The 115343-nt window shown below is 68.7% G+C and carries 104 protein-coding genes and 1 pseudogene (2 of these 105 only partly in view); 74 read left to right on the forward strand and 31 right to left on the reverse strand.

What is annotated here, in order from left to right; translation table 11 throughout:
* Nucleotides 1–649 carry the 5' portion of an alpha/beta hydrolase gene (locus ABTV10_RS09780; protein ID WP_499034348.1) on the reverse strand. Its footprint begins 614 nt before the window's first position, so the window shows 649 of its 1263 coding nt (coding positions 1–649); its start codon is at nt 647–649; its stop codon lies beyond the left edge, outside the window.
* Between the two features lie 69 nt (nt 650–718).
* Between ABTV10_RS09780 and ABTV10_RS09785 the strand changes: the two genes are divergently transcribed.
* The 18 genes and pseudogenes from ABTV10_RS09785 (at nt 719) to nuoN (ending at nt 22277) form a co-directional block, all read left to right on the forward strand.
* Nucleotides 719–2464: a proline--tRNA ligase gene (locus ABTV10_RS09785; RefSeq protein ID WP_499034349.1), complete on the forward strand. Its 1746-nt coding sequence runs from the start codon at nt 719–721 to the stop codon at nt 2462–2464.
* A 161-nt stretch (nt 2465–2625) separates the two neighbouring features.
* Nucleotides 2626–4365 (forward strand): acyl-CoA dehydrogenase family protein, encoded by a 1740-nt coding sequence (locus tag ABTV10_RS09790; protein ID WP_499034350.1) that lies wholly within the window; start codon nt 2626–2628, stop codon nt 4363–4365.
* A gap of 9 nt (nt 4366–4374) precedes the next feature.
* Entirely contained in the window at nt 4375–5055 is a 681-nt protein-coding gene (locus ABTV10_RS09795; protein WP_499034351.1) for an O-methyltransferase, read from the forward strand.
* A gap of 170 nt (nt 5056–5225) precedes the next feature.
* On the forward strand, nt 5226–5843 hold the full coding sequence (locus ABTV10_RS09800; RefSeq protein WP_499034352.1) for a YdcF family protein: 618 nt from the start codon (nt 5226–5228) through the stop codon (nt 5841–5843).
* 59 nt (nt 5844–5902) lie between these two features.
* On the forward strand, nt 5903–6316 hold the full coding sequence (locus ABTV10_RS09805; RefSeq protein WP_499034353.1) for an Rv3143 family two-component system response regulator: 414 nt from the start codon (nt 5903–5905) through the stop codon (nt 6314–6316).
* Between the two features lie 206 nt (nt 6317–6522).
* Nucleotides 6523–6894, forward strand: a complete 372-nt coding sequence (locus ABTV10_RS09810; protein WP_499034354.1) for an NADH-quinone oxidoreductase subunit A — start codon at nt 6523–6525, stop codon at nt 6892–6894.
* Nucleotides 6895–6925: 31 nt separating this feature from the next.
* Nucleotides 6926–7381: pseudogene (locus ABTV10_RS09815) on the forward strand (NuoB/complex I 20 kDa subunit family protein); the annotation flags it as partial.
* Nucleotides 7382–7497: 116 nt separating this feature from the next.
* A complete protein-coding gene (locus ABTV10_RS09820; protein ID WP_499034356.1) occupies nt 7498–8259 on the forward strand; it encodes an NADH-quinone oxidoreductase subunit C in 762 nt (253 codons plus the stop codon).
* Nucleotides 8256–9590, forward strand: coding sequence for an NADH dehydrogenase (quinone) subunit D (nuoD, locus tag ABTV10_RS09825; protein WP_499034358.1), 1335 nt, complete (start codon nt 8256–8258; stop codon nt 9588–9590). Before ABTV10_RS09820 ends, nuoD begins: the two co-directional genes overlap by 4 nt.
* Nucleotides 9587–11674, forward strand: coding sequence for an NADH-quinone oxidoreductase subunit NuoF (nuoF, locus tag ABTV10_RS09830; protein ID WP_499034360.1), 2088 nt, complete (start codon nt 9587–9589; stop codon nt 11672–11674). Before nuoD ends, nuoF begins: the two co-directional genes overlap by 4 nt.
* A complete protein-coding gene (locus ABTV10_RS09835) occupies nt 11671–14133 on the forward strand; it encodes an NADH-quinone oxidoreductase subunit G (protein WP_499034362.1) in 2463 nt (820 codons plus the stop codon). Before nuoF ends, ABTV10_RS09835 begins: the two co-directional genes overlap by 4 nt.
* Entirely contained in the window at nt 14130–15419 is a 1290-nt protein-coding gene (gene nuoH / locus ABTV10_RS09840; RefSeq protein ID WP_499034363.1) for an NADH-quinone oxidoreductase subunit NuoH, read from the forward strand. The genes ABTV10_RS09835 and nuoH overlap by 4 nt, the downstream gene beginning before the upstream one ends.
* On the forward strand, nt 15412–15960 hold the full coding sequence (nuoI, locus tag ABTV10_RS09845; protein ID WP_499034365.1) for an NADH-quinone oxidoreductase subunit NuoI: 549 nt from the start codon (nt 15412–15414) through the stop codon (nt 15958–15960). Before nuoH ends, nuoI begins: the two co-directional genes overlap by 8 nt.
* A gap of 13 nt (nt 15961–15973) precedes the next feature.
* Nucleotides 15974–16840 (forward strand): NADH-quinone oxidoreductase subunit J, encoded by an 867-nt coding sequence (locus ABTV10_RS09850; protein WP_499034366.1) that lies wholly within the window; start codon nt 15974–15976, stop codon nt 16838–16840.
* Complete coding sequence (gene nuoK, locus ABTV10_RS09855) at nt 16837–17136, forward strand: NADH-quinone oxidoreductase subunit NuoK (RefSeq protein WP_499034367.1); 300 nt, start codon at nt 16837–16839, stop codon at nt 17134–17136. The genes ABTV10_RS09850 and nuoK overlap by 4 nt, the downstream gene beginning before the upstream one ends.
* A gap of 1 nt (nt 17137) precedes the next feature.
* On the forward strand, nt 17138–19117 hold the full coding sequence (gene nuoL, locus ABTV10_RS09860; RefSeq protein WP_499034368.1) for an NADH-quinone oxidoreductase subunit L: 1980 nt from the start codon (nt 17138–17140) through the stop codon (nt 19115–19117).
* Entirely contained in the window at nt 19117–20694 is a 1578-nt protein-coding gene (locus ABTV10_RS09865; protein ID WP_499034370.1) for an NADH-quinone oxidoreductase subunit M, read from the forward strand. The genes nuoL and ABTV10_RS09865 overlap by 1 nt, the downstream gene beginning before the upstream one ends.
* A complete protein-coding gene (gene nuoN, locus ABTV10_RS09870; RefSeq protein WP_499034372.1) occupies nt 20691–22277 on the forward strand; it encodes an NADH-quinone oxidoreductase subunit NuoN in 1587 nt (528 codons plus the stop codon). The genes ABTV10_RS09865 and nuoN overlap by 4 nt, the downstream gene beginning before the upstream one ends.
* A 3-nt stretch (nt 22278–22280) precedes the next feature.
* Here the strand turns inward: nuoN and ABTV10_RS09875 are convergent, their stop codons facing one another.
* Entirely contained in the window at nt 22281–23360 is a 1080-nt protein-coding gene (locus ABTV10_RS09875) for an isocitrate/isopropylmalate dehydrogenase family protein (RefSeq protein WP_499034374.1), read from the reverse strand.
* On the reverse strand, nt 23357–26533 hold the full coding sequence (locus tag ABTV10_RS09880) for an NAD-glutamate dehydrogenase domain-containing protein (protein WP_499034376.1): 3177 nt from the start codon (nt 26531–26533) through the stop codon (nt 23357–23359). Before ABTV10_RS09880 ends, ABTV10_RS09875 begins: the two co-directional genes overlap by 4 nt.
* Before the next feature lie 182 nt (nt 26534–26715).
* Here ABTV10_RS09880 and gabT point away from each other — a divergent pair, with 182 nt between their 5' ends.
* From gabT to ABTV10_RS09905, 5 genes are all read left to right on the forward strand, one after another.
* On the forward strand, nt 26716–28074 hold the full coding sequence (gene gabT, locus ABTV10_RS09885; protein ID WP_499034378.1) for a 4-aminobutyrate--2-oxoglutarate transaminase: 1359 nt from the start codon (nt 26716–26718) through the stop codon (nt 28072–28074).
* 32 nt (nt 28075–28106) lie between these two features.
* Entirely contained in the window at nt 28107–29300 is a 1194-nt protein-coding gene (locus ABTV10_RS09890) for an acyl-CoA dehydrogenase family protein (RefSeq protein WP_499034381.1), read from the forward strand.
* A gap of 55 nt (nt 29301–29355) precedes the next feature.
* Nucleotides 29356–30822, forward strand: a complete 1467-nt coding sequence (locus ABTV10_RS09895; RefSeq protein ID WP_499034384.1) for an aldehyde dehydrogenase family protein — start codon at nt 29356–29358, stop codon at nt 30820–30822.
* Complete coding sequence (locus tag ABTV10_RS09900; protein ID WP_499034387.1) at nt 30819–31964, forward strand: CaiB/BaiF CoA transferase family protein; 1146 nt, start codon at nt 30819–30821, stop codon at nt 31962–31964. The genes ABTV10_RS09895 and ABTV10_RS09900 overlap by 4 nt, the downstream gene beginning before the upstream one ends.
* A 263-nt stretch (nt 31965–32227) precedes the next feature.
* The gene (locus ABTV10_RS09905) at nt 32228–33646 is read left to right on the forward strand and encodes an amino acid permease (RefSeq protein ID WP_499034391.1); all 1419 of its coding nucleotides are present in this window, start codon (nt 32228–32230) and stop codon (nt 33644–33646) included.
* 170 nt (nt 33647–33816) lie between these two features.
* On the opposite strand, the gene ABTV10_RS09910 is transcribed toward ABTV10_RS09905, so the two are convergent.
* The gene (locus ABTV10_RS09910) at nt 33817–35376 is read right to left on the reverse strand and encodes a PucR family transcriptional regulator (RefSeq protein ID WP_499034393.1); all 1560 of its coding nucleotides are present in this window, start codon (nt 35374–35376) and stop codon (nt 33817–33819) included.
* Nucleotides 35377–35440: 64 nt separating this feature from the next.
* Nucleotides 35441–37057: a PucR family transcriptional regulator gene (locus ABTV10_RS09915; RefSeq protein ID WP_499034394.1), complete on the reverse strand. Its 1617-nt coding sequence runs from the start codon at nt 37055–37057 to the stop codon at nt 35441–35443.
* Between the two features lie 109 nt (nt 37058–37166).
* Here ABTV10_RS09915 and ABTV10_RS09920 point away from each other — a divergent pair, with 109 nt between their 5' ends.
* The 3 genes from ABTV10_RS09920 (at nt 37167) to ABTV10_RS09930 (ending at nt 42768) form a co-directional block, all read left to right on the forward strand.
* A complete protein-coding gene (locus ABTV10_RS09920) occupies nt 37167–39230 on the forward strand; it encodes a hydantoinase/oxoprolinase family protein (protein WP_499034395.1) in 2064 nt (687 codons plus the stop codon).
* The gene (locus ABTV10_RS09925) at nt 39227–41197 is read left to right on the forward strand and encodes a hydantoinase B/oxoprolinase family protein (RefSeq protein ID WP_499034398.1); all 1971 of its coding nucleotides are present in this window, start codon (nt 39227–39229) and stop codon (nt 41195–41197) included. The genes ABTV10_RS09920 and ABTV10_RS09925 overlap by 4 nt, the downstream gene beginning before the upstream one ends.
* A 194-nt stretch (nt 41198–41391) precedes the next feature.
* Nucleotides 41392–42768, forward strand: a complete 1377-nt coding sequence (locus tag ABTV10_RS09930; protein WP_499034399.1) for a purine-cytosine permease family protein — start codon at nt 41392–41394, stop codon at nt 42766–42768.
* A 180-nt stretch (nt 42769–42948) separates the two neighbouring features.
* Here the strand turns inward: ABTV10_RS09930 and ABTV10_RS09935 are convergent, their stop codons facing one another.
* The gene (locus ABTV10_RS09935) at nt 42949–43497 is read right to left on the reverse strand and encodes a TetR/AcrR family transcriptional regulator (protein WP_499034400.1); all 549 of its coding nucleotides are present in this window, start codon (nt 43495–43497) and stop codon (nt 42949–42951) included.
* A gap of 37 nt (nt 43498–43534) precedes the next feature.
* On the opposite strand from ABTV10_RS09935, the gene ABTV10_RS09940 reads away from it, so the two are divergent.
* The gene (locus ABTV10_RS09940) at nt 43535–44233 is read left to right on the forward strand and encodes a lysophospholipid acyltransferase family protein (protein ID WP_499034402.1); all 699 of its coding nucleotides are present in this window, start codon (nt 43535–43537) and stop codon (nt 44231–44233) included.
* A 33-nt stretch (nt 44234–44266) separates the two neighbouring features.
* On the opposite strand, the gene ABTV10_RS09945 is transcribed toward ABTV10_RS09940, so the two are convergent.
* Nucleotides 44267–45865 (reverse strand): Na+/H+ antiporter, encoded by a 1599-nt coding sequence (locus ABTV10_RS09945; RefSeq protein ID WP_499034403.1) that lies wholly within the window; start codon nt 45863–45865, stop codon nt 44267–44269.
* 65 nt (nt 45866–45930) lie between these two features.
* Between ABTV10_RS09945 and ABTV10_RS09950 the strand changes: the two genes are divergently transcribed.
* Nucleotides 45931–46260, forward strand: a complete 330-nt coding sequence (locus tag ABTV10_RS09950) for a UBP-type zinc finger domain-containing protein (RefSeq protein WP_499034404.1) — start codon at nt 45931–45933, stop codon at nt 46258–46260.
* Between the two features lie 28 nt (nt 46261–46288).
* On the opposite strand, the gene ABTV10_RS09955 is transcribed toward ABTV10_RS09950, so the two are convergent.
* Nucleotides 46289–46897, reverse strand: a complete 609-nt coding sequence (locus ABTV10_RS09955) for a TetR/AcrR family transcriptional regulator (RefSeq protein WP_499034406.1) — start codon at nt 46895–46897, stop codon at nt 46289–46291.
* A 106-nt stretch (nt 46898–47003) separates the two neighbouring features.
* Between ABTV10_RS09955 and ABTV10_RS09960 the strand changes: the two genes are divergently transcribed.
* Nucleotides 47004–48503, forward strand: a complete 1500-nt coding sequence (locus ABTV10_RS09960; RefSeq protein WP_499034408.1) for an MFS transporter — start codon at nt 47004–47006, stop codon at nt 48501–48503.
* 48 nt (nt 48504–48551) lie between these two features.
* Here the strand turns inward: ABTV10_RS09960 and ABTV10_RS09965 are convergent, their stop codons facing one another.
* Together ABTV10_RS09965 and ABTV10_RS09970 are read right to left on the reverse strand one after the other, a co-directional pair.
* Nucleotides 48552–49511, reverse strand: coding sequence for an NAD(P)H-dependent flavin oxidoreductase (locus tag ABTV10_RS09965; RefSeq protein ID WP_499034409.1), 960 nt, complete (start codon nt 49509–49511; stop codon nt 48552–48554).
* A 36-nt stretch (nt 49512–49547) separates the two neighbouring features.
* Nucleotides 49548–51119 carry a class I adenylate-forming enzyme family protein gene (locus ABTV10_RS09970; protein ID WP_499034411.1) on the reverse strand — a complete coding sequence of 524 codons (1572 nt, stop codon included), beginning with the start codon at nt 51117–51119 and terminating at the stop codon, nt 49548–49550.
* A gap of 97 nt (nt 51120–51216) precedes the next feature.
* On the opposite strand from ABTV10_RS09970, the gene ABTV10_RS09975 reads away from it, so the two are divergent.
* The 7 genes from ABTV10_RS09975 to ABTV10_RS10005 all read left to right on the forward strand — a co-directional run bounded on the left by ABTV10_RS09975 (nt 51217) and on the right by ABTV10_RS10005 (nt 60210).
* Nucleotides 51217–52413 (forward strand): thiolase family protein, encoded by a 1197-nt coding sequence (locus ABTV10_RS09975; protein WP_499034412.1) that lies wholly within the window; start codon nt 51217–51219, stop codon nt 52411–52413.
* A gap of 42 nt (nt 52414–52455) precedes the next feature.
* Nucleotides 52456–53373, forward strand: coding sequence for a winged helix-turn-helix transcriptional regulator (locus ABTV10_RS09980; RefSeq protein WP_499034413.1), 918 nt, complete (start codon nt 52456–52458; stop codon nt 53371–53373).
* Between the two features lie 210 nt (nt 53374–53583).
* The gene (locus ABTV10_RS09985) at nt 53584–55242 is read left to right on the forward strand and encodes an aldehyde dehydrogenase family protein (protein WP_499034415.1); all 1659 of its coding nucleotides are present in this window, start codon (nt 53584–53586) and stop codon (nt 55240–55242) included.
* Between the two features lie 5 nt (nt 55243–55247).
* A complete protein-coding gene (locus ABTV10_RS09990) occupies nt 55248–56444 on the forward strand; it encodes a thiolase family protein (RefSeq protein WP_499034416.1) in 1197 nt (398 codons plus the stop codon).
* Nucleotides 56445–56481: 37 nt separating this feature from the next.
* Nucleotides 56482–58221, forward strand: coding sequence for a class I adenylate-forming enzyme family protein (locus ABTV10_RS09995; RefSeq protein WP_499034419.1), 1740 nt, complete (start codon nt 56482–56484; stop codon nt 58219–58221).
* 87 nt (nt 58222–58308) lie between these two features.
* Nucleotides 58309–58686, forward strand: a complete 378-nt coding sequence (locus ABTV10_RS10000) for a PaaI family thioesterase (RefSeq protein WP_499035158.1) — start codon at nt 58309–58311, stop codon at nt 58684–58686.
* A 48-nt stretch (nt 58687–58734) separates the two neighbouring features.
* Nucleotides 58735–60210 (forward strand): carotenoid oxygenase family protein, encoded by a 1476-nt coding sequence (locus tag ABTV10_RS10005; RefSeq protein WP_499034420.1) that lies wholly within the window; start codon nt 58735–58737, stop codon nt 60208–60210.
* A gap of 85 nt (nt 60211–60295) precedes the next feature.
* Here the strand turns inward: ABTV10_RS10005 and ABTV10_RS10010 are convergent, their stop codons facing one another.
* The 3 genes from ABTV10_RS10010 to ABTV10_RS10020 form a co-directional block, all read right to left on the reverse strand.
* Nucleotides 60296–60784, reverse strand: coding sequence for a nuclear transport factor 2 family protein (locus tag ABTV10_RS10010; RefSeq protein WP_499034422.1), 489 nt, complete (start codon nt 60782–60784; stop codon nt 60296–60298).
* Between the two features lie 137 nt (nt 60785–60921).
* Nucleotides 60922–61368 (reverse strand): ferritin-like domain-containing protein, encoded by a 447-nt coding sequence (locus ABTV10_RS10015; RefSeq protein WP_499034424.1) that lies wholly within the window; start codon nt 61366–61368, stop codon nt 60922–60924.
* Nucleotides 61365–61862 (reverse strand): hypothetical protein, encoded by a 498-nt coding sequence (locus tag ABTV10_RS10020; RefSeq protein ID WP_499034426.1) that lies wholly within the window; start codon nt 61860–61862, stop codon nt 61365–61367. Before ABTV10_RS10020 ends, ABTV10_RS10015 begins: the two co-directional genes overlap by 4 nt.
* A 231-nt stretch (nt 61863–62093) precedes the next feature.
* On the opposite strand from ABTV10_RS10020, the gene rimP reads away from it, so the two are divergent.
* The 11 genes from rimP (at nt 62094) to truB (ending at nt 73024) form a co-directional block, all read left to right on the forward strand.
* Entirely contained in the window at nt 62094–62663 is a 570-nt protein-coding gene (gene rimP / locus ABTV10_RS10025) for a ribosome maturation factor RimP (RefSeq protein ID WP_499034427.1), read from the forward strand.
* Nucleotides 62660–63691: a transcription termination factor NusA gene (gene nusA / locus ABTV10_RS10030; protein WP_499034428.1), complete on the forward strand. Its 1032-nt coding sequence runs from the start codon at nt 62660–62662 to the stop codon at nt 63689–63691. The genes rimP and nusA overlap by 4 nt, the downstream gene beginning before the upstream one ends.
* Nucleotides 63692–63735: 44 nt before the next feature.
* Nucleotides 63736–64080: a YlxR family protein gene (locus tag ABTV10_RS10035; RefSeq protein WP_499034430.1), complete on the forward strand. Its 345-nt coding sequence runs from the start codon at nt 63736–63738 to the stop codon at nt 64078–64080.
* A gap of 205 nt (nt 64081–64285) precedes the next feature.
* Nucleotides 64286–67162, forward strand: a complete 2877-nt coding sequence (infB, locus tag ABTV10_RS10040) for a translation initiation factor IF-2 (protein ID WP_499034432.1) — start codon at nt 64286–64288, stop codon at nt 67160–67162.
* 94 nt (nt 67163–67256) lie between these two features.
* Nucleotides 67257–67547 carry a DUF503 domain-containing protein gene (locus tag ABTV10_RS10045; RefSeq protein WP_433612231.1) on the forward strand — a complete coding sequence of 97 codons (291 nt, stop codon included), beginning with the start codon at nt 67257–67259 and terminating at the stop codon, nt 67545–67547.
* A 63-nt stretch (nt 67548–67610) separates the two neighbouring features.
* Complete coding sequence (rbfA, locus tag ABTV10_RS10050) at nt 67611–68075, forward strand: 30S ribosome-binding factor RbfA (protein ID WP_499034434.1); 465 nt, start codon at nt 67611–67613, stop codon at nt 68073–68075.
* Nucleotides 68076–68085: 10 nt separating this feature from the next.
* On the forward strand, nt 68086–69087 hold the full coding sequence (locus ABTV10_RS10055; protein ID WP_433612235.1) for a DHH family phosphoesterase: 1002 nt from the start codon (nt 68086–68088) through the stop codon (nt 69085–69087).
* Between the two features lies 1 nt (nt 69088).
* Nucleotides 69089–70456, forward strand: a complete 1368-nt coding sequence (locus ABTV10_RS10060; RefSeq protein WP_499034437.1) for an MATE family efflux transporter — start codon at nt 69089–69091, stop codon at nt 70454–70456.
* A gap of 4 nt (nt 70457–70460) precedes the next feature.
* The gene (locus tag ABTV10_RS10065) at nt 70461–71384 is read left to right on the forward strand and encodes a metallophosphoesterase family protein (RefSeq protein WP_499034439.1); all 924 of its coding nucleotides are present in this window, start codon (nt 70461–70463) and stop codon (nt 71382–71384) included.
* Between the two features lie 13 nt (nt 71385–71397).
* On the forward strand, nt 71398–72069 hold the full coding sequence (gene npt / locus ABTV10_RS10070; protein ID WP_499034442.1) for a 4'-phosphopantetheinyl transferase Npt: 672 nt from the start codon (nt 71398–71400) through the stop codon (nt 72067–72069).
* Between the two features lie 25 nt (nt 72070–72094).
* Nucleotides 72095–73024, forward strand: coding sequence for a tRNA pseudouridine(55) synthase TruB (gene truB / locus ABTV10_RS10075; protein ID WP_499034444.1), 930 nt, complete (start codon nt 72095–72097; stop codon nt 73022–73024).
* A 35-nt stretch (nt 73025–73059) separates the two neighbouring features.
* Here truB and ABTV10_RS10080 read toward each other — a convergent pair whose 3' ends face one another.
* Entirely contained in the window at nt 73060–73776 is a 717-nt protein-coding gene (locus tag ABTV10_RS10080) for a metal-dependent transcriptional regulator (RefSeq protein ID WP_499034445.1), read from the reverse strand.
* 94 nt (nt 73777–73870) lie between these two features.
* Between ABTV10_RS10080 and ABTV10_RS10085 the strand changes: the two genes are divergently transcribed.
* The 5 genes from ABTV10_RS10085 (at nt 73871) to ABTV10_RS10105 (ending at nt 80474) form a co-directional block, all read left to right on the forward strand.
* Nucleotides 73871–74851: a bifunctional riboflavin kinase/FAD synthetase gene (locus ABTV10_RS10085; RefSeq protein ID WP_499034447.1), complete on the forward strand. Its 981-nt coding sequence runs from the start codon at nt 73871–73873 to the stop codon at nt 74849–74851.
* Nucleotides 74852–74997: 146 nt separating this feature from the next.
* Entirely contained in the window at nt 74998–75267 is a 270-nt protein-coding gene (rpsO, locus tag ABTV10_RS10090; RefSeq protein ID WP_127915894.1) for a 30S ribosomal protein S15, read from the forward strand.
* A 272-nt stretch (nt 75268–75539) separates the two neighbouring features.
* The gene (locus ABTV10_RS10095; protein ID WP_433612245.1) at nt 75540–77810 is read left to right on the forward strand and encodes a polyribonucleotide nucleotidyltransferase; all 2271 of its coding nucleotides are present in this window, start codon (nt 75540–75542) and stop codon (nt 77808–77810) included.
* Nucleotides 77811–77988: 178 nt separating this feature from the next.
* Complete coding sequence (locus ABTV10_RS10100; protein WP_433612247.1) at nt 77989–79329, forward strand: M16 family metallopeptidase; 1341 nt, start codon at nt 77989–77991, stop codon at nt 79327–79329.
* A 38-nt stretch (nt 79330–79367) separates the two neighbouring features.
* The gene (locus ABTV10_RS10105) at nt 79368–80474 is read left to right on the forward strand and encodes an alcohol dehydrogenase catalytic domain-containing protein (RefSeq protein ID WP_499034449.1); all 1107 of its coding nucleotides are present in this window, start codon (nt 79368–79370) and stop codon (nt 80472–80474) included.
* An 18-nt stretch (nt 80475–80492) separates the two neighbouring features.
* On the opposite strand, the gene ABTV10_RS10110 is transcribed toward ABTV10_RS10105, so the two are convergent.
* Entirely contained in the window at nt 80493–82880 is a 2388-nt protein-coding gene (locus ABTV10_RS10110; RefSeq protein WP_499034452.1) for an arylsulfatase, read from the reverse strand.
* A gap of 260 nt (nt 82881–83140) precedes the next feature.
* On the opposite strand from ABTV10_RS10110, the gene ABTV10_RS10115 reads away from it, so the two are divergent.
* From ABTV10_RS10115 to ABTV10_RS10130, 4 genes are all read left to right on the forward strand, one after another.
* Complete coding sequence (locus ABTV10_RS10115) at nt 83141–84013, forward strand: SAM-dependent methyltransferase (RefSeq protein WP_499034453.1); 873 nt, start codon at nt 83141–83143, stop codon at nt 84011–84013.
* Between the two features lie 84 nt (nt 84014–84097).
* Nucleotides 84098–84856, forward strand: a complete 759-nt coding sequence (dapB, locus tag ABTV10_RS10120; protein ID WP_499034455.1) for a 4-hydroxy-tetrahydrodipicolinate reductase — start codon at nt 84098–84100, stop codon at nt 84854–84856.
* Nucleotides 84853–85320: a hypothetical protein gene (locus ABTV10_RS10125; protein ID WP_433612255.1), complete on the forward strand. Its 468-nt coding sequence runs from the start codon at nt 84853–84855 to the stop codon at nt 85318–85320. The genes dapB and ABTV10_RS10125 overlap by 4 nt, the downstream gene beginning before the upstream one ends.
* 3 nt (nt 85321–85323) lie before the next feature.
* A complete protein-coding gene (locus tag ABTV10_RS10130) occupies nt 85324–85809 on the forward strand; it encodes a flavodoxin family protein (protein WP_499034456.1) in 486 nt (161 codons plus the stop codon).
* On the opposite strand, the gene ABTV10_RS10135 is transcribed toward ABTV10_RS10130, so the two are convergent.
* The 6 genes from ABTV10_RS10135 to ABTV10_RS10160 all read right to left on the reverse strand — a co-directional run bounded on the left by ABTV10_RS10135 (nt 85810) and on the right by ABTV10_RS10160 (nt 90502).
* Nucleotides 85810–86472, reverse strand: a complete 663-nt coding sequence (locus ABTV10_RS10135; RefSeq protein ID WP_499034458.1) for a thioredoxin-like domain-containing protein — start codon at nt 86470–86472, stop codon at nt 85810–85812.
* 7 nt (nt 86473–86479) lie between these two features.
* The gene (locus ABTV10_RS10140) at nt 86480–86914 is read right to left on the reverse strand and encodes an SRPBCC family protein (protein ID WP_127915886.1); all 435 of its coding nucleotides are present in this window, start codon (nt 86912–86914) and stop codon (nt 86480–86482) included.
* A gap of 87 nt (nt 86915–87001) precedes the next feature.
* Nucleotides 87002–87478: a hypothetical protein gene (locus ABTV10_RS10145; protein WP_499034460.1), complete on the reverse strand. Its 477-nt coding sequence runs from the start codon at nt 87476–87478 to the stop codon at nt 87002–87004.
* Between the two features lie 67 nt (nt 87479–87545).
* Nucleotides 87546–88340 carry an SDR family NAD(P)-dependent oxidoreductase gene (locus ABTV10_RS10150; RefSeq protein WP_499034461.1) on the reverse strand — a complete coding sequence of 265 codons (795 nt, stop codon included), beginning with the start codon at nt 88338–88340 and terminating at the stop codon, nt 87546–87548.
* A gap of 87 nt (nt 88341–88427) precedes the next feature.
* On the reverse strand, nt 88428–89252 hold the full coding sequence (locus ABTV10_RS10155; protein WP_499034463.1) for an aldo/keto reductase: 825 nt from the start codon (nt 89250–89252) through the stop codon (nt 88428–88430).
* Between the two features lie 47 nt (nt 89253–89299).
* Nucleotides 89300–90502, reverse strand: a complete 1203-nt coding sequence (locus tag ABTV10_RS10160; RefSeq protein WP_499034465.1) for an MFS transporter — start codon at nt 90500–90502, stop codon at nt 89300–89302.
* Between the two features lie 165 nt (nt 90503–90667).
* On the opposite strand from ABTV10_RS10160, the gene ABTV10_RS10165 reads away from it, so the two are divergent.
* The 5 genes from ABTV10_RS10165 to ABTV10_RS10185 all read left to right on the forward strand — a co-directional run bounded on the left by ABTV10_RS10165 (nt 90668) and on the right by ABTV10_RS10185 (nt 95488).
* Nucleotides 90668–91135 (forward strand): MarR family winged helix-turn-helix transcriptional regulator, encoded by a 468-nt coding sequence (locus tag ABTV10_RS10165; RefSeq protein ID WP_499034467.1) that lies wholly within the window; start codon nt 90668–90670, stop codon nt 91133–91135.
* Between the two features lie 84 nt (nt 91136–91219).
* Entirely contained in the window at nt 91220–91972 is a 753-nt protein-coding gene (thyX, locus tag ABTV10_RS10170) for an FAD-dependent thymidylate synthase (protein WP_499034469.1), read from the forward strand.
* A gap of 89 nt (nt 91973–92061) precedes the next feature.
* Nucleotides 92062–92970, forward strand: a complete 909-nt coding sequence (gene dapA, locus ABTV10_RS10175) for a 4-hydroxy-tetrahydrodipicolinate synthase (protein ID WP_499034471.1) — start codon at nt 92062–92064, stop codon at nt 92968–92970.
* Entirely contained in the window at nt 92967–94871 is a 1905-nt protein-coding gene (locus ABTV10_RS10180) for a ribonuclease J (protein WP_499034473.1), read from the forward strand. Before dapA ends, ABTV10_RS10180 begins: the two co-directional genes overlap by 4 nt.
* 47 nt (nt 94872–94918) lie before the next feature.
* Nucleotides 94919–95488: a DnaJ family domain-containing protein gene (locus ABTV10_RS10185; RefSeq protein WP_499034475.1), complete on the forward strand. Its 570-nt coding sequence runs from the start codon at nt 94919–94921 to the stop codon at nt 95486–95488.
* Nucleotides 95489–95491: 3 nt separating this feature from the next.
* On the opposite strand, the gene ABTV10_RS10190 is transcribed toward ABTV10_RS10185, so the two are convergent.
* Nucleotides 95492–95926 carry a pyridoxamine 5'-phosphate oxidase family protein gene (locus tag ABTV10_RS10190; protein ID WP_499034477.1) on the reverse strand — a complete coding sequence of 145 codons (435 nt, stop codon included), beginning with the start codon at nt 95924–95926 and terminating at the stop codon, nt 95492–95494.
* A gap of 96 nt (nt 95927–96022) precedes the next feature.
* On the opposite strand from ABTV10_RS10190, the gene ABTV10_RS10195 reads away from it, so the two are divergent.
* The 3 genes from ABTV10_RS10195 to ABTV10_RS10205 all read left to right on the forward strand — a co-directional run bounded on the left by ABTV10_RS10195 (nt 96023) and on the right by ABTV10_RS10205 (nt 100748).
* Entirely contained in the window at nt 96023–96646 is a 624-nt protein-coding gene (locus tag ABTV10_RS10195; RefSeq protein ID WP_499034478.1) for a TIGR03085 family metal-binding protein, read from the forward strand.
* Between the two features lie 97 nt (nt 96647–96743).
* On the forward strand, nt 96744–99500 hold the full coding sequence (locus ABTV10_RS10200) for a DNA translocase FtsK (protein ID WP_499034479.1): 2757 nt from the start codon (nt 96744–96746) through the stop codon (nt 99498–99500).
* A gap of 219 nt (nt 99501–99719) precedes the next feature.
* Nucleotides 99720–100748 (forward strand): TerC family protein, encoded by a 1029-nt coding sequence (locus ABTV10_RS10205; RefSeq protein ID WP_499034482.1) that lies wholly within the window; start codon nt 99720–99722, stop codon nt 100746–100748.
* A gap of 70 nt (nt 100749–100818) precedes the next feature.
* On the opposite strand, the gene ABTV10_RS10210 is transcribed toward ABTV10_RS10205, so the two are convergent.
* Together ABTV10_RS10210 and ABTV10_RS10215 are read right to left on the reverse strand one after the other, a co-directional pair.
* Nucleotides 100819–101103, reverse strand: a complete 285-nt coding sequence (locus ABTV10_RS10210; protein WP_499034484.1) for a YciI family protein — start codon at nt 101101–101103, stop codon at nt 100819–100821.
* Between the two features lie 26 nt (nt 101104–101129).
* Nucleotides 101130–101618 carry an amino-acid N-acetyltransferase gene (locus ABTV10_RS10215; protein WP_433612286.1) on the reverse strand — a complete coding sequence of 163 codons (489 nt, stop codon included), beginning with the start codon at nt 101616–101618 and terminating at the stop codon, nt 101130–101132.
* 168 nt (nt 101619–101786) lie between these two features.
* Here ABTV10_RS10215 and pgsA point away from each other — a divergent pair, with 168 nt between their 5' ends.
* The 5 genes from pgsA (at nt 101787) to pspM (ending at nt 105263) form a co-directional block, all read left to right on the forward strand.
* Complete coding sequence (gene pgsA / locus ABTV10_RS10220; RefSeq protein ID WP_499034485.1) at nt 101787–102422, forward strand: CDP-diacylglycerol--glycerol-3-phosphate 3-phosphatidyltransferase; 636 nt, start codon at nt 101787–101789, stop codon at nt 102420–102422.
* Nucleotides 102419–102907 carry a CinA family protein gene (locus ABTV10_RS10225; RefSeq protein ID WP_499034488.1) on the forward strand — a complete coding sequence of 163 codons (489 nt, stop codon included), beginning with the start codon at nt 102419–102421 and terminating at the stop codon, nt 102905–102907. The genes pgsA and ABTV10_RS10225 overlap by 4 nt, the downstream gene beginning before the upstream one ends.
* 73 nt (nt 102908–102980) lie before the next feature.
* Nucleotides 102981–103355 carry a helix-turn-helix domain-containing protein gene (locus ABTV10_RS10230; protein ID WP_433612292.1) on the forward strand — a complete coding sequence of 125 codons (375 nt, stop codon included), beginning with the start codon at nt 102981–102983 and terminating at the stop codon, nt 103353–103355.
* Between the two features lie 183 nt (nt 103356–103538).
* Nucleotides 103539–104363 (forward strand): PspA/IM30 family protein, encoded by an 825-nt coding sequence (locus tag ABTV10_RS10235; protein WP_433612294.1) that lies wholly within the window; start codon nt 103539–103541, stop codon nt 104361–104363.
* Nucleotides 104364–104393: 30 nt separating this feature from the next.
* Entirely contained in the window at nt 104394–105263 is an 870-nt protein-coding gene (pspM, locus tag ABTV10_RS10240) for a phage shock envelope stress response protein PspM (RefSeq protein WP_499034492.1), read from the forward strand.
* 3 nt (nt 105264–105266) lie between these two features.
* On the opposite strand, the gene ABTV10_RS10245 is transcribed toward pspM, so the two are convergent.
* From ABTV10_RS10245 to ABTV10_RS10255, 3 genes are read right to left on the reverse strand one after another with little or no spacing between them, the layout of a single operon-like run.
* Entirely contained in the window at nt 105267–105872 is a 606-nt protein-coding gene (locus ABTV10_RS10245; protein ID WP_499034494.1) for an energy-coupling factor transporter transmembrane component T family protein, read from the reverse strand.
* Nucleotides 105869–106549 carry an energy-coupling factor ABC transporter ATP-binding protein gene (locus ABTV10_RS10250; protein ID WP_433612298.1) on the reverse strand — a complete coding sequence of 227 codons (681 nt, stop codon included), beginning with the start codon at nt 106547–106549 and terminating at the stop codon, nt 105869–105871. The genes ABTV10_RS10245 and ABTV10_RS10250 overlap by 4 nt, the downstream gene beginning before the upstream one ends.
* Before the next feature lie 12 nt (nt 106550–106561).
* A complete protein-coding gene (locus ABTV10_RS10255) occupies nt 106562–107173 on the reverse strand; it encodes a biotin transporter BioY (protein ID WP_499034495.1) in 612 nt (203 codons plus the stop codon).
* Nucleotides 107174–107404: 231 nt separating this feature from the next.
* Here ABTV10_RS10255 and ABTV10_RS10260 point away from each other — a divergent pair, with 231 nt between their 5' ends.
* Nucleotides 107405–107581 (forward strand): hypothetical protein, encoded by a 177-nt coding sequence (locus tag ABTV10_RS10260; protein ID WP_433612302.1) that lies wholly within the window; start codon nt 107405–107407, stop codon nt 107579–107581.
* Here ABTV10_RS10260 and ABTV10_RS10265 read toward each other — a convergent pair whose 3' ends face one another.
* Complete coding sequence (locus ABTV10_RS10265) at nt 107582–108463, reverse strand: LysR family transcriptional regulator (RefSeq protein ID WP_499034496.1); 882 nt, start codon at nt 108461–108463, stop codon at nt 107582–107584.
* An 86-nt stretch (nt 108464–108549) separates the two neighbouring features.
* On the opposite strand from ABTV10_RS10265, the gene ABTV10_RS10270 reads away from it, so the two are divergent.
* The gene (locus ABTV10_RS10270) at nt 108550–109770 is read left to right on the forward strand and encodes an MFS transporter (RefSeq protein ID WP_499034497.1); all 1221 of its coding nucleotides are present in this window, start codon (nt 108550–108552) and stop codon (nt 109768–109770) included.
* 4 nt (nt 109771–109774) lie between these two features.
* Nucleotides 109775–110488, forward strand: a complete 714-nt coding sequence (locus ABTV10_RS10275) for a PIG-L deacetylase family protein (protein ID WP_433612308.1) — start codon at nt 109775–109777, stop codon at nt 110486–110488.
* 13 nt (nt 110489–110501) lie between these two features.
* On the opposite strand, the gene ABTV10_RS10280 is transcribed toward ABTV10_RS10275, so the two are convergent.
* Nucleotides 110502–111425: a diacylglycerol kinase gene (locus ABTV10_RS10280; protein ID WP_499034498.1), complete on the reverse strand. Its 924-nt coding sequence runs from the start codon at nt 111423–111425 to the stop codon at nt 110502–110504.
* Nucleotides 111422–113050: an FAD-binding oxidoreductase gene (locus ABTV10_RS10285; protein ID WP_499034499.1), complete on the reverse strand. Its 1629-nt coding sequence runs from the start codon at nt 113048–113050 to the stop codon at nt 111422–111424. The genes ABTV10_RS10280 and ABTV10_RS10285 overlap by 4 nt, the downstream gene beginning before the upstream one ends.
* Before the next feature lie 20 nt (nt 113051–113070).
* On the opposite strand from ABTV10_RS10285, the gene ABTV10_RS10290 reads away from it, so the two are divergent.
* A complete protein-coding gene (locus tag ABTV10_RS10290) occupies nt 113071–113658 on the forward strand; it encodes a TetR/AcrR family transcriptional regulator (protein WP_499034501.1) in 588 nt (195 codons plus the stop codon).
* A gap of 25 nt (nt 113659–113683) precedes the next feature.
* On the forward strand, nt 113684–115192 hold the full coding sequence (locus tag ABTV10_RS10295) for a glycerol-3-phosphate dehydrogenase/oxidase (protein WP_499034503.1): 1509 nt from the start codon (nt 113684–113686) through the stop codon (nt 115190–115192).
* Nucleotides 115193–115218: 26 nt separating this feature from the next.
* Here the strand turns inward: ABTV10_RS10295 and ABTV10_RS10300 are convergent, their stop codons facing one another.
* Nucleotides 115219–115343 carry the final stretch of an SRPBCC family protein gene (locus ABTV10_RS10300; protein WP_499034505.1) on the reverse strand. The gene runs 343 nt beyond the window's last position, so 125 of the gene's 468 nt are visible here — the last part of the coding sequence; the start codon falls outside the window, past its right edge; the stop codon is at nt 115219–115221.

The raw sequence follows: 115343 nt of genomic DNA on the forward strand, positions 1-115343 counted from the left end.
TGGCGCCCCCGGTCCGGATCCAGTCCGCGGCAGTGTTGAACTCGCCCCCGATCATCATCAGGACCGGCAGCGCGGGTGGGGTGTCGCCGGCGAACCAGGCCGGCGGCAGATAGACGTATTCGGTGCGATGGTCGAACCCGCTCGCGGTCGAGGTGATGTCGACGGGGACGACCCGGCCCACCGGCGTCCCCGTGTCGCGCAGGTCCGGCAGGTCCGATGCGTCGACCTGGCCCGGGACCGCGCGTCCCGTCGCCGCCGCCCACGCGACCTGCACGGAGGGGTAGTAGCCGACCCACTCGTTCAACGTCAGCGCGACGCACGCGAAGGTCAGCGGGACGAGCAGGATCGACAGGGCGCGTCGCCACCAGCGCGTTCCCCGCCAGCCCATGACCGCGATTGCGATCGAGGCCACGAACAGCGCCGACCACAGCCACAGCGGCAGCGGCGTGGCATCCGACGCCAGTCCCTGATGGTTCACCAGCCAGCGAGCGGTCGCGGCCACCGCCACCCCGAGCGCCACCGCAACCGGAACCCATGACAGCCACCAGCGTCGGCTCCTCCGCCACAGGACGATGGCCAGAACGGCGGCCGTGACGATCTCGACCGTCAGCGGCAGCCAGCCGCCGAGGAGCGAGATCCCGGGGTCCACGTCTTCCAGTCTCCCGCGCCGGTCCCCTGGGGCGCGTCTGCGCTGGACAAGCGACTAGGCTGGTGCCCCGTGATCACCCGCATGTCGCACCTGTTCCTCCGCACACTCCGCGACGACCCGGCCGACGCCGAGGTCGCCAGCCACAAGCTGCTGGTTCGCGCCGGCTACGTGCGGCGCATCGCGCCGGGCGTCTACTCGTGGCTGCCACTGGGTCTGCGGGTGCTGCGCGAGGTGGAGCGCGTGGTCCGCGAGGAGATGAACGGGATCGGCGCGCAGGAGATCCTGCTGCCCGCCCTGTTGCCGCGCGATCCGTACGAGACGTCGAGCCGGTGGACCGAGTACGGCAACAGCCTGTTCCGGCTGAAGGACCGCAAGGGTAACGACATGATGCTCGGCCCGACGCACGAGGAATTGTTCGCCCTGACCGTCAAGGGTGAGTACAACTCGTACAAGGACTTCCCGGTCACTCTCTACCAGGTGCAGACCAAGTACCGCGACGAGGAGCGTCCGCGCGCCGGCATCCTGCGCGGCCGCGAGTTCGTCATGAAGGACTCCTACAGCTTCGACCTCACCGACGAGGGCCTGGCCGAGTCGTACAAGGCGCACCGTGACGCCTACGAGCGCATCTTCCAGCGCCTGGGCGTCAAGTACGTGATCGTGTCGGCGACGTCGGGCGCTATGGGCGGCAGCGCCTCGGAGGAGTTCCTGGCCGAGAGTGAGATCGGCGAGGACACCTACGTCCGCTGCGTCGAGTCCGGCTACGCAGCCAACGTCGAGGCCGTCAAGACGCTCGCCCCGGCACCGATCCCGTTCGACGGCCTGCCGGAGGCCAAGGTCCACGACACCCCCGACACCCCGACGATCGACGCGCTGGTCGAGTGGGCCAACGCGGCCGGGCTGGGGCGCACGATCACCGGCGCCGACACCCTCAAGAACATCATCGTCAAGACCCGCGTGCCCGGCGGCGAGTGGGAACTGCTCGGCATCGGGATCCCGGGCGACCGCGAGGTGGACGACAAGCGCCTCGAGGCGTCCCTCGAGCCCGCCGAGTTCGCGCTGCTCACCGACGAGGACTTCGCGAAGCATCCGTTCCTTGCGAAGGGGTACATCGGCCCGAAGGCGCTGCTGGACAACGAGGTTCGCTACCTCGTCGACCCGCGCGTCGTGGACGGCACGTCGTGGATCACCGGCGCCGACGTCGTCGGCAAGCACTACGTCGACCTGGTCGCCGGCCGCGACTTCACCCCGGACGGCACCATCGAGGCCGCCGAGGTCCGGGACGGCGATCCGTCGCCGGACGGTGCGGGTGCGCTGGTGGCTGCCCGAGGCATCGAGATCGGCCACGTCTTCCAGCTGGGTCGCAAGTACACGGACGCGTTCGCCGTCGACGTGCTGGCCGAGAACGGCAAGCCGGTCCGCCCGACCATGGGCTCGTACGGCGTCGGTGTCTCCCGCCTGGTCGCGGTCATCGCCGAGCAGCACCACGACGACAAGGGCCTGCGCTGGCCCGCCGAGGTCACGCCGTTCGACGTGCACCTGGTGATCGCGAACAAGGACGACGCCGCGCGTGAAGGCGCCGAGGCTCTGGCCGCCGAGCTCGACAAGGCCGGTATCGAGGTCCTCTTCGACGACCGCAAGGCGTCCCCGGGCGTGAAGTTCAAGGACTCCGAGCTGATCGGTGTCCCACTCGTCGTGGTCGTCGGCCGCGGCTACGCCGAGGGCAAGGTGGAGCTGCGTGACCGCTTCAGCGGCGAGGCCCGTGAGATCGCCGCCGACGGCGCGCTCGCCGAGATCCTCGCGGCCGTCCGGGGCTGAACCACCGCTTGACCCCGCGTTTTGCGCACTTTTCGGTCCCGATCGGGTGACCGGGGCAACGATAAGTGCGCAAAACGCGGGGTGGTGCCGTCCGAACCGGAGGACAGTGGAGGCTGCGGCCCCGTCCGGGGCGCATGCTCACGCTGCGGAGGGTGAGGACGGTGGACCGAGTACTGCTGAATCCGCACGACTACGACCCGACGGTGTTCGACCCGAATACCCGCCGATTGCTGCGCGCGACGATCGACTGGTTCGAAGCCCGCGGTAAACGGCGACTCCTCCAGGACGACCTGCATGCGGTGTGGACGCGGGACTACCTGGACTTCGTCGGCCGCGAGAAGCTGTTCGCGACGTTCCTGACGCCCGCCGCCGAATCGCGGGGTGACCCCAACAAACGATGGGACGCGGCCCGCAACGCCGCGCTCAGTGAGATTCTCGGCTTCTACGGCCTCGCGTACTGGTACGTGTGGCAGGTGACGGTGCTCGGGCTCGGGCCGATCTGGATGAGCGCCAACGCCGCGGCCCGCGAGCGCGCCGCCGAGCAACTCGACGCGGGCGGCGTGATGGCGTTCGGGCTGTCCGAACGCGAGCACGGCGCCGACGTGTACTCGACCGACATGCTCCTCACGCCGGCCTCGGGGCCCTCTGCCGGCCCCAGCGATGCTGTGTTCCGTGCGAACGGCACCAAGTACTACATCGGCAACGGCAACGTCGCCGGCATGGTGTCGGTGTTCGGTCGGCGCACCGACGTCGAGGGCGCCGACGGGTACGTCTTCTTCGTCGCCGACAGCCACCACCTGCACTACCGACTGATCGACAACGTGGTGCACGGGCAGATGTACGTGAGCACGTTCGCGTTGCGTGACTACCCGGTGCGCGAGGAGGACATCCTGCACACCGGTGCGGACGCGTTCTCGGCGGCGCTCAACACCGTCAACGTCGGCAAGTTCAACCTGTGCACCGCGTCGATCGGGATGTGCGAGCACGCGTTCTTCGAGGCGATCACGCACGCGCACAACAGAATCCTGTACGGCAAGCGCGTCACCGACTTCCCGCACGTGCGCGCGAACTTCGTCGACGCCTACACCCGCCTGGTCGCGATGAAGCTGTTCAGCGCCCGCGCCGTCGACTACTTCCGCAGCGCCGGGCCGGAGGACCGCCGCTACCTGCTGTTCAATCCGATGACCAAGGCGAAGGTGACCTCCGAGGGCGAAGCGGTGGTGGCGCTGCTGCACGACGTCATCGCCGCGCGGGGCTACGAGAAGGACACGTACTTCCGTGAGGCTGTCGAGCTGATCGGCACGCTGCCCAAGCTCGAGGGCACGGTGCACGTCAACGTGGGGCTGATCCTCAAGTTCATGCCGAACTACCTGTTCAATCCCGTCGACTACCCGGCCGTCGGAACCCGCGACGACGCCGCGGACGACGTGTTCTTCTGGGAACAGGGGCCCACGCGCGGTGCCGCGAAGGTGCAGTTCCACGACTGGACGTGCGTCTACACCGAGCACTCCGACATCCCCAACGTCGGACGCTTCCTGGAGCAGGCGCTCGCGCTGCGCGCACTGCTGGCGACGGCCGGGCCCGACGAAGCCCAGCGGGAGGACCTCGACTTCCTGCTCACCGTCGGGCACCTGTTCGAACTGGTCGTGTACGGGCAACTGATCCTCGAGCAGGCCGACATCGTGGGCCTGGGCCGCGATCTGGTGGAGCAGATCTTCGACGTCCAGATACGGGACTTCTCGCGGTATGCCGTTGCGCTGCATGGAAAACCGTCGTCCACGGACGCCCAGCAGCAGTGGGCGCTCGACTCGATCCGCAAGCCCGTGGTGGATTCCGAGAGGTTCGCGCGGGTGTGGGACCAGGTCGCCGACTACGACGGCGCCTACGAGATGCACCCGTAGGGTGGGCCCATGGCTGACGACGCAGACCGGGCCCACTGGGTCGAGGTGGACGACTTTCTCTTCGAGACGGTGGTCGGGACCGACGAGGATCTGGCGGCCGCGCTGGCTGCGAACGCGGCGGCCGGGTTGCCGCCGATCGACGTGTCCCCGGCGCAGGGCAAGTTCCTGAACCTGTTGGCCCGCATGGTGGGGGCGACTCGCGTGCTCGAGGTCGGCACCCTGGGCGGCTACAGCACCATCTGGCTGGCCCGCGCGGTCGGCGACTCCGGCCGCGTCGTAACGCTCGAGTACGAACCCAGGCACGCAGCGGTCGCCCGGGCCAATCTCGACCGAGCGGGCGTCGGCAGCCGGGTCGACATCCGGATCGGCGCCGCGCTCGACACGTTGCCGGGCGTCGAGGCCGACGGCATGGGGCCGTTCGATCTGGTGTTCATCGACGCCGACAAGGTCAACAACTCCAACTACGTGCGCTGGGCGCTGCGCCTGTCGCGGCCCGGCACTGTGATCGTCGTCGACAACGTCATCCGCGGGGGAGCGGTGTCCAATCCCGACCTCGACGACGAGGCGGTCCGCGCGAGTCGTGAGGTCCTCGGCCTGTTGGCCGCCGAACCCCGACTCGATGCGACGGCGTTACAGACCGTCGGGTCCAAAGGGTGGGATGGGTTCGCCCTCGCACTGGTCGTGAACTGACGCTGGGCATCGCTGCGAAACGCCTGGTGATCGGCGGTGCGAGCCGTCCGGTGCCGGGGGTGCCGCCGCTCCTGGGGTGTGGCATGCGATGACGTGCGGGCGTTCCCCACGTAGGGTGTGACGCGCGTCAAACGGACACCGACCGACGAACCCGGAAGAGACACAGGCGAATGCAGAAGTTGAGAACCACACTTGTCGCGGCCGGCGTGGCCCTCCTCCCGGCCCTGGTGGCGGCTCCCGCCCAGGCCGCATCGCTCAACATCCCCGGCATCATCGGTCAGGGAATCGACACCGTCCAGCGCACCGCGGCCGCCGGAATCGGTGACACCGTCGCCTCGCTGGGGCAGTACGGCGCCGCCCATGCCTATCTCACCGGCGACCCGGCGTCGCGGTACATCGTGGTGCTCGGTGCCCGCCTCAACGCGGACGGCCTCCTGCCGGGCGTCCTCAACGCGCGTCTCGACGCCGCGGCCACGATCGCCCGCCTGCATCCCCAGAACAGGGTGATCGTGTCGGGTGGACCGACGCAGGCACTGCCGTACACCGAGGCGCAGGCGATGCTTGTCGGGCTCACGTTGCGGGGTGTCAATCCCGCGAACATCATCCTCGAGAACGACTCGCACTCGACCGTCGAGAACGCCCGGAACACCACCCAGATCCTCGCCGGCGCGGGTGCGGACGGGGCCGTGCTCGTATCGTCGGCGTCGCACATCGACCGCGCGCTCGCGAACTTCCAGTCCGCGTCCGGGCAGTTCCGCTACCTGCCGGTGGCCGTCCCGGGCTGGTGACGACCCCCGGCGGGCCGGCCTCCCGGCGCCGGAACCCGGTCGGCCGTAGCATCGGCTCCGTGGCCAATCCGACCGTCCGCTCCGATGATTCCGGTCCGCTGCGCGTACTCGTCTACAGCAGCGACGCCTCGACACGGGAACGAGTGATGCGCGCCCTCGGCACCCGTCCGCACCCCGACGTGCCGGAACTCGAGTATGTCGAGGTCGCGACGGAGCCGGTGGTGATCCGCACGATGGATGCGGGCGGCATCGACCTGGCGATCCTCGACGGCGAGGCGACGCCGGCGGGCGGCATGGGGATTGCCAAGCAACTCAAGGACGAGCTCGACGTGTCCCCGCCGATCGTGGTCCTGACCGGGCGCGCCGACGACCGGTGGCTCGCGGACTGGTCGCGGGCCGAGGCGGTGGTCCAGCACCCCGTCGAGCCGTTCCGCCTGGCCGAGGCCGTCGTCCCGCTGCTGCGGCGGGCGTGACGGAATCGGGTCCGGGCCGATGCCTGGCCGGCATCCGAGAGACTCGCGGGTAAAACCGAAGCCAAGCGTGGGGTCGATCCCGGTACGCTGAGTCGTAGATCACATTCGGCGGGTGGGTTTTCCTGATTGCGTGATTGTGCGTCTCCCGTGGCTACCCGCCGCGCGTGGTCACCTTGTGGGCTCGCGACGAGAGGAGCTGGGGCGCAGTGAACGCGTACGTGCCGATTCTCGTGCTCGGGGCGATCGCCGTGGCATTCGCGGTGTTCTCCGTGCTCGTCGCCTCCGCCGTCGGCCCCAGGCGGCGCAACCGCGCCAAGCTCGAGGCGTACGAGTGCGGCATCGAGCCCACCCCACAGTCGGCCACCGGCCGGGCCGGTGGTCAACGGATCCCGGTGAAGTACTACCTCACAGCGATGCTGTTCATCATCTTCGACATCGAGATCGTGTTCCTCTACCCGTGGGCGGTGCACTTCGACGCCCTCGGACTGTTCGGGCTGGCCGCGATGGCCGTCTTCGTCTTCAACGTGTCCGTGGCTTACGTGTACGAGTGGCGGCGTGGGGGATTGAGCTGGGACTAAGTGGTACTCGCGGATAGGAGGTGAACCTGGCATGGGTCTCGAGGAGAAGGTGCCGAGCGGATTCCTGCTGAGCACCGTCGAAACCGTCGCCGGCTACGCCCGGAAGGGTTCGCTGTGGCCAGCCACGTTCGGTCTCGCATGCTGCGCGATCGAGATGATGGCGACTACCTCGGGGCGCTTCGATCTGGCCCGGTTCGGCATGGAGGCCTTCCGCGCATCTCCCCGGCAGGCCGACCTGATGATCGTCGCGGGCCGGGTGAGTCAGAAGATGGCACCGGTGCTGCGGCAGGTGTACGACCAGATGGTCGAGCCCAAGTGGGTGCTGGCGATGGGCGTCTGTGCGTCGTCGGGCGGGATGTTCAACAACTACGCGATCGTGCAGGGCGTCGACCACGTCGTGCCGGTGGACATCTACCTTCCGGGCTGCCCGCCCCGGCCGGAGATGCTCCTCAACGCGATTCTGGAGCTGCACGCGAAGATTCAGCAGATGCCGCTCGGCGTCAACCGTGAACAGGCCGTCCGGGCGGCCGAGGCGGCGGCGCTCGCGGCCCGGCCGACCGTCGAGCTGGGGATGCCGGGGCGGGATGCGGGGACGGTGGCGCGATGACGGGTGATCACGACCACGTGCCGGGCGGCACCGACCCCGAGGCCACGGCCGGCCCGGAGGGCACGGTACCGCCGGAACGCGTCGCGGGCGGCGAGATGATCGGCCTGCGCCAGGGCATGTTCGGAGTGGGCGGCACCGGGGACACCTCCGGCTACGGGAGGCTGGTCCGGCCGGTCACGTTGCCGGGCGGCACCCCGCGGCCGTACGGGGGCTGGTTCGACGAGGTGGTGGACACCCTGGCCGACGCCCTCGCCGCGTCGGACGAGGCGGGCGTCATGTTCGACGACGCCGTCGAGAAGGTCGTCGTCTTCCGCGGCGAGCTCACCCTGCACGTGCGCCGCGAATGCCTGCCGCTGCTGGCCCGCCTGCTGCGCGACGTCCCCGAGTTGCGCTTCGAACTGTGCCTGGGGGTGAGCGGCGTGCACTACCCCCAGGATCCGGGGCGGGAACTGCACGCGGTGTACCCGCTGATGTCGATCACCCACGGGCGGCGGTTGCGGCTGGAGGTGGCCGTGCCCGACGCCGATCCGCACATCCCGTCGCTGCACCTGGTGTACCCGACCACCGACTGGCACGAGCGCGAGACGTACGACTTCTTCGGGCTCGTGTTCGACGGTCACCCGGCGCTCACCCGGATCGAGATGCCCGACGACTGGGTGGGCCATCCGCAGCGGAAGGACTACCCGCTCGGCGGCATCCCCGTCGAGTACAAGGGGGCGAAGATCCCGCCGCCGGACGAGAGGAGGGCGTACCAGTGAACCATCCTCACGACTCCTTCACCCGTCCCGACGGTGGCGGCGTCGAGTTCACCGTGTCCGGTCAGGACTGGGACGAGTTGGTCGACGCGGCCACCGCGGCGCGCGAGTCCGGTGCCGAGCGGATCGTCGTCAACATGGGCCCGCAGCACCCGTCCACTCACGGGGTTCTGCGGCTGATCCTCGAGATCGAGGGCGAGACGGTGACCGAGGCGCGATGCGGAATCGGCTACCTGCACACCGGCATCGAGAAGAACCTCGAGTACCGCAATTGGACGCAGGGCGTCACATTCGTCACCCGTATGGACTACCTGGCGCCGTTCTTCAACGAGGTGGCCTACTGCTTGGGCGTGGAGAAACTGCTCGACATCACCGACGAGATCCCCGAACGAGCCACCGTCGTGCGGGTGCTGCTCATGGAGCTCAATCGGATCTCCTCCCACCTGGTCGCGCTGGCGACCGGCGGCATGGAACTGGGCGCGATCACGCCGATGCTCTTCGGTTTCCGCGAACGCGAACTGGTTCTCGACGTCTTCGAGATGATCACGGGCCTGCGGATGAACCATGCCTACATCCGCCCCGGCGGGATCTCCCAGGACCTGCCGGACGGCGCCGTGGAGAAGGTGCGCGAGGTGCTCGACCTGATGCCGCGGCGGCTGCGCGACCTCGAGAATCTGCTCAACGAGAATCCGATCTGGAAGGCCCGCACGCAGGGCATCGGCTACCTCGACCTCACCGGCTGCATGGCGCTCGGCATCACCGGCCCGATGCTGCGGGCCACCGGGCTGCCGCTGGACGTGCGCCGGTCGGATCCGTACTGCGGCTACGAGACGTACGACTTCGAGGTCGTCACGGCCACTGGATCCGACTGCTACGGACGCTATCTCGTGCGCGTGCGCGAGATGGCGGAGTCGCTCAGGATCGTCGAACAGTGCCTCGACCGGTTGCGTCCCGGCCCGGTCATGGTCGCGGACCGGAAGATAGCCTGGCCCGCCGATCTCGCGCTCGGTCCGGACGGGCTCGGCAACTCCCCGGAGCACATTCGCCGGATCATGGGTACCTCGATGGAGGAGTTGATCCACCACTTCAAACTCGTCACCGAGGGGTTCCGTGTCCCGCCCGGTCAGGTGTACGTGTCGGTGGAGTCGCCCCGCGGTGAGCTCGGTGTGCACATGGTGAGCGATGGCGGGACCCGGCCGTTCCGTGTGCACTATCGGGATCCGTCGTTCACCAATCTCCAGGCCGTATCGGCAATGTGCGAAGGCGGGATGGTGGCCGACGTGATCGCGTCGGTGGCCAGCATCGACCCCGTCATGGGGGGAGTGGACCGATGAGTGAACCACGCACCGCGGGACCGGTGTTCGTCGCACTCGGTCCGCGACCGCAGGAGCGTCCGTCCTACCCGCCGGACGTCGCCGCCCGGCTCGCCGCCGACGCCGAGGAGATCATCGCCCGCTACCGGCGACACGGGGACGAGTCGCAGCCCGCCGGTACCGGCCGGTCGGCGCTGCTGCCGCTGCTGCACCTCGTTCAGGCCGAGGACGGATACGTCTCTCCCGCCGGAATCGAGTTCTGTGCACGGCAGCTCGACCTCACTGCCGCGGAGGTCACCGCGGTGGCCACGTTCTACACGATGTATCGCCGCGACCCGACCGGCACCTACCACGTGGGCGTGTGCACCAACAGCCTGTGCGCCGTGATGGGCGGCGACGCGATCTACGCGGCCCTGCGCGAGCACCTCGGGATCGGGGACGGCGAGACGACCGCGGACGGGGCGGTGACGCTCGAGCACATCGAGTGCAACGCGGCCTGCGACTTCGCGCCGGTGATGATGGTGAACTGGGAGTTCTTCGACAACCAGACGCCCGCGTCGGCGACCGAGGTGGTGGACGCGCTGCAGGCCGGGCAGTCCGTGACGCCGACACGCGGTGCACCGCTGTGCTCGTTCCGCGACACCGCCCGCATCCTCGCCGGTTTCCCCGACCGGCGCCCCGGCGCGCTCGAGGCCGGCGGCGGTGCGGGATCGGCCACGCTCGCCGGACTGCGTGTGTCGCGGGAAGATGGCGTCGCCGACGCCGATGGGCCCACACTGACGCCGGTCCTGAGCCGGCACTGGGACGACGACCGGTCGTGGGCCCTGGACACCTACCAGCGCCACGACGGCTATACCGCGCTGCGCAAGGCGTTGCGGATGAATCCGGACGAGGTGATCCAGACCGTCAAGGACGCCGGGTTGCGCGGCCGCGGCGGGGCCGGGTTCCCGACTGGGATGAAGTGGTCGTACATTCCGCAGGACCCGGTGACGGACGGCACTGCGAAGCCGCACTATCTGGTCGTCAACGCCGACGAGTCGGAACCGGGTACGTGCAAGGACATTCCGTTGATGCTCGCCACGCCCCACGCTCTCGTCGAGGGAGTCGTCATCGCGGCCTTCGCGATCCGCGCGTCGCGGGCGTTCATCTACCTGCGTGGCGAGGTGGTGCCGGTTCTGCGCCGGCTGCAGGCCGCGGTCGCCGAAGCCTACGACGCCGGCTATCTCGGGCGCGACATCCTCGGGTCCGGGTTCGACCTCGACATCGTCGTCCATGCCGGGGCAGGCGCCTACATCTGCGGTGAGGAGACCGCGCTGCTGGACTCCCTCGAGGGCCGACGCGGCCAGCCCCGGTTGCGTCCGCCGTTCCCCGCGGTCGAGGGGCTGTACGCGTGCCCCACCGTGGTCAACAACGTCGAGTCGATTGCGAGTGTCCCGCCGATCATCCTGCGGGGGTCGGAGTGGTTCCGTGGCATGGGCAGCGAGGCGTCGCCCGGGTTCACCCTGTACTCGCTCTCGGGACACGTCACCCGGCCCGGACAGTACGAGGCACCGCTGGGAATCACGCTGCGACGGTTGCTCGATCATGCCGGCGGCGTCCGCGCCGGCCATCGGCTCAAGTTCTGGACCCCCGGCGGTTCGTCGACACCGATCCTCACCGACGAACACCTCGACGTGCCGCTCGACTACGAGAACGTGGCCGGGGTGGGGTCGATGCTCGGCACCAAGGCTCTGCAGATCTTCGACGAGACCACGTGCGTCGTGCGGGTGGTGTTGCGGTGGACGCAGTTCTACGCGCACGAGTCGTGCGGCAAGTGCACCCCGTGCCGGGAGGGCACGTACTGGCTGGTGCAGATCCTCGAGCGGCTCGAGCGCGGGGAGGGCACCGACGAGGACCTCGCCAAGCTGCTCGACATCTCCGACATCCTCCTCGGCAAGTCGTTCTGCGCCCTCGGCGACGGCGCGGCGAGCCCGATCATGTCCTCGCTGAAGTACTTCCGCGACGAGTACGTCGCGCACTTCGAGCACGGCGGCTGCCCGTTCGACCCGGACGAGTCCGCGCTCGTCGCGAGGGTGACGGCCCGGCCGGAAGGGGGAAGCGCATGACTGTCAACGTCGGTGCCGACGCGTCGGGCCAGCCGGTCCCGACGGACCGGGTGACGCTCACGATCGACGGCGTCGAGGTGACCGTGCCCAAGGGGACGCTCGTGATCCGCGCGGCCGAGGGCATCGGCATCCAGATTCCGCGGTTCTGCGACCACCCGCTGCTCGCCCCGGTCGGCGCATGTCGACAGTGCCTGGTCGAGGTCGAAGGACAACGCAAGCCGCTGGCGTCGTGCACGACCGTCGCAACCGACGGCATGGTGGTCCACACACAGGTCACGTCCGCGGTCGCGGACCGCGCGCAGAAGGGCGTGATGGAGCTGCTGCTCATCAACCATCCGCTGGACTGTCCGGTCTGCGACAAGGGCGGCGAGTGCCCGCTGCAGAACCAGGCGATGTCGAGCGGACGCTCCGAATCCCGGTTCGGCGGCGTCAAACGCACCTTCCCCAAACCGATTCCACTGTCCAGCGAGGTGCTGCTGGACCGCGAACGTTGCGTGCTGTGTGCGCGCTGCACCCGGTTCTCCCAACAGATCGCGGGCGACCCGATGATCGAACTCCTCGAACGCGGTGCCCTGCAGCAGGTCGGCATCGGGGAGGGCGAGCCCTTCGACTCCTACTTCTCCGGCAACACCGTGCAGATCTGCCCGGTCGGCGCGCTCACCGGCACTGCGTACCGCTTCCGGGCACGGCCGTTCGACCTGGTGTCGAGCCCGAGTATCTGCGAGCACTGCGCGAGCGGGTGCGCGCAGCGCACCGACCACCGGCGCGGCACCGTGCTGCGCCGACTCGCCGGCGACGACCCGCAGGTCAACGAGGAATGGAACTGCGACAAGGGCCGCTGGGCGTTCACGTACGCGACCGCACCGGACCGGCTCGAGACGCCGATGGTCCGCGACGCCTCCGGCGACCTCGTGCCGGCGTCGTGGCCGCAGGCCCTCGCGGTGGCCGCGCGCGGGCTCGCCGCGGCGCCCAGCGGTGCCGGCGTCCTCGTCGGCGGCCGGTCCACCGTGGAGGACGCGTACGCGTACGCGAAGTTCGCGCGGACGGCGCTCGGCACCAACGACATCGACTTCCGCTCCCGGCTGCACTCCGTCGAGGAGATCGGCTTCCTCGCGGCCCGGGTCGCCGGCCGCGTTCTCGGCGCCGACCCCACGGCCGTGACGTACGACGCCCTCGAACACGCGCCGGCCGTCCTGCTGGTCGCGTTCGAGCCCGAGGAGGAGTCGCCGATGGTGTTCCTCCGGTTGCGCAAGGCGGTGCGCACCCGCCGGACGGTGGTCCTGTCCGTCGCGCCGTACGCGACCCGCGGGCTCGAGAAGATGTCCGGCCGGTTGCTGCGGGCGGTCCCGGGCGACGAACCTGCGATCCTCGACGAGCTGACCGGGTCGGAACTCCTGCGGTGCGCCGGTTCGGTGATCCTGGTCGGGGAACGGGCCGCCGGGATACCGGGAACGCTGTCGGCCGTCGGGCGTCTGGCCGACGCGACCGGCGCCCGGATCGCGTGGATCCCTCGGCGTGCCGGTGAACGCGGCGCGCTGGAAGTCGGGGCATCACCGGGTCTGCTGCCGGGCGGGCGACCTGTGACCGATCCGGCGGCCCGGCGCGAGGTCGAGGCGGTCTGGGACGTCGAGAACCTGCCCGCGGCAACGGGCCGTGACACCTCGCTGATGCTCGCGGCGGCCGCGACGGGCTCGTTGGGTGCGCTGCTGGTGGGCGGCATCGAACTCGACGACCTCCCCGACCCGGCCGCCGCGACCGAGGCCCTCGACGCGACCGGGTTCGTCGTCAGCCTGGAGGTGCGCCGCAGCGCGGTCACCGAGCGCGCCGACGTCGTGTTCCCGGTCGCACCGGTCGCGGAGAAATCCGGCGCGTTCGTCGACTGGGAGGGGCGGGTACGGCCGTTCGAGGCGGCGCTGCGCGACACCGCGGCGGTGCCGGACCAGCGCGTGCTGCAGGCGCTCGCGGCCGAGATGGGCGTGACGCTCGGGCTGCCCGACGTCGTCGCCGCGCGTATCGAGATCGCGCGGCTGGGCACGTGGAGCGGCGCCCACCCGCATTCCTGGGAGGTCGCGCCCGCTCCGGTGCCCGAGCCGGGACCGGGCGAGGCGGTGCTGGCCACCTGGCGGATGCTCCTCGACGCCGGGCGGATGCAGGACGGTGAACCGTACCTCGCCGGCACGGCCCGTCCGCCCGTCGTCCGCCTGTCGGCGGACTGCGCCGCGGAGATCGGTGCCCGGGACGGCGACGCCGTGACGGTCGAGACCGCGCGGGGAGCGGTCACCCTGCCGCTCGCGATCACCGACCTGCCCTACCGGGTGGTGTGGCTGCCGATGAACTCGCCCGGTTCGGCGGTGCACCGGCAACTCGGCCGACCCGGCGACGTCGTGCGAATCCGCCGGGCCGAGCCCGGAACCAACGGTGTCGTGGGACCGTCGGCCCGAGGGGAGGTCGTGCGATGAGCACTCTCGCGGCCGCCGACCTGTCGGCGTTCGGTCACGATCCGTGGTGGCTCGTGATCGCGAAGGCGTTGGCGATCTTCGTGTTCTTGGTGCTGACGGTCCTCGTCGCGATCTACGCCGAACGGAAGGTGCTGGCGTGGATGCAGATGCGGGTCGGTCCGGACCGCGTCGGACCGCGCGGCATCCTGCAGACCCTCGCCGACGGTATCAAGCTCGCGCTCAAGGAAGGCATCGTCCCCGCCGGCGTCGACAAGCCCGTCTACATCCTCGCGCCGATCATCGCGACGGTCCCGGCCTTCATGGCGTTCGCGGTGATCCCCTTCGGCCCGGAGGTGTCGATCCTCGGTCGGTGGACGCCCTTGCAGCTCACCGATCTTCCGGTCGCCGTCCTGTACATCCTGGCGGTCACGTCCGTCGGCGTCTACGGGATCGTGCTCGCGGGATGGTCGTCGGGTTCGACCTATCCGCTGCTCGGCGGGCTCCGGTCGACCGCGCAGGTGATTTCCTACGAGGTCGCGATGGGCCTGACGTTCGCGGCCGTGTTCCTCGACGCCGGCACCATGTCGACGTCGGGAATCGTTGCCGCACAGGAGGGCACCTGGTACGCGTTCCTCCTTCTGCCGTCGTTCCTCGTCTACGTCACCTCGATGGTCGGCGAGACCAACCGGGCCCCGTTCGACCTGCCCGAGGCCGAGGGCGAACTCGTCGGCGGCTTCCACACGGAGTACTCGTCGCTGCGGTTCGCGATGTTCATGCTGGCCGAGTACGTGAACATGGTGACCGTCTCGGCGCTGGCGGCGACGATGTTCCTCGGTGGCTGGCACGCGCCGTGGCCGCTGAACATGTGGTCCGGTGCGAACTCGGGGTGGTGGCCGCTGCTGTGGTTCGTCGCGAAGGTGTGGGCGTTCCTGTTCGTGTTCATCTGGCTGCGTGGCACGCTCCCGCGCCTGCGCTACGACCAGTTCATGAACCTCGGCTGGAAGATCCTGATCCCGGTCGCGCTCGTCTGGGTCATGGTGGTCGCGACGGTCCGGGCGCTCCGGAACGACGGATACGACCTGCGCTGGATCGTCCTGGGCGGCGGCGTGATCGTCGCGCTGGCGCTGCTGGTCCTGGTGCGGCGTCGCCTCACGGCCGTCCGGGCGCCGACCGACGTCCGTCCGCCCACGCCCGAGCAGTTCGACCCGATGGCCGGCGGCTTTCCCGTCCCGCCGCTCCCGGCGCCGCGGACAGAGCCGGCGCTCGCGGCGTCCCGGCACCCCGGAAAGGAGGACTTCGATGCCTGACTTCCTCGACTCCGTCGCGGGTTTCGGCGTGACCTTCTCGACGATGTTCAAGAAACCCGTCACCGAGTTCTATCCCGAGCAGAAGGCGCCCACCGCGGCCCGCTACCACGGCCGACACCAGCTCAACCGGCACCCGGACGGGCTCGAGAAATGCATCGGCTGCGAGCTGTGCGCGTGGGCGTGCCCCGCCGACGCGATCTACGTCGAGGGCGCCGACAACACCGACGAGGAGCGGTACTCGCCAGGGGAGCGGTACGGCCGCATCTACCAGATCAACTACCTGCGCTGCATCGGATGCGGACTGTGCGTCGAGGCGTGCCCGACCCGCGCGCTCACGATGACCAACGAGTACGAGATGGCCGACGACAACCGCGCCGACCTGATCTACGAGAAGGACCGCCTTCTCGCCCCGCTGCAACCGGGGATGGCGCCGCCGCCGCATCCGATGGCGCCGGGTACCACCGACGAGGACTACTACCGCGGCAACGTTTCCGGGGACGTCCCGGGTCCCGTGGCCCGGACCGACGAGACCGCGAGCTGAGGAGGCGATCGGCGTGGACGCTGTGACAGTACACGCGACGGCGATGCTCGCCGCCGAAACCTTCACCCGGACGTCCACCGCCGAGGGCGTGCAGTTCTGGATCCTCGGCACCGTCGCCGTGCTCGGCGCCCTCGGCGTGGTGTGCGCGCCGAAGGCCGTGTACTCGGCGATCTTCCTCGCGATGACGATGATCGTCCTGGCGGTGCTCTACATCGCCCAGGGGGCGCTGTTCCTGGGGGTCGTGCAGGTGGTCGTCTACACCGGCGCGGTGATGATGCTGTTCCTGTTCGTGCTGATGCTCGTCGGCGTCGACTCGTCGGATTCGCTCGTGGAAACTCTGCGCGGGCAACGCATCGCGGCGGTGGTGGCCGGGCTCGGGTTCGGCCTGCTGCTGATCGGTGCGCTCGGCAACGCCACCATCGGCGTCACCCGCTCCGGCGAGGTGGGCTTCGTCGGGCTCGACCAGGCCAACGCCGTATCGGATGGTCGCTCCGCGGGCTCCGCTCCTGTCGGAAACGTCGAGGGTCTCGCCGAGATCGTCTTCATCCGCTACGTGTGGGTGTTCGAGTTGACCGGTGCCTTGCTGATCACCGCGACGATCGGTGCGATGGTGCTGGCTCACCGCGAACGCTTCGAACGACGCCTGAGCCAGCGGGAGATGTCGGAGCAGCGTTTCCGGGACTGGGGCGCGGGCGAGCCCGACGCGACCGCCCGTGTCACGCCCCTGCCGAGTCCCGGCGTCTACGCGCGCAGCAACGCCGTCGACATGCCGGCCCGGCTGCCCGACGGGTCCTACGCACGCGAATCCGTTGCTCGCGTTCTCGATCCGCGCGGCATTCCGCCGTCCGCCGCGGCGTCGACCGGGGAGGAGACGCGATGAATCCCGACAACTACCTGTACCTGGCCGCACTGCTGTTCACGATCGGCGCCGCCGGGGTGCTGTTGCGGCGCAACGCGATCGTCGTGTTCATGTGCATCGAGCTGATGCTCAACGCCTGCAACCTCGCCTTCGTCACGTTCGCTCGCATGCACGGCAACCTCGACGGCCAGGTGTTCGCGTTCTTCACGATGGTCGTCGCTGCGGCGGAGGTCGTCGTCGGCCTCGCGATCATCATGACCATCTTCCGCACCCGTCGGTCGGCCTCGGTCGACGACGCCGACCTCCTCAAGTACTGACATGAACGGGGGGACGGGAATTCACGCGCTCATCTGGCTCTTGCCGGTGCTTCCGCTGGCCGGCGCGGCGATCCTCCTGCTGGCCGGCCGGCGCAGCGACCCGTGGGGGCACCTGCTCGGCTGCGCCGCCGCCCTCGCGTCCTTCGGGCTCGCGGCGGCGCTGTTCGCCGACATGGTCGGACGCGATCCCGCCGACCGGATCGTTACCCAGGACCTGTTCACGTGGCTGCCCGTCGCCGGACTCCAGGTGGACGTCGGGCTGCGGCTCGACCCGCTGTCGATGTGCTTCGCGCTGCTGATCACCGGTGTCGGGTCGCTCATCCACGTCTACTCGGTCGGCTACATGCGCGAGGACCCCGGTCGCAGACGCTTCTTCGCGTACCTCAACCTGTTTCTCGCCGCGATGCTGCTGCTGGTGCTCGCCGACAACTACCTCGGCCTGTACGTGGGCTGGGAGGGCGTGGGCCTCGCGTCGTACCTGCTGATCGGATTCTGGCAGCACAAGCCGACCGCGGCCACCGCCGCGAAGAAGGCGTTCGTCGTCAACCGCGTCGGCGACATGGGCCTGGTCGTCGCGCTCATGATCATGTTCGCGACGTTCGGATCCGTCTCGTTCGCCGACGTCCTCGGCGGGGCCGACGCAGCGGGCGAGGGCACGCTCACCGCGATGGGTCTGGTCTTGCTGCTGGCCGCGTGCGGCAAGTCGGCCCAGGTACCGCTGCAGTCGTGGCTCGGCGACGCGATGGAGGGCCCCACACCGGTGTCGGCGCTCATCCACGCCGCGACGATGGTCACCGCGGGTGTCTACCTGATCGTGCGGTCCGGCCCGATCTTCGAGGCGGCCCCGGCGGCGCAGGTCGCGGTGGTGATCGTCGGCGCGGTGACCCTGCTGTTCGGTGCGATCATCGGTTGCGCGAAGGACGACATCAAGAAGGCACTCGCGGCGTCGACCATGAGCCAGATCGGGTACATGGTGATGGCGGCCGGTCTCGGCCCCGCCGGCTACGCGTTCGCGATCATGCTGCTGCTCGCCCACGGGTTCTTCAAGGCCGGGTTGTTCCTCGGCGCCGGATCCGTCATGCACGGCATGGGCGACGAGACCGACATGCGCCGGTACGGCGGGCTGCGCACCCTCATGCCGATCACGTTCGCGACGTTCGGGCTGGGCTATCTCGCGATCATCGGCATCCCACCGTTCTCCGGCTTCTACTCCAAGGACAAGATCATCGAGGCCGCGTTCGGGTCCGGGGGCGCCGGGGGAGCAGTGCTGGGCACGGTCGCGATGCTCGGCGCCGGCATCACCGCGTTCTACATGACCCGCGTGATGCTGATGACGTTCTTCGGTGAGCGCCGCTGGGACACAGGAGCGCAGCCTGCGGAGCGACCAGACGGCACAGGAGCGCAGCCTGCGGAGCGACCAGACGGCACAGTCGCGCACCCGCACGAGTCGCCGGGTGTGATGACGGTGCCGATGATCCTGCTCGCGGTGGGGTCGGTCGCCGCCGGTGGACTGCTCGCGATCGGCGGTACCCTCGAACGCTGGCTCGAGCCCGTCTGGACCGAATTCGGTTCGGCGGCCGAACACACCGAGTCCGCGGTACCGGTGTGGCTGATCACCGTCGCGACGCTCGCCGTGGTCGTCGTCGGCGTCGGGATCGCGTGGCGGCAGTACGGCGTGCGGCCCGTCCCGGTGGTCGCCCCCGCCGAGGTGTCCGGCCTCACGGTCGCCGCCCGCCGCGACCTGTACGGCGACGCTGTCGACGAGGCGGTGTTCATGCGCCCCGGACAGCGGTTGATCGCGGGACTGAAGGTACTCGAGGGCAAGGGGATCGACGGTGTCGTGCGGGCCGTGCCCACGCTCCTCGGCTTCGCGTCGGTCGCCCTGCGGCGACTGCAGACCGGATTCGTCCGCTCGTACGCGCTGTACATGTTTGTCGGCGCGGTCGTCGTGGTCGCGGCTGTTCTGGTGGGGAGGGTGTGATGAACGGCTTTCCCTGGTTGACGGTGTTGTGGCTGCTGCCGCTGGCCGGGGCGGTCGCGGCGATGGTCATCCCGGCCCACCGACGTGTCCTCGCCCGGTCCTTTGCGCTCGGCGCGGCGCTGGCGGCGCTCGCGGTGGCGGTAGTCGTGGCGATCCGCTTCGATCCCGCCGGCGATCAGTACCAGTTCGTCGAATCGCACTCGTGGATACCGGCTTTCGGTACCCGATACGAACTCGGGATCGACGGCATCGCGCTCGCGCTGGTGCTGCTCACCGCGGTGCTGGTGCCGCTCCTGCTGGTCGCCGGCTGGCGGGACGTCGCGCCCGACGACCCGCGGCCACGCGCGACCCAGTCGTACGTCGCGCTGATCCTGGTGGTCGAGTCGATGGTGTTGATGTCGTTCCTCGCGCTCGACATCCTGCTGTTCTACGTGTTTTTCGAGGCGATGCTGATCCCGATGTACTTCCTCATCGGCGGGTTCGGCCAACCCGGCCCGGATCGGTCTCGCGCTGCGGTGAAATTCCTGCTGTACAACCTCTTCGGCGGACTGATCATGCTCGCCGCCGTCATCGGTCTCTACGTCGTCACCGCCGGCGCGGACAGCCCGTTCGCCGCCGGGACGTTCGACTTCCGTGGGATCGTCGCGGCGGTCTCGTCCGGTGACCTGACGATCGATGCGCCGGTCGCGAATGCGCTGTTCCTCGGTTTCATGTTCGCGTTCGCGGTCAAGGCCCCGCTGTGGCCGCTGCACAGTTGGCTGCCCGACGCCGCGGTGCAGGCGACGCCGGTGAGCGCGGTGCTGATGATGGCGGTGGTCGACAAGGTCGGCACCTTCGCGATGCTGCGGTACTGCCTGCAGTTGTTCCCGGATGCCGCCCAGTATTTCGCTCCGCTGGTGATCACGCTGTCGGTGATCAGCATCGTGTACGGCGCGCTGCTCGCGATCGGCCAGACCGACGTCATGCGGCTCATCGCGTACACCTCGATCTCGCACTTCGGGTTCATCGTGTTGGGCGTGTTCGCGATGACCAGCCAGGGCCAGAGCGGCGGGGTGCTGTACATGGTCAACCACGGGATCTCGACCGCGGCGCTGATGCTCGTCGCCGGATTCCTGGTATCGCGGCGCGGGACCCGCGCGATCGCCGACTACGGGGGCGTGCAGAAGGTGGCGCCGCTGTTGGCCGGCACCTTCCTGGTCGCTGGTCTCGCGACACTGTCGCTGCCGGGGCTGGCGCCGTTCGTGAGCGAATTCCTGGTGCTGGTCGGCACCTACACCCGCTACCCGGTCGCGGCGGTGCTCGCGACGATCGCACTGGTGCTCGCCGCGCTGTACGTGCTGTGGCTCTACCAGCGGATGATGACCGGACCGGTCACGGACGGCAACGAACGCATCCGCGACCTCCGGCGGCGTGAGCTGGTGGTCGTGGCGCCGCTCGTCGCGCTGCTGCTGGTCCTGGGCCTGTACCCGAAGCCGATCCTCGACGTCATCACGCCAGCGGTGACCGGGACGCTGACGACCATCGATCGTCCCGATCCCGCACCGACGGTCGCCGAGCCGGACGGAGGTGCCCGATGAATACCGACACGGTTCTGCCGGCCCCGAGCATCGAATACAGCCAGCTCGCACCGATGCTGATCGTGTTCGCGGCGGCGGTCGTCGGCGTCCTCGTCGAGGCGTTCGCGCCCCGGCGGGCCCGCTACGCGACCCACGTCGGCCTCGCGCTCGGCGGCCTGAGTGCGGCGTTCGTCGCGGTCGTGGCGCTCGCCGGGACCCGCGCCCTCGTCGCGGTCGGGGCCGTCGCGATCGACGGCCCGACGCTGTTCCTGCAGGGCACAATCCTGCTCGTGTCGATCCTCGCGGTGCTGCTGATCGCCGACCGGGGACTCGACCGGGCGGCTGCGGCCGCCGAGCCGGTGGCGGCGAGGGCGCAGGGTGTGGACGCGTTCACCCCGCGGGCGTCGGCGGTGCCCGGCAGCGCCGCCGAGAAGGAGGCCGCGAAGGCCGGCGTGACGCAGACCGAGGTCTTTCCGCTGGCGATGTTCGCCGTCGGCGGCATGCTGCTGTTCCCGGCGGCCGACGACCTGTTGACGATGTTCGTGGCACTCGAGGTGCTGTCACTGCCGCTGTACCTGCTGTGCGGCCTGGCGCGACGACGCAGGCTGCTGTCGCAGGAAGCGGCGCTCAAGTACTTTCTGCTGGGCGCATTCTCGTCGGCGTTCTTCCTCTTCGGGGTGGCCATGCTCTACGGCTATGCCGGCACGGTGCAGCTGCCGGGCATCGGGCAGGCGATCGAACAGCGTTCCGGCGACATCGTTCTGGCGCAGATCGGGCTGGCGATGCTGTCGGTCGGGTTGCTCTTCAAGGTCGGCGCGGTGCCGTTCCACTCGTGGATCCCGGATGTCTACCAGGGCGCGCCGACGCCGATCACTGCGTTCATGGCGTCGGCCACCAAGATCGCGGCCTTCGGTGCGGCGTTGCGCGTCTTCTACGTCGCGGTTCCCGGACTCGGCGCCGACTGGCGGCCGGTGCTGTGGGCGGTCGCGATCCTCACGATGCTCGTGGGCGCGGTCCTCGCGATCACGCAGACCGACGTCAAACGCATGCTCGCGTACTCGTCGGTGGCGCACGCCGGCTTCATCCTCACCGGATTGGTTGCCGGCAACGAGGCGGGGATCTCGTCGACGCTGTTCTACCTGCTGGCGTACGGTTTCAGCACCCTCGGCGCATTCGCGGTCGTGAGCCTCGTGCGTGACCCGATGGGTGCCGAGGTCACGGACCTGGCTCGGTGGGCGGGGCTCGGTCGAACCTCCCCGGTGCTCGGTGCGACGTTCGCGCTGTTCCTGCTCTCGTTCGCCGGCATCCCGCTCACCAGCGGCTTCGTCAGCAAGTTCGCGGTGTTCCAGGCCGCCGCGTCCGGTGGAGCGGTGCCGCTCGTGATCGTCGGCGTGATCAGCAGCGCGATCGCCGCCTTCTTCTACGTGCGGGTGATCGTGCTGATGTTCTTCGCCGACGCACCGGCCGGAGCCCCCGCCGCCGTGGTCACCAGTGCCCCGACGGTCGTGGCCGTCGCCGTCGCGGCGGTCGTCACCGTCGTGCTGGGCGTCGTGCCCCAACCGGTGCTCGATCTCGCGGACCGGGCCGCGAGCTTCCTGACCTGACCGCTACGATCCCATCGCGGCGACCACGGCGTCGATGAATCCCGCGGTCGATGCGGTCCCGCCGAGGTCGGCGGTGCACACGCCCTGCCCGATGACGGTCTCGACGGCGGCCTCGATCCGGCTCGCGGTACGACCGAGAACCGAATACTCGTACCGTGCACCGAGGCAGCGCAGCAGCATGGCCGACGACAAGATCACGGCGGTGGGATTGGCGATACCGAGGCCCGCGATGTCGGGGGCTGCGCCGTGAGCGGCCTGGGCCATGGCTTTTGTATCCGACGTGTTCAACGACGGAGCGCTTCCGATCGAGCCGGCCAGTTCGCCGGTCAGGTCGGACAAGATGTCACCGAACATGTTCTCGGTGACGATGACATCGAATGCGTCTCCCTGACGAACGAGCAGTGCGGCAAGGGCATCGATGTGTTGGTGGTCGACATCGACGTCCGGGTACTGGCTGGAGACTTCGAGGCAGACGTCCAGGAACAGGCCCGTGGTCATGGACAGCACGTTGGTCTTGTGCGCGATGGTGACCCGTCGTCGGCGAGTTCGCGCCAGCCGGAACGCTTCGTGGGCGATTCTCTCGCTTGCGTGGCGAGTCACGACCCCGACCGCCATCGCAAGGTCGGGGGTGGGCATGAACTCTCCGGAACCGGAATGCATGTTCCGGTCCGCGTAGAAGCCTTCGGTGTTCTCCCGCACCACGACCAGATCCATCCGCGGCGATACTGCCGCTGTGCCTGGAAGAGCACGAGCTGGACGGATGTTGGCGAACAGTCCGAACCGTTTCCGGATGGTTCCGCCTGGTGTCAGCCGTGTGCGCCACTGGTCCGGGTAGGACGCGCTGTCATGTGGGCCGAGGATCCACGCATCGAGCTCGTCGAGGGCGTCCAAGGTCGTCGAGGGCATCGGTGTCCCGTACCGGGAGATCGCGTCGTGACCGATCGGCAGTCGTTGCCAGGTGATCTCCACGTCAAGTTGCGACGCGAGCGCCGCGTCGATGATGTGCTCGGCGGCGGGCACGACCTCGGGCCCGATGCCGTCTCCGGGAAGTACCCCGATTCGAAGCTGCAGAGGTGGCGTCATTCGACGATCTCCGTCGCTCCCACTGTGCTGCGCACCAGCAGCCTCAGCTCGGCACTGGCCGTGCACGCGCGGGGGATATCGACGAACCCGTCGCGTCTGAGTTCCGTTGTCATGCGCGAGAAGCGGGTGATCGCGTCAGCAGTCAGCTCCTGCCAGATGCGCACGACGTCAGTGGTCGACGTCGTGTCGAGGTCGAGGATCGCCGCGACCAGAGCGTGATGCCCTTCAGCGAGATCGTCGCGAACGGATGCGGCGGCCATGGAGTCCCACCAGTTGGTCTTGATGTGGTTCTCGAGCTGACCCGTCAACCATGCAAGGCCGAGCGCGGCGTCCGTTCGCGCGTGAACGCCGGCGGCGGCGGTGACCGAGCAACCGCGGTGCCGGGCCGTTTCGATCAGGTCGAATGCTCCTCCCAGAAACCGGAGTTGGTCTGTGATGTCTGCGATTGTGGTCGGACGAGGCAGCTCCTCCACCAGTGTGCGGACACTTGGGCGGTACCGCTCGATCTCGGCCTCGACATTGAGAAGCGCGGGCCGTCGGCGCAGGATCCATGACGCGGTGTGCTCGAGGAATTGCTGGACATGGTGCAGCAGACTCCAGCGTTCGGCGCTTCCGACCTCGGTGCGCTGTTGGGCTTGTGCCCACAGTTGATCGACATCGAAAACTGCACGGACGACGGCGTATGCGCGCGCAACCGCCGGGGTTTCGACGCCGAGACGCTCCTCGAGCTGATAGATCAGTCCGGGGCCGACGTGGTTGATCAGGTCGTCCGCGACCGTGGTTGCGATGATCTCGCGCGAGAGGTGATGGCTGCTGATCTCGTCGGCGAGCTGTTCGCGGATCCGATGTGGGAAGTAGGCAGGCAATGCTGAAGCGAAGACCTGTTCCTCGGGCACTGACGAGTTGAGCAGATCCTGTTGCACCACGTTCTTCGACTGTGCGAGAAGGACCGCAATCTCGGGTCGCGTCAGTCCCTGACCGGCCTGTGCCCGCGAGGCCAGCTCCTTCTTTGTGGGGAGCACTTCGGTCGCGCGGTTGATCCCGTTGTTGTGTTCAAGGTTGTCGATGAGCCGTTCGTGGCGGTTCAGTAGTTGCGGAGCTTGCGATTCGGCGATGCTGATCGCCAGTACTTGGCTCTCGTTGTTACGGAGAACGGCGGCGGCAACGTCGGTGCGAGCTTCGGCGAGCAGGGTGTTGCGTTCGTCGGCAGTGATGCGGCCGGTGCGAACGGCGACGTCGAGCGCGATCTTGAGGTTGACCTCGAGGTCGGAGGTGGCCACGCCGGCGGCGTTGTCGATGAAGTCGGCGTTGACCCGGCCGCCGCCGAGGGCGTACTCGATGCGCGCTCGCTGCGTCAGCCCGAGATTGCCGCCCTCACCGATGACCGAGCAGCGCAGCTGGGTCGCATCGACCCGGACCGAATCGTTGACGGGATCGGCTGCGTCTGCGGACGTTTCGGACGTCGACTTGACGTAGGTTCCGATTCCGCCGTTCCACAGGAGGTCGACCTGCGCTGTCAGGATCGCCTTGATCAGTTCGTTCGGTGTCAGCAGTGCCCGCTGTATCCCGAGCCGTGCCTGAGCTTCGGGTGACAGTGAGATCCGCTTGGCGGTGCGCGGCCAGATTCCACCTCCGGCCGACAAGATGCTGCGATCGTAGTGGTCCCAGCTACTTCCGGGGAGCGTGAACAGGCGCTCGCGCTCCGCGAACGAGAGCAGCGGATCGGGATCAGGGTCGATGAAGATGTGCCTGTGGTCGAAGGCGGCGACGAGTGTGATCGCCTTGGACAGCAACATGCCGTTGCCGAACACGTCGCCGGACATGTCGCCGATACCGACGACGGTGAACGGATCGGTGTCGACGTCGACACCTAGTTCGTCGAAGTGGCGGCGCACCGACACCCAGGCACCACGTGCGGTGATTCCCATGGCCTTGTGGTCGTACCCGCTCGAGCCGCCGGAGGCGAAGGCATCGCCCAGCCAATACCCGACCTGGACAGCGATGTCGTTCGCCAGGTCCGAGAACGAAGCGGTTCCCTTGTCGGCGGCGACGACGAGATAGGAGTCGGGCCCGTCGTAGGTGACGGTCCGATCCGGTGTGACGGTGTGTCCGTCGACGAGGTTGTCGGTGACGTCGAGCAGACCCCTGATGAAGGTCGAGTACGCCTCCGCCACTGTGGTATTCGGGTTCCGCCGGACGAACGCACCCTTCGCTCCGACCGGGACGATCGGTGAGTTCTTGACCGTCTGCGTCTTCATCAGGCCCAGGACTTCGGTGCGGTAGTCCTCCGGCCGGTCGGAGAACCGCAGCCCACCCCGCGCGACGGCACCGCTGCGCAGGTGGATGCCCTCGACGTCATTGGCGCAGACATAGATTTCCCGGTAGGGAACGACGGGTCCGGTGAGCGTCAGCTTGCTCGAGTCGAGCTTGAACGAGGCATACGGTTTCGGTGCACCCATCTTGTCGAATTGGTACCAATTCGTTCGAACACACGCGGTGACGAACGATGCCAGGGACCGCAGGATCCTGTCCTCATCGAGTGTGGTGGCCGCGTCCAGCCGTGTGCGCAGTGCCGCCTCGACGTTCGCGAGGGCGTGCTCTCGATCGGGCAGGTCGGGGTCGAACCGTGCGTCGAAGTATCGGACGAGGGTTTCGGCGAACTGCGGATGGTTCAGCAGCGTGTCGATGACGTAGGCCTGCGACAGTCCGAGGCCCGCTTGTCGGACGAACCGGCTTGCCGCGCGGACGAGGACGACTTCCCGCCAGGTCAGACCGGCGGCAGCGATCAGCTTTGCGTAGTCGTCGATCTCGAAGCCGTGCAGCGCACGCGCTTCGAAGGCGTCGGAAGCGCGGCTCAGTGACTCGCTTCGCCACCCGTGCGGTGTCTGGAAGGTGTATTTGTGGAGCGCTGCGTCGGCCGGCATGCCGGATGGCAGCGGCAAGGTGTCCCGGTCGGCGACGCGGAGCCCGAAGTGTTCGAACACGTTGGTGACATCCGCGAGTAGGGGTGTTCCCTGCGGCCAGAGGATCACGGCCTCCGCGGAACCGTTCCCGGGGGTGCCGGTGAGGAAGGTCATGCGCGGGTTGCCCGAGCGCTCGCTGCTGGTGAGCAACAGTCCGTCGACTGCCTCGTTCACGTCCACAGCCAGTGGTGACGTGTGTTGTTCTGTCATGGTGGCGCCGTTGCCCATTGCAGCTTCCTTCCCGTGATTCGGTGCTGCCAGTCTGCGTGTTCACGCTCCGAAACCGTGTTGGCCGGGTTGGACAACAGCATGAGTCAAATTGTCCCGAGTGGAGATTCTCTGGCAGTGACGTGGCTCATAAGGTTTCGGGTAACCCGACTGGAGGACACGACATGACTGCTGTGCACACAATCGTCGGCGGACCGCAGCTCGAGCAGGTCCGTCGAATCGTCACCGACGTACCCGGACCCCGTTCGCAGGAACTGGCCGCACGCCGTAGTTCCGCCCTTCCGGCTGGGTTGACCAGCGGGGCGAACATCTACACGGCGGCGGCCGGAGGTGGGGTCCTCGTCGACGTCGACGGCAACTCGTTCATCGATTTCGGCAGCGGTATCGCCGTCACCACGGTCGGCAATGCCGCGCCGCGGGTCGTCGAGCGGGCCTCTCGCCAGCTGGAGAAGTACACGCACACTTGCTTTCTCGCGACGCCGTACGAGCCGTACATCGAGGTGGCCGAGGTGCTCAATCGGCTGGCGCCCGGTGACCACGAGAAGCGGACCGCGCTGTTCAACACGGGCAGCGAAGCCGTGGAGAACGCCGTGAAGTATGCGCGCGCGGCCACCGGCCGGCCGGCCGTCATCACCTTCGATCACGCCTTCCACGGGCGCACCCTGATGACCATGACCATGACGGCCAAGAACCAGCCGTACAAGAGCACGTTCGGCCCGTTCGCGCCCGAGGTCCATCGCGCACCCATGGCCTACCCCTATCGGTGGCCCAGCGGCGCCGAGCACGCCTCCGACGAGGCGTTCGCGCAGTTCGAGATGTTGGTGGATTCGCAGATCGGTGCCGACGCGGTTGCCTGCGTCGTGGTCGAGCCGATCCAGGGGGAGGGCGGTTTCATCGTCCCCGCCGACGGGTTCCTGCGCCGGATCGCGGACTTCTGCCGTGACCGTGGAATCCTGCTGATTGCGGACGAGGTCCAGGCAGGCATCGCACGCACCGGTACCTGGTTTGCCTCCGAGCACGAAGGCATCGTGCCCGACCTGATCACGACCGCGAAGGGACTGGCAGGCGGAATGCCGCTGGCAGCAGTGACCGGGCGCGCCGACATCATGGATGTCACCCACGCCGGCGGAATCGGCGGTACGTACAGCGGTAATCCGGCCGCGTGCGAGGCTGCGCTGGGTGTATTCGAGACCATCGAGGCCGAGAATCTCCTCGAGCGCGCTCAGGCCATCGGAGACATCATGTTCCGGGAACTGCGCGCTATCGCGGCCGAGACCGACATCATCGGTGAGATCCGCGGTCGGGGTGCGATGGTCGCGATCGAACTCGTCCAGCCGGGGTCCAAAAACCCGAACCGGGAGGCGGTCGCCGAGATCAACCGCTACTGCCTCTCGCACGGGCTGCTCACCCTGACCGCCGGCACGTTCGGGAACGTCCTGCGCTTCCTGCCGCCTCTGACGATCTCGGACGAACTTCTCGTGGAAGGCTTCTCGGTCCTTCGAGAAGCGATCGCCGCCCTGTAAGAACCCCACATCCTCGAAGGAGCACCACTCTCATGACCACCCTCACTGTGCCCCGGAAGACGGGCCCGCTGCGCCCCCTCGAGCTGTTCGGCACGGACATCCTCCTCGAGGAGGATGAACGCGACATCGCCGCCACCGTGCGCAAGTTCGTCGAAACCCGACTGAAGCCGAACGTCGAGAACTGGTTCGAGTCCGCCACGTTGCCCAGGGAACTGGCCAAGGAGTTCGGACAACTCGGTGTCCTCGGCATGCACCTCGAGGGATACGGCTGCGCCGGAACCAGTGCTGTGAGTTACGGCCTCGCCTGCCTCGAACTCGAAGCCGGCGACAGCGGATTCCGTAGTTTCGTATCGGTGCAAGGCTCGCTGTCGATGTTCTCGATCTACCGCTACGGCTCCGAAGAACAGAAGCAGGAGTGGTTGCCCCGCCTCGCCGCCGGTGACGCGATCGGGTGCTTCGGCTTGACCGAGCCCGACTTCGGCTCGAATCCCGCCGGCATGCGGACCCGCGCCCGTCGCGACGGGAGTGACTGGGTGCTCAGTGGCACCAAGATGTGGATCACCAACGGTGGCCTCGCCGACGTAGCCACCATCTGGGCCCAGACCGACGACGGGGTCCGTGGATTCGTCGTGCCGACGGACACCAAGGGTTTCACCGCCAACAACATCCACAAGAAGCTCTCACTGCGCGCGTCGGTCACCTCCGAACTGGTCCTCGACAATGTGCGTCTTCCGGCCTCCGCGCAGCTACCCGATGCGCGCGGGCTGAGCGCCCCGCTGTCATGCCTGAACGAGGCCCGCTTCGGTATCGTGTTCGGCGCGCTCGGTGCAGCCCGCGACAGTCTCGAATCCGCCATCGCCTATGCCGGCACCCGCGAGGTGTTCGACAAGCCGCTGTCGAGCTACCAGCTCACCCAGGAGAAGTTCGCCAACATGACCCTCGAGCTCGGCAAGGGTCTGTTGCTGGCACTGCACCTCGGCCGGATGAAGGACGACGGGGGAGTGTCGCCCGACCAGATCAGCCTCGGCAAGCTCAACAACGTTCGCGAAGCGATCGCCATCGCCCGGGAATGCCGGACGATCCTCGGTGGAAGCGGCATCACGCTCGAGTACCCGCCGCTGCGGCACGCCAACAACCTCGAGTCGGTGCTCACCTACGAGGGCACGAGCGAAATGCACCTGCTGTCGATCGGCAAGGCGCTGACCGGGCACGCAGCCTTCCGCTGACCTGCTCCCGCGCCCACTCACACCATCAATCCCCGCACCCGAAGGTGAACGTGACATGACCACACCTGTGCAACTGCACAACCTCGTCGACGGACAGTGGCTCGACGGCGCTGGCGGCACCCTCGTCAGCACCAGTCCGGCGGAGCCGGAACATGTTGTCGCCGAAGGGCGAATGGCCGCAGCCGCGGAGCTCGACAGGGCTGTCGCGGCCGCCCAGCGGGTCAAGCGGGAGTGGGCGCGCACGCCCGCGCACGAGCGAGGGGCAATTCTCGTTCGTGCTGCGGGACTGGTGGAGAACGCAGCTCAGGACTGGGGCGCCGAACTCGCGCGGGAAGAGGGTAAGACCAAGCCCGAAGGCATCGGGGAGGTGCTGCGTGCGGCGCAGATCCTGCGGTACTACGGCAACGACGCCGACCGCGACGCAGGCGAGATCTTCTCCTCGCCCCGGCGGGGCGAGCGCATTCTCGTCACCCGCAAGCCACTCGGTGTGGTGGGTGTGATCACCCCGTTCAACTTCCCCATCGCCATCCCGGCGTGGAAGATCGCCCCGGCCCTGACCTACGGCAACACTGTGGTGTGGAAGCCGGCCAGCACCGTCCCGCTCCTCGCGATGCGCCTGGCCCAGGCTCTCGCCGACGCCGGCTTGCCCGACGGCGTGCTCAATCTGGTGATCGGGGAGGGTGCCATCGGCAACCGCATCGTCGAGCATCCCGGCATCGACGCCGTCACCTTCACCGGCTCCACCGGCGTCGGCCGCAAGATCGCGGCGGCCGGCGCCGCGCGGGGTGTGCCGGTGCAAGCGGAGATGGGTGGGAAGAACGCCGCCGTCGTCCTGGGCGACGCCGACCTCGATCTCGCCGCCGAACAGGTGATGTTGGGGGCCTTCCGTTCCACCGGGCAGAAGTGCACCGCCACCTCCCGGCTGATCGTCACCGACGACATCGCCGACGGCTTCCTCGCCGAACTGGCCAAGCGCGCCGGCGCACTCCACGTAGGAAACCCCGTGCACGACGGCGTCGAGATGGGACCGGTGGTCAACGCCGCCGCCCGCACATCGATCCAGGCCGGCATCGATCGCGCATTCGACCAGGGCGCACGGCAGATCGCGGGCGGGCAGGCGTACACCGACGGGGCCCTGGCTGCGGGCTTCTTCGTTCCCCCGACCATCCTCGAGCTGTCCTCGCAGCTCCCGGACATCTGGCGCGAGGAACTGTTCGGCCCTGTTCTGGCGGTCCGGCGTGCCGGGACCGTGGATGAGGCCTTCGCCCTCGCGAATGACAGCGAATTCGGGCTCTCCGCCGCAATCTTCACCCAGGATCTGACCCGAACCCTCGATGCCATCGACGATATCGACGTCGGCATCCTGCACATCAACTCGGAATCCGCTGGGGCGGATCCGCATGTGCCGTTCGGCGGTGCGAAGAAGAGCGGGTACGGACCGAAGGAGCAGGGCCGATCGGCGCGGGAGTTCTTCACTCACACCACCACGGTGTACATGCGGGGCGGGGAGGTTCGGAAATGAGTCGCGGCGCTCTCGACGGCATCGTCGTCGCCGACTTCAGCCGGGTCCTCGCTGGGCCGTACGCGACCATGCTGCTCGGTGATCTCGGTGCGGAGATCATCAAGATCGAACGACCGGGAGTCGGGGACGACACCCGGGCATGGGGACCGCCCTTCGACCACGAGGGAAACGCCACCTACTTCAACTCGGTCAACCGCAACAAGACCTCTCTGGTGCTCGACCTGGGCAGCGAGGAGGGGCGTGCGCGGGCCCTGGACCTGGTGGGCCGCGCCGACATCGTCGTCGAGAACTTCCGCGCCGGGACGATGGAGCGTCTCGGACTGGGCTACGACGACCTCCGGGCGATCAACCCTGACCTGATCTACTGCTCGATCACCGGATTCGGCCGGGGGGACGGCGCCGCCCTGCCAGGCTACGACCTTCTCGTGCAGGCCGTTGGTGGCCTGATGAGCATGACCGGTCCCGAGCCCGGATCCCCGACCAAGGTCGGTGTCGCTCTCGTCGACGTGCTGACCGGCCTGCATGCGCTGACCGGCATTCTGGCGGCCCTCAACCATCGCAACACCACCGGTGAAGGCCAACGCGTCGACACCAATCTGCTGTCGGTGCTGCTCTCGTCGCTGGTCAATCAGGCTTCCGGATACCTTGGCGCTCGAGTGGTTCCCTCGATCATCGGCAACAGGCATCCGAGCATCGCGCCGTACGAGGTCTTCCCGACCGCGGATCGCCCCATCGCCCTGGCGGTCGGTAACGACAAGCAGTTCGCCCAACTCGCGGGTGCCCTCGGCATGCCGGAACTCGCGTCGGACGAGCGATTCCTCACGAACACGTCGCGGGTGGCCAATCGTGTGGCGCTCTTCGATGTCGTCAGCGCTGGACTCGCCGCGCAGGGCGCGGACTACTGGTTCACGACGTTGACCGCCGTCGGCGTGCCCGCCGGCCCTATCAACGACATTGCCGAAGCGTTCGACTTCGCCGAGCAGTTGGGTCTCGATGCCGTGGTGGATGTTCCGGGCAGCCGCACCCCGCAGGTCGCGAATCCGATATCCCTGTCGGTGACGCCGGTGCAGTATCGCATCGCCCCACCGCAATTGGGGGATGCTCGCGATAGCGAGGGGCGAGTGTCGACGCTGTCGAAGTGAATGTGATTCCGCTGTAACGGAGTGCAAGCACAACTGAATTCTTGGTGGGCCGGGTGCCGCTCGATGAGCGAGCGCCCGGCCCATGTCTCGTTTCTGCTCATCCGAGGCGCGAGATATGAAGTGGGCCATGCCTACACGCCTGCGTGGACAGATCGAGGTCTGGCCGCGGTGTATGTCTTCCGAACCAATGTTGTACGACTCGGCTATGGCGCGGGTCACAGTGGGGATTTAGCGTCGAGCGAGACACGACGAACAGGAGCGGCATGCCCGAGACTTCGACCGACCACACCACTCTCCAAGCGGGATTGAAAAAGCGTCACCTGACCATGCTCTCCATGGGCGGCGTCATCGGCGCCGGCTTCTTCGTCGGACTGAGCGGCGTTATCGACCAGGCCGGGCCTGGCGCGATTCTCACCTGCGCAATCTGCGGATTGATCGTCTTCCTGGTGATGCGCATGCTCGGCGAGATGGCCGTGGCGAAGCCCTGCACCGGGTCGTTCACCGAGTACGCGCGCATGGCGCTCGGTGGCTGGGCTGGGTTCACCACCGGCTGGCTGTACTGGTACTTCTGGGTTGTCGTCGTGGGCATCGAGGCGGTCGTCGGAGCCACTCTGCTGGCCCGATGGTTCCCCAGTGTTCCGTTGTGGCTGATGTCCGCCGCCCTCCTCATGATCATGACCGTGGTCAATCTCCTCTCGGTCAGCAACTTCGGGGAGGCCGAATATTGGTTCGCGGGTATCAAAGTCGCGGTGATCATCGCCTTCATCGTGATTGCGTCCCTGTTCGTATTGGGTGTGTGGCCCGGTAGCACCGTCGACTTCCACAACCTCACGGCTCATGGGGGCTTCCTCCCCAACGGGCTCGGAGTGGTGTTCATCGGAGTCGTCACTGTCATCTTCTCGATGACGGGTGCCGAACTGGTCACCATTGCGGCCGCAGAGTCGGCCGAGCCTGCGCAGGCCATCCGACGGGCCACGAGCACCGTCGTGTTCCGGATCCTGGCCTTCTTCGTCCTGTCCACGTTCTTGTTGGTGACGATGATGCCGTGGGATTCGATGGTGCCGGGCGAATCGCCGTTCATCGCCGCTCTGGACCTGCTCCGGATCCCCGGGGCCGCGGACATCCTGAACTTGGTTGTGCTGGTTGCCGTGCTGTCGTGTCTGAATTCCGGCTTGTACACCGCGTCTCGCATGCTGTTCGCGTTGTCCGCGCACCGGGATGCTCCGCGATGGATGACCCGTGTCAACGGCAGGGGCGTTCCGGTCAAGGGCGTCTTGTCCTGCACGTTCATCGGCTACTGCTGCATTGCCGCCGCCTATGTGTGGCCCGACACGATCTTCCTGTACCTCGTCAATTCCTCCGGGGCGATCTGCTTGTTCGCATACGTGCTGATCTGTCTGTCCGAGTTGCGGCTTCGCCGCCGTTGGGAGAAGGAGAGCCCGGAGATCCTGAAGTTCCGGGTGTGGCTGTTCCCCTGGCTGCCGATCGCGGTCACCGGATCGATCCTGGCGATCTTGGTGGGGATGGGGCTCAATGCCGGAACCCGTGCGGAACTTGTGCAGAGTCTGATCGCCCTCGGCGTGATTCTCATTGCCTATGCGGTGAAGCGTCGCTCGATCGGGGAGCAACCCCAAGCGGCACAGGATAATTCCGCGACACTGTCGGCCGAGCCCGCCGCATAGCCGCTTGTTCGGGGCCGGCCGGACGTCATTCTCCGGTGGTCGTCACCGCGCGTGGTGCTCGTCGCAGCAGCGACGGGCACCACGCGCCGTAGTCGAACGTAGACGTCAGCTCGAAAGGTGTTGATCCGGAGGGCGATTCGGCGACCCGTCCGATCACGACGGGTCGTGTCTCAATGCCGGTCGTCCAGCGTCCCGAGCAGCTCCCGGGCGGTGACGGCGATCCACAATTCGGCACGCACGTGGGCGGAATCGAGGTCCCGGCCGGTCAGTTCGACCACCTTGTTCAGTCGGTTTCGCATCGTGTGGCGGTGAATGCCGAGCGCTGCCGCTGCGACTTCGGTCTGCCCGTTGTGCTCGAGGAAGGCGGCGACCGTGGCGACCAGGCCGCTGGTGGGCGAGTGAGCGTTGTCGTAGTCGTCGAGCACGCCGAGCATCGAATGAGAGATGGCCTGCAGTTCTTCGGTGCTCTGGGAACCGAGGAGCAGGGAGAATGTCCCCAGCTCGGCGAAATCGACGAACCTCTTGTCCTGCAGTCCGCCCGCGCGGGCTGCGACGGCTGCTTGCTTCACGCTGCGTGCTGCCGCGAACACCGTCGCGGGAAGTCCGAGGCCACCTCCGATGGATCGCTGCAGTTGAGCCCCCAACTGCTGATGAAGACGCGTACCGATCTCCGCCGACGCCTCCGCGGGAACGATGACCACGATCCCAGATTCCGTCGCTGTCATGAGGTACGGGGTGGCGTCGGCGCCGAGGATGTTCGTGGTGTGGCGTTCAGCGGCCAGAAGTGGGCCCAGGTCGGTCAGGATGACGGCCGCGACCTGTGTTTCGGGCTCGAAGCCGAAGAACCGCAACAGGCTGACGTCGACATGCTCTCCCAACGTAAGCAGCGCCTGGGTGACGGCCGCACGCAATCGGTGTTCGGCGTCGACGACCTTGGCCGGCTTGCTGAGTTCGATGGAGATCAGTGACACCGCATGGGCCACGAGTAGTCGCTCGGACGGCGCCAGAGGTTCACGTGAATTGACCGCAAGATATCCATGCAGGTCTTGCGCGGCGGAGATGCTCTGAATTGTGCAGTTTCCGTGATCACCGGCGATGACCTTGCTGGTTGAGCGTCGGCGACCGGCCCCTGACCCGGCGGCATCTGCCACCGAGCGGGCGAGGGTGACGGCGTGCGCAGAGTCCGTACCCTGCACTGCGAGGATGCGCTGGTCGGTGTCAATCACGGCCACCGACGAAGACAACGCACGTCCGAGCGCCGAGACCACTGCGGGGATGCCACCGCGCAGCGTCGCCCGGACGAGGGTCTCTTGGTGGTCGACTACCTTCTGCACGGCACGGATCTGGTCGGCGGTCAGTTCGTCGATCACGGCGCGGGTGATGGCGATGAAAGGGGTCGACGCAGGGACCGAGAGGATCGGCAGCCCTAGTGCGTCGCCCGCGGTGCGAATGCCGTCGGGGACTCTCTCGAACGTTGTGCCCGTGTCGAACGCGAGGGCTGCGGCGCCGGCCTGCACGAGAGAAGAAACATAGCTGTACTGTTCGCCCGCGCTCGTACCGATCTTCAATCCGGTGGTCATGACGAGTTCGCCTCCGGACAGCCATGGGGTCGGATCGACGAGCTCGATCGCATGTGCCCAATCGATGACCCGATCAGCGCCGTCGAGTCCTGCTACCAGTGACAAGCCAAGGTCGCCGATCTGAGTCAGCCGGCGAACAGTAATCGCCACTTTCGCCCTCCCGCAGTTTTCCGGTCAGTGTATTTCGGCCGCCCGCAGCCGGCCGATGCGGACGTCATTCGGCACGGGAGGGAGTGAAGATCGGGGACCCCGGCTGGGCTTGTGCGGCATCGCGGGGAGCAGAGTTCAGGTTCTCGAGGCTCAGATGAATCTCCGTGATCGCCGCAGGTGAGCGCAATGACGTGTGCAGGGCCTCTTCGATTCGCTTGATCCGATAGCGCACCGTGTTCGGGTGCAAGGCACACTGCTTGGCCGTGGACATGACGTCGAGGTCGTTCGCGAAGTAGTCACGCAGGAATTCCAGGAGTTCGGGATGGTCCTCGACGAGGGGCGTCAATTGGCCGGCGGCCTTGCGTGCGGTCGTTGCTTGATCGCGACCTGCCAGGAGCCAATCGCTGATCCCGACATCTTCGAATCGGATGGCCGTGGACTTGACGCGTGTCGCGGCCCGGCGTGCACACTGCGCATCACGTAGCCGCTCCGGTCCGGTATGGATGTCGTCGAACGGCCCGCTGAATCCACAGACCACGCCCTCTCGCAGGTTTTGGATCCACGAATCGACCGAGTTGCTTTCGGCCGGAACGATGCCGAGCAGTTCCTGTTCGCCCTGGGCAAGGAGAAGGGGCAGGCGTGAATCGTGCGCAAGGTCGACGACATCCTGTTCGACGGCGTCGAGCAGTCTGTCCGAGCGGAAGGTCCATCGTCCGCCGTCGTAGGTTCTCGGTGCGGCGAGGGAGACCATGCGGAGCTTCGGTCGTCGACCGAACTGCAGCATCTCCAATCTGTCGAGGACGGACTCGGGATCGGGGACTTCGCCGGACACCAGAGCCCGGACCAGTGCAGCTCGAATCGCCCGGTTCTCGGTCGTGGCCCTGTGGCGCGCACGTTCGATGGTGTTGAGCAGTCGCAGTGCCACCTCGACTGCTGGAGCCGCGAGGGGGTCCGGAATTTCGTGGCGCCTGGAGGCGACCGCCAACCAGTAATTGTGTCCGCCAGGGGAGATGGACTGGGCGCTGACCATCCATCGGCCGACGCGGAATCGAAGACGTCCGGTCCGCCCGCGTAGCTGAGCGCGGACCAGGTGCAGGGGTGCTTCGCCGGCGGAGGCGACCACGTCTCCGACTTCGCTGTAGAGCACGACGCTGCTGCGTAGCAGCTCCGCCAACCGTCCGACGAGGTCTGCTTCAGGCGCCGGGGACGCCATCGCTTCGAGTAAATGGTTCTGCATCTGCAGCGTGCGCCGCAGAACCATGGAGTCGGTCGTGCGCGTAGCGGCCGCGACTCGGCCGACCACGTCCATGAACCGCACGTGCGCTGGTACGGAAATGACGGCGAAGTGATGGCGATTCGCCTCGTCGACGAGGGCGCGCGGCACCTGCTCGGTGACGACCCCGACGCCGTAGCCGAGGGCAGACACACCGGCGGCGACCAGCTCGCGGACAAGTTCGCGCTGAGCGAGGGCGGCCTTCTCCTGCCCGGCGAAACGGGTGCCCGTGGTGAGCATGAGGGTGTGCGGTTCGAGCCACCGCGCCGGCGCTTCGATCTCGATCGGGTGTGCGCTCACCAGCGGCACGTTCGGGTCGCAGTCGCTCTCGAGAGTCAGTCCGAGGTCCTGCTCGAGCAGGAGGTCGACCAGGCGGAAATGGTCCGCTTCCATAGGGGTGCCACTCACGCTCGGATGTTAACAACTCCAACAGTTTTCGCCTATGGTTTCACTTTCTCCAATTGATCGGCCTTCTGGCTGGACACATACTTGCCGCACCCGAATGAGGAGTATGGCCTTGATCACACCTAATCCCGACCGAAACCTCCGAGTCGCCGTCGACGTCGGTGGAACCTTCACCGACGTCTGCATCTTCGACTCCCGTGCCTCGACCACCCGCGTGGCAAAGGTGCCTTCGACCCCGCACGACCCCATGGAGGCCGTCGTCGAGGGTGTTCGTAGTGCCGGCGTCGACCTCGCTGAGGTCGCACTGTTCTCCCACGGCACGACGGTGGCCACGAACGCACTCATCACCAGGGAGTTCCCTGCTGCGGCGCTCGTGACGACCCGCGGGTTCCGTGACGTCCTCGAGATCCGCGATGGCACCAAAGATGAGCTGTGGGACGCGTACCAGGACGTTGGCACCCCCTACATTCGCCGCCGCGATCGGTACGAGGTCACCGAACGCATCGACTACGCGGGCGAGATCATCACGCCGCTCGACGAGGCGGGCGCCCGCGAGGTCGCGCGCATCCTGCGGCGCAAGCAGATCCAGACCGTTGCCGTGTGCTTCATGAACTCCTATGTCAACCGCGCGCACGAGCAGCGCATGCGGGAGATCCTCGAAGAGGAACTGCCCGGTGTGAGCGTGTCGACGTCGAGCGAGATCCTCCCGGAGATCTTCGAGTACGACCGTGCGTCGACGACGGTGGCCAACGCGGTGCTCGCGCCCCTCGTCAGCGGCTACGTCAACCGGCTCGAGGAGCAGCTCCGCGTCGACGGCTACGACGGTGATCTGCTGCTCCTGCACTCCGGCGGCGGATCGATGACGCCGACCATGGTCGAGCGATACCCGGTCCGGCTCGCCGCTTCCGGCATCGCCGCCGGCGCGATTGCCGTCGCCGACATCGCCAACCGATGTGGATATCCCAACGCCATCGGCCTGGACATGGGCGGAACCAGCACCGACATCTCCCTCGTCTACGACGGTGAGGTTCGGACGACCAAGCAGTGGCAGGTCGAGTACGGCTTCCCGATCTCGTTCCCCAGCATCGAAGTGCTGACCATCGGCGCCGGCGGCGGGTCGCTGGCCTGGATCGACGAGGCAGGTTCGCTGCGCAACGGCCCCACCTCGGCCGGAGCCGCTCCCGGACCCGCCTGCTACGGATGGGGCGGAACCGAGCCCACCAACACCGACGCCAACCTCGTCCTGGGACGCTTGGGGTCGGCATTGGTCGGCGGTGGCCTGAACCTCGACGCCGAGGCCGCCGAGAAGGCGATCCGGCGGGCGATCGCCGATCGACTCGATGTCGACACCGACACCGCGGCCAGCGACATCATTCAGGTCGCCAACGCCAACATGGCCGACGCGGTCCGACTGCTGTCGATCCGCCGCGGTTACGACCCCCGCGACTTCGTTCTCGTCGTCTGCGGTGGTGCGGGCGCGCTGCACGGCGCCGCGCTGGCCAAGGAACTGAACATTCCCACCGTCGTCGTGCCCCCGCATCCCGGTATCACCTCTGCGCAGGGGTGCCTGCTCGTCGACATCAGGCACGACCTGTCCGCGATGTTCCAGGGACTGGTCACCGATGTCGACACGGCGGAGTTGGAGCGAGAGTTCGTCAGGCTCGAGCGCGAAGGGCTGCAGCGTCTCGAGCACGAGGGAGTTCCCGCCGACCGGATGGTGCTCGACCGCAGCATCAGCATGCGTTACGCCGGACAGTGGCGGTCGCTGACCGTCACGGCCGGCAGCGGCGAAGGATTCCTGGCCGAGGCAGTGGAGCGCTTCCACGAGGAACACGAGCGGGACTACTCGTTCCGCCGCGACGACACACCCGTCGAGATCTATCAGATCGGGTTGCGCGCGATCGGCACCACGCCGAAGCCGCAGTTCCCCCAGCACACGGTGCAGACGACCGAGGCGCCGGTGCCGAGCATGCACCGCTCGGTCTTCTTCGACGAACTCGGCGAACGCGTCGCCACCCCGGTGTTCGACCGGGACTGCCTGCGATACGGCGCCCGGATCGAGGGTCCCGCCATCATCTCCCAGCTCGATTCGACCACCGTGGTGCCGCCGAGCACGACGGCGGTGATCGATGAATGGGCCAACATCCGCATCAACATCTCGCAGGAGGCCAAGTGAGTACCTCATCGACGCTCGACCGCACGCTCGACCCCGTCACGTTCGAGGTGCTGAAGAACGCCTTCGTCACTTCCGTCGACCTGATGTCCGAGCAGATCCTGCGGACGTGCTATTCGTTCGTCATCTACTCCCGCGACTTCTCCTCCGCCCTGTGTGATGCCGAGGGCAATACCGTCATGCAGGGCAGCCAGGACATCGCCGTCCACGTGGGAACGCTGCACTTCCAGTGCAAGGCAGTCCTCGAGGAATTCGGTGACGACATCAATCCGGGTGACGTTTTCGCCATCAACGATCCCTACCGTGGCGGCACGCACCTCAACGACGTCAGCTTCATCCGGCCGATCTTCGCCGACGGTGTCCTGATCGCGTTCGCTCAGAACAAGGGCCACTGGGCCGATGTCGGTGGCAGCGTGCCGGGATCGTTCGACGTGACCGCCACCGAGCACTTCGCCGAGGGTCTGCGCATCACCCCGGTGCGGTTGTGGCACGAGGGTCGGTTCCTCGCCGACGTCGCCAAGCTCCTCGTGGCGAACACGCGATCACCCGAGATCAGCATGGGAGATCTGCACGCGCAGGCGGAAGCCACCGGAGTGTGCGAACGCGAACTCCACCGTCTGGTCGCCAAGTACGGCCGGGGCACCGTGACCGCAGCCATGCAGCAGGTGCAGGACTACGTGGAACGCATTGTGCGCCAGCGGGTCGCGTCGCTGCCCGACGGCACCTGGGCCACTGAAGACTTCCTGGACTCCGATCCCGCGAAACCTGAAGGCCTGGTTCCTATCCGGGTGACGATGACCATCGAGGGCGACCAGCTCAGCTACGATCTCAGCGGCAGCGCCCCCGCGGTGGCCAGCTTCCTCAACTGCGGGTACGGCACCGCCTTCTCCGGGATCGTGGCAGGAACGAAGACCTTCTTCCCGGACGTCCCGCTCAACTCTGGTCTCTACAACGCCATTACGACCGAGCTGGGGCCTGAGGGAACCGTCGTCAACGCGGGTTGGCCCCATGCTGTCACCGGATTCTGCTCCGGCCCCTACGAGAAGATCATGAACGCGATCTTCGAGTTGTGGTCGAAGATCGTGCCCGAACGGGCCATCGCGTGCTCGTTCAACCTCGAGTACCTCCTCATCGGCGGCCGGGACGCCCGAGAGTCCGAACGCCCGTTCTTCATGTGGTACGACTGGATGGCCGGCGGATGGGGTGGCCGCAGCACCAAGGACGGCGCCACTGCCACGGCCCCAGTGTTCGGTGTGGGTTTGGCCGTGCAGCCCTGCGAAGGGCAGGAACGTCTCACCCCGGTCCTGACCAGTGAACATTCGATCATCACGGACTCCGGTGGTCCCGGAACCCATCGTGGGGGATGTGGGCTGTCCAAGGGCGGTGTGCTCACCGACTGCGACAACACGGTGATGTCGTACTGTTGCGACCGTGCCCGATCGCTGACGTGGGGCATCGAGGGTGGACTGCCGTCCATTCCGCATGGCGTCTGGCTCAACCGCGGCACCCCGGACGAGCAATTCCTCGGCTCGGTTTTCTCCAACGTCACTGTCCAGTCCGGCGACTCGTTCGAGAGGCCCTCCGCCGGCGGTGGTGGCTACGGGGACCCACTCGAACGCGATCCCGCGGACGTGGTCGACGACGTCATCGACGGCTACGTCTCCGTCGAGCGGGCCGCACTCGACTACGGGGTCGTCATCGACGCCGTCGATCCGGAGATCGACCATTTCGTCGTGGACGAGAGCAAGACCAGGCAACTTCGCAAGAGCATTCGGAAGTCACGCCGAGACTGGCTGACCACCGACCCTGCCGAAATCGCCGAGCGCTACCGAAACGGCGAACTCGACATGCTCGACCTCATCCGCCGCTACGGAGTCATCGTCGACTGGGGGACCGGGGAACTGTTGCCCACCACCACAACCCAGTTCCGTGAGCTCCTCCGGACTCGGGCCGCGCAGCACTGGAACTGATTCGACCCAGGCGCCTTGGCGAGTCCTCGACCTCGCCAAGGCGCCACCACAAGCGCGGCGGCGTCCAGTGCCTTCGACGCGAATTTCACCGCCCTATAGCGCCCCGTCTTCTCTCCCGCATTTCTCCTCGGCCGACACGCCGGGAGACACGTCTCTACCTCGCTGGTACTCGTTCACAAGCAGAGAGATACCCCATGTCCAAGCACGATATTGCGGCTCCGATCCTCACCGAATCCGCCGTCGAATCTGCCCTTCCCGAATCTCGGCGCGTGTCCCGATGGTCGCTGACAATGGCGTGGTGGGCCATGTTCAGCGCCATGTTCTGGCTCTACGTCGCGTCCGCCTCCGCCGATGCCGTGGGCGTGCCGAACACCGTCATCGGGATGGCTCTGTCGATCCTCACCTACGGGATCATCAATCAGGTGCTCTCCCGGTACGCGGCACGAACCGGCCTGTCGGTCGAATCGTTGTCCCGCACGATGTTCGGGGCTGTCGGATCCATCCTCGCCCCTCTGGTGTTCGCAGCGACCGCCCTCTACTTCGGTGTCTTCGAAGGCTCCATCGTCGCCGTAGCGCTCCAGGACTACTTCGGTGGAGACCTGCGTGTCTGGTACCTGGTGTGCGTGGTCTACATGATTCCGCTCGTCATCGGCGGGGTCGCAACCTGGTTGGACAAGATCAACGGCATTCTTCTGCCCTTCTACGTCGTCGGTTTGGTCGCGATCGTCGTCGGCGCGACGATCAAGCAGGGATACCCCAGTGGATGGCTCGATTCCGTATCGACGACCGGCCCCCTCCCGGGCTGGATGACCTCATTCCTGATCTACATGGGGGTGTGGGTCATGATGATGTACACCTTCGACTACGCCCGCCTCGGTAAGCCGCGCGACGCAAAGTTCCACGGCACGGTGACCTTCGGGTGGGTGTTCTACCTGTTCACCTTCGGCGCGAACGGTCTGATCGGCATCTACCTGCTGAGCAGCTGGGGCATCGCGAGCAGTGAAACCGGCGTCGTCGACGCCGTGATCAAGTCTCTCGGAATCGCCGGCGTCCTGCTGATCCTTGTCTCGCAAACCCGCATCAACACGGCCAACTACTACCTCGCCTCGAGCAACCTGCAGGTACTCGCCGACCGTGCATTCGGACGAGCCACGCCGCGAACGGTGTGGGTGCTGGTGGCCGGTGTCCTCGCCTACCTCTTCATGCTCACCGACGTCCTGGGATATCTGCTGACGGCTCTCGCGTGGCAAGGAGTTCTGGTCACCGCATGGGTGGCTATCGCACTGGTCCACATCGCTCTCCGCAACCGGGACGACGAGGAAGCGGCCACCCGGATGATAAGCGGCGGGGCGGTGGCATGGTTGCTGGCGTCCGCCGTCGGCATCGCGGCAACGGTGCAAAGCGCGTACCCGGTGATCTCCCAGCTCGCACCGATAATCACGGTGGTGCTGGCGGCGGGTTCGTACGGGTTGGTGCGCACCTCGCGACTCCGCGGGGGCCTGCCCCGGTCGGATCGGGGCGGACTGGACACTCGCAACTGGCCGACCGATGAGGAACCGCAGTCCGTCTGAACCGATCTCGACATTCGTGCCGCCGTTCACCTGGTTGCTGCGTTCCTCGGAAACCGCTGGCGCCCAAGGGCTCGGCTTGCGGTCGACAGCAACTCCGACCCGGTCGCGTCCTGCTCGACGACCACTGCGGTGGTCGGACGCAGAAGCGCGGCCGGGTAGGGAAGCTTCCTCGCCTGAGGCTCAACCCACACTGTTTCGCACGACGCGCTCGATCAGTTCGACCTCGTCCACTCCGGAGGTGGCGAGTCCGAGTGATCCGGTGGACGCGAGCACAGCGATGCCATGGATTCCGACCCACAGCGCGGCTGCGCTGCCCTCGGGGTCGCGTGCGCCGGTGGACTGCTCGACCACCGTCACCAACCATCGGAACAGTGGGCGGGACACGTTTCGCAGCTCCGCGCCGGACCCTGCGAGCAGGTCGTGACGGAAGATCAGAGTGAACATCGCCGGACGGCGACACGCGAAATCCACATAGGTGGTGGCCACCGACGCGAGCCGGTTCTCGGGCTGTTCGGCCGCGGCGACCAGTGCTGTGGAGAGATCCTGCAACCCCACCTCTGCGATGGCAGCGAGGAGGCTGCGGTGCGTGGGGAACCACCGGCGCGGCGCCCCGTGGGATACCCCCGCGCGCCGCGCGATCTCCCGCAGTCCGATGTCTGCCGAGTCGCCCTCCTCGAGCAGCTCGACGCCGGCTCGCACCAGTGCCGACCTCGTATCTTGACCTGTCACGTAGACAGTGTCTCCCATCGTGGGGTAGACACTGTCTATGCCCCTCTGGATTCGCTGCTTCCACCGGTTGTGCCGACATGTGCTGATCGGACCCGCCCTCTACCTGTGGGGGCGTCCGAGAATCGTGGGGCGACACAACATTCCCCGACGCGGGCCGGTCGTCGTGGCGGCCAATCACCTGGCGGTACTCGACTCGTTCTATCTGACGCTGGCGGTCCGGCGGCAGGTCAGCTTTCTCGCGAAGCGTGAGTACTTCGATCGCGCAGGAGTGACCGGCCGACTCCAGCGATGGTTCTTCTCCGCCGTGGGGCAGATACCGGTCGATCGACGAGGAGGCGCAAGGGCCTCGTCAGCGCTCGAGACCGCGGCTCGAATCGTCGAGCGGGGCGGGGTCTGGGGGATTCATCCGGAAGGGACGCGCTCGCCCGACGGTCGTCTCTACCGCGGGCGGACGGGGGCCGTCCGCGTCGCGCTGGACGCCGAGGTCCCCCTCGTGCCGGTGGCGATCATGGGAACCCGACGGCCGGATCGCGCCGTCCCGTGGTGGCGGCGCAGGGTCGTCGTCGAGATCCTCGAGCCGCTCGATCTGACACCGTTTCGGAACGATGGGGTGGCCGGCGTCCGCGCGGCGACCGATGCCTTGATGCTCACGATCGGAGCGCGCACCGGACAGCAGTATGTCGACGAGTACGCGAAAGCGTGGCAGATGCCGGTCGACCGGCCGGATGCGGCCTGACGACCGATGTCGGGCCGTTGCGAACACTCGCTTCTACGCCCGGTTCAGGGTGGCCTCCTCGAGGTCGAGTTCGCGCAGCACCTGGCGCAGCACCTCGTCGTCGATCCGTCCGTTGTCGCGCTCCGCGATGAAGACGCCGCGCTCCGTCGCCAGCATCTGCAGACGCAGTGCGCGGAACGCGGCGGACGGGCTCTCGCCCAACTCGGCCTCACTGCGCCCGAGCCGCTCCCATGCCGCGTGGGCGCGGTGCTCGCTCCAGGTACGCAGGATCTCCGCGGCCCGCTCCCGGACGGCGGCGGAATCGCCGTCGGCGTTCGCGACCAGGCTGTCGAGCAGCTCCGTTGCAGCGCGCGCGGCCTTGTCTTGGGCGGCGGCCAGCGCTACCGCGTCGGTGCGGCGTTCTTCCTCGTTGTCGACACCGAGCCGGATGATGAGCCACGGAAGCGTCAACCCGTGCAGGAGGAGGGTGCCGACCACGACAGCGAAGGTGATGAACAGGATCAGGTCACGCTCGGGGAAGGGGGCGCCCGAACCGACGGTCAGCGGAATCGCGAAGGCTGCTGCCAGCGAGACGACGCCGCGCATGCCGGACCACGCGACCACGAACAACCCGCGGGGGCTCGGTGCCGGCTCCCGTTCACGGATCCGCGCAGAAAACAGCCGCGGAAGGTAGGTCGCGGGGTAGACCCACACCAGCCGGACTGCGATCACAGCGACGAGTACAGCGACGGAGGCGCCGACGACTTCGGCCACGCTGCGGCCGTGGAGCCCCTGGACGACGCTCGGCAGCTGCAGCCCGATCAGCAGGAACACGAACGACTCGAGGACCACATCGACGGCTTTCCACACCGCGGTGTCCTGCAGGCGGGTCGCGTATCCGGCGCGCGTCGACCGCTGGCCGAGATACAGGCCGGCGACGACGACCGCGATCACTCCGGAACTGTGTATCTCCTCGGCCGCCAGGTATGCGACGAACGGGACCACCAGTCCGATCGCGCTCTCCATCACCGGATCCGAGAGTCGAGAACGAATCGCCTCGACGACGATCCCCACGCCGATGCCGATCAGGGTGCCGCCGATCGCGGCACCGAGGAAGGTGCGCATCCCCTCCATCAGCGTCACGCCGGTGCCGACCGCCGCAGCCAGTGCGACCCGGTACGCGGTGAGCGCGGTCGCGTCGTTGAGCAGGCTCTCCCCGCCGAGCAGTGTCATGATCCGTCGGGGCAGGCCGAGGCGCCGTCCGATCGCGCTGGCGGACACCGCATCCGGCGGGGCCACGACCGCCCCCAGTACGAGTGCGGCGGCGAGGGGAAACTCCGGAATCGCGAGGTATGCGACGATCCCCACGACGGCGGTGGTGGCCAGCGGCAGCCCGACGGCGAGCAGTCCGATAGCGCGCGCATTGCGGCGCATCGCGAGCGAGGAACTGTCGAGCGCGGCCGAGTAGAGCAGCGGCGGCAGTACCGCGTACAGCACGAGATCGGGATCGAGCGCGGTATCGGGCAGTCCGGGGATCTGCGACCCCAGGAGTCCGACTGGGACCAGCAGCAGCGGCGCCGACCAGTTCACGCGCCGCGCGACGGCGGCGGTGAGCAGCGCCGCCACTGCGACGGCCAGCAGAGCCACGTTCACGGCGGTTCTCCGTCCGGCGTTCGGTATGTGGATATCGTTCCCTGAAGCATGCAGGATGGGGGGCGATGAAGAGAGCACTCCGGCGTGCGGCCGAGCGCATCCGCATCGGATCTCCGGGTCCGATTGCAGCCGAGTCGTGCGACGAACTGGTGGCAGCCACCGGACCGGACCCCGCGCCGCGCACGCCCGGCCTCTGCGAGGAATGCGGGGCGCTCGGCGAACGGAATTGGGCGCATCTGCGGATGTGCCTCACCTGCGGGCACGTCGGATGCTGCGACTCGAGCCCGCACCGGCACGCGACCGCGCACTTCGAGCAGACGGGGCACCCCGTCATGCGATCGCACGAACCGGGCGAGACGTGGCGTTGGTGCTACCGGCACGCCGAAATGGGCTGACTCGGGACGCCGCCGGTCGCTTCCGGGGTCAGTCCGCGTCGGCGGCGGCGGCCAGGCTGTTGCCGAAGGCGCAGACCGAGAGTTCGGCGAGCGCGGGGTCGTGGTCGGCATTCTGCGGTGCCTCCATGGCGAGGAGGGTGTTGAGCAGCATGCCGTTGGCGATGAAGGTGCGGGCGTGCTCCGGCGTGCATCCCGTCCGGGTGCGGATCTGCGTGTAGATCTTCGACATCCAGTCGCGCGCCTGCGCGCCGATCTCGGGCATCGAGCCGGCAGCGAAGCCGTGCATCATCACCAGCAGCAGGTCTCGGTCGGCGAGCAGTTCGGTGTACGCCGCGCCCATCTGCGCCCAGAGTTCTTCGTTCTCAGGGTCCGCGGCGACCTTGTCGAGTGCGGGTTCGAAGGCGTCCATGATCCGGCCCACCGCGTGCGCGAAGGCCTCGCGGAACAGGTTCGCCTTCGATCCGAACATCCGCACCACGTAGGGCTGTGAGACTCCGGCCTCCTTCGCGACGGCGTCGGTGCTGGTGCCGTGGAATCCGCCTCGGGCAAACGCCTTGGTCGCGGCGGCGAGGACGAGTTCGCGGCGAGCCTCCGCGCTCATCCGGGTCTGCTTCTCCGTTTTTTCTGCCGTCGACATGTTGACAGGTTATCACTTGATAACTAACGTCGGTCGACATAAGTAATCATCCGATGCTTACAAGTGGGTATTTCCCGACATTTCCGTCCCCAGGCCAGGAGCCGACATGACGACCCTCACCGATCAACTCGATCCGCGATCTTCCGCAGAGAGTTCCGGGGTGCCGCCCGGGCGCACCGTTCCCGTCTGGTTGGCCATCGTGGCCGCCTCCATCCCCATGTTCATGGCCACGCTCGACAACCTCGTGATGACCAGCGCGCTGCCCGTCATCCGGGACGATCTGAACGCGTCGGTCGGGCAGTTGCAGTGGTTCATGAACGCCTACACGCTCGCGTTCGCGACGCTCATGCTGTCGTTGTCCACGCTCGGCGACCGGCTCGGTCGCCGACGCGTATTCCTTTGGGGAATAGCGATATTCACGGCTGCGTCGATCGCGTCCGCGCTGTCGACCACCCCCGGCATGCTCATCGGTGCCCGGGCAATCCAGGGCGTGGGCGCGGCGGCGATCATGCCGCTCTCGTTGACATTGCTCGCGGGCGCCGTCCCGGTCGCGAAACGTGCCCTGGCGATCGGTGTCTGGGGCGGCGTGTCCGGTCTCGGTGTCGCGCTCGGACCGGTGGTCGGCGGTGCGGTGGTCGACGGCGTGTCGTGGCAGGCGGTGTTCTGGCTCAACGTGCCCGTGGCGGCCCTGGCAGTGCCGTTGGTGTTGTATGCATTGCGTGAATCCACCGGACTGCGTCAGCCGCTCGATCCCATGGGTGTGCTCTTCTCCGGCGGCGCCGTCTTCCTCGGCGTGTGGGGCATCGTGCACGGCAACGACGACGGATGGACCAGTGTCTCCGTGCTCGGTGCGCTGGTGGCCGCGGTGGCGCTGCTGGTCGCGTTCCTCGTCCGCGAGTCGCGCGCCGAGTTCCCGGTGATGCCGCTGCGACTGTTCCGGTCCCGGCAGTTCTCACTCGCCAACGTCATCGCGCTCACGTTCACGCTCGGCATGATGGGCGCGGTGTTCCTGCTCTCGCAGTACCTGCAGATCGTGTCCGGGTACAGCCCGTTCGCGGCGGGCGTGCGGACTCTGCCGTGGACGGCGGCGCCGATGATCGTCGCGCCCATCGCCGGAATGCTCGCCCCACGGGTGGGACTGCGGGCGCTGCTCGTGAGCGGTCTGGTGCTGCAGGGACTTTCGCTGGTGTGGATGGCGTCGCTCATCCAGCCCGGCGTGCAGTACTCGAGCCTCGTCCCGTCGTTCGTGATGGCCGGTGTCGGAATGGGATTGACGTTCGCACCCAACGCGACCGCGGTGCTGGCCGACATGAAGGAGGCCGACCACGCGACGGCCAGCTCGATCAATGCGACGTTGCGGGAGATCGGTGTTGCGCTCGGTATCGCCCTGCTGACGGCGGTGTTCCTCGGCGCGGGTGGCAGCCTCACGCCGACCGGGTACACGGACGCGCTGGCGCCGGCGCTGTACGTGGGGGCCGGGTTCGTGGCGGTGGCGGTCGCCGCGGCAGCACTGATGCCACCGCGGCGAGCCGCGCAGAGTGAACCGCGGCGAGCCGCGCAGAGTGAACCGCGGCGAGCCGCGTCGACTGTCGGTCGCCGTTCCTGACATCGTTCCGGTCGGGGCCGAGGTCTTCGGAAGACCTCGGCCCCGATCTCAGCGGGCGTTGCTCATGCGGTCCGACATCCGGCGCAGCGCCGTGTCGTACTCCTTCTCGATGCGGTCGACGATGGTGCTCACCGGTTCGACGGCGCGAATGGTCTGCAGACCCTGACCGGCGGCCCAGACGTCCTTCCACCGCTTGAGCGAAGCGGTGCCGGCGGTGTAGTTCTTCTCGCCGGCCGGCGGTTCGAGATTGTCGGGGTCCAGGCCGCATGCAATCAGGCTGGGCTTGAGCCACGACGCCGGGGTTCCGGTGATCGCGGGGCTCACTACGAGGTCGTCCGGTCCGTGGTCGACGACCATCTGCTTGTAGGCGCCTTCGGCCATGCTTTCCGCTGCGGCGAGGAACCTGGTGCCCATGTACACCAGGTCGGCGCCCGCGGTGATCGCGCCCGCGACCCCGTACCCGTCGCTGATGCCGCCGCCGATGATGACCATCCCGTCGAAGAATTCGCGGACGGCCGAGGTGAAGGCGAACGGGGAGAGGTGACCGGTATGGCCGCCGGCGCCGGCCGAGACGCAGGCCATGCCGTCGGCGCCCGCCTCCGCTGCCTTCCTGGCGAGTTTCATGCTCACGACGTCCGCGATGACGGTGCCGCCGTACCCCTTGACGACGTCCATGACGGGCCGGGGTGAGCCGAGGGCCGTGATGACAATCTGGGGCTTGTACTCGGCGATCAGGCGAAGGTCCTCGGCCAACCGTGCGTTGCTGCTGTGGGTGATGAGGTTCGCCGCCCAGGGGCCGGTGGCGTGCGCGGCATCGTTGCCGCGCAGGCCGTCGGTGATCGTGCCCATCCAGGTGTCGAGATCGTCGACGGTGCGGCAGTTCTGGGTCGGGAAGGATCCGACGATGCCCGATCGGCACGCTTCGACCACGAGGTCCGGGCCGGAGACCAGGAACATCGGCGCGGCGACGACGGGGAGGCGGAGGGAGTCGAGGGGGGGATTGGTCATGGTGTCCTGCTCAGGAGTAGTTGGTACACAAGGGGATCAGTGGGTGGATCGGGTCGGGGCTTGCTGCGTGAGGCGCTCGAGCATGCGTGTCGCGCTGGCACGGTCCACCTTCCCCAGGGGCGTCAGGGGAAGTGCCTCGACCTGGTGGACCGATTTGGGGCGCTTGTAGTCCGGCAGTCGGTGTCGACTCTCGACGATGACGCCGTCGTCGTCCAGCGCGGCGCCGACGTCGACCGTGTAGGCCGCGACGATGCGCTGTCCCCACAAGGGATCCGGTAGTCCCACGACGACGACGTCGTTCACGCCGGCGACCGCGGAGATGGCTTCCTCGACCTCGCGGGGGTACACGTTGTAGCCGCCGGTGATGATCATGTCTTTGCTGCGGCCGGTCAGGTGGATGTATCCGGCGGCTGCGCGCATGCCGAGGTCGCCGGAGTACAGGACGCCGTCTGCGTGGCTCTTGCCGAGATCTGTTCGCGCACCCGCATTGTGGTAGCCGGGGCTCACCGCCGGTCCGCTGACCACGAGCTCGCCGATCTCACCGTCGGCGACGGGGCGATCGCCGTCGCGAAACTCGATCTCGATTCCCGTGCAGGGGCGCCCGACCGAGCCGAGCAGGTCGGGATCGTCGGTCACACCGCGGTGGTGGTCGGCGGCATCGAGCACGGTCAGTGGGGGGATCGCCTCGACCATCCCGTAGTACTGAACGAGATTCGGGGTGATCCGGTGGTAGGCCTGACGGATGTGCTCGACGGGCATCGGCGCTCCGGCGTACGCCAGCATGCGCATGCGCCGCATCGGTGCGAGCTGGGCGTCGTCGAAGTCGAGCATCCGCGCGACGACGGTGGGCACGAGCGCGGTGTGCGTCGCGGCGTGCCGCTCGACGGCGTCGATCACGTCCGCGGGACGGGCGTGATCGAGCAGCACCTGGCGCCCGCCGGCCTCGAGGAAGGGGAGGACGAACAGCCCGCTCGTGTGGATGATCGGTCCGGCGTGGACGAAGACCGGGGGCTCGGGCCCGTCCAACGTGCCGGCCAGGACGTGCTCGCGCATCGCGCGAAGCGACGCGAGCCGGTTGGCGTGCGATCGCTGCGCTCCCTTCGGCACACCGGTCGTCCCGGAGGAGTAGTGGAGGGCGCAGAGGGACTCGGGGTCCGGGTCGGGCAGTGCGACGCTCTCCGGTGCCCGGGCGACGACGTCGTCGAGCGTGAGGTCGTCCTCTGCGCCGCCGGCCGTGATCACGATCTCGGCCGACGCCGTCAGGGCGAACTCCCGTGCACCGGCGACCGCGGGATCGTAGATCAGCGCCTCGGGTGCGCAGTCTTCCATGATGCGCGCCCAATCTCGTTCGCCCACCCGTGGATTGAGGGCGACTCGAACATGGCCCCCGATGGTCAGTGCGAGGTCGACCTCGACGGCGGCCGTCGAGTTGGGCAGCAGGACGAGGACGGTGCGCCCGGGCGTGACGCCGATCTGCACGAGGCCGGCCGCGAGGCGGTGGACACGGTCGGACAGTTCCGTGAACGTGAGCGAGGTCGTGCCGTCCTCCACGGCGACGTCGGGACCGAAGCGCTCGGCTGCGACGCGCACCACACTGGCAATAGACATGTGAGCTGTACTCCTCCATTTCGCTACACTTATTGAAGTAGACAACGTCCGGCCCGGTTTGTGCAACAGTTCGGCGCCGGCAGGAGAGGAGAGCGTCATGACCCGACTCGGTGGTACGGCAGGGGACGCGCGGACACCGTGGGTGATCGATGCGGTTCGCACGCCGTTCGGTTCCGCTCGGGGTGCGCTGTCGTCCGTCCGCGCGGACGATCTCGCGGCGCTGCCGATCGCGGACCTGGTCGCCCGACACCCCGAACTCGATCCCGCGCGCATCGACGACGTCGTCTGGGGGAACGCCAACGGTGCAGGTGAGGACAATCGCAACATCGCGCGGATGGCACTGCTGCTCGCGGGCCTGCCTCACACGATCCCGGGCGTCTCGGTCAACCGGCTGTGCGGCTCCGGTGCCGAAGCGGTGCTGTCCGCAACGCGGCGGGTCGCGGTTGGCGACGCTGACATCGTGATCGCCGGAGGCTCGGAGAGTATGAGCCGGGCGCCCTACGTCCTGCCTCCGGTCGACACGGCCTTCCCCCGCGCGCTCGACCTGGTGTCGACCACCGTCGGATGGCGCATGACCAACCCTCGATTTCCCGCACCGTGGGTCGAATCCCTGGGCCGGTCCGCCGAACTGGTGGCCGAACGCCAGGGCGTGGGTCGACCCGAGCAGGACGAGTGGGCGCTGCGATCGCACGAACTCGCGGCCCGGGCGTGGGCCGACGGTGTGCACGACGGGTTCGTGACCGCGCAGGCCGGCCTCGGGCGTGACGAACCGATCCGCGCGGCCGACCGTGCCGCGCTCGCCGCGCTGAAGCCGGCGTTCTCGCCGGAAGGCAGTGTCACGGCGGGGAACTCCTCGCCGGTCAGCGACGGTGCGGTCGCCGCGCTGGTGGCGAGCGGGGCGGCCGCCGACGAACTCGGTGTCGAACCGCTCGGGCGGGTCCTGTCGTCGGCGGTCGTGGGCATCGAGCCGGAACTGTTCGCGCTCGCCCCGGTCGCGGCGATCGGAAAGGCACTGGACCGAGCGGGGCGAAAGCCCGAGGACGTCCGCGTCCTCGAACTGAACGAGGCGTTCGCGGCGGTGGTCCTGTCGTGTCTGCGTGAGCTGCCCGGCATCTCGGCCGACCGCGTCAACCCGTTCGGCGGGGCGATCGCGATGGGACATCCGCTCGGTGCGTCGGCGGCCCGCGTGGTCATCGACTGCCTGAGGCACCTGCGCCGTCTCGGTGGTGGAATCGGCGTCGCCTCGGCCTGTATCGGGGTGGGGCAGGGCATCGCTATTGTGTTGGAGGCCTGACGCGATCGGTGCGACGGGCGCAGTTCGGGAAGGTAGGTGGCCGTGGTCGACGAAGCTGGGACCGCGGTGGCGCCGAGCCCGGTGGCGCAGACCATCGACCTTCTCGGTGACCGCCTGACCGTCGCCGTCCTGCGCGACGCGTTCGTCGACCACGTGCGGCGATTCAGCCAGTGGATCGATCGGACCGGGGCCCCGCCCGCGGTGCTGTCGTCGCGCCTCAACGCGCTGGTCGACGCGGGGCTGATGGAGCGACGCCCGCAGTCCGGAGGCCACGAGCGCCACGACTACATGCTCACCGACCTCGGCCTGTCGACGTGGGAATTCCTGGTCAGCGTGTGGTCGTGGCAACGCGAATGGTCCGCCGACGGCCTGCTTCAGCCGGAGATGGTGCACGTGGACTGCGGCCACCGGGGTCCGCCGGAGCTCGTCTGCGGGCACTGCGGGGAGGCCGTCAAGCCGCGGGACGCGCGGCTCGAGATGGATCGCGACTCGCTGGTTCTGGTCGCGCGGAGCAGCCGCCGGCGGTCTACCCGGAACTCGCCGGCCCTGAGCCGGGCCGATCTCCAGTTCACCGAGGTGATGGAGGCGATCGGGGACCGCTGGAGCGCGCTGGTCACCGGGCTCGCGTTGTCGGGTGTCCGGCGCTTCGGCGAGTTCCAGTCGATCCTGAAGATCTCGCCCACGACCCTGACCGAACGCCTGGCCCGGCTCTCCGACGTGCAGATACTCACCCGCGGCGAAGGCGGCCGCGACTACGTGCTGACGCCCCGGGGGCGGGCACTGTTCCCGATCTTCGCCTTTCTGCTCGCCTGGACGCTGACCGCGCACCCCGGTGTATCGGCCGAGCAGTTGGGGCCGAAGCTGCGCCACGACGGCTGTGGCAACCTGCTGCGGCCGGCGCTCCGCTGCCGTGGCTGCGACGTGGACCTCCAGCGCACGACCGTCGTCTTCGAATCCTGATTCGATCGGTCCGCCGCCTCGGCTCCGCGCAGCTGGTGCGTGATCGGGCGGATCCCTGACTCTCCGAGCAGTCGACCGTTGACAACCGTTGCGCGACTTGGTTCACTTCAATAACAGTAGTGACCGGCGCGCGTGAACCGGATGCCCAGACCTCCGAAGCAGACCCGCCGATGTCGCTCGGTCGCACCCCGTCGACAGGAACGAGCCTTCATGTTCTTCGAAACACATCTCGATCTGCTGCAGGCCGCAGTGGACGCCAACCGGACACGCTCCGCGTGGACCGGATACACCGCCGTCACCCCGCCCGACTCCGGGCAGGCCGAAGCCTTCGTCGGCGCCTACGACGGTGCAACGCTGCATCTTTCGGCACATACGGAGAGCGTCGTCACCGCCGACGAGGTGTCGCCCTACACAGGCAAGGCGCTGAACGTCACCTACAGCGCTCCGTCGGCCGACGAAGCGCTCGACGGCGCTGCGCGAGCGGCAGTGGCACTCCGTGACGCGGGCGTCGAGCGGCGGGTGGGTGTGTGTCTCGAGGCTCTGAACCGAATTCACCTGCGGGGCCAGGAGTTCGCCGCGATCACGTCCCACACCACCGGACAGAGCCTCAACATGGCCTGCAGCGGCAGCGGGACCAACGCGTTGGACCGCGGACTGGAGGCCGTCGCGATGGCGTGGGCGGCCATGAGCCGGGTGCCCGGCCAGGTGACGTGGCAGCAGACGTTCGGCAAGTCTGACGTGACGCTGCGCAAGCGGTTCCGTCCGCGCCCGCTCGGCACCGCACTCGTCATTGCGTGTGCATCGTTCCCGGCGTGGAACGCCTACCCGGCGATCCTCGCCAACCTGGCGACCGGCAATCCGGTCCTGGTCAAGCCGCATCCCCGGTCGGTGCTGGCGACGGCGGTGGCCGTGAGCGTCATCCGGGACGTCCTCACCAAGGCCGGCCTGCCCGCCGATGCGGTCCAGCTCGTCGTCGACACCGTCGACGAACCCATCGCCGCCCGGCTGGCCACCGACCCCGCGACGCGCATCGTCGACTTCACCGGCAGCCAGGCGTTCGGAACGTGGCTCGAGCGCAACGTCGAGAACGCCCTCGTGTTCACCGAGACCGCCGGCGTCAACACCGTCATCCTCGACTCGGTCCGGGACCTGTCCGCCACCACGCGCACCCTCGCCGGAGGCCTGTCGCTGTTCAGCGGGCAGATGTGCACGACGCCGCAGAACATCTACATCCCGGACGCCGGAGTCCGCACCGACGACGGCCTCGTCTCCCGCGACGACGTCGTTGCGGCCCTCCGCTCGGCGATCGACGACCTCGCGGGCGCGCCGCGCCGCGCCGCCGCCGTCTGCGGCGCGCTCCAGTCGGAGGCGACGCGGCAGGCCCTCGGGGAGCTGACGGACCGGGCCGAGGCGGACGGCACCCTCGTGCGTCGTCCCGCGGCGTACGTCCACCCCGAGTACACGCAGGCCCGCACGGTGACCCCGCTGCTCGTACGCGTCGATCCGCGGCGCGGCAACCAGCTGCCCGACGGTGAGCAGTTCGGACCCGTGGCGTTCATCATCGACTGCGCCGATCGGGACGCGGCCGTCGAGCACGCGACCGCGAGCGTCCGCCGACACGGCGCGATCAGTTCGTACCTCTACTGCACCGACGATGCGGCCGTCGACGCGATCGCCGACGCGTACGCGGATGCGGGCGCGTCGCTGTCGGCGAACCTGGTCTCGTCGATGCCGATGCAGTACGCGGCCGCCTACAGCGACTACCACGTCACCGGCCTGAATCCGGCGGGCAACGCGACGCTCACCGACGAGTCCTTCGTGGCTGGGCGATTCCGCATGGTCCAGGATCGCCGCCAGGTGGAGGAGTGAACGCCATGCCCCAGTTCTCCAACGGTGTCTACATCTACGACGCCGTCCGCACCCCCAAGGCCCGGGTCCGGCGGCACGGCGGCACCCTCGCGGACGTTCCGGCCTACGACCTTCTGGCCCAGCTGTTCTCGGCCGTCCGGGAGCGTGGCCTGCCGCCGGACGTGGTGGACGACATCCTGATCGGCACGAGCACCGCGGTCGGGGACCAGGGTGGCAACGTCGCACGCTCCGCCGCCCTCTGGACCGGATGGCCGGACGACGTGGGCGCCGGCGTGGTGTCGCGGCTGTGCTGTTCGGGACTCGACGCGATCGAGACGGCATCCGCCAAGATCGCCTCGGGTATCGCCGATGTCGTCGTGGCCGGTGGCGTCGAATCGATGTCGCGCGTGCCGATGATGTCCGACCGGCCCGCCTTCGCGGACGACGCCGCACTCGGCGAGCGAACCGGGTACGTCACGATCGGCGTCTCGGCGGATCTCACCGCCGCACAGTACGGATTCACCCGGGCCGAACTCGACGAGTGCGCCGTCACCTCGCACCGCCGGGCCGTCGCCGCACCCACATCCGACTCGATCGTGCCGGTGCGTTCCGAAGCCGGAACGATCCTCACCGCGGACGAGGGACCCCGCGACGACATCACCCTCGCCGGTCTTGCAGAACTGTCACCGCTGTTCGGTCAGGACCCGCTCTGGGAGCGGGTGGCACGGCGACTACCCGGCGCGCCCCGGCCAGCCGTCGGGCTGCACACCGCGGCGACCGCTCCGCAGCTCGCCGACGGTGCGGCGGTCGCCGTGCTCGGCACCCGAGCCGCGGCGGCACGCATCGGCTCCGAGCCCGTGGCGGAGGTCGTCGGCGTCGCGCAGGCGGCGGTGCGCTCACCGCTGCTGACCGCCTCGGCGGCGGCGTCGCGGCGTGCCCTCGACAAGGCCGGGATTTCCGCCGACCGACTCGATGTCGTCGAAGCGAACGAGTCCTTCGCCGCCTCGGTGCTCCTGACGATCCGGGAGTTGAAGCTCGATCCGGACAGGGTCAACCCGAACGGCGGATCGATGGCGACCGGCCATCCTCTCGGCGCCGGTGGCGGCGCACTGCTGGTCAATGCACTCGATCAGCTGCGCCGCATCGACGGCGAGTACGCGCTGATCACCATTCCGGCGGCACTGGGACTCGGTGCAGCCGTCGTCGTCCGGCGACTCGGATGAGCGCCCGCACCCTCGATCGTCCAAGGAAGTGGAATCGATGAACCTCACTGCGGACAACCTGTCCTCCAGCCGGTTACGCGCATGTCATCCGGACGACCGGATCGACGACTACCTCGCTCGCGGGTGGTGGCGCCCCGACACCGTGCTCGACCTTCTCGACGGGCACGTCCAGGCCCGCCCCGGTGCGTCCGCGGTCACTGATCCCGGGAATCTGCCGGAGCTTGCGGGCATCGCGCCGCAGTCCCTGACCTGGGCGGAGTTCGACGCAAAGGTCGACGACATCGCCGCGAAACTCCATGCGAGCCAAGTGCGCCCGGGAGACGTGGTGGCGGTTCTGCTCCCGAACTCGGTCGCGCTCACCGCCACCTACTTCGCGTTGTGGCGCCTCGGGGCGATCGCGGCGCCGATGCCGGCGTCCTACCGGCGGCACGAGCTGAGCCGCATCGTGGCGGCGTCGGATGCGGTCGGCGTCGTGACCGCGACGAGTCTGCACGACCGGACACCCCATCTCGAGGCCCTCTCCCTGGTCGGTGAGCTGCCCTCCCTGCGGCACGTCTTCACCTTCGGGTCGGCTGCCGGCGACGCCGGTGTGCCGCTGGACCGCGACGCCGCGACCGCGGACGAGGTCGACGCGGTGCGCCTTTCGTACCGGCAGCTCACGCGAACCGTCAACGACTGCATCACGATCTGCTGGACCAGCGGCACGGAGGCCGCGCCGAAGGGCGTGCCGCGGTGCCACGCCGACTGGCTCGCCATCGGCCAGGCCGTGCAGGACGGTCTGCGGACGGAACCGGATTCCGTCATCGTCGGGCCGTTCCCGATGGTCAACATGGCTGGGTTCGCGACGTCGCTGCTGCCGTGGCTGCTCGGCGGCGGGCACCTGGTCCAGCACCACCCGCTCGATCTCGCGGTGTACCTCGATCAGATCCAGCGGCACCGCGCCACCCACACGAGCATGCCGCCGGCGATTCTCAGCATGCTGCTTCAGAATTCGACCCTGCGCGCCACGTTCGACCTCTCGTCGCTGCGCACGGTCGGTTCGGGTGGCGCGCCGCTTCCTCCCGGCGTCGTCCGCGACTGGCAGAACGATCTCGGCATCGAGGTCCTCAACTTCTTCGGATCCAACGAGGGTGTCTGCCTGCTCGGTGCGCCGTCGGACACACCGGATCCGATGGTCCGCGCCGAGTACCTTCCGAACTACAGCGCGACCAGCAGGACGTGGGCCACATCGGTGGCGGAGAGGACGTCGGTCCGGCTCGTCGACGTGGCGACGGGGGAGGAGGTCACGGAGATCGGCGGTCGCGGCGAGCTGCGACTGAAGGGGCCGACCGTCTTCGCCGGTTACCTCGCCGGTACGGCGGCGAGCAGCCCGTTCGACGACGACGGATACCTCTGCAGCGGCGACGTGTTCGAGCTGTGCGGCGACTCCGGCGAATACCTGAAGTTCGTCGACCGCAGCAAAGAGATCATCATCCGGGGCGGGATGAACATCGCGCCGGCGGAGATCGAAGGCCTGCTCCTCGAGCACCCAGCGGTCTCGGACGTCGCGATCGTCGGCTACGACGATGTGGTTCTCGGCGAGAAGTGCTGCGCGGTGGTCGTTCCCGCGCCGGGGGAGGAGGTCGCACTCGACGACCTCGTCGCCTTCCTGCGCGCGAAGGACGTCGCATCGTTCAAACTGCCGGAGAGGCTCGTCGCGGTCGACGAACTGCCCCGCAACCCGGTCGGCAAGCTGCAACGCCGCGAGTTGCGTGTCGAGATCGCGCAGAACGGCTGAACCATGGGCGAGAAGACATCCCCGGTGGCCGCGCCCCGAGCGACCCCGACCGGCGTGGACCGGCCCCTCGCGGAAGAATTCACCGACATGCTCGAAGGCCGCTTGCCGGGCACCATCGGCATGCGGGTCCTCGAGGCCAGCGCGGAGAAGGTGGTCGGGGAACTGCCCGTTCTGGAAAAGGTGCTCGCCCCCAACGGATACCTCCATGCGGCCAGCGTCGTCGCATTGGCGGATACCGCCTGTGGGATCGGTACCCGGCTCGCGCTGCCTGTCGGCGCAACCGGTTTCACCACGGTGGAACTCAAGACGAACTACCTGGGCACCGCACGCTCGGGGGTCGTCACCGCGACCGCGGTCCGTGTGCACGGCGGTCGGCGCACACAAATCTGGGACGCAACTGTCTGCGACGACGAAGGCCGGACGATCGCCTTGTTCCGTTGCACCCAGTTGGTGTTCCACCCCTGAACTGCCCGTGAACCGGGCCACATGTCATTTCGACGAAAGGAACACGCGATGACGAATACGAAGTCATCGGCGAGCGAGGCTCCGATTGCCGTCGCCCGACCCGTGGACAGCGGCGAGGAGAATCCCTACCTCCTCGGTGTGTTCGCGCCCGTGCAGGACGAGTTGACGCTCGACGAACTGCCCGTGATCGGGGAGATTCCGAAGGACCTCAACGGTGTCTACCTGCGGAACGGTCCGAACCGCCAGTTCGCGGCCCCCGGCCGCTACCACATGTTCGACGGCGACGGCATGATCCACGCCGCCCACTTCGAGAACGGCAAGGTCCGCTACCGCAACCGCTACGTGCGTACCCGCGCCTTCGCGGAGGAGTCCGAGGCCGGTCGCGCGCTGTGGACCGGTCTGATGGAGAACCCCGCGAACAACCCGTGGGGAAACGGGCACGGCCTGGGGATCAAGGACGCCGCCAACACCGACGTCATCTTCCACCGCGGTCAGGTGCTCGCCACGTGGTACCTGTGCGGCACCCCGTACGGGATCGATCCCCGGTCGTTGGAGACGCTCGGCGCCCAGGACTTCCTCGGGACGTTCGCCGGCGACATGATGGCCCACCCGAAGGTCGACGAGTCGACGGGTGAGCTCATCTGGTTCGACTACGGCCCCGACCAGAACTTCCTGCGTTACGGCATCATCGGGCCGAACGGGCAGCAGACGCACCTGACCCAGGTCGACCTGCCGGCGCCGAGGCTGCCGCACGACATCGCAATCACGGAGAACTACTCGATCCTCATGGATCTGCCGCTGGTCCAGGATCAGGATGCCCGGAGGGCGGGCAAGTACCGCATCTTCTACGACCAGGAACTGCCCTCGCGTTTCGCCGTCATCCCACGGCACGGCACCGGCGCGCAGGTGCGGTGGTTCGAGGCGAAGCCGTGCTACATCTACCACGTCGTCAACTCCTGGGAACAGGGCGACGAGATCATCATGGACGTCTGCCGGGTGAAGAATCCGCAGCACCAGACGACCTTCGATCATCCGCTGGCGAGCATGCTCGCCTACATGCGTCTCGATGCGCAGCTCTACCGGTACCGGTTCGATCTCCGGACCGGGACGACGACCGAAACCCCGCTCGACGACGCGAACATCGAGTTCCCCAGCGTGGATTCGCGGATCATGGGGCAGTCGCATCGATACTCGTACAACATGAGCCTCGGCAACGAGCCGACGCTGCTCTTCGACGGCCTGGTGCGCTTCGATTCCCAGACCGGCACGAAGGAGGAGCACAAGTTCGGGGCCGGGCGATGGGGTGCCGAGGCGCCGTTCGCGCCGCGCGACGGATCGACCGGTGAGACCGACGGTTACCTGGTCTGCTTCGTGAACGACGAGGCGGAGGATCGCGGCGAGATCGACATCTTCGACGCGGAGGACGTCGCTGCCGGACCGATCGCGCGCGTGCTGCTGCCGCAGCGGGTCCCGTCCGGGTTCCACGCATGCTGGATCCGCGGCGATCAGCTGGCCCAGTCGTAGGCCGACTGACCGGCAGATGCGCGATCGGCCCGGGCGCGGCGGGGACCCTGTGATCCGCCGCGCCCGGGCCGCTCCGTGTGCAGGCTCAGCCTTCGGTGACGACGGTGCCCTCGGCGAGCGGCCGGGTCATCGACCACAGCGTGATCGACTGGCACTTCGACATCTTCCACTGACCGTTCTCGACGACGTACTCGTCGACGTACTCGATCGAACGGACGGTCTCGGTGTTGTCGATCAGGTTGATCTGACGGAAGGCGAGCGTCCACTTGCCCGACGCCAGGTCGTCGCCGTGCAGCGTGATGTCCGGGTGGAACGCGTGGTGCATGTCGAGGATGACGTGCTTGCCGTCGACCTTCTGCAGGGCGATGTTGCGGAACACCTCGGCGATCGGGTCGGCGTCGTCGAACTTGCCCAGCGGGCCGTAGTCGATCTGCGCGCCGCGATCGATGAAGCATGCGCGGAACGTGTCCGCGTCCTTGGCGTCGCACGCGCGCAGGTACCGGTGCTTGAGCGACTTGATGGCCTCGATCCGCTCGAGGTCGGCGAGACGCTGCTCGATGGTGCGTTCGGTCATGGGACGTCCTCTCGGTCTCCGAGTGCTCGGAATGTCGGGAATGTTGTCGAAGAACTTAGGTTCCACAACACATTCCGCGAGAGCCTTTCCCATTCAATGGATGATCGCGGGATGATCGCGGGATGATCTCGCGGTGATCAGGGCTGACCCGGGAACGCCACCGTCGGCGGCGCGATGCCCAGAATCGCGCGCCAATTCGCCCCTCGCACAGCGGCTTCCGTGAGAGCCGTGACCGCGACTTCGCGGGTGTGCTCGGACTGGCTTCGTTCGATCACCGACCGCCACGCCACCGCGGTGTCCGACTCCACCTGGGCGGCCAACTGGGCCGCGGACGTCGGATCGGTCACCGGGAAGGGGACCGAGTAGCCGGCCTCGGGTTGCGGGGCCTCGACGCTGGCGGCGACGAGTGCATCGATCGTCGCGTCCCGGCGGGCCCGGTGCGCGGCGGTGTTCGTGGCGACGAGATCGGATCGGTTCGGGTTGGAGAACGCCGCCACCAGGCCGTACGCGAAGATCGCGGCGTACTCGGCCTGGAGTGCGTCGATCAACGACTGCTGCTCGGGGCCGGGATTCTGATTGCTCATGCCAGCAACACCGCCTGCTGCGCGGCGCAGGCCGCACTGATCGAACCGAGCAGACCTGCCCGGTATCCGGATTGGGTGCGCGCCAGTCGCGCGGCGTCCTTCTGCGAGTCGGCGAGATCGGCGCGCAGTTGGTCGAGGGTGGGCGGAGCGGCCACCGGCGGGGTGCTCGATGTGGTGCTCGACGGTGTGACAGTGGCGACACGCGCGATCTCCGCGTCGAGCGCGTCGGCGTGCGCGGACCGCTCGGCCGCCACCACGCCGAGTGCCCCGGCCCGGTCCGGCAGCAGGGCGATCGCCGCCGTCGCGTTCGTCGCGTCGCGTCGCGCACGCTCGGCCTGCGCGGTCAGCGCGTCGATCTCCGCGGGAGAGTCGGCCTGTCCGGAATCCGCGCAGCCTGTCGTCAGGGCCAGTGCCGAGGCACCGAGTGCCGCGCTGCCCGCGACCCGCAGCGCGGCGCGGCGGGACAGTCGTTGGGTGAGGAAGGGCGTTCGCACCTGATCATGGTGCCAGGAGTGTGCCGGATTCCCGGCACCGAGCAGTTCTGGACGGACCGTCGTCGCTGCCGGACACGACCGCCTGGTCACCGGCGGCCGAAATCCGCGATACCCTGAAGACTCCACAGTCCACCTCGTGGTGCGTCGAATCCTGCGTCGATGACGTCGGCAGAGCAGGCCGCGGCGGCCACACGTCAGTCTTGGCCACAACTGAAGCGAGGAGCGTCCCAGATGCCGGTGCCGTCGAGGGAGAGGGTGATCGAGCTTCTCGCCGAACCCATCGAGCGCGAGGGCTACGACCTCGAGGATGTGACCATCACGCTCGCAGGTCGGCACAGCGCAGTCCGTGTCATGGTCGACAGCGACGCCGGGCTCGAGCTCGACGAGGTGGCCCGGCTCAGTCATGTGATCTCCGACGTCTTCGACGCGGTCTCCGATTTCGGCGAATCCCCGTACACCCTCGAGGTGACGTCACCGGGAATCGACCGACCGTTGACCGAGGATCGCCACTGGCGTCGCGCGCAGGGGCGCATGGCCCTCATCGAACTCGAAGCCGAGTCGGTCACCGGCCGCATCGGTCGGCTCGCCGACGGTGCGGTCGACGTGGTCGTGAAGGCCAAGGGTGGTCCGGCGGTGCGCCGGGTGGAACTGAAGGATGTCAGGAAAGCTGTTGTGCAGGTCGAGTTCTCGCGCCCCGACGCGAGAGAACTCGAGCTCGCGGGAGGAATCCCGGAGGGCCGTGTGGCGCCTGCGGACGCGGAAGCGTCGAACGAAGAAGAAGTAGAGGGGTCGGACAAGTGAATATCGACATCGCAGCGCTGCGCGCGATCGAGGCGGACAAGGGTATCTCCGCGGGAACGATCATCGCGGCCATCGAGACCGCTCTGCTGACGGCCTACCGCCACACCGAGGGTCATCAGCCCCACGCCCGGATCGACGTCGACACCAAGACCGGTGTCGTCCGGGTCATGGCGCACGAGGTCGACGCCGACGGCAACCGCGTCGGCGAGGAATGGGACGACACCCCCGAGGGATTCGGCCGGATCGCGGCGACCACCGCCCGTCAGGTCATCCTCCAGCGCCTGCGCGACGCCGAGCACGAGCGCAGCTTCGGCGAGTTCTCCACCCACGAGGGTGAGATCGTCGGCGGCGTCATCCAGCGCGACACCCGCGCCAACGCGCGCGGCATGGTGGTCGTGCGCATCGGCAGCGAGGCGAACGGTGCGGAGGGGCTCATCCCGCCGGCCGAGCAGGTGCCGGGGGAGACCTACGAGCACGGCGACCGGATCAAGTGCTACGTCGTGGGTGTCTCCCGCGGCCAGCGCGGACCGCAGATCACGCTCTCGCGCACCCACCCGAACCTGGTGCGCAAGCTGTTCGCCCTCGAGGTTCCCGAGATCGCCGACGGCTCGGTCGAGATCGTCGCCGTGGCCCGCGAGGCCGGTCACCGCTCCAAGATCGCGGTCCACTCCCGGGTGCCGGGACTGAACGCGAAGGGCGCGTGCATCGGTCCGATGGGTCAGCGCGTGCGCAACGTCATGAGCGAGCTGGCCGGCGAGAAGATCGACATCATCGACTACGACGAGGATCCCGCGAAGTTCGTGGGGAACGCACTGTCGCCGTCGAAAGTGGTGTCGGTCACTGTCGTCGACCCGGAGGCCCGTGCTGCGCGCGTCGTCGTCCCGGACTTCCAGCTGTCGCTGGCGATCGGCAAGGAAGGGCAAAACGCGCGTCTGGCTGCACGGTTGACCGGATGGCGAATCGACATCCGCAGCGACGCCGCGCCGGGCCCGGAGTCACAGGTCGGTCGCGAAACGACAGGTGCTTAGAAACGGAATGCGGAGTTCACGGCGATACAGCGGTAGAGTGGTCGATGGTTCAGCGTGAACTGTCTGTGTCGACGCGTGCCCGAGCCGGTGAGCCGGTGCGGACGTGCGTCGGATGCAGACAGAAAGGGCTGGCTGCCGACCTGCTCAGGGTCGTGGCACGCGAGGCCGAGTCCGGCGGATTCGTCCTCGTGCCCGATCCGAAGCGCAGACTCCCCGGGCGGGGTGCGTGGCTGCACCCGGATCCGAAGTGTCTGGGCGAGGCGGGCCGGCGCCGAGCATTCGGCAGAGCACTGCGGGTGTCCGGAAGTCTGGATTCCTCGGAACTCGATCGGCTCACAGCAGCGGTCGAGATGTCCGAGACATCAAGGGCGGGTCACTCGGCCCTGTGACAACAGGACAGTGATCACGCGTGACGCAGTACCACTCGGGACCTCTCGAGTTGCACCACCACTCGGGAATGACGAGCAGTACCTCAGAGAACAGGCACAAGCACTCATGAGCACACCGTGAAGCACCAGCGATGAACGTCCATCGGAGATAACCGAGGTCGTGCGGGCATCAGTCGCTCGCTCGACCTCTCAGTAGAGGAGAGCAGTGGCAGGCAAAGCCCGCGTGCACGAGTTGGCGAAAGAACTCGGTGTCACAAGCAAGGAACTACTCGCACGGCTCAAGGAGCAGGGCGAGTTCGTGAAGTCGGCGTCCTCGACGGTCGAGGCCCCCGTCGCCCGTCGTCTGCGGGAGTCGTTCCCGTCGGCGAAGACGAAGTCCGAAGGCGGCAAGCCGGAAGGCGCGGAGGGCGCTCCGCGTCCGGCCGCGAAGCCCGGCGTGCCCGGCGCTTCCGCACCCAAGCCCGGCGCCCCGCGTCCCGGCCCCAAGCCCGCTCCGGCTGCTCCGGCAGCCCCGGCGGCAGCAACCCCGGCTCCGGCGGCTCCGGCTGCGCCCAGCGCACCGGCCGCTCAGGTCCCCGGTCCCCGTCCGGGTCCGGCACCTACGCCGGGACCGAAGCCTGCCCCGCAGGCACCCGCAGCGCCGGCCGCCAAGGCCCCGGCTGCCCCGACCACGCCCGGCCCCAAGCCCGGTGGCCCGCGCCCCGGCCCCAAGCCGCCGCGTGTCGGTAACAACCCGTACTCCTCGGCCCCGGCCGAGCGTCCCGCGCCGCGTCCGGCGCCCGGTGCCCCGCGTCCGGGTGCTCCGCGTCCGGGTCCGCAGGGCGGTGCCCCGCGTCCCGGCGGCGTGCCCGGTGCCCCGCGTCCGGCCGCCGGTCCCGGCGGTCCGCGTCCGGCTCCGGGCCAGGGCGGACCCCGTCCGAGCCCCGGCTCGATGCCTCCGCGTCCGAGCCCGGGTGCGATGCCGCAGCGTGCGGCGCGTCCCGCACCGGGTGCGGGTCGTCCGGGTCGCCCCGGTGCACCCGGCGGTCGTCCCGGTGGTGGCGGCGGCTACCGCGGTGGCGGCGCTCCCGGTGCCGGCGCGGGTGCCGGCGGTGGAGCCGGCGCGCCCGGTGGATTCCGCGGACGCCCGGGTGGCGGCGGTGGCGGTGGACGTGGTCGCGGCGGTGCCGCGGGTGCGTTCGGTCGTCCCGGTGGCGCTCCCCGTCGTGGTCGCAAGTCGAAGCGGCAGAAGCGTCAGGAATACGATTCGATGCAGGCGCCCGCCGTCGGCGGCGTGCGGTTGCCGCGCGGCAACGGTGAGACGATTCGTCTCGCTCGCGGCGCGTCCCTCTCGGACTTCGCGGAGAAGATCGACGCGAACCCGTCGGCCCTGGTCCAGGCGCTGTTCAACCTCGGCGAGATGGTCACGGCCACGCAGTCGGTGAACGACGAGACCCTCGAGCTGCTCGGCGGCGAGATGAACTACGTCGTCCAGGTCGTCAGCCCCGAGGACGAGGACCGTGAGCTGCTCGAGTCGTTCGACCTCACCTACGGCGAAGACGCCGGCGACGAGGAGGACCTCGAGTCGCGTCCGCCGGTGGTCACCGTCATGGGTCACGTCGACCACGGCAAGACCCGCCTGCTCGACACGATCCGCAAGGCCAACGTCCGCGAGGGCGAAGCCGGCGGCATCACGCAGCACATCGGTGCCTACCAGGTGCTGACCGAGCTGGACGGCAACGAGCGTCTGGTCACCTTCATCGACACCCCGGGTCACGAGGCGTTCACCGCCATGCGTGCCCGCGGTGCCAAGGCGACCGACATCGCGATCCTCGTGGTCGCGGCCGACGACGGCGTCATGCCGCAGACGGTCGAGGCGATCAACCACGCCCAGGCGGCCGACGTGCCGATCGTGGTCGCGGTGAACAAGATCGACAAGGAAGGCGCCGATCCGGCGAAGATCCGCGGCCAGCTCACCGAGTACGGGCTGGTGGCCGAGGAGTACGGCGGCGAGACGATGTTCGTCGACATCTCCGCCAAGCAGGGCACCAACATCGAGCAGCTGCTCGAGGCGGTCCTCCTGACCGCGGACGCGGCACTGGACCTGCGGGCCAACCCCGACATGGAGGCCCAGGGTGTCGCGATCGAGGCTCACCTCGACCGCGGACGTGGACCGGTGGCGACCGTGCTCATCCAGCGCGGCACGCTGCGGGTCGGCGATTCGATCGTCGCGGGCGACGCCTACGGTCGCGTCCGTCGCATGATCGACGAGCACGGCGACGACGTCGAGGAGGCGCTGCCTTCGCGGCCCGTCCAGGTCGTCGGCTTCACGTCGGTCCCCGGCGCAGGCGACAACCTGCTCGTGGTCGACGAGGACCGGATCGCCCGGCAGATCGCCGATCGGCGCAACGCACGCAAGCGCAACGCGCTCGCTGCACGCAGCCGTAAGCGCATCAGCCTGGAAGATCTGGATGCCGCGCTCAAGGAGCACAACGAGCTCAACCTCATCCTCAAGGGCGACAACTCCGGCACCGTCGAGGCGCTGGAAGAGGCCCTCATGGGGATCGAGATCGACGACGAGGTGCAGCTGCGGGTGATCGACCGTGGTGTCGGTGGCATCACCGAGACCAACGTCAACCTGGCGTCCGCGTCCAACGCGATCATCATCGGCTTCAACGTCCGTGCCGAAGGCAAGGCGACGGAGCTGGCGAACCGCGAGGGCGTCGACATCCGGTACTACTCGGTCATCTACCAGGCGCTGGACGAGGTGGAGAAGGCCCTCAAGGGCATGCTCAAGCCGGTCTACGAGGAGGTCACGCTGGGCCAGGCGGAGATCCGTGCGATGTTCCGCTCCTCGAAGGTCGGAAACATCGCCGGCTGTCTGGTCACGTCGGGCATCGTCCGTCGCAACGCGAAGGCCCGCCTGATCCGCGACAACGCGGTGATCGCGGAGACCATGACCATCTCGTCGCTCAAGCGCGAGAAGGACGACGCGACCGAGGTCCGCGAGGGCTACGAGTGCGGTCTGACCGTCACGTACAACGACATCAAGGTCGGCGACGTGATCGAGGCGTACGAGCTTCGCGAGAAGCCGCGCGACTAGTCGCACCCAGCGTCCCTCCCCGGCGGCTCCGGCCGCCGGGGAGGGACGCTCCGGCTGTGCCGGAAATCGACACGCTCCACCGGAGGGAGGACTGGTGTATCTCGGCGCGCTCGAGATGGACATCCTGTTCGGCGACGTGCGGTCACTGAAGGAGAAGCGGTCGTTGGTGCGGCCCGTCCTGACCGAGTTGCGCCGCTACGGTGTGTCCGCTGCGGAGACGGGCGAGCACGACCGCTACCGGCGGACCTTGCTCGGAGTCGCGGTGGCGAGTTCGGGGGTCGACCATGTCCACGAGGTGCTCGATCAGTGTGAGCGGCACGTCGCTGGGCGACCGGAACTGCAGTTGCTTGCAGTTCGACGAAGAATTTTCGGCCCCAATGACTAGCACCGACTAGTAGGGCTGACGGCGGAGACAGCTGGAGAAATCCGGGAGAGGAGACTGGTTGCCATGGCAGATCCTGCACGCGCACGCAGGCTCGCGAAGCGCATCAGCACGATCGTCGCGACGGCGATCGACCACGAGATCAAGGACCCGCGTCTGGCTTTCGTGACCATCACCGACGCCAAGGTCACGGCGGACCTGCACGACGCCACCGTGTACTACACGGTGATGGGAGCGGACCTGGAATCCGCACCCGACCTGGCGGGTGCCGCTGCGGGTCTCGAGAAGGCCAAGGGCGTGTTGCGTTCGAAGGTGGGCGCGGGAACCGGGGTGCGTTTCACCCCGACGCTGACGTTCGTCGCCGACACGGTGCCCGACACCGCGCGGCACATGGAGGAGCTCCTCGCGCGGGCGCGGGCCGCGGACGACGCGGTGGCCCGGGCCCGGGAGAACGCGACGCCGGCAGGCGACGCGGACCCCTACAAGGAGCCGCGTCCGGCGGGCGACGATTCCTCGTCCGAGGACGACTGACCGGGCGCCCATGACTCACTGTCCGGACACCGCGCCGCCGACCGTCGTGCCGCACGACCTGCAGTTGCAGGATGCGGTCGAGGTGTTGGACGCAGCGACATCGGTGACGATCCTGTGCCACATCCAACCCGACGCCGATACGGTCGGCAGCGGTCTTGCGCTCGGAATCGCGTTCGAACGCAAGGGGATTCCGGTGCAGGTCGCATTCGCGTCCCCGCGTGAGCTGCCGGTGTCGATGAACGGGCTGCCGGGTGCGAATCTGCTCACCCGCGTGGACGAGGTCGCCGACGAGGTAGATCTGCTCGTCACCGTGGACTGTGGCAGCGCCGGCCGGCTCGGCTCGCTCTCGTCCCGGCTGGGCGGCGCGCGGCGGACACTGGTGATCGACCATCATCGGTCGAACACCCGGTACGGCATGCTCAATCTGATCGACGACTCGGCCGAATCGACGACGGCCGTGCTGGCCAAGCTGTTCGACGTGTGGGGCGTGCCCATCGACGCGGATCTGGCGCACTGCCTGTACGCGGGGTTGGTCACCGACACCGGTTCGTTCCGCTGGGGCCAGGCGGGCACCCACACGCTCGCCGAGCGACTCCTGGGTACCGGAATCGATGGGGCCGCGATCACACGGCGTCTGCTCGACACCCATCCGTTCGGCTGGCTGCCGATGCTGGGGTCGGTCCTCAGTTCCGCCGTCCTCGTCCCGGACGCGGTCGGCGGTCGCGGTCTGGTCCACGCGGTGATCCGGTGCTCGGACTCCGCCGGGCTCGGTTCCGAAGAGATCGAGAGCGTGATCGACATCGTCCGCACCACCGCCGAGGCGGAGGTGGCGGCGGTGTTCAAGGAGTCGACGCCGGATTCGTGGTCGGTGTCGTTGCGGTCGAAGGACTCGGTGGACGTCTCCGCGGTCGCCGAGCACCTCGGCGGCGGCGGTCACCGCTTCGCGGCGGGCTACACGGCGTGCGGCCCGAGTGACGCCGTCGTCGCCGCGCTGCGCGAGGCCCTCGGCTGACTTGACGGAGATCGCCGACCACCAGTCCCGGGCAGCCGGGTCCGACGCGGGGCCGCGCCGGATCCTCGGGCTGGCACTGCCGGCGCTCGGGGTTCTCGCCGCCGAACCCCTCTACCTGCTGCTCGACATCGCCGTCGTCGGCCACCTCGGTGCGCTCGCCCTTGCCGGGCTCGCGGTCGGCGGGCTGATCCTCGCGCAGGTGAGCACGCAGCTCACGTTCCTGTCGTACGGCACCACCGCGCGGGCGTCGCGCCTGCACGGCGCCGGGCGCGAACGCGACGCCGTCGGGGAGGGCGTGCAGGCGACGTGGTTGGCGCTGGGCATCGGCGCCGCACTGGTCGCGGTCGTGCAGGTGCTCGCGGGCCCGATCACCCGGCTGATCGCCGGATCCGGCGACATCGCCACCGAGGCCGAGCGATGGCTCCGCATCGCGGTGTTCGGGTCACCGCTGATCCTGGTGGCAATGGCCGGCAACGGGTGGATGCGGGGCGTGCAGAACACGCTCCGCCCGCTGCAGTTCGTCCTCGCGGGCCAGGCGCTGTCGGCGGTGCTGTGCGTGCTGCTGGTGCACGGCGTGGCCGGTGCGCCGCGCTGGGAACTCGAGGGTTCGGCCGTCGCCAACGTCGCCGGTCAGGCGTTGTCGTCGGTGCTGTTCGCCGTCGCGCTCGTCCGGGCCGGTGTCCCGCTGCGGCCGCGTCCGGCGGTGATGCGCGCGCAACTGGTGCTCGGTCGCGACCTGATCCTGCGGAGCCTGGCGTTCCAGGCGTGCTTCCTGTCGGCCGCCGCGGTCGCGTCCCGCTTCGGCGCGGCCGCCGTCGCTGCGCACCAGGTGGTGCTGCAGCTGTGGAACTTCGTCGCGCTGACCCTCGATTCGCTCGCCATCGCCGCACAGACCCTCGTCGGCGCCGCCCTCGGTCGCGGCGAGGTCCGGGGTGCGAACCGGCTCGCGTGGCGTCTGACGCGGTGGTCGGCGGTGTTCGCGACGGTGCTGGCGCTCGCGTTCGCGGCGGGGCACGTGGTGGTGCCGACGCTCTTCACCGACGACGCGGCCGTCCTCGACCAGGCGTCGGTGGCGTGGTGGTTGTTCGTCGGCATCATGCCGGTCGCCGGGGTGGTGTTCGCGCTCGACGGGGTGCTGCTCGGGGCCGGTGACGCGGCGTTCCTGCGCACCGCGACGCTGGCGTGCGCGCTGATCGGTTTCCTGCCGCTGATCTGGTCGTCACTGGTGTGGGACTGGGGGCTCGCCGGAATCTGGGCGGGGCTTACCGTGTTCATGGTGCTGCGGATGCTCGCTGTGCTGTGGCGCGCGGCGTCGGGCCGGTGGGCGATCGCCGGCGCCGATCTCCAGACGCGGGAGACGAAAGGGTAGGGGTGTGGCAGGCAAGTTGATGGCGGTGAGCGACACGCACGTCGGGCACCGGGGGAATCGGCCGATCACCGAGGAGATCTTCCCGGACTCGCCCGACGACTGGCTGATCGTCGCGGGCGACGTGTCGGAGAAGGTCGACGACATTCGCTGGGCGCTGACGCTGCTGAAGAGTCGGTTCGCGAAGGTGATCTGGGTGCCGGGCAACCACGAGTTGTGGACCACCGCGAAGGACCCCGTGCAGATGCACGGCAAGGCGCGCTACGACTACCTGGTCGACATGTGCCGCGAGATCGGTGTGCTCACCCCCGAGGACCCGTATCCGGTGTGGGAGGGCGAGGGCGGCCCCGCCACGGTCGTCCCGATGTTCCTGCTGTACGACTACACGTTCCTGCCCACCGGCGCGACCGACAAGGCCGACGGGTTGCGGATCGCCCGGGACAGGAACGTCGTCGCGACCGACGAGTTCCTGCTGTCGTCGGAGCCGTACGCCACCCGCGACGCCTGGTGCCGCGCGCGCCTCGAGGAGACCCGGACGCGACTCGACGCGCTCGACCTGTCGGTTCCGACGATCCTGATCAACCACTTCCCGCTGGTGCGTCAGCCCACCGAGGTCCTGTACTACCCGGAGTTCGCGTTGTGGTGCGGCACCGTGGAGACCGCGGACTGGCACACCCGCTACAACGCCGCCTGCTGCGTCTACGGTCACCTACACATCCCACGCACCACCTACTACGACGGCGTCCGGTTCGAGGAGGTGTCGGTCGGCTACCCGCGGGAGTGGCAGCGCCGCGGGCTCCCCGACAAGCTGTTGCGGCAGATCCTGCCGGTGCCCGAGTACGGTCCCGGCACGCTCAACAAGTTCGGCGGACACTTCCGGATCACCGCGGAGCAGGAAGCCGAATACGAGCGCATGCGGGCACAACGATGACAGGGGAGTCGGATTGATCGAGAGCATTCTGCCCAGCGGCGTCGCGTCGGCCGAGCTGTTCGAGGACCCGCCGGGGCTGCAGCCGCATCCGCAGGAGGAAGCGCTGATCGCCCGCGCGGTCGAGAAGCGTCGCCGCGAGTTCATCGGCGCCCGTCACTGCGCCCGGCTGGCGATGGCGGACCTGGGTGTGGAGCCGGGCCCGATTCTGCGGGGCGACAAGGGATCTCCCGTCTGGCCCCGCGGAGTCGTGGGGAGTCTGACGCACTGCGACGGTTATCGCGCCGCCGTGCTCGGCTACGCGATGCAGGTGCGCTCGGTGGGCATCGACGCCGAACCGAACGGCCCGCTGCCCGACGGCGTGCTCGACGCCGTCAGCCTGCGCGAGGAGCGGGAGTGGCTCGCCGCGGTCGAACCCTCGCCGGTGCACTGGGACCGGCTGCTGTTCTGCGCCAAGGAGACGACGTACAAGGCGTGGTTCCCGCTCACCGGTCGCTGGCTCGGCTTCGAGGACGCCCACATCACGTTCGCGGACGGCACCGAGACCGCCGACGGGATGACCGGTACCTTCCACTCTCGCCTGCTGGTGCCCGGCGACACCACCGACGGCGGCGCCCCGCTCGCGAGCTTCGACGGCCGCTGGCTCGTCGCGGACGGCCTGATCGTCACTGCAATTTCGGTGAGCTGACCGGCGGCTGGCAGAATCGGACCACGTGCCCAAGTCTGAGAAAACGTCCTCCGGCCTCGTCGGCGCCGGCCTACTGATCGTCGACAAGGACGCCGGGATGACCAGCCACGACGTCGTCTCCCGGTGCCGGAAACTGCTGAACACCCGCAAGGTCGGACACGCCGGCACGCTCGACCCGATGGCGACCGGGGTGCTGATCCTCGGCGTGGAGCGCGCGACCAAGCTGCTCGGTCTGTTGGCGCTGACCACCAAGTCGTACAGCGCGACCATCCGGCTCGGTCAGGCCACCACGACCGACGACGCCGAGGGCGAGACTCTCGCGGTGACGGACGCGTCCGGGATCACCGACGAACAGATCGCGACCGAGATCGCCCGGCTCACCGGCGATATCCAGCAGGTGCCGGCCACGGTCAGCGCGATCAAGGTCGACGGCAAGCGCGCGCATGCGATGGTCCGGGCAGGTGAGGAAGTGACGCTGGCCGCGCGTCCGGTCACCGTCTCCCGGTTCGACGTCCTCGCGCGGCGAGACGTCCCGGGGGCGGACGGAGCGGCTTTCGTGGACCTCGACGTCGAGGTCGACTGCTCGTCCGGCACCTACATCCGGGCACTCGCGCGTGACCTCGGCGAGGCGCTCGGCGTCGGTGGCCATCTCACCGCGCTGCGCCGCACCGCCGTCGGACCGTTCACCCTCGAACACGCCCGCACCCTCGGGCAGCTCGCCGACGAGCCCGGGGTCAGCCTCGACATCGACGAGGCCGCCCAGACGGCGTTCCCACACCGACAGATCAGCGCCGACGAGGCCGAATCGCTCAGCCAGGGCCGCTGGCTCGAACCGATCGGCATGAAGGGTGTCTACGCCACGATCGACCCGGACGGCAACACCATCGCCCTCGTCCAGGAACGGGGCAAGCGGGCCAGTTCGGTGATGGTGGTACGTCCGGCGACGCTGCAGTAGCCCGTGCGCTCGCGGTGGGCGCGGTGAGCCCGCGCCTAGACGAGCCAGATTGCCTGTGCGGCAGGGTTGCCGAGATCGACCGCCCCGGCATCCGGATCGGTGCCGAGGCGGATCGACACGGTTCCGGCGTAGTCGCGGCGTTCGACGACGGTGATCTCGGTGTCGAGTGCGATGCCCACCGAGTCGAAGTAGCGCAGCATGGCCGGATCGGCGTCCGAGATGCGGGCGACGCGCCCGGAGTCGCCGTCCTGGAAATCGCTGAGCTGCCGGGCCGGCGGCGTGGGTACCGAGCCGTCCGCCGCCGGGATCGGGTCGCCGTGCGGGTCGCGTTCGGGGAACCCGAGTTTGGCGTCCATTCGGTCGATCATGCGGTCGGAGACGGCGTGCTCGAGCACCTCGGCCTCGTCGTGGACCTCGTCCCACCCGTAGCCGAGCTCGTTCACCAGGAAGGTCTCGATCAGTCGGTGGCGGCGCACCATCGACACCGCGGCCGACCGGCCGGCCTCGGTGAGCGCGATCGACCCGTACCGGGCGTGGTCGACGAGCCCCTGGTCGGACAGCTTGCGGATGGCCTCGGAAACGGTGGACGCCGAGACGCCGATCCGCTCGGAGAGCAGCTTGGTGGAGACGCGTTCGCGGGACCACTCCTGCACGGTCCAGATGACCTTGAGATAGTCCTGTGCCACCGCCGACAGGGTCTCCGGGCGGGGCACCTCGCTCGGGGCATTCACATCTGACTTCTGAGTGGCCACGACTACGAGCTTAGGCAACCGTCACCCCGGACACACATCAACTCCCGGCGTCCCGAGCGTGACCGGCGTCTGCTGTGGCCGTAGGCTGCCACCTGTGCAGAGATGGCGAGGTCTGGACGATGTGCCGGCGGACTGGGGGCGTTGCGTCCTGACGATCGGCGTTTTCGACGGCGTGCATCGTGGGCACGCGCAGCTGATCTCGAGGGCGGTCGATGCCGCTCGCGAGCGTGGAATTCCCAGTGTGGTCATGACATTCGATCCCCACCCGGCAGAGGTGGTGCGCCCGGGCAGCCACCCCGCTCAGCTGACGACGTTGCCGCGGCGCGCCGAACTGGTCGAGGAGTTGGGCGTCGACGTCTTCTGCGTCATGCCCTTCACGAGCGAATTCATGCGGCTCACCCCGGAGCGTTACGTACACGAGATCCTGGTCGAGCGGCTCCACGTCGCGGAGGTCGTGGTCGGTGAGAACTTCACGTTCGGACGCAAGGCGGCGGGCAACGTGGATCTGCTGCGGGAGACGGGCGCTCGGTTCGGCTTCGCGGTCGACGGCGTCAGCCTGCTCGCCGAGCATGCCGTGACGTTCTCCTCGACCTACATCCGGTCGTGCGTGGACGCGGGCGACGTCGCCGCGGCCGCGGAGGCGCTGGGACGACCGCACCGCGTCGAGGGTGTCGTGGTCCACGGCGACGGACGCGGGCGCGGCCTGGGATTCCCGACCGCGAACATCGCGCCGCCGGTCTACTCCGCCATCCCCGCGGACGGGGTGTACGCGGCCTGGTTCACGGTGCTCGGTCCGGGCCCGGTGGAGGGCTCGGTGGAGCCGGGGCAGCGCTACAAGGCGGCGGTGTCCGTGGGAACGAACCCGACGTTCTCCGGCCGGACCCGCACCGTCGAGGCGTTCGTGCTCGACCGGGAAGCCGACCTGTACGGCCAGCACGTCGCGGTGGACTTCGTCGAGCGGGTGCGCGGCATGGAGAAGTTCGACTCGGTCGACGCGCTGATCGAGGAGATGGGACGCGACGCGGAGAAGGCCCGGAAGATCCTCACCGAGGACGCCGAGACCTCCCGGGGCTGACCGGAGACTGGGTGGTGTGCTCCGCCTGGTAGGATTTCCTGCTGGTGTGTGCTGCGGTTCGCGGCGGCCACGCCCATCGGAGTCTCCGGTTCTTGCCAGGTCTCCGATTTCCATTCACGCGGACGTCAGTTACAGGAGTGCACCAAGTGGCATTGACCACCGAGCAGAAGAAGCAGATCCTCGGCGAGTACGGCCTGCACGAGACCGACACCGGTTCGCCGGAGGCGCAGGTGGCCATGCTCACCAAGCGCATCGTCGATCTCACCGAGCACCTGAAGCAGCACAAGCACGACCACCACTCGCGTCGTGGCCTGCTGCTGCTGGTCGGACGTCGTCGTCGTCTGCTCAAGTACGTGCAGAAGGTCGACATCGCCCGCTACCGCTCGCTCATCGAGCGTCTGGGCCTGCGCCGATAAGACGCGCTCACGGCGAGTCACTTCGCCGACCTCATCGATAGCCAGCGAGGCAATGCTTAGACTGAGCCTCGTTGGCTATCGGTGTTTGCAACACCATCGCCGCCCGCCCCGACAGTTGTGGCGTCGGTCTTCGGTAGTGGCCGTCCGGATGCATTCCGGCAGGCTTCGATCGACGGCCGCCTCCGCGCTGTGATGGGAGCGCAGCCACGACCAGGAGGGTCGTGGCGCCCGTGCGGGTACGGCAAAAGACGAGAGGGAAGAGAAGAAAAGCAATGACAGTCAATTCCGCGATCGAGGTCGAAGAGGGCGTGTTCGAGTCCTCCGCCGTCATCGACAACGGGAGCTACGGCACCCGCACCATCCGTTTCGAGACCGGTCGCCTCGCGCAGCAGGCCGCCGGCTCCGTCGTCGCCTACCTGGACGACGAGACCATGCTGCTCTCGGCCACCACGGCCAGCAAGCAGCCCAAGGAGCACTTCGACTTCTTCCCGCTGACGGTCGACGTCGAGGAGCGCATGTACGCCGCGGGCCGCATCCCCGGCTCGTTCTTCCGCCGTGAGGGCCGCCCCTCCACCGACGCGATCCTCACCTGCCGTCTGATCGACCGGCCGCTGCGTCCGTCGTTCGTCGACGGTCTGCGCAACGAGATCCAGGTCGTCGTCACGGTCCTGAGCCTCGACCCCAAGGACCTGTACGACGTCGTCGCGATCAATGCCGCGTCCGCGTCCACCCAGATCGCGGGTCTGCCGTTCTCCGGCCCGGTCGGTGGCGTCCGCGTCGCGCTGATCACCTCGGACGAGAACAAGAGCGGCCAGTGGGTCGCGTTCCCGACCGTCGAGCAGCTCGAGAACGCCGTCTTCGACATGGTCGTCGCCGGCCGGATCGTCGCCGGTTCCGGTGACACCGCCGACGTCGCGATCATGATGGTCGAGGCCGAGGCCACCGAGAACGTCATCAGCCTGATCGACGGCGGCGCGCAGGCGCCGACCGAGGCGATCGTCGCCGAGGGTCTCGAGGCCGCCAAGCCGTTCATCGCCCGCCTGTGCGAGGCGCAGCAGGCGCTGGCCGAGAAGGCAGCCAAGCCCACCGGGGAGTACCCGCTGTTCCCGGCGTACCAGGACGACGTGTACGCCGCGGTCGAGGCCGCCGCCACCGAGAAGCTGTCGGCGGCGCTGTCCATCGCCGGCAAGCAGGAGCGCGACGACAAGACCGACGAGGTCAAGGTCGAGGTGCTCGAGCAGGTCGGTCCGCAGTTCGAGGGCCGCGAGAAGGAGATCGGCGCGGCGTTCCGCTCGCTGACGAAGAAGCTTGTGCGCCAGCGCATCCTGCGCGACCAGTTCCGCATCGACGGCCGCGGCATCACCGACATCCGGTCGCTGTCGGCCGAGGTCGCCGTGATCCCGCGGGCGCACGGTTCGGCGCTGTTCGAGCGTGGCGAGACCCAGATCATGGGCGTCACCACCCTCGACATGGTCAAGATGGCGCAGCAGATCGACTCGCTGGGCCCCGAGACCAGCAAGCGCTACATGCACCACTACAACTTCCCGCCGTACTCGACCGGTGAGACGGGCCGCGTCGGTTCGCCGAAGCGTCGCGAGATCGGTCACGGCGCCCTGGCCGAGCGCGCGCTGGTGCCCGTGCTGCCGAGCCAGGAGGAGTTCCCGTACGCGATCCGTCAGGTCTCGGAGGCGTTGGGCTCCAACGGTTCCACCTCGATGGGATCGGTGTGCGCCTCGACCCTCTCGCTGCTGAACGCCGGTGTGCCGCTCAAGGCTCCGGTGGCCGGCATCGCCATGGGCCTGGTCTCCGACGAGGTCGACGGCGAGACCCGCTACGTCGCGCTGACCGACATCCTCGGCGCCGAGGATGCCTTCGGTGACATGGACTTCAAGGTCGCCGGCACGAAGAACTTCGTGACGGCCCTGCAGCTCGACACCAAGCTCGACGGCATCCCGTCGCAGGTTCTCGCCGGCGCGCTGTCGCAGGCACACGATGCCCGCACCACGATCCTCGAGGTCATGGCCGAGGCGATCGAGAGCCCGGACGAGATGAGCCCGTACGCGCCGCGCATCACCACCATTAAGGTCCCCGTGGACAAGATCGGCGAGGTCATCGGCCCCAAGGGCAAGATGATCAACTCGATCACCGAGGAGACCGGCGCCAACATCTCCATCGAGGATGACGGCACGGTGTACGTCGGTGCGGCGGACGGCCCGTCCGCGCAGGCCGCGATCGACAAGATCAACGCCATCGCCAACCCGCAGCTGCCCAAGGTGGGCGAGCGCTTCCTCGGCACGGTCGTCAAGACCACCGCCTTTGGCGCGTTCGTCTCGCTGCTCCCGGGTCGCGACGGACTGGTGCACATCTCGAAGCTGGGCAACGGCAAGCGCATCGCCAAGGTCGAGGATGTCGTCAACGTCGGCACCAAGATCCGCGTCGAGATCGCGGACATCGACAACCGCGGCAAGATCTCGCTGATCCCTGTCGAAGAGGATGCAGCTGAGGCTCCCTCGGAGTCGGGCTCGGAGCCTGCTGCGGAGTAAATACCGCACAGCAGCACCTGCTTCCGGCCCCGCACGGTTCGTCCGTGCGGGGCCGGGGCTTTTGTTCCCGGTGTATCGTGGATCGACGTTCACCACCCTCCGCGATCTGTCCGGGACGCCATTCCGCGACAACGCCGGACACGGACATTTCGGGACGTAAGGAAACACGAACCGCCACATGGCTCAATCCCTCCGCGAGAAGCCCCAACGAGGCTCCGCACTCGACATGCATCCCCGCACCGGTGTGCAGCGCACCACACTTCCCGGTGGCCTCCGCGTGGTGACCGAACACGTGCCCGGCGTCCGCTCGGCGTCGGTCGGCGTCTGGGTGGGTGTCGGCTCGCGCGACGAGCAGCCCACCGTCGCGGGTGCCGCGCACTTCCTCGAACACCTGTTGTTCAAATCCACCCCCACGCGATCCGCGCTCGACATCGCGCAGATGATGGACGGCGTCGGCGGTGAACTCAACGCGTTCACCTCGAAGGAGCACACGTGCTTCTACGCGCACGTCCTCGACGACGATCTGCCGCTCGCGGTGGACCTCGTCAGCGACGTGGTGCTGCGTGGTCGGTGTCGGTCCGTCGACGTCGACGTCGAACGCCAGGTGGTGCTCGAGGAGATCTCGATGCGCGACGACGACCCCGAGGATCTGCTGGGCGACGCGTTCCTGACCGCGCTGTTCGGTGACCATCCTGTGGGCCGGCCGGTGATCGGGAGCATCGACTCGATCGAGTCGATGACCCGCACCCAGCTGCACTCCTTCCATGTGCGCCGCTACACGCCCGACCGGATGGTGGTCGCGGTGGCCGGCAACGTCGAGCACGAGCACACGGTAGAACTGGTCCGGCGGGCGTTCGGGGGCCACCTCGAGCGTGACGCCGAGCCGGCACCACGGCGCGAGGGCGCTATCCGGTTGCGGACCGCGCCGACGCTGAGTCTGACCAAGCGCGACAGCGAGCAGGCGCATCTCGCCCTCGGCGTGCGGGCATTCGGCCGGCACGAGGGGCACCGCTGGCCGCTGTCGGTTCTCAACGCCGCGGTCGGCGGCGGTTTGAGCTCCCGTCTGTTCCAGGAGATTCGGGAGGAGAGGGGACTGGCGTACTCGGTCTACTCCGGGGTGGACACGTTCGCCGATACCGGCGCATTCTCCGTATACGCAGGATGTCAGCCCGAGAACCTCGGCGAGGTTGCGACGCTGATCCGCGAGGTCCTCGCGAACGTCGCGTCGGACGGCATCACCGACGCCGAGTGTGCCCGGGCGAAGGGTTCGCTGCGCGGAGCCCTCGTCCTGGGCCTCGAGGACTCCGGGTCGCGGATGAACCGGATCGGTCGCAGCGAGCTCAATTACGGCAATCACCAGTCGGTTTCGGAGACGCTGGCGCGCATCGACGAGGTCACCACCGACGAGGTGCGGGAGGTGGCGCGGGTGTTGCTGGCGCGCCCCTTCGCGGCCTCGGTGGTCGGTCCGTACCGGCGTAAGCGGGACCTGCCGGCCTCGGTGCGGGGGATCGTCCGGTAGCGGCGGAATCCCGACACTGTCGGGAGAAGGGGAGCGGCATGCGGATTCGTGGAGCGGTACTCGAGGAGATCGGCCGGCCGCGACCGTACGCCCGGTCGATGCCCATCGCGGTCACCGACCTCGAGCTCGATCCGCCGGGCCCGGGCGAGATCCTCGTCCGGATGGAGGCGGCCGGCCTCTGCCACTCGGATCTGTCCGTGGTCGACGGGAATCGCGTGCGCCCGGTCCCGATGCTGCTGGGGCACGAGGCGGCCGGGCGCGTCGAGGAACTGGGGCCCGGTGTCGACGACCTCGAGGTGGGCCGGCGGGTGGTCATGACGTTCCTGCCGCGATGCGGCAAATGCGACGGCTGTGCCACGGGCGGGCGGTTGCCCTGCGGGCCGGGCAGCGCGGCGAACGGTGCCGGTGCGCTGCTCGCCGGCGGCAGGCGTCTGCACCGCCGCGGTTCCGTGGTTCATCACCACCTCGGGGTGTCGGGTTTCGCGACGCACGCCGTGGTGGACCGCCGATCGGTGGTGCCGGTCGACGACGACGTACCGGCCGACGTCGCTGCCGTGCTCGGCTGTGCGGTGCTCACGGGTGGCGGGGCCGTCCTCAACGCGGGTCGCCCCCGGCCCGGCGACCGGGTGATGGTGGTGGGACTCGGCGGAGTGGGCATGGCGGCGGTCCTCACGGCCGTGGCGGCCGGGGTACGGGACGTCATCGGTGTCGACCCGGTTCCCGAAAAACTGGACACGGCACAGAGGTTGGGATCGGCCGCGGTGTACACCCCGGACCAGGTCGACGAACTCGGTGTGCGCGCGGACGTGGTGGTCGAGGCGGCGGGCAGCGCGCGGGCATTCGAGGTCGCGGTCCGGGCCACGGCGCCCGGTGGTACGACCGTCACGGTCGGGCTGCCGGCGCCGGACGCCACCGCGTCCGTCTCGCCGCTGACCCTGGTCGCGGAGGCGCGCACCATCGTGGGCAGCTACCTCGGCTCCGCGGTCCCCGCACGCGACATCCCCGCCTACGTCGATCTGTGGCGGCGCGGTCGGCTTCCCGTCGAGCAACTGATCTCGGCACGGATCGCGCTCGACGACGTCAACGCGGGCATGGATGCGCTCGCCGACGGCAGCGCGCTGCGCCAGGTGATCGTGTTCGGCTGAGCGCGGACGCCGCCGTGCTCATTGCCGGTACATCGCGACCCGCACGACGTCGGCCGGATCGACGAGGTGACCGTGGTCGTCGTCGCCGACGTCGATCTGCACCCAGTGGATCCGCCCGGTGAACGCGTTGTCGCCGCGGGGATAGTCGGGTGTGACGGTCGACTGGCCGTCCCGTCCGACGTCGGTGAACTCGTACCCGAACCCGATGGGCTCGGTGCGCTCGAGGCGCCCCGAACCCACCGGCTGTCCGTCGGTGAACAGCGTGATCGTCCCACCCCGGCCGAGCCCGCCGCCGTCGTACGCGAATTCGACGCGCACCTGGTGCGTGCCGGGAGGCGCCGGTTGTCCGGCGCGCACGTGCGTCCGTTCGAGGCCGAAGAGGTTGTAGCAGAACGTGGGTCGTCCGTCCTTGAAGTAGAACGCCCATCCTCCGGCGTGCCCGCCGAGGGTGAGGATCACGCCGTTCGCGGCGGTCGCAGGATCCTCGGGAACATCCACGTGCGCGGTCAGCGACCAGGACCGGTTGCGCCAGTTGACGATGTGCATCTCGAGCAGCCCGCCCATGCCGGGCAACAGCACTTGGCGCGTGCCGGGGGCGAGGCTCGGTTTGCCCGAGATCTTCGGCAGGACCCGTTCGAACAGGCGGTCGTCGAGGGGGAAGACGCGGTTGCGTGTCGCCTCGATCAGGAACAGCCGTTGCATCTCGTGCAGGCGATCGGGGTGCTCCACCGACAGGTCACGGGACTGCGTCCAGTCGGACGCGGTGTCGTAGAGCTCCCACACGTCGTCGTCGAACCCGATCCCGGCGCTGCCGACGGTCTGCCACGGTGTCCGGTGCTTGGTGACCGCCGTCCAGCCCCGATGGTAGATCCCGCGGTTGCCGAACATCTCGAAGTACTGCGTGACGTGGCGGTCCGGCGCGGCGGCGTCGTCGAAGCAGTACGTCATGTCGACGCCGTCGATCGCGTCCTGCCGCACCCCCTTGACGGTCGTCGGCGCCGGGATTCGTGCCGCCGCGAGGACCGTGGGGACGATGTCGATGACGTGATGGAACTGGTGCCGCAGTTCCCCGCGCGCGGCGAAACCGTGCGGCCAGTGCACGACGGTCCCGTTGCGCGTTCCGCCCCAGTGCGACGCGATCTGCTTGGTCCACTGGTAGGGCGTGTCCATCGCGTGCGCCCACCCCACCGCGTAGTGCGGTGACGACTCCGGCCCACCCAGCTTGTCGAGCTGGCTGGTGAGGAACTCGGGAGTCTCGATCCCGGCCATGCCGTTGAGGCTGATCAGCTCGTTGAACGTGCCCTGCAGCGTCCCCTCCGCGGAGGCGCCGTTGTCGCCGATGATGTAGAAGACCAGGGTGTCGTCGAGTGCTCCGAGTTCGTCGATCGCGTCGACCACCCGGCCCACCTGGTGGTCGGTGTGTTCGAGGAACCCGGCATAGTTCTCCATCTGCCGACGCAGCACCGGCAGCAACGCCGCGTCCATGTCCTCCCACGCGGGGATCGCCTCGTGCCGCCGGGTGAGTTCGGCGTCGGCCGGAACCACCCCGAGTTCCTTCTGACGCGCGAACGTCCGCTCCCGCAGCGCGTCCCAGCCGTCGTCGAAGCGGCCACGGTACTTGTCGGCCCACTCCTGCGGCACGTGGTGCGGCGCGTGGGTCGCGCCCGGAGCGAAGTAGAGCAGGAACGGTTTCTCCGGAGCCAGCGCCTTCTGCTGTCGCACCCAGGAGATCGCCCTGTCCGCCAGATCCTCGGTGAGGTGGTAGCCGTCCTCCGGGGTGCCCCACGGCTCGACCCGCCGGGTGCCCTCGTGCAGCGTCGGATACCACTGGTCGGTCTCGCCGCCGACGAAGCCGTAGAAGTACTCGAACCCGTTCCCCGGCGCGGGCCACCGGTCGAACGGCCCCACCGGGCTGGTCTCCCAGATCGGGACCTCGTGGCACTTGCCGACGTGTGCGGACGAATACCCGTTGAGGGTGAGGATCTCCGCCAGCGGAGCGCACGTGTCGGGACGCACCGATGTGTACCCGGGTGACGACGTCGCCATCTCCGTGATGCCACCCATGCCCACCCGGTGATGGTTGCGGCCGGTGAGGAGCGCGGCGCGGGTGGGGGAGCACAACGCGGTGGTGTGGAACCGGGTGTACTTCAGGCCGCCGCCGGCCAGTCGCTCCGCGGTGGGGGTGTCGACCGGGCCGCCGAACGCACTCGACGCCCCGAACCCGACGTCGTCGAGCAGCACGATCAGCACGTTCGGTGCACCCACGGGCGGCCGGAGCGGGCGGATCGGCGGGAACGTCGCGTCGGGATCCTTCGCGTCGTACAGGATCGTGCCCGTGTACGTCTCGGGTGGAATCGGAAGGATCTGCCTGCCGGTGTCCCTGCGGTACCCGTCGTTCGAATCCATCGCCGACGACCTCCTCGTGACGCGCACGCCGTCGGCGTCCGGCGCCGAGCAGCGGCGTCATCTGGTTCGACGGTACGTTCCCGGCGGCCGCTTTCGCAGGGGAATCTCAGCTTCCCGGCGGGGCCCGAGAGTAGCCTGGAACTGGCGCCGGTCGGGGCCGAGACCGCATCCGGGCCCGAGCGTCGGTGCCGCAACGCGAGCGAAAGACGTTGCACGGCAATCTTCTCCATTCGGATGATCGCGTCCTGGTGAGGTGCGAAATGAACGAACTGGCGGAATGGGACATCGTCACCGGTGTCGGGATCACGGCTCTCGGCGTCGCGGCCGGGCGGGCCATGGAGACCCATCGGCAGGACCGTCTGATCTCCGACCCGTACGCGGAGGCATTCGTGGAGGCGGCGGCCCCGCCGGTGCCGATGCCGACGCGACTCGACGAGGTCGACGACAGTGAGATCCCGTGGGGGTCGATGGCGACCTACATGGGAGTGCGGTCGAGGTTCTTCGACGACTACTTCGCCGCCGCGAGCGGCGCGGGTATCGACCAGGTGGTCCTGCTCGCGGTGGGGCTGGACGTCCGCGCGTTCCGGCTGGACTGGCCGGCCGGGACCACGGTCTACGAACTCGACGCTCCGCGGGTGCTGTCCTTCAAGGACGAGGTGCTGGCCGCACAGGACGCCCGTCCCCGTGCGGACCGGAGAGAGGTGGCGGTCGATCTTCGAGAGAACTGGTCTGTTCCTTTGCAGGACAAGGGATTCGACGGCGCCCGGAGGTCGGCATGGCTGGCCGAGGGGCTGCTCCCGTTCCTCCCCAACGAGGCGAAGGAGCGCCTTTTCCGATTCGTCACCGATCTGTCGGCGCCGGGTAGCCGTCTCGAGGTCGAACACTTCGACAACGTGCGAGGCGTCATGCAGGAGGACCGGATCCGTCGCATGAGCCAACTGTTCGGCATCGACATGGCGGCGATGTGGCGGGACGAGGAGGACTTCGCGGCGGCCGCGTGGCTCTCCGACCACGGGTGGGAAGTCGACGTCGTGCGCTCCGCCGAGGTGGCCGACGGGTTCGGGCGGACGCTCGAGGACGGCGACGTGCCCGTCGGGCAGTCGAGCGTGTTCATCACCGCCGTCCGTCTCTGACCGGCGTGCGTCGGATGCGTGCGCCGGATGCGCGCACCGTAGGCTTACGCCGAGCACATTCAGGGATTTGGACGGAGCGTGAACGTGACTTCAGCAGCACCCATCAGGGTCGGTGTTCTCGGTGCGAAGGGCAAGGTCGGCCGCGCGATGTGCGAGGCCGTCGAGCAGGCCGACGACCTGGAACTGGTGGCCGGCGTCGACCAGGGTGAGCGGATCGAGCACTTCGTCGACCAGCAGACGCAGGTCGTCATCGACTTCACGCACCCCGACGTCGTGATGGGCAACCTTCACTTCCTCATCTCCAACGGCATCCACGCGGTGGTCGGCACCACCGGCTTCGACGACGCCCGTCTCGCGCAGGTGCAGTCGTGGCTCGACGACAACCCGGGCGTGGGCGTGCTGATCGCCCCCAACTTCGCGATCGGTGCGGTGCTGTCGATGCGCTTCGCCGCCGCCGCGGCCCGCTTCTTCGACTCCGTCGAGGTCATCGAGTTGCACCACCCGAACAAGGCCGACGCGCCGTCCGGCACCGCGTACCGCACCGCGGCACTCATCGCGGAGGCACGCGAGAAGGCCGGTCGCGGACCGAGCCCCGATGCGACCACCACCGAACTCGAGGGCGCCCGCGGCGCGGACGTGAACGGCGTGCGGGTCCACTCGATTCGCCTGGCCGGTCTCGTCGCGCACCAGGAGGTGCTCCTCGGCACGCAGGGCGAGACCCTGACGATCCGGCACGACTCGATCGACCGGAACTCCTTCGCCCCCGGCGTGCTGCTGGGCGTGCGCGAGATCGGGCAGCGTCCTGGCCTCACCGTCGGCATCGACCCCCTGCTGGACCTGTGAAGAACCAGTCCACCCGCGTCGTCGTCGCGATCGCGGCGATCGTCGTCGCACTGTCGTTCTACTTCGTCCTCCTCGGCCAGCGCGGCATCGCACTGATCCAGGACGGCCGCGCCGTGCCGGTCGTGCTCGGCATCGCGGTGCTGGTGCTCCCGTTCCTCGGCGTGTGGATGGTCGTCGCGACCATCCGGTCCGGCCTGGCGCACCAGCACCTCGCCCGCCGCATCCACGACGAGGGCCTGGAACTCGACGTGGCGGACCTGCCGCGCCGCCCGTCCGGGCGCATCGAGCGTGACGCCGCCGACGCGCTGTTCGCTCAGGTCAAGCAGGAATGGGAGGCCGATCCCGACAACTGGCGCAACTCCTACCGGCTGGCACGTGCGTACGACTACGCGGGCGACCGCGGCCGGGCGCGGGACACCATGCGCCGTGCCGTCGCGCTCGAGAAGCTCGAGCGGGAGAGCTGACCGATGGCCGACGGGTCGACGGAGAGGGCGGAGAGGACGCTGCTGGTGGTGCACCACACGTCCTCCCCGGCGACCCGTGAGCTGCTCGAGGCGGTGCTCGCCGGAACGCGGGACCCCGAGATCACCGGTGTCACAGTGCGTTCGGTACCGGCCCTGCACGCGACCCCGGTCGACGTGCTCGGCGCCGACGGCTACCTGTTCGGGACCTCCGCCAACTTCGGGTACATGTCCGGGGCCCTCAAGCACTTCTTCGACACCGTCTACTACCCGTGCCTGGACACGGTCGCCGGCCGGCCGTATGGGCTGTGGGTGCACGGCAACAACGACACCGCCGGTGCGGTGAAGTCGGTCCAGAAGATCGCGGCGGGAATGGAACTCGTGCAGTCGGCGCAGGTCGTCGAGATCACCGGGCCGATCGACGCGGCCGTGCGCGAGAGCTGTTACGAACTCGGCGCCACAGTCGCCGTCACCGTCGCGGGCGACATCTGATCAATTCATCGGAACCGTGTCGGGCGCCCGGGGATCCGGTGGTCCGGCCTGGAACGGCGGCGGGTTCTTCACGTCGAACGCGGTGGGCAGCGTCGCGCACGTCGCGCCCGGCTCGGGAAAAGTGTTGCGGTTCAAGCGCAGTGCGTCGACGAAGTGGTCGATCCGCTCGTCCGACGTGTCGTCGACCACCAGTTGGTGGCCCCACGACTGCAGCGACACCGGAACCGACAGGCCGGGATACGGCGACAGCAACAGGTACGGCTGCCCCTCGACGCGGTCGACGAGCGCGTCCAGGGCCCGGCCGGACACGAGTTCCGGGTCGTACGTGATCCACACCGCGCCGTGCTCGAGCGAGTGCACGGCGTTCTCGCTGCGAATCGCCTTGTCGTAGACGGTCCCGGTGCACTGCGCCCACACCGCGTCGTGGGGCCCGCCGAACGGGGGAGTGCGGTCGTAGGCGACGCGCTGGTTGCCCTGCACGTGCCGTCCCACCGGGTACTCCACAACGGTGATGCCCTCGATCCCGAGCGACGGATCGGGTTCGGCGGTGGTCGGGGCGAACGGATCGGCGACCGCCGTGCCGTCGACGGTGTCGGCGCACCCGGCGGCCGCGAGCACAACCACCACCGCCGCCGCCCCGGCGGCCCGGACGCGGGTGCTCACCGGTGGGCTACTTGCCGTCGACGAACTTGGTCAGGCCCTTGCTGGCGGTATCGAGCGCCATGTTGCGTGCCTTCTTCAACATGAAGCCGGGCAGCGGGATCTTCGGGTCGACGGTCAGTTCGAACCTGACGAGGGTGCCGTCGCCCTTCGGGGTGAGGATGTACGACCCGTCCTGGCTGTTCTGCTGGGTGCTCTCGACCAGCGTCCACGACATCCGGTTGTCGCCGTCCCACGAGTAGTCGACCACCTGCTCGTCGTTGATTCCCATGATCGACACGGTCATTCGTACGCGGTTGGCGCGACCGTCCGGATGGGTGCTCTCGACGATGACCTTCTTGTGGGCGGACGACCATTCGGGCAGGCGGTCCACGGCTGCGATCGCCGCCATGACGTCGGCCGGTGCGGCCTTGACCTCGAACTCCTTCGCCCCGGAAACCGCCATGCTCTCCACTCCTCTTCCCCGTGACCGATGAGACGCAATTAGACCATCTCGGGGCCGGGGATGCCGGTAAGGGACGAGCGCGGCGGCTCAGGCGTCGTCGGGTCGACTGCGGCGCATCTGGTCGCGCAGGGCGCCCTGAACCGCTTGCGAGACCCACGAATTGAGCGACATCCCGTCCTGGACCGCCGCCTCCTCCGCGCGTGCCTTGATCTGGTCGACCAGGCGCAACGTCACCCGGCTGATGTCGCCGGTGACGTCCTCGAGGGTGCGGTACGGGTCGGTGGTGTCGCTCTGCTGTCTCGTGGCGTCGTCGGCCTCGCGTCGGCGCCGCGTCGCCTCGACGGCCACGTCGGTGCCGTCGAATCGGACGTGGAGGGTGCGATCGCCCAGTTCCTCGGATGCCTCGCGGGCCAGGTCGGACAGCGCGGACACCAGCATGAGCTGCGCCGAACGCTCGACCGCCCCGGCCAGGGCGTCGGCGATTCGCTGAGTGTCCGCGTCGCCGAGGGCCGCCGCCGCGGCCAGGTCGTCGCGCAGTCGAGCGGTGTACTCGGTGAGATCCATGACGCCATTGTGACGTCATGTTGGCGTCATGGCAAGGTCGCTTTGACGTCGTGGCGGTGTCGCGCGCTCAGGGGAGGATCGAGTCGACGTAGCCGCCGTCGACCCGCACCGCCCCGCCGGTGGTGGCCGAGGCGTAGGGCGAGGCGAGGTACACGACCAGGTTGGCGATCTCCTCGGGCTCGATGAGGCGCTGCAGCAGGGACTGGGGGCGGTAGCGGACCATGAACTGGTGCTGGGCTTCATCCCAGGGCAACTCGTCGCCGACCAGCTCGCGCACGAACTGTTCGACGCCGCCGGTGTGGGTGGGTCCGGCGATGACCGAGTTGACGGTGACGCCGCTGCCGGCCGCGTCCTTGGCGAACCCGCGGCTGACGGCGAGCAGCGAGGTCTTGGTCATGCCGTAGTGGATCATCTCGGCCGGGATGGCGATGGCCGAGTCGCTGGCGAGATTCAGGACCCGTCCCCAACCCCGTTCCTTCATGCCGGGCAGGTACGCGCGGATGAGCCGGACGGCGGAGAGGACGTTGACCTCGAAGTAGCGGCGCCACTCGTCGTCGTCGATCTCCAGCGGGGCAGCGGAGCCGAAGATGCCGAGATTGTTGACCAGGATGTCCACCGCGGGCACCGCGTCGAGGACGGCGGCGGTGCCCTGCGCGGACGCCAGATCGCCCACGGCGCCCGTGACGTCGTCACTGCCGGAATCGGCGCGCACGGTCCGGACGGCGGCCGCGACACGCTCCTCGCCGCGGCCGTTGACGACGACGTGTGCTCCTGCGCGGGCGAGCCCGGAGGCGATGGCGTGACCGATGCTCTGCGTGGATCCCGTGACCAGGGAGGTCCGGTCGGAGAGATCGATCTGCACGGGAGTCCTCCTCACGGGACCGAACTGCATTGGTGGTGCCGACCCCCGGAGTGCCCGTCGCCCGTCGACGGGCACTCCGGGGTGGGTTCAGTTGAGGGTGTCGGGATCCGGGCCGGTGCGCAGTCCGCGGTCGAGGCTCGCGAGGGCGGCCATGTCGGCGTCGGTGAGCTCGAATCCGAACACGTCCACGTTTTCTCGGATACGGACGGGGGTGACGGACTTGGGGATCACGATGTTGCCGGTCTGAATGTGCCAGCGTAGCACTACCTGCGCGGGGCTAACCCCGTGTGCTGCCGCAATTTTCGTGATCGCCTCGTCTCCGAGAACCGCGCCCTGCGCCAGGGGGCTCCACGCCTCGGTGGCGATGCCGTGCCGGGCGTGGAAGGCGCGCAGCTCGCCCTGCTGGAGGGCGGGGTGCAGCTCCACCTGGTTGACCGCCGGAGTGATGCCGGTGTGCTCCATGAGCTGCTCGAGGTGGGGGACCTGGAAGTTCGACACGCCGATGGCGCGCGCACGTCCATCGGAGAGGATCATCTCGAGTGCGCGGTACGTCTCCACGAACAGATTGCGGGCCGGGGTCGGCCAGTGGATGAGGTAGAGGTCGACGTAGTCGAGACCCAGCTTGTCGAGGGAGGCGTCGAACGCGGCCAGCGTTCGGTCGTATCCCTGGTCCTCGTTCCACAGCTTGGTCGTGACGAACAGCTCGTCACGGGGGAGGCCGGAGGCTGCGATCGCGCGGCCGACACCGCGTTCGTTGCCGTAGATCGCGGCCGTGTCGATGCTGCGATAGCCGGACTCCAAGGCGTTGGTGACCGCGGCGGTGGTCTCGTCGTCCGGGACCTGGAAAACGCCGAAGCCCAACTGCGGCATCACTACACCGTTGTCGAGTGTCACGTTCGGTACGGAAGTCATCGGGGGGTTCCTTTCGTGGGGATTGCGTCGAGGGAGAACGAGGTCGGTCAGACGCGGGCGGCCGTCGCGGCGGGGTCCGGGTCTGCCGGGACCACGGCGGTGCGCGTCGGCCGCAGTTCGAGTCGGTGTGAGAAGACCGCCAGCCCCAGGGCGGCGGCAGCCAGGACGGCACCGACGGCATTGGGTGCGGTGTAGCCGAGGCCGGCGGAGATCGCCAGGCCGCCGAGCCAGGCAGCCAGTGCGTTGCCGAGGTTGAAGGCGCCGATGTTGACGGCCGAGGCCAGCGTCGGTGCGCCGGGGGCGTGGTCCAGGACGCGCTTCTGCAGCGGCGGGACGGTGGCGAACCCGAGGGCGCCGATGAGGAAGACGGCCGCGACGGAGAAGACCTTGTCGGTGGCCAGGAACGTGAAGAGTCCCAGGACCAGCGCGAGGCCGCCCAGCGCGGTGTAGAGCATCGGCATGAGCGTGCGGTCCGCGAAGCGGCCGCCGACGAGGTTGCCGGCCACCATGCCCAGCCCGAAGACCACCATGAGCCAGGTGACGGAGGAATCCGCGAACCCGCTCACCTCGGTGACCATCGGTGCGATGTACGTGATCGCCGCGAACACGCCCCCGAAGCCGAGAACCGTCATGGCCATGGCCAGGACGACCTGGGTGTTCTTGAAGGCGGCGATCTCGTGCCGCAGCCGCACTCCCGCGGGCCCGGGTACGTCGGGCACGAACGTGGCGACACCGGCGAGACCGGCCACGCCGAGAGCGGCGACGATCAGGAAGGTCACGCGCCAGCCGGCGGTCTGGCCCACGAAGGTGCCCAGGGGGACACCCGCGACGTTGGCCACGGTCAGGCCGGTGAACATCATGGCGATGGCGCCGGCCGCTTTGTCCGGAGCGACCAGTTCGGCGGCGACGACGGAGCCGATGCCGAAGAAGGCGCCGTGGGCCAACGAGGCGACGACGCGGCCGATCAACACGATGGCGAAGACCGGTGCGATGGCGGTGACGAGGTTGCCGAGGATGAGCAGGCCCATGAGCAGCATGAGCATGTTCCTGCGAGAGATCCGGGTGCCGAGAACGGTCATGAGCGGCGCGCCGATCATGACGCCGAGGGCATAGCCGGTGACCAGGAAGCCGGCCGTCGGAACGGACACGCCGAGGTCGGCGCCCATGTGGGGGAGCAGGCCCATGACCACGAATTCCGTGGTGCCGATTCCGAAGGCTCCCATTGCCAGTGCCAGGAGTGCGAGCGGCATGAGGACGATCCTTTGTGCACAGTGAAGATGCGCGAGCGCGCTTTACGAGCGATGACAATAATTGCACACGCGGTCTAATCGCAAGCGCGGGTATAGTGAGGTGCGCAATAGCCGGCCACCCGTCGGCGTGCCACCGTCCGCACGACCCGACCGAGGGAGCCGACCATGACCGCTACCGACCCGGCGATGACCGCACTGGCACACGGTTGGTCGGCGCTCTCGTTGCTCCACGGGCGCATCGAGAGTCGGGTCGAACGCGCACTGCAGGCGGCGCACCGGTTGAGTGCGCGTGAGTACTCACTGCTGGACGTGCTGAGCCGCCAGCACGACGGTGAGGGCGGGCATCTGCAGATGCGGCAAGTTGCCGACGCCGTCGTCCTGAGTCAGAGCGCCACCACGCGGCTGGTGACTCGACTGGAGGATCGCGGGCTGCTCTCGCGTTACCTGTGCCCGACCGACCGGCGTGGCATCTACACCGATGTCACGGACGACGGTCGACGCCTGTTGGAGGAGGCGCGTCCCACGCATAACACCGCCCTGCGTGAGGCCCTCGACGAGGCGGCTGCCGAGCCCGCACTGGCGCCGCTCGTGCACGCCGTCGAGCAACTGCAGGGCGGACCCGCGCCGGCTTGACGAGCTGTGGTGCCCCAGTGACCACCGGCGCGTGGCGCTAGGGTCGGTCGAGGTGAATCGACGACCATCCGGGGAGGGTGTGCGGTGCGGAATGCAGTGTCCCTGAAGGTGCAGCTCGTCGCGCGGACGGAGTTCGTCCCGCCCGTCGACGTCCCGTGGGCGACCGACGCCGACGGCGGCGAGGCGCTCGCGGAGTTCGCCGGCCGGGCCTGCTACCAGAGCTGGTCCAAGCCGAACCCACGCACCGCGACCAACGCCGGCTACCTGCGCCATCTCCTCGAGGTCGGGCACCTCTCGGTCCTCGAACACGGCAGTGTCAGCTTCTACATCACCGGCATCTCGCGCTCGTGCACACACGAGCTGATCCGGCACCGCCACTTCTCGTACTCGCAGCTGTCCCAGCGGTTCGTGCGCGAGAACGACAGCAACGTCGTGGTCCCGCCCGCGATCGCCGGCGACCCGCATCTCGAGGCGCTGTTCACGAAGGCCACCGAAGCCAGCCGGGACGCCTACGCCGAACTGCTGGCGGCGCTGGAGGAGAAGCTCGCCGACGTGCCGGGCGGCCCGATCCGCAACAAGCAAGCGCGCCAGGCCGCTCGCTCGGTGCTGCCCAACGCCACCGAGACCCGCGTCGTGGTCACCGGCAACTACCGCGCGTGGCGCCACTTCGTCGAGATGCGGGCCACCGAGCACGCCGACGTCGAGATCCGTCAGGTCGCCATCGAATGCCTGCGACAGCTGCAACACGCCGCGCCGAACGTGTTCGGAGACTTCGAAATCGTCAGGCTGCCGGACGGTTCGGAGGTCGCGACGAGCGAGTTCGGCACGGCCGGTTGAGCGAGGTCGGCGGCTGCTCGCAGCGCGCCGATCCCGTGGGGGTGCCGTCGTGTTCAGGTCTGCAGCGCTGACCGGGTAGCCTTCTGACCATGACCTACGGTGATTCAGCTGCATCCGTCGAGCGTCCGTTCGGCACCGTCCTCACTGCGATGGTGACCCCGTTCTCCAAGGACGGAAAGCTGGACGTAGATGCCGGCGTGCGGCTGGCCACCCACCTCGTCGACAACGGTTGTGACGGACTGGTGCTGGCCGGCACCACGGGCGAATCGCCCACCACCACCGAGAACGAGAAGCTCGAACTGCTGCGTGCCGTCGTCGAGGCCGTCGGCGACCGCGCCCGGATCGTCGCCGGCGCCGGCAGCAACGACACCGCGCACAGCGTCGAACTCGCGCGTGACGCGGCCCGCGCCGGCGCGCACGGCCTGCTGGTCGTCACGCCGTACTACTCGCGTCCGCCGCAGGCCGGTCTGTACGCGCACTTCACCGCCGTCGCCGACGCCACCGACCTGCCGGTGATGCTCTACGACATTCCGCCGCGCTCCGTGGTCCCGATCGAGACCGAGACGATCCGTCGTCTCGCCGAGCATCCCCGGATTCTCGCGGTCAAGGACGCCAAGGGTGACCTCAACGCGGGTGCCGAGTTGATCGGCACCACCGACCTCGACTTCTTCTCCGGTGACGACCCGCTGAACCTGCCCTGGCTGTCGGTCGGCGCGATCGGTTTCGTCAGCGTCATCGGCCACCTGGTGCCGCAGCGTCTGCGCGCACTGCACACCGCCTTCATGGAGGGCGACCTCGCGAAGGCCCGCGAGATCAACCTGAGCCTCGTGCCGGTCAACCGTTCGGTGGCGCGTCTCGGCGGCGTCAGCGCGTCCAAGGCCGGACTGCGGCTCATGGGCCTCGACGTGGGCGAGCCGCGACTGCCTCAGGTCGCCCCCACCACCGAGCAGCTCGACATCCTGGCGGCGGACCTGCACGCCGCGGGGGTGCTGGCATGACCCGTCCCGCACGTCGCCGCAGCGCCTCACGTCAGGCCGGCCCGCCGATGACCGAGGCCGAGCGGACCGAGCGCGCCGAATCGGCCGCACCCGCGGCCGCGGCCGAGAGCGGCAAGTCCGCTGCGGCACAGCGGGAATCGGCCCCCAAGACCGGCACCAGGAGGTCGCAGTCGCGCCGCTCCGGGCGGTCGAAGCCGTCCGCGCCCGTCGCGGTCGATCCGACCGATCGACTCGGCCTCCCGCCCAAGGCGCCCGCGAAGGGTCTGCGGGTGGTCGCGCTCGGCGGCATCGGCGAGATCGGCCGCAACATGACGGTCTTCGAGCACCAGGGCAAGCTGCTCATCGTCGACTGCGGCGTCCTCTTCCCCGAGGACCAGCAGCCCGGCGTCGACCTGATCCTCCCGGACTTCCGGCACATCGAGGACCGGATGGACGACGTCGAGGCGATCATCCTCACGCACGGCCACGAGGACCACATCGGTGCCGTGCCGTTCCTGCTGCGCCTGCGCCCCGACATCCCCGTCGTCGGCGCCAAGTTCACGCTCGCGCTCGTCGCCGCCAAGTGCCGTGAGCACCGCCAGCGCCCCAACCTCGTCGAGGTCGTCGAGGGCGACAAGACGAGCCACGGCCCGTTCGAGTGCGAGTACTTCGCGGTCAACCACTCGATCCCCGACGCGATCGCCGTCGCGATCCGCACCTCGGCCGGCCTGGTGCTGCACACCGGCGACATCAAGCTCGACCAGCTGCCCCTCGACGGCCGGCTCACCGATCTCGCCGGATTCTCCCGGCTCGGCGACGAGGGCGTCGACCTGTTCCTCGTCGACTCCACCAACGCCGAGGTCCCCGGCTTCGTCACCCCCGAACGCGAGATCGGCGGTGTCCTCGACAACGTCATCGGCAAGGCCACCCAGCGGGTGATCGTCGCGTCGTTCGCGAGCCACGTGCACCGCATCCAGCAGGTCGTCGACGTCGCGGTGCGCTACAACCGCCGCGTCGCGTTCGTCGGCCGCTCGATGGTCCGCAACATGCAGATCGCGCAGGACCTCGGCTACCTGTCGGTGCCGGACGGTCTGGTCGTCGACATCGACACCGCCGCGAACCTGCCCGACGACAAGCTCGTGCTCGTGTCCACCGGTTCGCAGGGCGAGCCGCTGTCAGCGCTGTCGCGGATGGCGCGCGGCGAGCACCGCCAGATCAACATCCGCGCCAACGACCTCGTCGTGCTCGCGTCGTCGCTGATCCCCGGCAACGAGAACTCGGTGTTCGCGGTCGTCAACGGGCTCGCCAAGCGCGGTGCCACCGTCGTCACGCAGCAGAATGCCAAGGTCCACGTCTCCGGACACGCGTCGGCCGGCGAGCTGCTCTACCTGTACAACGCGGTGCGGCCCACCAACGCGATGCCGGTGCACGGCGAGTGGCGGCACCTGCGCGCCAACGCCGCGCTGGCCAAGGCCACCGGTGTGCCGGAGGACCGGATCGTGCTCGCCGAGGACGGCGTCGTGGTCGACATGGTCGACGGGCTCGCGGAGATCGTCGGACGGGTCCCCGTCGGACACGTGTACGTCGACGGCAACTCGGTCGGCGACGTCGGCGACTCGACGCTGTCGGACCGCTTGATCCTCGGCGAGGGCGGCTTCATCTCGATCTCGCTGGCCGTGGACTCCGCGACCGGCCGCGCCGTCAGCACCCCCGAGGTGTCGGGGCGCGGCTTCTCCGACGACCCGGCCGCGCTCAAGGAGGCGGCGACGCTCGTCGAATCGGAGCTCGTGCGGCTCGCGGGCGAGGGCATCACCGACACTCACCGGATCGCGCAGGCCGTACGCCGGGTCGTGGGACGCTGGGTGGCGGAGAAGTACCGCCGCCGGCCGATGATCGTGCCGACCGTCATCGGGGTGCCGTAACCCGAACCGCGGCGGTCGCATACGACGGGTGAGGAGGTTGTCCCGTCATGACCGAGCGCAAGCCGCTGCGCGCCACGTTCGAGTCGTGGGTCGAAACCCAGATCCGCGGCGCATACGAACGTGGCGAGTTCGAGAACCTCGCCGGCGCGGGTAAACCCATCCCCGCCGGTGGGGGAGACGACTGGTGGGTACGTGGCTATCTCGAACGCGAAGGCCTGTCGGCGGACGACCTGCTGCCCGAGCCGCTGCGGCTGCGCAAGGACATCGAACGTCTCCCCGTGACCGTGCGCACCGCCCGCACCGAGCGTGAGGTCCGCGACGAGGTGGCGCGGATCAACCGCAGGATCGCGCTGTGGCTGCGCAATCCGTCCGGTCCACAGGTGCCGATCCGCCGGGTCGACGCCGACGAGGTCGTCGAACGGTGGCGAACCGACCGCGCGTCGGCGCCGGTCGTGGACATCCGCAGCATCGAGGAGGAACAGCTCAGGGCCCGGCGGGCGCTCGCCAGCGCCGCGCTCGCCGCAGCCGGGTACGCCGAGATTCGGCGGGGTGACGTGCGTTTCGGGCGCCGTCGCCGGTTCGCCTGGCCGTTCCGGACGCGGCGCTCGACGGCGTGACCGTCAGGACTCCAGCTTTCCGTAGTCGACCGTGAACCACCGCTCCGGCAGCATCCGGATCAGGACGGCCTTGTCGTTGAACGACTCGCCGATGAACGCCTCGGCCTCGGCGTCGGGCAGGTAGCGGTGCACCAGCGGCCGTACGTCGTCGGCGGTGACATCGTCCTGGAATGTCGCCGGACCCTCGACGCTGACGTGGCGGTACGGCGGCGCCTCCTGCTGGGCGCACAGGCTGAACCGGCCGCTCGCGCGGATCAGCCGTTCCTTGACTGTCCCACGCTCGGTCCACACCATGACCTCGCCGCCGGGGGAGTAGGTGTACCAGACCGGGACTGCGAGCGGGGCTCGGTCGCCGTCGCGTTCGGCGGCGATCACGCCGACGTGCAGGGCGGCGAGAAACTCCTCGCGTTCGCTCTGGGACATCGTGATCTTCGACATGCGGCGCTCCTCTCGCGCGTGCGGTGTCGCTTCCCAGGGTAGAAGTCCGGACCGACAAGTTCGCCCGTTCGAGTCCAGCTCCGGTTACGGTGTGGTGTGCCTTACGCCCGTGACGAACGCCACGCCCTGGTGGACACCATGCGCGCCACCGGCCCGGACGCGCCCACGCTGTGCGGCGACTGGACCGCCCGCGACCTCGCCGCGCACCTGGTGCTGCGCGAGCGGCGACTCGACGCCTCACCCGGGATCCTGATCCCGGCCCTGGCCGGCCACACCGAGCGCGTCCAGCGGGGTGTTGCGCGCAAGGACTGGAACGCCCTGCTCGAGGACGTGCGATCCGGCCCGCCGATATGGTCTCCCTTCCGCCTGATGGACGAGCAGGCGAACCTCGCGGAGATGTTCGTCCACCACGAGGACGTGCGGCGGGCCCAGCCCGACTGGACGGTGCGCACGCTGCCGGCCGGCATGCAGGACAAGCTCTGGACCACCGCATCGGGGATCGGGCGGCGCACCTATCGCAAGTCCCCGGTGACGGTGGTGCTCGAGCGCCCCGACGGCAAGCACGCCACGGTGCACAAGGCGGGGGCGGCCACGGTCACGCTGCGCGGCGAACCGGGTGAGCTGCTCATGCATGCGTTCGGGCGCGACGAGGTCCGCGTGGAGTTCGACGGAACCGCGGAGAACGTGGCGGCGGTCACCGCCCTCGACCGCAGCCTGTGACCCCTGCGCCGGTCGGGACCGATATTCAGCCCGGTGAACGAGTGGGACGTGTGTTGCGGATGGTCCGGATGGTGCCGTAGCGACTAACCTGGCCTGTATGGCAGGGAAGACGAGCGCCCGCGGATCGAGTTCGACAGCATCCACGTCGCGGACCCGTGCGCGTTCGACCTCTGCTGGGAAGGGCTCCGCCACATCGGGAACCCGGTCCTCGGGCCGTGCCGCGTCGGCGTCGAGCACACGCAAGTCGGCGGGTCAGCGCAAGCCCGCGGCGTCCAGGGCGTCGTCGACCCGGAAACCGGCCGCACGCGGCGGCGCCGGCGGGCGTCGCCCGGCCGCCAAGTCCTCGCGCGGCACCGGCAGTGCTTTGGCCTCGGTCGGCCGCGGCATCGGCGCCGGCTGGTCGATGGTCGCCAAGGGCGTCGGCGCGACCACGCGGACGATGGGCAAGGCCGCGGACATCGAACACGGCCATCGACGCGACGGCATCGCCCTCGGGCTCATCGCGGTCAGCGTCGTCATCGCCGGAGGCATGTGGTTCTCCGCGGGCGGCCCGGTAGGGGAGTGGATCGAGGCGGCGGTGCGTGCGGTCGTCGGTGCCGTCGCGGCCGTGTTGCCGATCCTGGGCGTCGCGATCGCGGTCGTGCTGATGCGGACCGAACCCAAGCCCGAGATCCGTCCCCGCCTGATTCTCGGCTCTCTGCTCGTAGGCCTGCCCGCGGTCGGTCTGTGGCACATCGCGTCCGGTTCGCCGGCCACGTCGAACGGGTGGCCCTCGGGTGCTGGTGTGGTCGGATTCGTCGTCGCCGGTCCGCTCACCGACGGCGTCACGGAATGGCTGTCGGTTCCGCTGCTGCTCATGGCCATGTTCTTCGGCATCCTGCTGCTCACCGGGACCACGGTGCGCGAGGTGCCGGACCGGTTGCGGTCCTGGTTCGGCACCTCGTACGACGATGACTACGCGTACGACCACGCCGACGACCCCGATTTCCACGACGACCCCGACCACGGGGCAGACGACTACGACCCCAGCCTGTTCGACGCCGACGGCTACCCGGTCGACGGTGCCGCCCCGGCCCGGCCGGCGCGGCGCACACCGCGCAGTCGGCGCGGCACCCCGGAGCAGAACTACCCGACCGACGAGGTCCACGCCGACACGGCCACCGAGGTCCTCGGCCTGTGGGATCCGGGCGATCCCGACCACGCCCCGGCACCGGCGGAGCCTGACCCCGCGCCGGAACCCGAACCGGCGCCCGCGCCGCCCGCCCGACCCAAGCCGCGCGCGCGCGTCGCGCCGAAGCCCGCGCCGGAACCGGCGCCGCCCGCGGAGGAGGACGCCTTCGTCCCCGACCGGGTGATCGAGGGCGACTACGCGCTGCCGCCGATGTCGTTGCTGGTCGAGGGCGACCCACCCAAAACAGGCAGCTCGGCCAACGACGCCATGATCGAGGCGATCAGCGAGGTCCTCGAGCAGTTCAAGATCGACGCCGCGGTCACCGGGTACACCCGCGGTCCGACGGTGACCCGGTACGAGGTGGAACTCGGCCCCGGCGTCAAGGTCGAGAAGATCACCGCGCTCGCCCGCAACATCGCGTATGCGGTGGCGACCGACAATGTCCGGTTGCTCGCGCCGATTCCCGGCAAGTCCGCCGTCGGTATCGAGGTGCCCAACTCCGACCGGGAGATGGTCCGCCTGTCGGACGTCCTCGTGGCGCCGTCCACGCGCAAGGACCACCACCCGCTGGTGATCGGCCTCGGCAAGGACATCGAGGGCGACTTCGTCAGCGCCAACCTGGCGAAGATGCCGCACCTGCTGGTCGCCGGTTCCACCGGTTCCGGTAAGTCGAGCTTCGTCAACTCGATGCTCGTGTCGCTGCTCACCCGCGCCACCCCGGACGAGGTCCGGATGATCCTCATCGACCCCAAGATGGTCGAGCTCACGCCGTACGAGGGCATCCCGCACCTGATCACCCCGATCATCACGCAGCCCAAGAAGGCCGCCGCGGCGCTCGCCTGGCTCGTCGAGGAGATGGAGCAGCGCTACCAGGACATGCAGGCCAGCCGGGTCCGGCACATCGACGACTTCAACGCGAAGGTCAAGTCCGGCGACATCACCGCACCGCTCGGCAGCGAACGCGTCTACCGGCCCTACCCGTACATCCTTGCGATCGTCGACGAGCTCGCCGACCTGATGATGACGGCGCCGAGGGACGTCGAGGAGGCGATCGTCCGGATCACGCAGAAGGCGCGTGCCGCGGGCATCCACCTGGTGCTCGCGACGCAGCGACCGTCGGTCGACGTCGTCACGGGCCTGATCAAGACCAACGTGCCGTCGCGTCTGGCATTCGCGACGTCGTCGCTCACCGATTCCCGGGTCATCCTCGACCAGCCGGGCGCGGAGAAACTCATCGGCATGGGTGACGGGCTCTTCCTGCCTATGGGCGCCGGCAAACCGATCCGCATGCAGGGTGCCTTCATCACCGACGAAGAGATCGCGGCCGTCGTCGACTTCACCAAGAACCAGGCCGAGCCGGAGTACACCGAAGGCGTCACGACGGCCAAGGCCGGGGAGAAGAAGGACGTCGATCCCGATATCGGCGACGACATGGACGTGTTCCTGCAGGCGGTGGAGCTGGTGGTCTCGAGCCAGTTCGGTTCGACATCGATGCTCCAGCGCAAACTGCGGGTCGGGTTCGCGAAGGCGGGTCGCCTGATGGACCTGATGGAGACGCGCGAGATCGTCGGGCCCAGCGAAGGGTCGAAGGCGCGGGAGGTACTGGTCAAGCCCGACGAACTCGACGGTCTGCTGTGGTCGATCCGGGGCGGCGATCCGAACGCGGCCGAGAGCGCGGACTGACGTACCGCGCCCCGCCTGTTTGGGGGGACCGGGGCTTCCTGTGGTTGAATAGGAAGCACTTTTGGAGGGGAGTATCCCCGATCCTGCGACAGACTCGTCAACACGAGGGGCACCGTTGCCGCTCCGGTTCTGTCGGCTGATCCGCCACGGCGCCTTCGCCGTCGGATCGGTGGGAGAGACCTCCGGTGGTGAAACGTACCTACCGGAGGTCTATCGCTGATGCACGTATCCCCCCTTGTCTGGATCATCACCTGCCTGGTGATTCTCGGACTCTTCGTCTTCGACTTCTTCGCGCACGTGCGCACCCCGCACGCCCCGACCTTCCGGGAATCGGCGTTCTGGTCGGCGGTCTACATCGGGCTGGCGATCGCCTTCGGTCTCTTCGTCATGGCGGTGTGGGGAACCACGTTCGGCGGTGAATACTTCGCCGGCTTCGTCACCGAGAAGGCGCTGTCGGTCGACAACCTGTTCGTCTTCGTGATCATCATGTCGACGTTCTCGGTGCCCCGTGAGTACCAGCAGAAGGTGCTGCTGATCGGCATCGTGCTGGCGCTCGTGATGCGTGGTGCCTTCATCGCGGTCGGTGCCGCGGCGATCAACACCTACAGCTGGGTGTTCTACCTGTTCGGCGCGTTCCTCATCTACACCGCGGCCAAGCTGATCAAGGACGCCGGTCACGGGCCGGAGGCCGAGCAGGACCGCGAGAACAAACTGGTCCGGACGCTCAAGCGGTTCCTGCCGACCACCGAGGAATACGACGGCGACAAGCTGATCACCAAGGTCGACGGCAAGCGGATGGTCACCCCGCTGCTGCTCGCGCTGGTCGTCATCGGGTTCACCGACGTGCTGTTCGCGCTCGACTCGATTCCCGCCATCTACGGCCTCACGCAGGAGCCGTACCTGGTGTTCACCGCCAACGCGTTCGCGCTCATGGGCCTGCGGCAGCTGTTCTTCCTCATCGGCGGGCTACTCGAGCGCCTGGTCTACCTCTCGTACGGCCTGTCGATCATCCTGGCGTTCATCGGCGTGAAGCTGGTGCTGCACGCGCTGCACGAGAACACGCTGCCGTTCATCAACGGTGGTGAGCATGTCGCGGTGCCCGAGATCTCGACCGTGATGTCGCTGAGCGTGATCGTGGGCGTCCTCGTGGTGACCGCGGTCGCGAGCCTGATCAAGACCCGCAACGGTCCCGTCGAGAAGGGCGCCGGCGAGGCTGCCGACGACGCGGCCGTCGCGCAGAAGAAGTAGGCGAGAAACAGCGGAACCCGCGGTATCGACGACGTGACGTCGGTGCCGCGGGTTCCTTCGCTCTCCCGGGTTACTTGACGAAGACCCCGAAGACCGGGATCCACTCGCGAACGGTGCGCTGCTCCACGAGGTCGCGCTTCGCGAAGGGATCTTGATCGAACAGGTCCTGCACGTCGACGGCGGTGTCCGCCTCGACCATCATCAGCGCACCGCTGCCGTCGGCGAACGGGCCGGACGAGTGCACGATGCCGCGGCGGACCAGATCGGCGAGCCAGGCGCGGTGGTCGGTCCGGTGGTCGTCGCGCAGCGCGGACTTCTCGGGAGCGTAGGTGTACTGGACGGCGAACAGCGGCATGATTCCTCGATCCCGGGGTCTGGTCGTCAGAGCGTCAGCAGCATACGGGTATTACCCAGCGTATTCGGCTTGACGTAGCTCAGGTCGAGGAACTCGGCGACGCCGGTGTCGTAGGAGCGGCACATCTCGGCGTACACCTCCGCGGTGACGGGGGTGCCCTCGATCTCGGCGAAACCGTGCTTGGCGAAGAAGTCCACCTCGAAGGTGAGGACGAACAGCCGCTCGAGTTCCAGCTCCCGGGCCACCTCGATCAGCTTCGCGACCACCAGGTGGCCGGCGCCGCGTCCCTTGACCGACGGATCGACCGCGACGGTGCGGACCTCGCCGAGATCGGACCACAACACATGCATGGCGCCGCAGCCGACGACGGCGCCCGCCTGCTCCACGACCCAGAATTCCTGGACGGCCTCGTACAGCGTGACCAGATTCTTCTCGAGCAGGATCTTTCCGGCATAAATGTCGATGAGTCGCTTGATTTCCGGTACGTCCGAGGTGCGCGCGCGTCGCACCTTCATCCCTTCAGCCTCGTTCCTTCCAGCTGTCGGAGTCCCAGATGTCATGTGGTGCACAGTAGTCATAGCCGCAACCGATATTGTGAGCAGTGTGCCGCCCCGATCCATCGCCCCACGCCACGTCCCGTTCGTCTCGGGTGTGCCTGGGTGTCCCGTCGGATCGGTTCGGTCATGAGCACGCCGCGGCGCGACGCGACCGCCGCTCCTGACGCCCTCGCGGCCGACGGCGTCGCCCCGCACAAGCCGGTTCCGCTGGTCAACATCGCCAACATCCTCACGGTGCTGCGGATCGTGCTGGTGCCGGTGTTCCTCGTCGCGCTGTTCGCCGACGGCGGCCACTCGACGGGGTGGCGGATCGCCGCCGCGTCGATCTTCGCGGTGGCGGCGGTGACCGATCGCATCGACGGGCAGTTGGCGCGCAAGCACGGCCTCGTCACCGACTTCGGGAAGATGGCCGACCCTATCGCAGACAAGGCGCTGATCGGGGCCGCGCTGGTGGGGCTGTCGATGCTCGGGGACCTGTCGTGGTGGGTGACCGGCATCATCGCGGCCCGGGAACTGGGCATCACGTTGATGCGGTTCGCGGTGCTTCGCCACGGGGTGATTCCCGCAGGTCGCGGGGGCAAGCTCAAGACGCTGGTCCAGTCGGTGGCGATCGGGCTGTACCTGGTCCCGCTCCCGGACGGTTTCGCGCCGTTCAGCGCCGCGCTGATGGGTCTCGCGGTCGTCCTCACGGTCGCGACGGGCCTCGATTACGTCGTCCAGGCGGTCCGACTCCGGGCCGGGGTGAGGCGCGCGGGCGCATGATGGACCCGTTGACGGCTGCGGCGCCCGCCCGTGACGTCATCGAAGCGTTGATCCGTCGCGGCGAGACGATCGCGACCGCGGAATCCCTCACGGCCGGTCTGCTCGCGGCGACCCTGGCCGGTGTGCCCGGCGCGAGCGCCGTGTTACGCGGTGGGCTGATCGTCTATGCGACCGACCTCAAAGGCACCCTCGCCGACGTCGACGCCGACGTGCTGGCCGAGGACGGGCCAGTGGCGCCCCGGACCGCGGCCCAGCTCGCGGAGGGTGCGGCGCGACGGTGCGTCGCCGACTGGGGTGTCGGACTGACCGGTGTGGCGGGACCGGATTCTCAGGACGGGCACCCTCCCGGGACCGTGTTCCTGGGAATTGCCGGACCCGACGGCACCCAGGTCACGGCCCTGGAAATGCGCGGTGACCGGTGGGAAATCCGACTCGGCAGCGTTCAGGCGGCGGTGTCGAGTTTGCTCGAACGCGTGGCGCGATAGGGTTTCGGGAACCAAGAACATGCACTCGTGCGTTTGTCATCACGAGTGGGGTTTCGGATGAAGGAGGAGCGAGATGGCGCTGCTATTGCGTGAGGCAATCGGTGACAGTCTTCGGCGCACACGCGTTTCGCAGAGCCGAACCCTGCGTGAAGTGTCGAACAGTGCACGGGTGAGTCTCGGCTACCTGTCCGAGATCGAACGCGGACGCAAGGAAGCGTCGAGCGAATTGTTGGCGGCTATCTGCGACGCGCTCGACGTCCCGCTGTCCGACGTGCTGGTCGACGTGAGCGAGACGCTGGCCGTCGGCGCGGTGCCGGCCGTCGCGTCGCGGGGTGCCGCGGAACGTGAGAACGTCGGTGCCGATGCCCGGAAGGTGAGCGGACGCATCGCGCAGGACACTCGGGTCGTCATTCCGGCACCCACCGCGCGGGCGCTGGCTGCCGCGTAAGCGGTGTCGGCGACCCGCGGAAACCGATAGATTCGAAAGAAACGATCATGGGTACACCGAACACGCCGATCGGCGATTCCGTGATCGGGCGAGCAGGTACGGGTAGAACCCGATTTCGGTGCGTGACGGTCGCGCATCGGGTCGCGCAACGCGCGGCGCAGCAGATGGAGGCAGGATCAACCCATGGCTAATCCTTTCGTCAAGGGATGGAAGTACCTGATGGCGCTCTTCAATTCCAAGATTGATGAGAAGGCCGACCCCAAGGTTCAGATTCAGCAGGCGATCGAGGACGCTCAGCGTCAGCACCAGGCCCTGTCCCAGCAGGCTGCGTCGGTCATCGGCAACCAGCGTCAGCTCGAGATGAAGCTCAGCCGCCAGCTCGACGAGGTCGAGAAGCTCAACGCCAACGCGCGTCAGGCTGTCACGCTCGCCGACCAGGCCGCGGCCGCCGGTGACAACGAGAAGGCGATCCAGTACACCAATGCGGCGGAGGCGTTCGCGGCGCAGCTGGTGACGGCCGAGCAGTCGGTCGAGGACCTCAAGGTGCTGCACGATCAGGCGCTGCAGGCCGCGGCGCAGGCCAAGAAGGCCGTCGAGCAGAACGCGATGACGCTGCAGTCGAAGGTCGCCGAGCGCACCAAGCTGCTGAGCCAGCTCGAGCAGGCGAAGATGCAGGAGCGGGTCTCCGACTCGCTGCGCTCGATGGACCAGACCCTCGCGGCACCGGGCAACACGCCCAGCCTCGACGCGGTGCGCGAGAAGATCGAGCAGCGCTACGCCAACGCGCTCGGCGCCGCGGAACTCGCCCAGAATTCCGTTCAGGGTCGCATGATGGAGGTTCAGCAGGCGAGCGTGCAGATGGCGGGCCACAGCCGGCTCGAGCAGATCCGCGCCTCCATGAAGGGCGAGGCCCTGCCGTCCGGTAACAGCGCCACCGCCCCGGCCAAGCCGGCCGCGGCCGTGGAGCCGCCGGCGACGTCGTCCAACGGCGAGACCGCCGCGCAGTAGCGAACCTCGCGGCGACACGAAAACGGTTCGATGAGCAACAAGAGAGGCGGCCGATCCGGGAAGCAGTCCCGGTCGGCCGCCTCTGTCTTCGGTGAGGGCTCCGGCTTCGCCTCGAGCGCGGCCGCCGCGATGGACAGTGCGCAGAGCGTGTTGCGTGAGGTGGGTGGGACTGTCGCGGACTCGATGCGGCGCTGGTCCGACCCGCGTGAACGGATGCTGCGCAAGCGTCGACGGGCCCGCAAGCGGGCCACCCGGTTCGGGGTCGCGTCCGGGGCGAGCGTCGTGGGCGCCGCGTCCCTCGCCGCCGCGTCGGCCCCCGACTGGACGATGGTCGCGACCGGAGGTGCTGCGGCCCTGTTCGCCGTCCCGGCCGTGGTCGCGTTCGGTACCTACCGCCAGCTGACGGCCACCCCGCTGCCGCCTCCGGCGGTGTCACGGCAGCCGCTGCCGCCGGTCGGCTCGGCGGCGCGCGCGCCGATGGACCGGCTGGCGAGCGCCGAGAGCAGCCTGCAGCAGCTGCTGGGGGTGCTGAGCAGGTCGGAGGTCGTCGACGTCGAGGAACTCGATCACACCGGCGAGACCGCCCGAGCCGCGTCCGCGGCCCTGCGGTCCGTCGCCGCCGACGTCGTCGCGATGGAGAGTGCCGGACGGGGAACGGCCGCCGCCGCGACCCACCTCGAACGTTCGATCCGCTCGGCGGTCGGCCAGTTGGACGTCGGAGTCGCGCAGTACGAGGGTCTCGTCACGGCAGCGGCGAAGATGACGGCGCCGGCACAGTCGTCGTCGTACTCGCTGCTGGGGCGGCAGCGCGAGGAGCTGCTGTCGGCGTCCGACCGGCTCGAGGGCTGGGCCGAGGCGCTCGGCGAGGTCGACGAGATCGAACGCCGCTTCCGGCGCTGACGCTCAGTCGTCGACTCCGCGGGCGGCGAGCGCGTCGCCCATCGCCTCGGCGGTCATCAGTGCCGACACCACCACCGGGACCGCCAGTGCGCGCAGCGAGAACCCGAGACCGCGGGCCTTACGAGCATCGGACACCTGCTGCACGATGCCGGTCAGGAGCGGGATGCAGCGCAGCGTCATCGCGAGCACGAGACCCGCGCGGTCGGGGTTCACGCCCACGTGCCGCAGCGGTCGCAGCGCGCGGCTGATCGTGTCGAGCATGTCGGTCACCCGCGTGGTGAGCGTGACGAGCGCCGCGAGTGCGACGGCGAGCAGGATGGTGCCGCACACCACCACCGCCCGCGCCCACCCGGTGAAGATGACCTGGAACACCGCAATCAGCAGCAGTGCCCACAGCAGCGGCCGCAGCTGTGTCAGCGCGACCCGGGCGGGGATCCGGGCGACCGCATAGCACGCGGCGACCGCGCCGACGGCGGGGACGAGCTGCCACGGGTGACGCACCAGGATCGTCACCGCCAGGATGGCGATCACCATCCCGATCAGTTTCGGTCCAGGGGACATCCGGTGCAGCAGCGAACTGCCGGGGGTGTAGAGGCCGAGCGTCGTCATCCGATCAGCTCGCGATAGTGCGCTATCGCGTCCGCCGGGGCGCCGTCGGCGGCGACTCGGCCGCCGTCGATCACGATCACGCGGTCGAAGTCGTCGAGCAGATCCAGGTGGTGCGTCACGACGACGAGCTGCTGCGGCAGCGCCGCCAGCGTCGAACGCATCAACCGCGCATTGCGCAGGTCCAGGAGCGTGGTGGGCTCGTCGGCGACGATGACGTCGGGCTCGGTGACCATGACCGCGGCGAGCGCCAGCAGTTGCTTCTGGCCGCCCGAGAGCAGGTGGGTGGGGTGGTCCGCGTGTCCGGACAATCCGAAGTCGGCGAGCACCTGCGCGACCCGGTCGGCGCGCTCGCTCTTGCTCAGCGAGCTGCGACGCAGCGAGAAGGCGATGTCCTCCGACACGGTGGGCATGACGATCTGGTGATCGGGGTCGGTGAAGACGAACCCGACCTTCCGCCGCACCTGGCGACCCTTGCGGGCGGCGTCGACTCCGTCGACGGTCACGGCGCCGGACGTGGGGGTGACGAGACCGTTGATCATCCGCGCCAGCGTCGACTTGCCGCTGCCGTTGGCGCCGATGATACCGACGCGTGCCTCGGTGAGCGCGAGGTCGATGCCGTCCAGCACCGTGCGGTCACCGTAGGAATGGTGGACGGCCTCGAAACGGATCTCGCTCATCGTTCAGAGTGACTATGCGGCGTCGGCCCGGATCGGGACCGTCGGTACGCGGGAGGCAGCGAGAGCCGGATACGCGCGGTGCACCTGGGCGGCGACGCCGGCGGCGACGACAGCCTTGATGACGTCACCGGGCAGGAAGGTGAGGTTGGCCGCGAACGCGGCCGACACTGTCATGTCGGTCTTGAGCAGCATGCCGGCGATCCCGAACACGTACAGCACCACGATGCCGCCGAGCACGTTGACAGCGATGCCCGCGAAAACGTTGTACTTGGGCAGCATGCGGTAGCTGAGCCAGCCGATGACCGCGACGGCCGGCACCCAGCCGATGAGGAAGCCGGCGGTCGGGCTGGACAGGGACACCAGCGACGTGCGTCCGCCAGCCAGGACCGGCAGAGCGAGGCCGAGGACGATCACGGTGAGGACCGCCAGGGTGCCCTTGCGCGGCCCGAGGAGCGCACCGGCGAGCATGACGCCGAGGGTCTGCAGCGTGATCGGGACGGCGGAGCCGCCGATGTTGATCGTGCCGGGAAGCCCCAAGGCGACGATGAGGGCGGCGAAGACAGCGATCTGTGCAAGATCACGAGCGGTGTTGCGGGGAGTGCCCGTGGGGGATGTCGGCGGCACGACTATCGACTTCTCCTCGTGTGTTCGCGAACTGGACGGATCGGTCCAACCTGCCGAGCTTATGTCAACCGCCCCGCAGAGACGTATCCCAGGCCGGTCCGGGGTCGTCAGGGTGAACCCCTATCTTTCCCTGATCTTGCCGCTGAGCTGGTGATTTCCGGGTCCCCACATGCCACCATCGAGATGCCGCGATCGTAGGATCGACGGTGAGGACCAAGCAGGAGGCACATCGTGTTCTGGAAGATTGTCGGCATCGTGGCGCTGATCTGGATCGCGTTCGCGCTGATCGGGGCCGTGGTGAAGGGGCTGTTCTGGATCCTGGCGGTGAGCGCGATCGTCTTCGGCATCTACATGCTGTTCAAGTCGATGTCGGGCAGTTCCGACGCCGCCGACAAGCCCCGGATGTAGCTAGCTGTCGCTGAGGTGCCGGTCGACGAGGTCGGCGAACGCGCGCCCCGGTGGCGTCACCAGCGTCGGCTTGCTGATCATGTGCACCGTGCGGATGGGTGCGTCGGCGATGCGGAGCGGGTGCAGTTCCGGACGGGCGACGGCGTCGGATTCGGGCAGGAAACCGACGCCGACGCCTGCGGCGGCGAGTGCGGCGACGAGCGTCGCCGATCCAGCCCGGGCGACGACCGTCCGGGGGAGTCCGGCCATCGCGAACGCGTCGTCGCTCTGACGCCGGGCGCCGGTCCCCTCGGGGAAGTCCACGGTGGGCACCTCCGCGAGATCGCGCAGCGTCACGGTGGCGCGACCGGCCCACGTGTGGCCGCGTCCGACGACGGCGACGAGTTGCTCGGTCCCCAGCACGCGGGCCGTCAGATCGGCCCCGGGGCGGGTGTGCCACAGACCGATGAACCCGAGGTCGAGGTCCCCGTTCTCGACCTGTTCGACGATCGATTCGCTCATCGACGACACGACGTGGACGTCCACGCCGGGGTAAGTGTCGAGGAAGGTCCGGATCAGTGCGGCCAGGTCGATCTGGGTGAGGGTGGTGATGGTGCCGATCCGGAGGGTGCCGGTGACGGTCCGTCCGCTGGCCGACACCTCGCCGCGCAGCCGGTCGGTGGCGGCGAGGACCTCTCGGGCGTGGAGGACGAACGACTCACCGGCGTCGGTGAGCTCGACGCGGCGGTTGGTGCGGGTGAACAGTGGAGTGCCGAGTTCGTGCTCGAGCTGCCGGACCTGGTGGCTGAGCGCCGACTGGGCGACGTGCAGGCGGGCGGCGGCCCGCGTGAAGTGCCGCTCCTCGGCCACGGCGAGCGCGTAGCGCAGTTGCCTCAGTTCCATCGCGTCCTCCGGTCATCTCCGATCGCGATCAATACGATCTGTTCCAGATGTTAGACAGATGATTAGTGGGGATAAAGAATTCCCGGGTGAGCGTCACCGAAACCCGCATCCCCGCCCGCTCGGCCCTGTCGCCCGGGCTGATCCTCGTCATGGCCGTCGCAACGGGCCTGTGTGTGGGCGGCAACTACTTCAACCAGCCCCTCCTGGACTCGATCGCCACCGCGCTCGGGGTGGACCAGTCGACCGCCGCGATGACGGTGACGCTGTCGCAGGTGTTCTACGGCCTCGGACTGCTGTTCCTCGTTCCGCTCGGTGACCTCGTCGACCGGCGGGTCCTCAGCGTCGGGCTGATGGTGCTCGCGGCGGTCGGACAGGGTGTGTGCGGTGTCGCGCCGTCGATCGGGTGGCTCATGGTCGGCACGGCGATGGCCGGGCTGTTCTCGGTCGCCGCGCAGGTGCTGGTCCCGTTCGCGGCTGCCCTCGCCGAACCGGGCCGGGCGGCGACGGCCGTCGGCACGGTGATGAGTGGACTCATGGTCGGGATCCTGCTGGCCCGCAGTGTCGCCGGCCTGCTCACCCCGTTCGGCGGGTGGCAGACCGTGTATCGCCTGAACGCGATCGCGATGATCGTCATCGCGGTCGTCCTCTGGCGCGCCCTGCCGAGTTCCCGCGACCGGCACGGCCTCGGTTACGGCGCGATCCTCGCCTCGATGGGGACGCTGCTGCGCGATCAGCCCCGGCTGCGCACCGCGACGGCGATGAGCGCGCTCAGTTTCGCGGCCGCCAGCACCGTCTTCGCCGCCATGGCGTTCCTGCTCGCGGGCGAACCGTTCAACCTCGACGACGTCGCGATCGGCCTCGTCGGACTCGCGGGTGTCGCCGGGGCCGTCATGGCAAACGTCGCGGGACGCCTCGCCGACCGGGGGCTGGCGCGGGCAACAGCCGGCGTCGGGGCGCTCGTGCTGCTGGCGTCCTGGTTGCTGTTCGGGCTCGGCGCGAGCAGCCTGATCGCGTTCGTGCTCGCGGTCCTCGTCTCCGACGTCGCGCTCAAATGTGTGCACGTGAGCAACCAGGGCGTCATCTATGCGCTTGCGCCGCAGGCCCGTTCGCGAGTCACCGCGGTGTACATGACCGGCTACTTCGTCGGTGGCGCCGCCGGATCGGCACTCGGTTCGCTGGTGTGGGCCACACACGGCTGGGCCGGCGTGTGCTGGACGGGCGCGGCCCTGTCGCTCGCGGTGCTGATCGTGTGGTGGCTCGATATCCGTGTTTCGGCGCGCGCGACCGCCGCCGCGGGGGCATGCTGACCTCATGGAGCCGATTCCCGAGGACTGGCAGCGTGGGTTGGTGATCGTCGCCCACCCGGACGACATCGAGTACGGCGCCGCCGCCGCGGTGGCGCGGTGGACCGACCAGGGTAAGGACATCCGGTACGTCCTGGTGACCAGCGGCGAGGCGGGGATCGCGGGCCTGCACCCCAGAGAATGCGGTCCGCTGCGCGAGGACGAGGAACGGCGCTCGGCCGCGATCGTCGGCGTGACGAAGGTCGAGTTCCTCGGCTATCCCGACGGTCGAATCGAGTACGGACCCCAGCTGCGTAGGGATCTCGCGCGGGTGATCCGTCAGCATCACCCCGAAATGGTCGTCACGGCGAACCACCGCGAGACGTGGGGTCCCGGCTTCCTCAACAGTGCCGATCACCGGGCAGTCGGCCTCGCGGTCCTCGATGCCGTGGCCGACGCCGCGAACGAGTGGATCTTCCCCGAGCTCACCGAACCGCCGTGGGCGGGGGTGCGGTGGGCTGCGGTCAACGTGATGGTCGGGAGCACGCACGCCGTCGACGTCACCGCGACTGTCGAACGGGCGGTTGCGTCGCTGTGCGAGCACCGCGCCTATCTCGAGGCGCTCAGCGACGAGCCCGTCCTGGACCAGGCGGCCCGGCAGATCGAGATGTCCACCGGGCCCAAGCCTGGATTCGACGCCGAGCGCGCGGTCGCCTTCGAGCTGTACGTCTACGGCGGCTGACCGCGGCCCGTCGCTACCGCAGCGGTGCGCCGACGATGACGCGGCCGGCCCCCGGTACCGCCTCGATGTCGAGCGGCAGCTGCCCGACGAACTCGCCGTCGGCATACGACGTCACCGGGATGCCGCGAGCGGAGCCTGCGGAGCGACCCGGAATCGGAGCCTCGAGCCGGAGCGTGCGGGTGCGGTACGTCTCGACCTCGTCGAGCTCCACGTGGGTGCCCTTGTAGACGGTGGGGAACAGGCGGACCAGCTTGAGCCGGCCGCCCGACTTCACCACCGTGACGTCGAGTAGTCCGTCGTCGAGCACCGCGTTCGGGGTGATGAGCATGCCGCCCCCGTAGGAGGTGCCGTTGCCCACCGACACCATCGTTGCGTCGAGTTCGACGGTGCGGTCGTCGAGGACGATCCGGTACGGGATCGGCTTCAACTGCGCCAGCTCGACCAGCATCGCGACGTTGTAGCGCATCGGGCCCTTGGGCCAGCGCATCCGATTGGCGCGGTCGGTGACGAGGGCGTCGAATCCGCTCGACAGTACGGTGCCGAACCAGCGGTCCCCGACCTTCGCCAGGTCGATCGTGGCCACCTCGCCGTCGGCGATGATGTCGGCGGCGGTGACCGCGTTGTCGACCGGGATGTGGAACAGGCGGGCGTGGTCGTTGCCGGTGCCGCCGGGAATGATGCCGAGCGGAGTTCCGGTCTGGGCCAACGCCTGCCACGCGATGCTGACGAGTCCGTCGCCGCCGGCCGCGACGAGCGCGTCGGTGCCGGCGGCGACGGCCTTGCGCGCGAGTTCGAGGGCCTCGTCGGCGGTCCGGCCCTCGATCTCGGTGACCGTGACGCCGAGTTCCCGCAGGCGGGTGACGGCAGCCGCGGCCGCCCACGGGGCGTGACCGCCACCAGCCGTGGGATTCGTCAGGACGGTAACCGACCTCGTCATGGGATCAGCTTGCCAGGGTTGAGGATTCCGGAGGGGTCGATTGCGTCCTTGACCGCGCGCAGGACCTGCGTCCCGAGCGCGCCCACCTCGCTCTCCATCCACGGTCGGTGGTCGCGGCCGACAGCGTGGTGGTGGGTGATGGTGCCTCCGGCGGCGACGATCGCGTCACCCGCCGCGCGCTTGGCGGCCGCCCACTGCGACAGCGGATCCGCCGCCTGTGCGCACACGACCGTGAAGTACAGCGACGCGCCGGTCTGGTAGGTGTGCGAGATGTGGCACATCACGAGCGCCGGAGTGCCTTGGGCGGCAAGTGATTCGGTCAGGGCCGTGGTCACGGCGGTCCGCAGGTTCGCGAGATTGGACCAGCGCGTGGCAGTTTCGAGCGTCTCGGCGATGGCGCCGGCGTTCAGCAGGGCGTCGCGCAGGTAGGGGGCGTCGAACCGGCCGTGTTCCCACGACTGCGCCGGACCCTCGCCGAGCGCGGTGCCTCCCGCGGCCGCGAGCAGCGCCGTGGCCTCCGCGTAGCGCGCCTGGACGTGGGCGTCGGTGCCCTCGAACGTCGTGATCGCGAGGCACCCGGAGGTCGGGCTGTCGCCGCCGATGTCGCCGGCGAGTGCCAGGTTGATGCCGGTCTCGGCCTCGTCGGACAGCCGCATGACAGTCGGGGCGGACCCGGACTGCGCGACGGCCCGCAGGGCGGCGGCGCCGGTCTCGAAGTCGGGGAACGACCATGCCTGGTACGCGGTGTGCTCGGGGACCGGGTGCACCCGCAGGCCCACCTCGGTGATGATGCCGAGCGTGCCCTCGGAGCCGACGAACAGCTCGCGCAGGTCCGGCCCGGCGGCGGACGCGGGGCCGCGCCCGAGTTCGAGGGTGCCCGACGGGGTCGCGACGCGCAGCCACTCCACCATGTCGTCGAAGCGGCCGTAGCCGGCGGACGCCTGGCCCGACGACCGCGTGGCCGCGAATCCGCCGATGGTCGCGAACTGGAAACTCTGCGGGAAGTGCCCGAGCGAGAAGCCGTGCACACCGAGAAGCTGCTCGGCCTGGGGTCCGGTCACACCGGCCTGCAGCGTCGCGACACCGGAGATCGGATCGAGGTCGACCAGGGCGTCCAGTCGGCGCAGGTCGAGCGCGACGACGGAGCCGAAGCGGCCGCGCGCGGGATCGACGCCGCCGACGACGGTGGTGCCGCCGCCGAACGGCACCACGGCGATGCCCTCGGCCGCGCAGAAGCGCAGCAGCGCCAGCACCTCGTCGTGCGAGCCGGGCAGCAGCACCGCGTCGGGTGCGTCCTGCTCGCCGGTGGACTTGCGGCGCAACAGGTCCGGGGTGCTCTTGCCGCCCGCGTGTCGCAGCCGCGTCGCGGTGTCGGTGCGCACGTTGTCGGGGCCGAGGAGGTCCTCGAGGGCGTGGACGAGCGGGGTGCCGAGCGCGGTCTCGCGGACGATCGCGTCGGCTTCGGTGGGCGGCGGGGACTGCTCGGCGGACACTCCGAGCGCCTGCTGGAGGAGGGCCGTGACCTGGGGCGACAGGTGGCGACGGGACTCCGCGACGCCCCAGGCGTCCCACTCCATGGTGGGCGCTTCGGCGGCGGGGAACTCGGGCACGAATGCTTGGGACATGCGTTACAGTGTTACACACGATGTCTATTCGTAACGATGTTTCCGATTCGCTCACCGTCGACGACCTGATCCTCGACGCGACACGCTCGTGCGTGCTCGACTTCGGGCTGCGGCGCACGACACTCGCCGAGGTCGCCCGCCGCGCGGGGGTGAGTCGACCCACCGTCTACCGGCGCTGGCCCGACACCCGGGCCGTCGTCGGCGACCTGTTGACGCGTGAGATCCGCGTCGCGATCCCCGACATGGACGGCGACGAACCGGCGCGTGCCCAGCTGGTGCGGGCGGCGGTCGACGTCGCGACCGGGATGCGCGAGCACCCGCTGTTCGTGAAGATCCTGCGATCGGATCCCGACCTGCTGATGACCTACATCGTCGACCGGCTCGGCACGAGCCAGCGGGCGATCGTCGAGCGTGTGGCGCTGGCGGTCGCGGCGGGCCAGCACGACGGATCGATCCGGGCCGGCGACCCCACGCACCTCGCGGCGATGGTGCTGCTGATCGCCCAGTCGGCCGTCCAGTCGGCCGGCATGATCGCCGAGGTGCTCCCCGCGGCCGAACTCACCGCCGAGTTGGAGATCGCCGTCGACTCCTATCTCGCGCCCCGCTGACCACAAACCCATTCCAGGAGGAACAGTGCAGGACAATCCGCAGTCGGCGCTCAACGCGGACCGTCGCAGTCGGGACCTCTCGGCCCTCGGTGACGGTGGAACCGTCGACCTACTCGTGATCGGTGGCGGCATCACCGGCGTCGGGACGGCCCTCGATGCGGCGTCGCGCGGCCTGCGCACGGTTCTCGTCGACAAGCACGACCTCGCGTTCGGGACCAGCCGCTGGAGCTCCAAGCTCGCGCACGGCGGGTTGCGTTACCTGGCGTCGGGCAACGTCGGGATCGCGCGCGAGAGTGCCGTCGAACGCGGCATCCTCATGACCCGCACGGCCCCGCACCTGGTGCGGGCGCTGCCGCAGCTGGTGCCGCTGCTCCCGTCGGTGAGCTTCTTCGAGAAGTCGCTCGTCCGGGTCGGATTCCTGGCGGGCGACGCGTTGCGGGCGACGGCCCGTACGCCGTCCTCGGTGCTGCCGCGGTCGCGGCGGATCGGGGCGGACCAGGCCCGCAAGCTCGCACCGACGGTGCGCAGGGAGGGACTGCGCGGCGGACTGCTCGCGTACGACGGTCAGCTCGTCGACGACGCGCGCTTGGTCGTCGCTCTGGCGCGCACGGCCGCCGCGCACAGCGCCACCATCCTGACCCGCGTCGGTGCCTACGACGTGACCGGCGAGTCGGCCCGGCTGCGCGACGAGCTGACCGGTGAGGAGATGACGATCCGGGCCCGCGCCGTCGTCAACGCCGCCGGCGTCTGGGCGGATCAGGTCGACCCCGACATCCGGCTCAAGCCCAGCCGCGGCACCCACCTGGTGCTGCCCGCGGAGCTGCTCGGCAACCCGACCGCGGCGCTGACCGTGCCGATCCCGGGGGAGACCAACCGCTTCGTGTTCGCGCTGCCCGCACAGCTCGGCCGTGTCTACCTCGGGCTGACCGACGAGGCCGTCGACTCCGTCCCGGACGTGCCGGTCGCGTCGGACGGCGAGATCGACTTCCTCCTCGACACCGTCAACACCGCGCTCGCGACGCCGCTCACGCGCTCCGACGTGCTCGGCACCTTCGCGGGGCTGCGCCCGCTGCTCGACTCGGGCGAGGGAAAGACCGCCGACCTGTCCCGCAATCACGCGGTGCTGCGCTCGTCGAACGGCGTGGTCAGCGTCGTGGGCGGCAAGCTCACCACCTATCGGAAGATGGCGCAGGATGCCGTCGACGCCGCGGTTGCGGCCGGCGGACTCACCGCCCGCACGTGCGTGACGACCGATCTACCCGCGGTGGGCGCGGCGCGGACTGCGCCGCGGAATCTGCCGCCGTCGCTGGTCGCCCGGTACGGCAGCGAGGCCGCACTGGTCGCCGAGGCCGGTGAGCTGACGCCGATCGCCGACGGCATCGACGTCACCCACGCCGAACTGGCCTTCGCCGTAAGTCACGAGGGCGCGCTCGACGTGGGTGATCTCCTCGACCGGCGCACCCGGATCGGGCTCGTCCCCGGCGACCGGGAGCGGGCGCTGCCGGCCGCGGAGCGGGCGCTGAGCGGAAGGTGATCGCTCCCGTGCGGGCGTGAGCTCCGCTAGCGGGCTGCGATGTGCTCCGCCAGCAGATCGAGGTTCTCGCCGTGGTCGTCGCCCACCCTGCCCAGCAGGCCGGTTGCGAGGAGCAGCCAGGACAGCAGCTGCGCACCGGGTTTTCCTCCGA

It is taken from the genome of Paraburkholderia sp. RHO2, assembly GCF_050955445.1.
Taxonomy (GTDB): domain Bacteria; phylum Actinomycetota; class Actinomycetes; order Mycobacteriales; family Mycobacteriaceae; genus Prescottella; species Prescottella agglutinans_A.

Coding starts and splice junctions, on each gene's coding strand:
- ABTV10_RS09795 (WP_499034351.1), top strand. CDS start 4,375: ATGGCTGACGACGCAGACCGGGCCCACTGGGTCGAGGTGGACGACTTT.
- ABTV10_RS09800 (WP_499034352.1), top strand. CDS start 5,226: ATGCAGAAGTTGAGAACCACACTTGTCGCGGCCGGCGTGGCCCTCCTC.
- ABTV10_RS09820 (WP_499034356.1), top strand. CDS start 7,498: ATGACGGGTGATCACGACCACGTGCCGGGCGGCACCGACCCCGAGGCC.
- nuoF (WP_499034360.1), top strand. CDS start 9,587: ATGAGTGAACCACGCACCGCGGGACCGGTGTTCGTCGCACTCGGTCCG.
- ABTV10_RS09835 (WP_499034362.1), top strand. CDS start 11,671: ATGACTGTCAACGTCGGTGCCGACGCGTCGGGCCAGCCGGTCCCGACG.
- nuoH (WP_499034363.1), top strand. CDS start 14,130: ATGAGCACTCTCGCGGCCGCCGACCTGTCGGCGTTCGGTCACGATCCG.
- nuoI (WP_499034365.1), top strand. CDS start 15,412: ATGCCTGACTTCCTCGACTCCGTCGCGGGTTTCGGCGTGACCTTCTCG.
- nuoK (WP_499034367.1), top strand. CDS start 16,837: ATGAATCCCGACAACTACCTGTACCTGGCCGCACTGCTGTTCACGATC.
- nuoL (WP_499034368.1), top strand. CDS start 17,138: ATGAACGGGGGGACGGGAATTCACGCGCTCATCTGGCTCTTGCCGGTG.
- ABTV10_RS09865 (WP_499034370.1), top strand. CDS start 19,117: ATGAACGGCTTTCCCTGGTTGACGGTGTTGTGGCTGCTGCCGCTGGCC.
- nuoN (WP_499034372.1), top strand. CDS start 20,691: ATGAATACCGACACGGTTCTGCCGGCCCCGAGCATCGAATACAGCCAG.
- ABTV10_RS09875 (WP_499034374.1), bottom strand. CDS start 23,360: ATGACGCCACCTCTGCAGCTTCGAATCGGGGTACTTCCCGGAGACGGC.
- ABTV10_RS09880 (WP_499034376.1), bottom strand. CDS start 26,533: ATGACAGAACAACACACGTCACCACTGGCTGTGGACGTGAACGAGGCA.
- gabT (WP_499034378.1), top strand. CDS start 26,716: ATGACTGCTGTGCACACAATCGTCGGCGGACCGCAGCTCGAGCAGGTC.
- ABTV10_RS09890 (WP_499034381.1), top strand. CDS start 28,107: ATGACCACCCTCACTGTGCCCCGGAAGACGGGCCCGCTGCGCCCCCTC.
- ABTV10_RS09895 (WP_499034384.1), top strand. CDS start 29,356: ATGACCACACCTGTGCAACTGCACAACCTCGTCGACGGACAGTGGCTC.
- ABTV10_RS09900 (WP_499034387.1), top strand. CDS start 30,819: ATGAGTCGCGGCGCTCTCGACGGCATCGTCGTCGCCGACTTCAGCCGG.
- ABTV10_RS09905 (WP_499034391.1), top strand. CDS start 32,228: ATGCCCGAGACTTCGACCGACCACACCACTCTCCAAGCGGGATTGAAA.
- ABTV10_RS09930 (WP_499034399.1), top strand. CDS start 41,392: ATGTCCAAGCACGATATTGCGGCTCCGATCCTCACCGAATCCGCCGTC.
- ABTV10_RS09940 (WP_499034402.1), top strand. CDS start 43,535: ATGCCCCTCTGGATTCGCTGCTTCCACCGGTTGTGCCGACATGTGCTG.
- ABTV10_RS09950 (WP_499034404.1), top strand. CDS start 45,931: ATGAAGAGAGCACTCCGGCGTGCGGCCGAGCGCATCCGCATCGGATCT.
- ABTV10_RS09955 (WP_499034406.1), bottom strand. CDS start 46,897: ATGTCGACGGCAGAAAAAACGGAGAAGCAGACCCGGATGAGCGCGGAG.
- ABTV10_RS09960 (WP_499034408.1), top strand. CDS start 47,004: ATGACGACCCTCACCGATCAACTCGATCCGCGATCTTCCGCAGAGAGT.
- ABTV10_RS09965 (WP_499034409.1), bottom strand. CDS start 49,511: ATGACCAATCCCCCCCTCGACTCCCTCCGCCTCCCCGTCGTCGCCGCG.
- ABTV10_RS09970 (WP_499034411.1), bottom strand. CDS start 51,119: ATGTCTATTGCCAGTGTGGTGCGCGTCGCAGCCGAGCGCTTCGGTCCC.
- ABTV10_RS09975 (WP_499034412.1), top strand. CDS start 51,217: ATGACCCGACTCGGTGGTACGGCAGGGGACGCGCGGACACCGTGGGTG.
- ABTV10_RS09985 (WP_499034415.1), top strand. CDS start 53,584: ATGTTCTTCGAAACACATCTCGATCTGCTGCAGGCCGCAGTGGACGCC.
- ABTV10_RS09990 (WP_499034416.1), top strand. CDS start 55,248: ATGCCCCAGTTCTCCAACGGTGTCTACATCTACGACGCCGTCCGCACC.
- ABTV10_RS09995 (WP_499034419.1), top strand. CDS start 56,482: ATGAACCTCACTGCGGACAACCTGTCCTCCAGCCGGTTACGCGCATGT.
- ABTV10_RS10000 (WP_499035158.1), top strand. CDS start 58,309: ATGCTCGAAGGCCGCTTGCCGGGCACCATCGGCATGCGGGTCCTCGAG.
- ABTV10_RS10005 (WP_499034420.1), top strand. CDS start 58,735: ATGACGAATACGAAGTCATCGGCGAGCGAGGCTCCGATTGCCGTCGCC.
- ABTV10_RS10010 (WP_499034422.1), bottom strand. CDS start 60,784: ATGACCGAACGCACCATCGAGCAGCGTCTCGCCGACCTCGAGCGGATC.
- ABTV10_RS10015 (WP_499034424.1), bottom strand. CDS start 61,368: ATGAGCAATCAGAATCCCGGCCCCGAGCAGCAGTCGTTGATCGACGCA.
- rimP (WP_499034427.1), top strand. CDS start 62,094: ATGCCGGTGCCGTCGAGGGAGAGGGTGATCGAGCTTCTCGCCGAACCC.
- ABTV10_RS10035 (WP_499034430.1), top strand. CDS start 63,736: ATGGTTCAGCGTGAACTGTCTGTGTCGACGCGTGCCCGAGCCGGTGAG.
- rbfA (WP_499034434.1), top strand. CDS start 67,611: ATGGCAGATCCTGCACGCGCACGCAGGCTCGCGAAGCGCATCAGCACG.
- ABTV10_RS10055 (WP_433612235.1), top strand. CDS start 68,086: ATGACTCACTGTCCGGACACCGCGCCGCCGACCGTCGTGCCGCACGAC.
- ABTV10_RS10095 (WP_433612245.1), top strand. CDS start 75,540: ATGACAGTCAATTCCGCGATCGAGGTCGAAGAGGGCGTGTTCGAGTCC.
- ABTV10_RS10100 (WP_433612247.1), top strand. CDS start 77,989: ATGGCTCAATCCCTCCGCGAGAAGCCCCAACGAGGCTCCGCACTCGAC.
- ABTV10_RS10105 (WP_499034449.1), top strand. CDS start 79,368: ATGCGGATTCGTGGAGCGGTACTCGAGGAGATCGGCCGGCCGCGACCG.
- ABTV10_RS10110 (WP_499034452.1), bottom strand. CDS start 82,880: ATGGATTCGAACGACGGGTACCGCAGGGACACCGGCAGGCAGATCCTT.
- ABTV10_RS10115 (WP_499034453.1), top strand. CDS start 83,141: ATGAACGAACTGGCGGAATGGGACATCGTCACCGGTGTCGGGATCACG.
- ABTV10_RS10130 (WP_499034456.1), top strand. CDS start 85,324: ATGGCCGACGGGTCGACGGAGAGGGCGGAGAGGACGCTGCTGGTGGTG.
- ABTV10_RS10140 (WP_127915886.1), bottom strand. CDS start 86,914: ATGGCGGTTTCCGGGGCGAAGGAGTTCGAGGTCAAGGCCGCACCGGCC.
- ABTV10_RS10145 (WP_499034460.1), bottom strand. CDS start 87,478: ATGGATCTCACCGAGTACACCGCTCGACTGCGCGACGACCTGGCCGCG.
- ABTV10_RS10155 (WP_499034463.1), bottom strand. CDS start 89,252: ATGACTTCCGTACCGAACGTGACACTCGACAACGGTGTAGTGATGCCG.
- ABTV10_RS10160 (WP_499034465.1), bottom strand. CDS start 90,502: ATGCCGCTCGCACTCCTGGCACTGGCAATGGGAGCCTTCGGAATCGGC.
- ABTV10_RS10165 (WP_499034467.1), top strand. CDS start 90,668: ATGACCGCTACCGACCCGGCGATGACCGCACTGGCACACGGTTGGTCG.
- dapA (WP_499034471.1), top strand. CDS start 92,062: ATGACCTACGGTGATTCAGCTGCATCCGTCGAGCGTCCGTTCGGCACC.
- ABTV10_RS10180 (WP_499034473.1), top strand. CDS start 92,967: ATGACCCGTCCCGCACGTCGCCGCAGCGCCTCACGTCAGGCCGGCCCG.
- ABTV10_RS10185 (WP_499034475.1), top strand. CDS start 94,919: ATGACCGAGCGCAAGCCGCTGCGCGCCACGTTCGAGTCGTGGGTCGAA.
- ABTV10_RS10190 (WP_499034477.1), bottom strand. CDS start 95,926: ATGTCGAAGATCACGATGTCCCAGAGCGAACGCGAGGAGTTTCTCGCC.
- ABTV10_RS10200 (WP_499034479.1), top strand. CDS start 96,744: ATGGCAGGGAAGACGAGCGCCCGCGGATCGAGTTCGACAGCATCCACG.
- ABTV10_RS10205 (WP_499034482.1), top strand. CDS start 99,720: ATGCACGTATCCCCCCTTGTCTGGATCATCACCTGCCTGGTGATTCTC.
- ABTV10_RS10210 (WP_499034484.1), bottom strand. CDS start 101,103: ATGCCGCTGTTCGCCGTCCAGTACACCTACGCTCCCGAGAAGTCCGCG.
- ABTV10_RS10215 (WP_433612286.1), bottom strand. CDS start 101,618: ATGAAGGTGCGACGCGCGCGCACCTCGGACGTACCGGAAATCAAGCGA.
- pgsA (WP_499034485.1), top strand. CDS start 101,787: ATGAGCACGCCGCGGCGCGACGCGACCGCCGCTCCTGACGCCCTCGCG.
- ABTV10_RS10225 (WP_499034488.1), top strand. CDS start 102,419: ATGATGGACCCGTTGACGGCTGCGGCGCCCGCCCGTGACGTCATCGAA.
- ABTV10_RS10230 (WP_433612292.1), top strand. CDS start 102,981: ATGGCGCTGCTATTGCGTGAGGCAATCGGTGACAGTCTTCGGCGCACA.
- ABTV10_RS10235 (WP_433612294.1), top strand. CDS start 103,539: ATGGCTAATCCTTTCGTCAAGGGATGGAAGTACCTGATGGCGCTCTTC.
- pspM (WP_499034492.1), top strand. CDS start 104,394: ATGAGCAACAAGAGAGGCGGCCGATCCGGGAAGCAGTCCCGGTCGGCC.
- ABTV10_RS10245 (WP_499034494.1), bottom strand. CDS start 105,872: ATGACGACGCTCGGCCTCTACACCCCCGGCAGTTCGCTGCTGCACCGG.
- ABTV10_RS10250 (WP_433612298.1), bottom strand. CDS start 106,549: ATGAGCGAGATCCGTTTCGAGGCCGTCCACCATTCCTACGGTGACCGC.
- ABTV10_RS10265 (WP_499034496.1), bottom strand. CDS start 108,463: ATGGAACTGAGGCAACTGCGCTACGCGCTCGCCGTGGCCGAGGAGCGG.
- ABTV10_RS10275 (WP_433612308.1), top strand. CDS start 109,775: ATGGAGCCGATTCCCGAGGACTGGCAGCGTGGGTTGGTGATCGTCGCC.
- ABTV10_RS10280 (WP_499034498.1), bottom strand. CDS start 111,425: ATGACGAGGTCGGTTACCGTCCTGACGAATCCCACGGCTGGTGGCGGT.
- ABTV10_RS10285 (WP_499034499.1), bottom strand. CDS start 113,050: ATGTCCCAAGCATTCGTGCCCGAGTTCCCCGCCGCCGAAGCGCCCACC.
- ABTV10_RS10290 (WP_499034501.1), top strand. CDS start 113,071: ATGTCTATTCGTAACGATGTTTCCGATTCGCTCACCGTCGACGACCTG.